Annotated in this window: 93 protein-coding genes and 16 pseudogenes (1 of these 109 running past the window's edge); 69 read left to right on the forward strand and 40 right to left on the reverse strand. The window is 48.0% G+C overall.

What is annotated here, in order from left to right; all coding sequences use genetic code 11:
- Positions 1-240: 240 nt before the first annotated feature.
- Positions 241-1,785 carry a methyl-accepting chemotaxis protein gene (locus tag ABSH60_RS23320; RefSeq protein WP_390976483.1) on the reverse strand — a complete coding sequence of 515 codons (1,545 nt, stop codon included), beginning with the start codon at positions 1,783-1,785 and terminating at the stop codon, positions 241-243.
- An 816-nt stretch (positions 1,786-2,601) separates the two neighbouring features.
- On the opposite strand from ABSH60_RS23320, the gene ABSH60_RS23325 reads away from it, so the two are divergent.
- From ABSH60_RS23325 to ABSH60_RS23350, 6 genes are all read left to right on the forward strand, one after another.
- The gene (locus ABSH60_RS23325; protein ID WP_390976485.1) at positions 2,602-4,788 is read left to right on the forward strand and encodes an AAA family ATPase; all 2,187 of its coding nucleotides are present in this window, start codon (positions 2,602-2,604) and stop codon (positions 4,786-4,788) included.
- Positions 4,789-5,772: 984 nt separating this feature from the next.
- On the forward strand, positions 5,773-6,276 hold the full coding sequence (locus ABSH60_RS23330; protein WP_390976487.1) for a sugar dehydrogenase complex small subunit: 504 nt from the start codon (positions 5,773-5,775) through the stop codon (positions 6,274-6,276).
- A gap of 54 nt (positions 6,277-6,330) precedes the next feature.
- Positions 6,331-7,935 (forward strand): FAD-dependent oxidoreductase, encoded by a 1,605-nt coding sequence (locus ABSH60_RS23335; RefSeq protein ID WP_390976489.1) that lies wholly within the window; start codon positions 6,331-6,333, stop codon positions 7,933-7,935.
- A gap of 11 nt (positions 7,936-7,946) precedes the next feature.
- Positions 7,947-9,296 carry a c-type cytochrome gene (locus ABSH60_RS23340; RefSeq protein ID WP_390976491.1) on the forward strand — a complete coding sequence of 450 codons (1,350 nt, stop codon included), beginning with the start codon at positions 7,947-7,949 and terminating at the stop codon, positions 9,294-9,296.
- 468 nt (positions 9,297-9,764) lie between these two features.
- Positions 9,765-10,046, forward strand: coding sequence for a type II toxin-antitoxin system RelE/ParE family toxin (locus ABSH60_RS23345; RefSeq protein WP_390976681.1), 282 nt, complete (start codon positions 9,765-9,767; stop codon positions 10,044-10,046).
- On the forward strand, positions 10,046-10,348 hold the full coding sequence (locus tag ABSH60_RS23350; RefSeq protein WP_390976493.1) for a HigA family addiction module antitoxin: 303 nt from the start codon (positions 10,046-10,048) through the stop codon (positions 10,346-10,348). The genes ABSH60_RS23345 and ABSH60_RS23350 overlap by 1 nt, the downstream gene beginning before the upstream one ends.
- A gap of 536 nt (positions 10,349-10,884) precedes the next feature.
- On the opposite strand, the gene ABSH60_RS23355 is transcribed toward ABSH60_RS23350, so the two are convergent.
- Entirely contained in the window at positions 10,885-11,028 is a 144-nt protein-coding gene (locus ABSH60_RS23355) for a type II toxin-antitoxin system prevent-host-death family antitoxin (RefSeq protein ID WP_390976495.1), read from the reverse strand.
- Between the two features lie 207 nt (positions 11,029-11,235).
- On the opposite strand from ABSH60_RS23355, the gene ABSH60_RS23360 reads away from it, so the two are divergent.
- Together ABSH60_RS23360 and ABSH60_RS23365 are read left to right on the forward strand one after the other, a co-directional pair.
- Entirely contained in the window at positions 11,236-11,553 is a 318-nt protein-coding gene (locus ABSH60_RS23360; RefSeq protein WP_390976497.1) for an antibiotic biosynthesis monooxygenase, read from the forward strand.
- A gap of 400 nt (positions 11,554-11,953) precedes the next feature.
- A complete protein-coding gene (locus ABSH60_RS23365) occupies positions 11,954-12,991 on the forward strand; it encodes a tyrosine-type recombinase/integrase (protein ID WP_390976499.1) in 1,038 nt (345 codons plus the stop codon).
- A 91-nt stretch (positions 12,992-13,082) separates the two neighbouring features.
- Here the strand turns inward: ABSH60_RS23365 and ABSH60_RS23370 are convergent.
- Positions 13,083-13,908: pseudogene (locus ABSH60_RS23370) on the reverse strand (DDE-type integrase/transposase/recombinase); the annotation flags it as partial.
- 486 nt (positions 13,909-14,394) lie between these two features.
- On the opposite strand from ABSH60_RS23370, the gene ABSH60_RS23375 reads away from it, so the two are divergent.
- The 9 genes and pseudogenes from ABSH60_RS23375 to ABSH60_RS23415 form a co-directional block, all read left to right on the forward strand.
- Positions 14,395-14,958, forward strand: a complete 564-nt coding sequence (locus tag ABSH60_RS23375; protein WP_390976501.1) for a fimbrial protein — start codon at positions 14,395-14,397, stop codon at positions 14,956-14,958.
- Positions 14,959-15,018: 60 nt separating this feature from the next.
- A complete protein-coding gene (locus tag ABSH60_RS23380; protein WP_390976503.1) occupies positions 15,019-15,702 on the forward strand; it encodes a fimbria/pilus periplasmic chaperone in 684 nt (227 codons plus the stop codon).
- A 35-nt stretch (positions 15,703-15,737) separates the two neighbouring features.
- The gene (locus ABSH60_RS23385; RefSeq protein WP_390976505.1) at positions 15,738-18,242 is read left to right on the forward strand and encodes a fimbria/pilus outer membrane usher protein; all 2,505 of its coding nucleotides are present in this window, start codon (positions 15,738-15,740) and stop codon (positions 18,240-18,242) included.
- 13 nt (positions 18,243-18,255) lie between these two features.
- The gene (locus tag ABSH60_RS23390) at positions 18,256-18,792 is read left to right on the forward strand and encodes a fimbrial protein (RefSeq protein WP_390976507.1); all 537 of its coding nucleotides are present in this window, start codon (positions 18,256-18,258) and stop codon (positions 18,790-18,792) included.
- Positions 18,785-19,954, forward strand: coding sequence for a fimbria/pilus periplasmic chaperone (locus ABSH60_RS23395; RefSeq protein WP_390976508.1), 1,170 nt, complete (start codon positions 18,785-18,787; stop codon positions 19,952-19,954). The genes ABSH60_RS23390 and ABSH60_RS23395 overlap by 8 nt, the downstream gene beginning before the upstream one ends.
- A gap of 15 nt (positions 19,955-19,969) precedes the next feature.
- On the forward strand, positions 19,970-21,058 hold the full coding sequence (locus tag ABSH60_RS23400) for a fimbrial protein (RefSeq protein ID WP_390976510.1): 1,089 nt from the start codon (positions 19,970-19,972) through the stop codon (positions 21,056-21,058).
- A gap of 1,281 nt (positions 21,059-22,339) precedes the next feature.
- Complete coding sequence (locus ABSH60_RS23405) at positions 22,340-22,594, forward strand: LuxR C-terminal-related transcriptional regulator (protein ID WP_390976683.1); 255 nt, start codon at positions 22,340-22,342, stop codon at positions 22,592-22,594.
- Positions 22,595-23,260: 666 nt separating this feature from the next.
- Complete coding sequence (locus ABSH60_RS23410) at positions 23,261-23,863, forward strand: LuxR C-terminal-related transcriptional regulator (RefSeq protein ID WP_390976512.1); 603 nt, start codon at positions 23,261-23,263, stop codon at positions 23,861-23,863.
- Between the two features lie 975 nt (positions 23,864-24,838).
- Positions 24,839-25,497 (forward strand): annotated as a pseudogene (locus ABSH60_RS23415) (IS30 family transposase); the annotation flags it as partial.
- A gap of 65 nt (positions 25,498-25,562) precedes the next feature.
- On the opposite strand, the pseudogene ABSH60_RS23420 reads toward ABSH60_RS23415, so the two are convergent.
- A pseudogene (locus tag ABSH60_RS23420) lies at positions 25,563-25,753 on the reverse strand (transposase); the annotation flags it as partial.
- Between the two features lie 418 nt (positions 25,754-26,171).
- Here ABSH60_RS23420 and ABSH60_RS23425 point away from each other — a divergent pair.
- The 3 genes and pseudogenes from ABSH60_RS23425 to ABSH60_RS23435 all read left to right on the forward strand — a co-directional run.
- Complete coding sequence (locus ABSH60_RS23425; protein ID WP_390976514.1) at positions 26,172-27,662, forward strand: basic amino acid/polyamine antiporter; 1,491 nt, start codon at positions 26,172-26,174, stop codon at positions 27,660-27,662.
- A 39-nt stretch (positions 27,663-27,701) separates the two neighbouring features.
- Entirely contained in the window at positions 27,702-28,973 is a 1,272-nt protein-coding gene (locus tag ABSH60_RS23430; RefSeq protein ID WP_390976516.1) for a phophatidylserine decarboxylase associated domain-containing protein, read from the forward strand.
- A gap of 495 nt (positions 28,974-29,468) precedes the next feature.
- Positions 29,469-30,068 (forward strand): annotated as a pseudogene (locus ABSH60_RS23435) (Bcr/CflA family drug resistance efflux transporter); the annotation flags it as partial.
- Positions 30,069-30,190: 122 nt separating this feature from the next.
- Here the strand turns inward: ABSH60_RS23435 and ABSH60_RS23440 are convergent.
- On the reverse strand, positions 30,191-31,240 hold the full coding sequence (locus tag ABSH60_RS23440; RefSeq protein ID WP_390976518.1) for a CocE/NonD family hydrolase: 1,050 nt from the start codon (positions 31,238-31,240) through the stop codon (positions 30,191-30,193).
- Between the two features lie 249 nt (positions 31,241-31,489).
- Between ABSH60_RS23440 and ABSH60_RS23445 the strand changes: the two genes are divergently transcribed.
- From ABSH60_RS23445 to ABSH60_RS23485, 9 genes are all read left to right on the forward strand, one after another.
- A complete protein-coding gene (locus ABSH60_RS23445) occupies positions 31,490-32,656 on the forward strand; it encodes an aldo/keto reductase (RefSeq protein ID WP_390976520.1) in 1,167 nt (388 codons plus the stop codon).
- 14 nt (positions 32,657-32,670) lie between these two features.
- Positions 32,671-33,351, forward strand: a complete 681-nt coding sequence (locus ABSH60_RS23450; RefSeq protein WP_113878262.1) for a heavy metal response regulator transcription factor — start codon at positions 32,671-32,673, stop codon at positions 33,349-33,351.
- Positions 33,352-33,366: 15 nt separating this feature from the next.
- Positions 33,367-34,824: a heavy metal sensor histidine kinase gene (locus ABSH60_RS23455; RefSeq protein ID WP_390976522.1), complete on the forward strand. Its 1,458-nt coding sequence runs from the start codon at positions 33,367-33,369 to the stop codon at positions 34,822-34,824.
- A gap of 64 nt (positions 34,825-34,888) precedes the next feature.
- Positions 34,889-35,368 (forward strand): cupin domain-containing protein, encoded by a 480-nt coding sequence (locus ABSH60_RS23460; RefSeq protein WP_390976524.1) that lies wholly within the window; start codon positions 34,889-34,891, stop codon positions 35,366-35,368.
- Positions 35,346-36,107: a carboxymuconolactone decarboxylase family protein gene (locus tag ABSH60_RS23465; RefSeq protein WP_095921604.1), complete on the forward strand. Its 762-nt coding sequence runs from the start codon at positions 35,346-35,348 to the stop codon at positions 36,105-36,107. Before ABSH60_RS23460 ends, ABSH60_RS23465 begins: the two co-directional genes overlap by 23 nt.
- Before the next feature lie 9 nt (positions 36,108-36,116).
- Entirely contained in the window at positions 36,117-36,701 is a 585-nt protein-coding gene (locus tag ABSH60_RS23470) for a flavodoxin (protein WP_390976526.1), read from the forward strand.
- Between the two features lie 107 nt (positions 36,702-36,808).
- Complete coding sequence (locus ABSH60_RS23475; RefSeq protein ID WP_390976528.1) at positions 36,809-37,873, forward strand: alpha/beta fold hydrolase; 1,065 nt, start codon at positions 36,809-36,811, stop codon at positions 37,871-37,873.
- 245 nt (positions 37,874-38,118) lie between these two features.
- Positions 38,119-38,970: an aldo/keto reductase gene (locus ABSH60_RS23480; protein ID WP_390976529.1), complete on the forward strand. Its 852-nt coding sequence runs from the start codon at positions 38,119-38,121 to the stop codon at positions 38,968-38,970.
- Between the two features lie 26 nt (positions 38,971-38,996).
- On the forward strand, positions 38,997-39,986 hold the full coding sequence (locus tag ABSH60_RS23485) for an aldo/keto reductase (RefSeq protein WP_034950035.1): 990 nt from the start codon (positions 38,997-38,999) through the stop codon (positions 39,984-39,986).
- A gap of 34 nt (positions 39,987-40,020) precedes the next feature.
- On the opposite strand, the pseudogene ABSH60_RS23490 reads toward ABSH60_RS23485, so the two are convergent.
- The 4 genes and pseudogenes from ABSH60_RS23490 to ABSH60_RS23505 form a co-directional block, all read right to left on the reverse strand.
- Positions 40,021-40,275 (reverse strand): annotated as a pseudogene (locus ABSH60_RS23490) (LysR substrate-binding domain-containing protein); the annotation flags it as partial.
- Between the two features lie 25 nt (positions 40,276-40,300).
- Positions 40,301-40,786: pseudogene (locus tag ABSH60_RS23495) on the reverse strand (recombinase family protein); the annotation flags it as partial.
- Positions 40,787-40,902: 116 nt separating this feature from the next.
- Positions 40,903-42,240 (reverse strand): HipA domain-containing protein, encoded by a 1,338-nt coding sequence (locus ABSH60_RS23500; RefSeq protein ID WP_390976530.1) that lies wholly within the window; start codon positions 42,238-42,240, stop codon positions 40,903-40,905.
- Positions 42,237-42,500: a helix-turn-helix transcriptional regulator gene (locus tag ABSH60_RS23505; protein WP_101079632.1), complete on the reverse strand. Its 264-nt coding sequence runs from the start codon at positions 42,498-42,500 to the stop codon at positions 42,237-42,239. The genes ABSH60_RS23500 and ABSH60_RS23505 overlap by 4 nt, the downstream gene beginning before the upstream one ends.
- Positions 42,501-43,116: 616 nt before the next feature.
- Between ABSH60_RS23505 and ABSH60_RS23510 the strand changes: the two genes are divergently transcribed.
- From ABSH60_RS23510 to ABSH60_RS23530, 5 genes are all read left to right on the forward strand, one after another.
- On the forward strand, positions 43,117-44,139 hold the full coding sequence (locus ABSH60_RS23510; RefSeq protein ID WP_390976531.1) for a substrate-binding domain-containing protein: 1,023 nt from the start codon (positions 43,117-43,119) through the stop codon (positions 44,137-44,139).
- Positions 44,140-44,429: 290 nt separating this feature from the next.
- The gene (locus ABSH60_RS23515) at positions 44,430-45,158 is read left to right on the forward strand and encodes a gluconate 2-dehydrogenase subunit 3 family protein (RefSeq protein ID WP_390976532.1); all 729 of its coding nucleotides are present in this window, start codon (positions 44,430-44,432) and stop codon (positions 45,156-45,158) included.
- A gap of 15 nt (positions 45,159-45,173) precedes the next feature.
- Complete coding sequence (locus tag ABSH60_RS23520) at positions 45,174-46,943, forward strand: GMC oxidoreductase (RefSeq protein WP_390976533.1); 1,770 nt, start codon at positions 45,174-45,176, stop codon at positions 46,941-46,943.
- Positions 46,944-46,946: 3 nt separating this feature from the next.
- Positions 46,947-48,278: a c-type cytochrome gene (locus tag ABSH60_RS23525; RefSeq protein ID WP_390976534.1), complete on the forward strand. Its 1,332-nt coding sequence runs from the start codon at positions 46,947-46,949 to the stop codon at positions 48,276-48,278.
- Positions 48,279-48,328: 50 nt separating this feature from the next.
- Complete coding sequence (locus ABSH60_RS23530; RefSeq protein ID WP_390976536.1) at positions 48,329-48,865, forward strand: VOC family protein; 537 nt, start codon at positions 48,329-48,331, stop codon at positions 48,863-48,865.
- Positions 48,866-49,072: 207 nt separating this feature from the next.
- Here the strand turns inward: ABSH60_RS23530 and ABSH60_RS23535 are convergent.
- Positions 49,073-49,621: pseudogene (locus ABSH60_RS23535) on the reverse strand (integrase).
- A gap of 322 nt (positions 49,622-49,943) precedes the next feature.
- Here ABSH60_RS23535 and ABSH60_RS23540 point away from each other — a divergent pair.
- The 3 genes and pseudogenes from ABSH60_RS23540 to ABSH60_RS23550 all read left to right on the forward strand — a co-directional run.
- Complete coding sequence (locus ABSH60_RS23540) at positions 49,944-50,390, forward strand: DUF3290 family protein (protein WP_390976538.1); 447 nt, start codon at positions 49,944-49,946, stop codon at positions 50,388-50,390.
- A 9-nt stretch (positions 50,391-50,399) separates the two neighbouring features.
- Positions 50,400-51,035 carry a YetF domain-containing protein gene (locus ABSH60_RS23545; protein WP_390976540.1) on the forward strand — a complete coding sequence of 212 codons (636 nt, stop codon included), beginning with the start codon at positions 50,400-50,402 and terminating at the stop codon, positions 51,033-51,035.
- Positions 51,036-51,044: 9 nt separating this feature from the next.
- Positions 51,045-51,185 (forward strand): annotated as a pseudogene (locus ABSH60_RS23550) (IS3 family transposase); the annotation flags it as partial.
- Positions 51,186-51,533: 348 nt separating this feature from the next.
- Here the strand turns inward: ABSH60_RS23550 and ABSH60_RS23555 are convergent.
- Positions 51,534-51,867, reverse strand: a pseudogene (locus ABSH60_RS23555) (ArdC-like ssDNA-binding domain-containing protein); the annotation flags it as partial.
- A 911-nt stretch (positions 51,868-52,778) separates the two neighbouring features.
- On the opposite strand from ABSH60_RS23555, the pseudogene ABSH60_RS23560 reads away from it, so the two are divergent.
- From ABSH60_RS23560 to ABSH60_RS23590, 7 genes and pseudogenes are all read left to right on the forward strand, one after another.
- Positions 52,779-53,655, forward strand: a pseudogene (locus ABSH60_RS23560) (IS5 family transposase); the annotation flags it as partial.
- Between the two features lie 510 nt (positions 53,656-54,165).
- Complete coding sequence (locus ABSH60_RS23565; protein WP_390976542.1) at positions 54,166-54,687, forward strand: fimbrial protein; 522 nt, start codon at positions 54,166-54,168, stop codon at positions 54,685-54,687.
- 47 nt (positions 54,688-54,734) lie between these two features.
- Positions 54,735-55,412 (forward strand): fimbria/pilus periplasmic chaperone, encoded by a 678-nt coding sequence (locus ABSH60_RS23570; protein WP_390976544.1) that lies wholly within the window; start codon positions 54,735-54,737, stop codon positions 55,410-55,412.
- Between the two features lie 20 nt (positions 55,413-55,432).
- Positions 55,433-57,991 (forward strand): fimbria/pilus outer membrane usher protein, encoded by a 2,559-nt coding sequence (locus tag ABSH60_RS23575; RefSeq protein WP_390976546.1) that lies wholly within the window; start codon positions 55,433-55,435, stop codon positions 57,989-57,991.
- A gap of 14 nt (positions 57,992-58,005) precedes the next feature.
- Positions 58,006-59,025, forward strand: a complete 1,020-nt coding sequence (locus tag ABSH60_RS23580; RefSeq protein WP_159282952.1) for a fimbrial protein — start codon at positions 58,006-58,008, stop codon at positions 59,023-59,025.
- Between the two features lie 334 nt (positions 59,026-59,359).
- A pseudogene (locus tag ABSH60_RS23585) lies at positions 59,360-59,679 on the forward strand (type II toxin-antitoxin system RelE/ParE family toxin).
- Positions 59,669-59,947 (forward strand): annotated as a pseudogene (locus ABSH60_RS23590) (helix-turn-helix domain-containing protein). Before ABSH60_RS23585 ends, ABSH60_RS23590 begins: the two co-directional pseudogenes overlap by 11 nt.
- 108 nt (positions 59,948-60,055) lie before the next feature.
- Here ABSH60_RS23590 and ABSH60_RS23595 read toward each other — a convergent pair.
- From ABSH60_RS23595 to ABSH60_RS23605, 3 genes are all read right to left on the reverse strand, one after another.
- Entirely contained in the window at positions 60,056-60,301 is a 246-nt protein-coding gene (locus tag ABSH60_RS23595; RefSeq protein ID WP_390976549.1) for a biofilm development regulator YmgB/AriR family protein, read from the reverse strand.
- Between the two features lie 406 nt (positions 60,302-60,707).
- Positions 60,708-61,508: a 3-methyl-2-oxobutanoate hydroxymethyltransferase gene (gene panB / locus ABSH60_RS23600; RefSeq protein ID WP_390976551.1), complete on the reverse strand. Its 801-nt coding sequence runs from the start codon at positions 61,506-61,508 to the stop codon at positions 60,708-60,710.
- A gap of 177 nt (positions 61,509-61,685) precedes the next feature.
- Positions 61,686-62,300, reverse strand: coding sequence for a LysE family transporter (locus ABSH60_RS23605; RefSeq protein ID WP_390976553.1), 615 nt, complete (start codon positions 62,298-62,300; stop codon positions 61,686-61,688).
- Positions 62,301-62,477: 177 nt separating this feature from the next.
- Between ABSH60_RS23605 and ABSH60_RS23610 the strand changes: the two genes are divergently transcribed.
- Positions 62,478-62,930: an Lrp/AsnC family transcriptional regulator gene (locus tag ABSH60_RS23610; RefSeq protein ID WP_159282954.1), complete on the forward strand. Its 453-nt coding sequence runs from the start codon at positions 62,478-62,480 to the stop codon at positions 62,928-62,930.
- Between the two features lie 283 nt (positions 62,931-63,213).
- Here the strand turns inward: ABSH60_RS23610 and ABSH60_RS23615 are convergent, their stop codons facing one another.
- The 3 genes from ABSH60_RS23615 to ABSH60_RS23625 are packed head-to-tail and all read right to left on the reverse strand — an operon-like array spanning position 63,214 to position 65,767.
- Positions 63,214-63,651: a hypothetical protein gene (locus ABSH60_RS23615; RefSeq protein ID WP_004958564.1), complete on the reverse strand. Its 438-nt coding sequence runs from the start codon at positions 63,649-63,651 to the stop codon at positions 63,214-63,216.
- Positions 63,652-63,701: 50 nt separating this feature from the next.
- Positions 63,702-65,090 (reverse strand): ATP-binding protein, encoded by a 1,389-nt coding sequence (locus ABSH60_RS23620; RefSeq protein ID WP_390976555.1) that lies wholly within the window; start codon positions 65,088-65,090, stop codon positions 63,702-63,704.
- A complete protein-coding gene (locus ABSH60_RS23625; protein ID WP_013575641.1) occupies positions 65,090-65,767 on the reverse strand; it encodes a response regulator transcription factor in 678 nt (225 codons plus the stop codon). Before ABSH60_RS23625 ends, ABSH60_RS23620 begins: the two co-directional genes overlap by 1 nt.
- Positions 65,768-65,973: 206 nt before the next feature.
- Between ABSH60_RS23625 and ABSH60_RS23630 the strand changes: the two genes are divergently transcribed.
- The 3 genes from ABSH60_RS23630 to ABSH60_RS23640 all read left to right on the forward strand — a co-directional run bounded on the left by ABSH60_RS23630 (position 65,974) and on the right by ABSH60_RS23640 (position 68,642).
- A complete protein-coding gene (locus tag ABSH60_RS23630; protein WP_390976557.1) occupies positions 65,974-66,810 on the forward strand; it encodes a MipA/OmpV family protein in 837 nt (278 codons plus the stop codon).
- 551 nt (positions 66,811-67,361) lie between these two features.
- Positions 67,362-67,907, forward strand: a complete 546-nt coding sequence (locus ABSH60_RS23635) for an isochorismatase family protein (protein WP_390976559.1) — start codon at positions 67,362-67,364, stop codon at positions 67,905-67,907.
- 216 nt (positions 67,908-68,123) lie between these two features.
- The gene (locus ABSH60_RS23640; protein WP_390976561.1) at positions 68,124-68,642 is read left to right on the forward strand and encodes a ClbS/DfsB family four-helix bundle protein; all 519 of its coding nucleotides are present in this window, start codon (positions 68,124-68,126) and stop codon (positions 68,640-68,642) included.
- A 48-nt stretch (positions 68,643-68,690) separates the two neighbouring features.
- Here ABSH60_RS23640 and ABSH60_RS23645 read toward each other — a convergent pair whose 3' ends face one another.
- The 4 genes from ABSH60_RS23645 to ABSH60_RS23660 form a co-directional block, all read right to left on the reverse strand.
- Entirely contained in the window at positions 68,691-69,014 is a 324-nt protein-coding gene (locus ABSH60_RS23645; RefSeq protein ID WP_390976563.1) for a hypothetical protein, read from the reverse strand.
- 75 nt (positions 69,015-69,089) lie between these two features.
- Positions 69,090-69,848: an MFS transporter gene (locus tag ABSH60_RS23650; protein ID WP_390976565.1), complete on the reverse strand. Its 759-nt coding sequence runs from the start codon at positions 69,846-69,848 to the stop codon at positions 69,090-69,092.
- The gene (locus ABSH60_RS23655; protein WP_390976567.1) at positions 69,845-70,390 is read right to left on the reverse strand and encodes a TetR family transcriptional regulator; all 546 of its coding nucleotides are present in this window, start codon (positions 70,388-70,390) and stop codon (positions 69,845-69,847) included. The genes ABSH60_RS23650 and ABSH60_RS23655 overlap by 4 nt, the downstream gene beginning before the upstream one ends.
- A gap of 137 nt (positions 70,391-70,527) precedes the next feature.
- Positions 70,528-71,544 (reverse strand): zinc-binding dehydrogenase, encoded by a 1,017-nt coding sequence (locus ABSH60_RS23660; protein ID WP_390976569.1) that lies wholly within the window; start codon positions 71,542-71,544, stop codon positions 70,528-70,530.
- Positions 71,545-71,635: 91 nt separating this feature from the next.
- Here ABSH60_RS23660 and ABSH60_RS23665 point away from each other — a divergent pair, with 91 nt between their 5' ends.
- From ABSH60_RS23665 to ABSH60_RS23675, 3 genes and pseudogenes are all read left to right on the forward strand, one after another.
- The gene (locus tag ABSH60_RS23665) at positions 71,636-72,538 is read left to right on the forward strand and encodes a LysR substrate-binding domain-containing protein (RefSeq protein WP_390976685.1); all 903 of its coding nucleotides are present in this window, start codon (positions 71,636-71,638) and stop codon (positions 72,536-72,538) included.
- A gap of 304 nt (positions 72,539-72,842) precedes the next feature.
- On the forward strand, positions 72,843-73,349 hold the full coding sequence (locus tag ABSH60_RS23670; protein ID WP_390976571.1) for a DUF4865 family protein: 507 nt from the start codon (positions 72,843-72,845) through the stop codon (positions 73,347-73,349).
- 160 nt (positions 73,350-73,509) lie between these two features.
- Positions 73,510-73,686, forward strand: a pseudogene (locus ABSH60_RS23675) (isochorismatase family protein); the annotation flags it as partial.
- Between the two features lie 115 nt (positions 73,687-73,801).
- Here the strand turns inward: ABSH60_RS23675 and ABSH60_RS23680 are convergent.
- Positions 73,802-74,692 (reverse strand): oxidoreductase, encoded by an 891-nt coding sequence (locus ABSH60_RS23680; protein ID WP_390976573.1) that lies wholly within the window; start codon positions 74,690-74,692, stop codon positions 73,802-73,804.
- Positions 74,693-74,865: 173 nt separating this feature from the next.
- On the reverse strand, positions 74,866-75,771 hold the full coding sequence (gene gcvA / locus ABSH60_RS23685) for a transcriptional regulator GcvA (protein WP_390976687.1): 906 nt from the start codon (positions 75,769-75,771) through the stop codon (positions 74,866-74,868).
- Positions 75,772-76,084: 313 nt separating this feature from the next.
- Between gcvA and ABSH60_RS23690 the strand changes: the two genes are divergently transcribed.
- Entirely contained in the window at positions 76,085-76,708 is a 624-nt protein-coding gene (locus tag ABSH60_RS23690; RefSeq protein WP_390976575.1) for an MSMEG_1061 family FMN-dependent PPOX-type flavoprotein, read from the forward strand.
- Between the two features lie 257 nt (positions 76,709-76,965).
- The gene (locus tag ABSH60_RS23695; protein WP_390976577.1) at positions 76,966-77,376 is read left to right on the forward strand and encodes an ASCH domain-containing protein; all 411 of its coding nucleotides are present in this window, start codon (positions 76,966-76,968) and stop codon (positions 77,374-77,376) included.
- A gap of 164 nt (positions 77,377-77,540) precedes the next feature.
- On the opposite strand, the gene ABSH60_RS23700 is transcribed toward ABSH60_RS23695, so the two are convergent.
- The 3 genes from ABSH60_RS23700 to ABSH60_RS23710 form a co-directional block, all read right to left on the reverse strand.
- On the reverse strand, positions 77,541-78,035 hold the full coding sequence (locus tag ABSH60_RS23700) for a 2-thiouracil desulfurase family protein (protein WP_390976579.1): 495 nt from the start codon (positions 78,033-78,035) through the stop codon (positions 77,541-77,543).
- A 160-nt stretch (positions 78,036-78,195) separates the two neighbouring features.
- Entirely contained in the window at positions 78,196-78,846 is a 651-nt protein-coding gene (locus ABSH60_RS23705; protein ID WP_131638883.1) for a DUF2268 domain-containing putative Zn-dependent protease, read from the reverse strand.
- 181 nt (positions 78,847-79,027) lie between these two features.
- Positions 79,028-79,945: a LysR substrate-binding domain-containing protein gene (locus tag ABSH60_RS23710; protein ID WP_390976581.1), complete on the reverse strand. Its 918-nt coding sequence runs from the start codon at positions 79,943-79,945 to the stop codon at positions 79,028-79,030.
- A 103-nt stretch (positions 79,946-80,048) separates the two neighbouring features.
- Between ABSH60_RS23710 and ABSH60_RS23715 the strand changes: the two genes are divergently transcribed.
- Positions 80,049-81,257, forward strand: a complete 1,209-nt coding sequence (locus ABSH60_RS23715) for an MFS transporter (protein WP_390976583.1) — start codon at positions 80,049-80,051, stop codon at positions 81,255-81,257.
- Positions 81,258-81,437: 180 nt separating this feature from the next.
- Here the strand turns inward: ABSH60_RS23715 and ABSH60_RS23720 are convergent.
- Positions 81,438-82,008, reverse strand: a pseudogene (locus tag ABSH60_RS23720) (dihydrodipicolinate synthase family protein); the annotation flags it as partial.
- 90 nt (positions 82,009-82,098) lie between these two features.
- On the opposite strand from ABSH60_RS23720, the gene ABSH60_RS23725 reads away from it, so the two are divergent.
- Complete coding sequence (locus tag ABSH60_RS23725; protein WP_390976585.1) at positions 82,099-82,350, forward strand: type II toxin-antitoxin system Phd/YefM family antitoxin; 252 nt, start codon at positions 82,099-82,101, stop codon at positions 82,348-82,350.
- Complete coding sequence (locus ABSH60_RS23730) at positions 82,347-82,634, forward strand: type II toxin-antitoxin system RelE/ParE family toxin (RefSeq protein WP_390976587.1); 288 nt, start codon at positions 82,347-82,349, stop codon at positions 82,632-82,634. The genes ABSH60_RS23725 and ABSH60_RS23730 overlap by 4 nt, the downstream gene beginning before the upstream one ends.
- A 541-nt stretch (positions 82,635-83,175) precedes the next feature.
- Here ABSH60_RS23730 and ABSH60_RS23735 read toward each other — a convergent pair.
- The 10 genes and pseudogenes from ABSH60_RS23735 to ABSH60_RS23780 form a co-directional block, all read right to left on the reverse strand.
- Positions 83,176-83,585 (reverse strand): annotated as a pseudogene (locus ABSH60_RS23735) (type II toxin-antitoxin system HicB family antitoxin).
- A gap of 102 nt (positions 83,586-83,687) precedes the next feature.
- Positions 83,688-83,954 carry a helix-turn-helix domain-containing protein gene (locus ABSH60_RS23740; protein WP_390976589.1) on the reverse strand — a complete coding sequence of 89 codons (267 nt, stop codon included), beginning with the start codon at positions 83,952-83,954 and terminating at the stop codon, positions 83,688-83,690.
- A gap of 133 nt (positions 83,955-84,087) precedes the next feature.
- Positions 84,088-84,816, reverse strand: a complete 729-nt coding sequence (locus ABSH60_RS23745; protein WP_390976591.1) for a hypothetical protein — start codon at positions 84,814-84,816, stop codon at positions 84,088-84,090.
- Between the two features lie 432 nt (positions 84,817-85,248).
- A complete protein-coding gene (locus ABSH60_RS23750; protein WP_390976593.1) occupies positions 85,249-86,352 on the reverse strand; it encodes a Replication protein in 1,104 nt (367 codons plus the stop codon).
- Positions 86,353-86,410: 58 nt separating this feature from the next.
- Positions 86,411-86,614, reverse strand: coding sequence for an Hha/YmoA family nucleoid-associated regulatory protein (locus tag ABSH60_RS23755; protein ID WP_346637741.1), 204 nt, complete (start codon positions 86,612-86,614; stop codon positions 86,411-86,413).
- Positions 86,615-86,670: 56 nt separating this feature from the next.
- A complete protein-coding gene (locus tag ABSH60_RS23760; RefSeq protein WP_390976595.1) occupies positions 86,671-92,439 on the reverse strand; it encodes an AAA family ATPase in 5,769 nt (1,922 codons plus the stop codon).
- Between the two features lie 73 nt (positions 92,440-92,512).
- Positions 92,513-92,749, reverse strand: a complete 237-nt coding sequence (locus ABSH60_RS23765; RefSeq protein ID WP_390976597.1) for a DUF905 family protein — start codon at positions 92,747-92,749, stop codon at positions 92,513-92,515.
- A 59-nt stretch (positions 92,750-92,808) separates the two neighbouring features.
- Positions 92,809-93,360 carry a single-stranded DNA-binding protein gene (ssb, locus tag ABSH60_RS23770; protein ID WP_390976599.1) on the reverse strand — a complete coding sequence of 184 codons (552 nt, stop codon included), beginning with the start codon at positions 93,358-93,360 and terminating at the stop codon, positions 92,809-92,811.
- A gap of 1,659 nt (positions 93,361-95,019) precedes the next feature.
- Entirely contained in the window at positions 95,020-95,298 is a 279-nt protein-coding gene (locus tag ABSH60_RS23775; protein ID WP_120509974.1) for a ribbon-helix-helix domain-containing protein, read from the reverse strand.
- The gene (locus ABSH60_RS23780; protein ID WP_120509973.1) at positions 95,298-95,933 is read right to left on the reverse strand and encodes an AAA family ATPase; all 636 of its coding nucleotides are present in this window, start codon (positions 95,931-95,933) and stop codon (positions 95,298-95,300) included. The genes ABSH60_RS23775 and ABSH60_RS23780 overlap by 1 nt, the downstream gene beginning before the upstream one ends.
- A gap of 584 nt (positions 95,934-96,517) precedes the next feature.
- Between ABSH60_RS23780 and umuD the strand changes: the two genes are divergently transcribed.
- Positions 96,518-96,940 carry a translesion error-prone DNA polymerase V autoproteolytic subunit gene (gene umuD / locus ABSH60_RS23785; RefSeq protein ID WP_101079546.1) on the forward strand — a complete coding sequence of 141 codons (423 nt, stop codon included), beginning with the start codon at positions 96,518-96,520 and terminating at the stop codon, positions 96,938-96,940.
- Positions 96,940-98,205, forward strand: coding sequence for a translesion error-prone DNA polymerase V subunit UmuC (locus ABSH60_RS23790; protein ID WP_390976602.1), 1,266 nt, complete (start codon positions 96,940-96,942; stop codon positions 98,203-98,205). The genes umuD and ABSH60_RS23790 overlap by 1 nt, the downstream gene beginning before the upstream one ends.
- Here ABSH60_RS23790 and ABSH60_RS23795 read toward each other — a convergent pair.
- Together ABSH60_RS23795 and ABSH60_RS23800 are read right to left on the reverse strand one after the other, a co-directional pair.
- The gene (locus ABSH60_RS23795; protein ID WP_390976604.1) at positions 98,202-98,909 is read right to left on the reverse strand and encodes an SOS response-associated peptidase family protein; all 708 of its coding nucleotides are present in this window, start codon (positions 98,907-98,909) and stop codon (positions 98,202-98,204) included. The genes ABSH60_RS23790 and ABSH60_RS23795 overlap by 4 nt on opposite strands.
- A gap of 674 nt (positions 98,910-99,583) precedes the next feature.
- A complete protein-coding gene (locus tag ABSH60_RS23800) occupies positions 99,584-100,633 on the reverse strand; it encodes a RepB family plasmid replication initiator protein (protein ID WP_390976606.1) in 1,050 nt (349 codons plus the stop codon).
- A gap of 773 nt (positions 100,634-101,406) precedes the next feature.
- Here ABSH60_RS23800 and ABSH60_RS23805 point away from each other — a divergent pair.
- Positions 101,407-102,080, forward strand: a pseudogene (locus tag ABSH60_RS23805) (IS5 family transposase); the annotation flags it as partial.
- A gap of 357 nt (positions 102,081-102,437) precedes the next feature.
- Here the strand turns inward: ABSH60_RS23805 and ABSH60_RS23810 are convergent.
- Positions 102,438-102,707: a hypothetical protein gene (locus ABSH60_RS23810; protein ID WP_390976608.1), complete on the reverse strand. Its 270-nt coding sequence runs from the start codon at positions 102,705-102,707 to the stop codon at positions 102,438-102,440.
- Between the two features lie 427 nt (positions 102,708-103,134).
- Between ABSH60_RS23810 and evgA the strand changes: the two genes are divergently transcribed.
- The 10 genes from evgA to ABSH60_RS23860 all read left to right on the forward strand — a co-directional run.
- Complete coding sequence (evgA, locus tag ABSH60_RS23815; protein WP_390976610.1) at positions 103,135-103,767, forward strand: acid-sensing system DNA-binding response regulator EvgA; 633 nt, start codon at positions 103,135-103,137, stop codon at positions 103,765-103,767.
- Positions 103,768-103,792: 25 nt separating this feature from the next.
- Positions 103,793-107,371: a response regulator gene (locus ABSH60_RS23820; RefSeq protein ID WP_390976612.1), complete on the forward strand. Its 3,579-nt coding sequence runs from the start codon at positions 103,793-103,795 to the stop codon at positions 107,369-107,371.
- A 179-nt stretch (positions 107,372-107,550) separates the two neighbouring features.
- Entirely contained in the window at positions 107,551-108,063 is a 513-nt protein-coding gene (locus ABSH60_RS23825; RefSeq protein ID WP_390976614.1) for a fimbrial protein, read from the forward strand.
- Between the two features lie 117 nt (positions 108,064-108,180).
- A complete protein-coding gene (locus ABSH60_RS23830) occupies positions 108,181-108,897 on the forward strand; it encodes a fimbria/pilus periplasmic chaperone (RefSeq protein WP_390976616.1) in 717 nt (238 codons plus the stop codon).
- Complete coding sequence (locus ABSH60_RS23835) at positions 108,881-109,423, forward strand: fimbrial protein (protein ID WP_390976618.1); 543 nt, start codon at positions 108,881-108,883, stop codon at positions 109,421-109,423. The genes ABSH60_RS23830 and ABSH60_RS23835 overlap by 17 nt, the downstream gene beginning before the upstream one ends.
- A 21-nt stretch (positions 109,424-109,444) precedes the next feature.
- Positions 109,445-110,011, forward strand: coding sequence for a fimbrial protein (locus ABSH60_RS23840; protein WP_217148712.1), 567 nt, complete (start codon positions 109,445-109,447; stop codon positions 110,009-110,011).
- Between the two features lie 10 nt (positions 110,012-110,021).
- On the forward strand, positions 110,022-110,768 hold the full coding sequence (locus ABSH60_RS23845) for a fimbria/pilus periplasmic chaperone (protein ID WP_390976620.1): 747 nt from the start codon (positions 110,022-110,024) through the stop codon (positions 110,766-110,768).
- The gene (locus ABSH60_RS23850) at positions 110,765-111,520 is read left to right on the forward strand and encodes a fimbria/pilus periplasmic chaperone (RefSeq protein WP_390976621.1); all 756 of its coding nucleotides are present in this window, start codon (positions 110,765-110,767) and stop codon (positions 111,518-111,520) included. The genes ABSH60_RS23845 and ABSH60_RS23850 overlap by 4 nt, the downstream gene beginning before the upstream one ends.
- A gap of 91 nt (positions 111,521-111,611) precedes the next feature.
- Positions 111,612-114,164, forward strand: a complete 2,553-nt coding sequence (locus ABSH60_RS23855; RefSeq protein ID WP_390976623.1) for a fimbria/pilus outer membrane usher protein — start codon at positions 111,612-111,614, stop codon at positions 114,162-114,164.
- 55 nt (positions 114,165-114,219) lie between these two features.
- A protein-coding gene (locus ABSH60_RS23860; protein ID WP_390976625.1) for a hypothetical protein crosses the window boundary here: on the forward strand, positions 114,220-115,343 show its 5' portion. It continues 7 nt past the right edge of the window; only the first 1,124 of its 1,131 coding nucleotides appear in the window; it begins with the start codon at positions 114,220-114,222; its stop codon lies beyond the right edge, outside the window.

The raw sequence follows: 115,343 nt of genomic DNA on the forward strand, positions 1-115,343 counted from the left end.
TAAAAAATCCTTCATTAATAAATTTTTTCCTGTCTATGAATTAAGGAGTCATAAAAGTAGTTAAAAACGTTTTTTTTGACAAGTTTCAAAAATGGTATTTGTGAAATTCGAATTTTTAACCATATCTCCATGTAACATCTGAATACTTTCTGAGTGTTACATGGAAATATTATCCGGTATTCAGCTATCAGATGCTCCCTCGGCGGGAGAAATTCATGCCGGTCCGTAAAAGAAATATTGTCATAGTTTGAACATGCTCACCGCGGTCACCAGGCGTCTGGACTGCTCCTCAAGCGACAGTGCAGCTGATGACGCTTCCTGAACTAGGGAGGCATTTTGTTGTGTTACGCTGTCCATCTGTGTGATCGCGGTATTGATTTGCATAATACCAGTACTTTGTTCAATGCTGGCGACCGAAATTTCTCCCATAATCCCTGTCACGTTCCCCACACTCGCCACAACATTGGCAATGGTAGCTCCCGCCTGAGCAACGAGCCGGCTTCCCTCGTCAACGCGGCAAACAGAATCTTCAATTAACGCTTTAATTTCTTTAGCTGCTGTTGCAGAGCTGTGGGCTAGGCTACGTACTTCTGTCGCGACAACGGCAAAACCCCGCCCTAGCGGCCCCGCCCGCGCGGCTTCAACGGCCGCGTTTAAGGCAAGAATGTTCGTTTGAAAGGCGATGCGATCAATAACGCTGATGATATCAACAATCTTCTTTGATGCGTTGTTAATCATGTCCATGGTGACTACAACCTGGTTAACAACTTCGGCACTTTCGGCCGCGACTGTTGAAGCAGACATCGACAAACTGTTTGCCTGATGGGCATTGTCAGCGTTTTGTTTCACCGTGGAGGTCATCTGTTCCATTGCCGAGGCTGTTTCCTCCAGCGAGCTTGCTTGCTGCTCAGTTCGGGAAGCCAGGTCTAGTGTACCCATTGATATCTGCTGTGATGCCGTCGCAATGGTATCTGTGCCTGAACGGACGTCTTTAACGATTTTCCGCAAATTGTTGTTCATACTTTGCAACGCGATCATCATTAGCCCTGTTTCGTCTTTTGCATCGATATGGATCTCAGAAGTGAGATCGCCTGCTGCCACACTTTCTGCAATAAAAATGGCACGCCTCAGAGGCTGTGTGATTGAACGGGTCAGGATATACCCTAAAATGATGGAAGACAGGATGGCAATCAGTGAACTCAGCAGTGTGACTTTGATTGCCGTATCACCTTCCCGCAGGATTTGCTGACCTTCATCTTTCATCTGTGATGCCTGAGAATCAGCAAAATCAGCCGTAATTTTAAGCATGGCTGCCTCAGGCCCCATCATGCCTCGTAATACATAATCCTCTGCCTCCTCGCGTTTACCTGCTTTCAGAAGAACGAATAATCCATTCTGCGCTTTCCTGTACTCATCACTTGCTAACGCAAGTGCTTTGATTTTATCCTGGCCTATCGCGGTGGTTTGCAGAGCAGTGATATTTGATATAAGTCGCCGAGTTTCCGATGTTGCATCCTTAAGCAATTTTAAACGCTGATTGTTATATTCAGGCCGGTCATAATCAATGACAGCACCGCGTAACAACTTAATTTGTTCATTGACCTGAAAACGCACATCAAAAGCCAGTCTCACCTTGGCATAGCGTACGTCGATCATTTGCTGCGTTAACGTATTTATGGCATTTATTTTTAAAAATGCTGTCAGGCTGATGACAATTAAAAGCGTAATAACAAAACCCAAAGCAAGGCCTAAACGCACACCGATTTTTATATTTTTAAAAGACACAACTTACCCTCTCGCAGGTGAACCTGTAACGTAGTTACATAATTATGCAGTCACTTAAATGCGTTGCAATACCCTCAATAATCACACTCAACCCATCTGAAAATTATTGATTAACTTGTAGCATGACTCAACAACGCATCAAGTTTGTGACGCTTTATCGGGAGGGGGGAGTAAAACTTTAGCGGTAATTAAATAGAATGTGTAAATATTGATTAAAAATTGTTAATTTGAAATTAATACATTTAGATTAAATTAGTTAATTAACTTAATTAGTTATATCAATCAATCATTTACTAGATTTGAACTGGTTTTTTTTATTAATTACAGAACTGAGAATCATTAATTAAGCAACCGGTTACTTGTCGATTTTCGTTCTAACCACTTCCTAATACATAAAGGTCTATCACCGGTGAGAATAAGCAATAATGAGAGTAGCGTTATATCATTGCCGGTTATTTTGCCATTGGTTTCCAAAAATTCAGTTATCTTATTGATGTTACACCCTCTAAATAAAACGAACCCTGATGTATTTGCCCGCCTGTCGCGGGCTTTTTTCATCGCTGACAAACGAATGATCTTCATCCCCCCTTGCAGGTACTGAACAGTTGAAAAACAGTTCAGTAAAAATTCCTTTTCTTGTATACATTATATGCAACATGATGTGCCGCGCTTGGATGGGCATCATCTTGATGCTTGCTTTTTGGACACGCCAGCGCATGTGGAAGTAGCGGTTCTCTATGAATTCTGATTGATATTGCAATAAGTTGAAGCGAAACATTATGAGATTAAGATTGTGATCCCAAGGAGGGATGAATCATGAGTATTCTTTCAGTACACAATGTTCGAAGCTATCGTGGCCCTGGGCCGGTGCATTTTGATTTTAGCAACCCAGTCACCATGATCTATGGTCAGAATGGTGCAGGTAAATCAACTATTTCAGGTTATTTTTACCATCCGAATAACGCCGAATTCTCTTCCTGCACGTTGTCCCCGGCTATAGATATGCGCACTTTTGTATTCAGTCAGGAATATGTAACTGATATTTTTAGTGCCCCCTTCCAGCCCGGCGTTTTTTCTTTAAGCGAAGAAAATACGGCAGTTCGAGGTGAAATAGCGGCGCTCGAAGAGGTAATCAGCCAGTTGGGCGCGGAAATTGAAACCAATCGACGAGAGTACCAGAATAAGACGGACATGATCGCACGCGTGAAAGAACAGTGCGAGGAAGCTATCAAAGGCAGTGTTGCTGAAATAAAAAAAACAGAGCTGTGGGATCTGATGGAAGGGGTGAAGCAGGGGCCTCGACTGTTTCAGGCTATTTCTAGTCATCCAGATACTATCGCCACTACAACCGCGGAACTGGATGCAGATTTTAGACAACTCCGTTCAAGCCAGGGCAACCGTGTATTGCCGCTGGCCGAGTTGGATATGCTAATTATCAATGAAGATGATACATCTCTGCTGGCCACGGTATTAGTTCCCTCAGGTGACAGCAAACTTTCTGCCGCTATAGCTCAACTTGGAAATTCAGAATGGGTCGCGGCAGGAAGAGCATGGCTCACTCAAGATGTCTGCCCATTTTGTCAGAACAGCGTTGATGCTGAACATCTGCGCAAAGAAATTGCGTCTTTGTTTGATCGCAGCTGGGAAGACAAATTGAGGCGTATGGAGAGCATTGTTACACAAATAGGAAGTTGGCTAGAGAGAGCAGAAACGTGGAGTACAGCAGCGAAACTCTGCCCACTGGTTGATGCCAAACATCCATTGCTTCTTACACTTGCCGGGCTGATACATAAATGGTCCGAGAACCTTCGCCACGCTGAACATAAAATTGCCACACCTTCGGAATCTGTTGTGTTTGAAGATATCGCCAGCGCAGTTGCGGATTTCCGTAATGCCTATGCTGCAGTGTCTGAGTGCATTTCTACTCATAATCACCGGGCGGATAATTACCAGAATGAATATCAAAAAATGGCATACAGTCTTCGCAGCCATATCCGGGCATTGTCTGTTGATGCTATTAATGGCCATGACACCCAGGTTTGCGAACTGTCTGATGCTATTGGAACTATCGAGAATCAGCATAAGGCATTAACAGAACAAGTCCGCGGGTTATACGGTCAGATGCGATTGCTGAATGCTCAAATTATCAACTGCAGTGATACAGTCGATAATATCAATCTTAGTTTAGAGGCCCTTGGAATACATGGTTTCCGAATTGATATTCATGATGCTGCACAGGATTCATATCGGCTTGTACGCAGTGGCAGAGAGAATGAAGAAGGGATATTCGATACGCTAAGTGAGGGGGAAAAAACCCTGATCGCTTTTTTATACTTTCTGGAAACTTGCGAAGGCAGAGCCAATCGCGATGATCATGATGTCCGTGAAAAGCTGATCGTCATTGACGATCCCATCTCGAGTCTCTCGCAAAATTACATTTTTGAAATTGCCTCACTGATACAACACCGGGTTATTAGAAGCCGTATTGCTGCCAAAGTGATCGTTCTGACTCATAGTTTGTTCTTTTTTCAGGAGATGCTGATTTCCGCTCCGGGTCAAAAAGACCGAAAAGGTTTGCCACCAGGGTGGCTACTTTATCGTCTTTCAAAAAATACGCACAGTATGGCCAGTCTTATTTCTGGTAATGCTTTGCTGAACGATTATCAGGCGATGTGGCATGTGCTGAAAGAATCTCGTGATGAGCAGGTTGCCTCGATTGTCATTCCAAACACCATGCGTCAGATCCTAGAATACTATTTCGGTTTTTCAGGCAAGCACGCGAAGTTAAGCGTCACACTCGATGGACTGGCTCGTGAACAAGGCGCGCCGGGGTTGCGGGCATTCGCCCGTTATATCAACCGTCATTCCCATGCGGATGCACGTAATATCAAGCTGCTCGAAACAGCATCTGTGGCGCATTACCTGGATTGGTTTGAGCGAGTGTTTGATGCGGTAGACGATCGGGAACATTACCAATTAATGATGGGGCAGGATGTGGTATGAAATGAGGTTGTCACTCCCTCCGGATTTTCCATCAGCGGGTTGGCAGGGATCGCGTGTGCATGCACACGTTTTCCCAGCGGCCGAGACGGAAACGCATATACTGGCGAACCAGCACTGGTTTCAGTTCCATACCGAAGTCCTCTTGACGCCGGCGGACCGCCGGCTGGCCTCATACACCTCGTACAAGCATGACTATCGTGCAGAGACTAGGGTCCGGAAGGAAGTGACGGGGGTATTATACAATAATTCGCTGATGTTTCAAAATGTAACTTTTAATTCACCATTACGCTGAGCCATGATACACGTATCAACAAAGTGGCCTGACAGATATTTTTGACTGATTTAAACGTCGATCTTACCGAAAGAATGGTAATTGAAGCGATATCTACTCATTTCTGAATCATCATAACGGAAAGTATATTTGGCAGAGCACTGATTCAACTCCGTGTGGGATGCACCGTGTTTTACGGTCTGGCATGAATGAGGGGCGATTAAGCAGTCTAAGTTCTCAACTCTTAAAAAGAGTCATGTAGCAAATTATAAGCCCTTAGAACTGCATTGCTCAAAAATTAAGCTCAGCAACTCCATGTTGTAATGGTCTTCAAGCGAAAAGATAAGCAAAATATCGCATAAGAAACTAGTTGTTACACAACATATTCAAAGGTGTATTACAAGCTAGGTAGCGATAACAATTTCATTCCCTCATCAGTAATGAATATAATCATCGCCATAAGATCATGTAATTTAATGAATTTATTGGTGTTGCATATATGTAACATTTCAGAGGGGTGCACCAACCTCCAATTCAACCAAAATGAAACAAACCCTCTCAACCTGGAACATTCCCTTCACGTTATGGCGATCTATTGCTAACTCAATATAATGACTGGGGTTATTAGATCGCGATTCTAATGATTATCAGGGAAATAAAATTCAATCTTAGACCCGATTACATTCAGTGAACAACAAATCCAGGACTGCTAAATGATTGACATACCTAGCCGTTTTACGCGCAGACGCCTGCTGCAAGGGATGGGGGTGCTTGCAGCAACCACCCTGATCCCTACAGGCGTTTTTCCCGCGTATGCCTCATCGGCTATAAGTAACGATTTTATAACAATTTCAATTTTTCTGACTGGCCGTGAAAAGCTTTCGGCAGATTACAGCACTGCACTTTATTCCGCGTTAACCAAATTTGATAATGCAATTCCCGCTAAACTTTCTCACCTGCGCGCTTACATCGACGCAAACTCAATCAAAGCTGCAGATTTAAAAAGCAGACTGAACGCCGATCCGTCCGTTGCCGATTTAGTGGGGTTACCAGGCCTGCTGCTTACCGGATGGTATCTCGGCATTGTGGGCTCGGGACACAACGCCGTCTGCGTGGCCTACGTTGATGCATTAGCCAACAAAGAAGTGGCCGACGTCCTCAGACCACCAAGTTATGCCTATGGCGCCTACGGCAGTTGGGCAGCAAAACCGGTTTGATTTCCATGGAACATATTTCATTCTCAATTCGACTCATTAAGAAGAAGTGACAAAATGTCTGACACTATAACTACCGATGTCCTCGTCATTGGTTCGGGCGTCGTTGGCGCGCTGACGGCACGTAAGCTGGCTTTGGCCGGGCGGCAGGTGTTGATGCTTGAAGCAGGTCCAAGAATACAGCGCGATGATATTGTGACTAATTTTAGGCACTCAGCGCGTAAAGACGACTTTATTGCACCTTATCCAAACTCCCAAATAGCACCTTTCCCTGATTATAAACCCGAAGATAATGGATATCTGGATCAGGCTGGGCCGAAGCCTTATAAACCGGAATATCTCCGCGTAGTGGGTGGAACCAGCTGGCACTGGGCCGCACAGGCATGGCGTTTGGTTCCCAATGATTTCCGGCTGAAATCTCAGTATGGCATAGGGCGAGACTGGCCGATTAGCTATGACGAGCTCGAACCTTACTATTACGAAGCAGAACTACTCTGGGGGGTTTCTGGTCCGGCCGAGATGGCAAAGTATTCTCCGCGTAAAGAAGCTTTTCCTCTTCCTCCGGTCACAAAATCCTACCTCGAACAGCGGGTTACCGAACGCCTTTCGCCGAAATATGAGTTGATGACCAACACCACGGGCCGTAATTCGCTGCCCTATGATGGCCGCCCTCAGTGCTGCGGAAATAACAACTGCATGCCCATTTGCCCGATTGATGCGCAATACCACGGCGGTATTGCAGCGGATGCGGCAGAAAAAGCAGGCGTTAAATTAATCCCCCAGGCCGTGGTGTATAAGCTGGAACAAGATGGTCACGGCAAAATCACCGCCGCGCATTACTACGACTGGAATAAGGTGTCGCACCGCGTAGTGGCTGAAGTGTTTGTGATGGCCGCAAATGCCGTTGAGACGCCAAAAATTTTGTTCTTGTCGGCTGATGCAAAAAATCCAAACGGGCTTTGCAATAACTACGATCAGGTCGGACGTAATCTTATGGATCATCCATCCAACTCCGCCACTTTTTATGTCGATGAACCGTTGTGGCCAGGCCGTGGCCCGATGAGTCCATCATCCATTCAGCAGATGCGCGATGGTGATTTCCGCTCAGAATCTGCGGCTTTCCGCATCGACTTCTCGAACTCCTCGCGTGTTGCCGGCGTCACCGCCAATGCTATTAAAGAAGGGCTGACTGGGCAGGATCTGGAGGAGGCTATTCGCTTTCGCTCATCCCATGAACTCAGCATCAAAAATGTGCTGGAGCAGCTGCCGGATCCCAATAACAGAACCATGCTGAGCTCACGTAAGAAAGATGCTCTGGGACTGCCCACGCCATCATTCTCTTACTCTTACGATGAGTATGTGGAAAAAGGGATGCAACATTCGTTAAGCGTCTACGCCGATATTGCGAAAATGTTAGGTGCCACGGACGTTCGTTATTCAGCTCCCGGCGTCTACAGCAACAATCAACACATCACCGGCACGCTGGCGATGGGTTTTAATGAGAAAACTTCGGTGACCGATCGGATGGGTAAGGCCTGGGAGTATGACAATCTTTATATGGTCTCGACCGGCGTCATGCCAACGGTGGCCACAGCAAACTCGACGCTCACTGCATGCGCATTAGGTCTTCGGACTGCTGACGCCATTCTTGGCAAAATTTAAGGAGAGTTGCTATGAAAACGTTGCTTTCGTTAAAGATTGCAGGAGTGATGACGGGACTGTTATTGAGCCTTCCCGCGCTGGCGCAGCAAAGTGACAGTCAGTCACTGATTGAAAAGGGGCAGTATCTGGCGGTTGCCGGCGACTGCGGTGCGTGCCATACCCATTCTGGCGGCAAGGAATTTGCCGGTGGTCTGGCGATTAAAACGCCCATTGGTGAAATATTCTCAACCAATATTACCCCTTCCAAAACGGCTGGTATTGGCAACTACACCCTAGAAGAATTTGATAACGCTGTACGTAAAGGCGTTCGTAAGGATGGGGGAAATCTCTATCCGGCCATGCCTTACACCTCTTATTCCAAAATAAGTGATGACGACATGAAGGCGCTTTATGCCTATTTCATGTCGGCCGTGCCGGCTGTTGACGCTAAGGGACCCGAAACTGCGCTTCCCTTCCCGTTTAATGTTCGCTTATCTATGGCGGGCTGGAACCTGCTCTTTGCCGGAGGAAAGCCGTTTGTTCAAGATAGCACCAAATCGCCTGAGTGGAACCGGGGAGCGTATTTAGCCGAGGGGCTGGCGCACTGTTCAACTTGCCATACCCCGAGAAATCCGCTGATGGCTGAAGAGTCAGACAAGTCACTGGCGGGTGCCTCGCTGGGGACATGGTTTGCGCCGAACATCTCGTCCGACCCGCATGCGGGTATTGGCAGCTGGACACAACAGGATTTGATGGACTATCTGGCAACGGGGCGCGCTGAAAATGGCTCTCAGGCCGGAGGCCCGATGCTTGAAGCCATTGATAAAAGCTTTAGCAAGCTGTCTCCTGAAGATCTAAAGGCTATCGCGACTTACATTAAAAGTGTTCCGGCTCAAAGCATTAATGCGACGTCGGAAAAACTGAAGGGAGAAACGTCGGAAACTTCCGACATTTCCCTGATGAATGGTACAGCCCCCGAAGGCGCAAAACTTTATGCCTCGCATTGCGCCACGTGTCATCAGGCCTCAGGGCAGGGCAGCAATGGCCTGCCTGCACTCTACAATAACGCTGCGCTAAGACGTCCGGTTGCAGATAATGCGGTGATGGCCATCTTAGAGGGGCTTATACCTTCGAAAGGACAGGCGATGCCAGCTTTCAATGACAAGCTGGACGACCAACAAGTTGCGACACTGGTGAACTATTTGTTCACCACCTATGGCGACCCTAAAGTCCAAACCACGCCGGCGCGTGTGAAAGCCCTGCGTCAGGGAGGCGAACCCTCTCCATTGCTTGTCTTGGCAAAAGTCGGCATGATTGTTGGCGCTTTGCTGTTGCTTATCATCGGCTGGACAGTTTTCAGGTCACGGAGAAAACGTCGATAAATACGCTGGATAAATAAGGTATTTGGTTGCTCGCAGTCAGCCACATAAAAAAAGTCCTAGTCGAAAGGCCAGGACTTTAATTGTATGTCACTAAAGCGTCTTATCAGCAATTAGATGATGAGATCATGGTTCGACAGTCAACTGGCCCATGAAGATATGTGCAAACTGGTTCACCGCTTGATCGACATACTTCGCCACATCGTCCATCTGGTAATGGCGAGCCCCTGCGATTTCACAGACCGGCTGTGCCGCTCGTGCCAAGCCTCCGAACACGAGATTATCGCTTTGCGCTGATAATCTCGGTGCGGTTAATGCTATTTATGTTAATTAAATCAATTTCTTAATCAAAAAATGATGCGGTTGAACTTTGTGCTTTTCATTAAATTTTAAAAAGTAACAAATCAAGGTGTTTCCTTTTAGGAAACAAATGGTATACTGTTTCCCAATAGGAAACAGGAAGTGATTAAAGTGATAAAAAGCTGGAAGCACAAAGGGTTGCAAAAGCTCTATGAAAAAGGGGACGTAAGCGGGGTACAAGCTAAAGACGCTGAACGTATTAAGCTCCGCTTGCTCGTACTCGATGAAGCATCAACCACTGATGACTTTAGACTTTATCCAAATTTTAGACTACACCCTCTGAAGGGTGATAAACATAATCTGTATTCTATCACTGTTAGGGCTAACTGGCGGATCACCTTCGAATTTAGAGATGGGGATGCCTATATACTTAATTTAGAGGATTATCATTAATGGCTATGTTGAACCCACCGCACCCAGGCGGATTAATTACGGAATATCTTGAAGATTATAAAATCACGCTACGCTCACTTGCCCGAGATCTTGGTATCTCGCCGTCAGCTTTGAGCAAGGTGGCCGCCGGTAAAACGGCGATTAGTCCAGAGATGGCGGTACGCCTCGAAGCTGGGTTAGGCATAGCAGCACGCCTTTGGCTTGCTATGCAGGCAACTTATGATCTCAGTAAAGCACGTGAAACAGTAGATATCTCGCATGTTGTTCCATCTCCACATGCTCAAACTACGCTAATACACTAAAAAGAGCCTCACCTTAGCGAAGTTCTTTTATTCGAAACAGATCTTGCATTGAGTTGATTTTTCGCCTTCTGACTACACGTAATTTCCGGCTGGTTCTCTTAACGGCCATGCCTAGGCCGAGATGAAAACAAACGCATACCGGAGCTGCTTGTGACGAACTTTGAAGGTTGACTAACTCATCATAAGTAACACTTAAGCATAGACTCGAATTGGAAAATGGATTCCAATGCGCACTTATTATTTCTTTTTCAAACAACAAGATAACTTCGCATAACGTTAATTATGTTAAATTACGCGGGTGAAACGAGAATACTATTTTTTTAGGTTGACTGTTTTAGGACTCCAGCGATATTCCACACATCCAGGTTCCCCTGTGCGGCTGAGACAGTCAACTCTTCATGACTTGGAGAAAACCAGCCAAGGAAAGGGCTCCGTAAGTAGAAATCATAGAGAATAAATCATCGATTTTTTAAGAGCCACAAGCGTCTTGCCATGTTCACTAAACAACCAATCGAAATCCGATCCAGCCTGAATTTTCAGTATTTTTCATATTGCTCAGCATCAATAACAACAACGGGCTTTGCCGATCGGCGTGTGATAATTACAGGCTCACCGCTAGAAACGCTATCAAGAACCGAAGCCAGTTCATTCCGGGCAGTCGTAAAATTTATAGCTTTCATAGTCATATGCCTCATTGAAGTGTACAACCCAGATGTACAGCATAATGTACACTCCATCAATCTTTTTTCAACACTTCCACTGGGGCTATTGGATAACACGTTAGATCTAATATTGGTTGGCATAATGAACAATTTACAACTACCCTGAATAATTCGTACCTGGATTATATAAATCCAGAATAAATAACTGATAACTAAAGGATCCCTATGAGCGAAGTGAAAATTGTTGCAACACTGACCCCTTTACCTGAATTTATCGAAACTATAAGAGATGCCGCACTGGCAATGGTTTCTCCAACTCATCTTGAAGAAGGATGCCTGCAATATGATCTGCATGAAAGCCATGCTGTACCCGATGTGCGTAACCTCGAAAATAAAGGTAAATTGTCATTCGTCTTTATTGAACGCTGGAAGACTGAAGAAGATTTGAAAAAACACGTAGCAATGTCCTACCACGATGATTTTCTCGATATCTTGAGCGGTAAACTGGAAACCCTAAACGTTCAGCTCCTGACTAATTTATAATAATCATGCTTCGCGGGAGGGAATCGAAATAACCCTTTCGCAAATCTCATTTATTCAGAATGCATCATTCAGTGTTTACACCCTGCGGTTAACTCACCAAGTCTTTTGTTCCTTTGGTATATATCCAATATTTCTTTCACCAACCTCTAATTTTCATCCCCTGTACAAGAACCTAACACACTCTTCAACAGAACTGCGTAACTTCATATAATGGGACTTATATAAAGTTAGCTATCTTATGAACGAACTGGTAATATATACAGTAGTTACAGTCGCAGATGATTTTCGCTGCAGAACATCAAGGTTACGCTACGTGAAATCTGCAAGGTAAGTCCCCTGCATTTTTCTCAGAATCCACGTAGCGTTGCCAGTGACCGGGAGTGCGCTTTCTAAGCTATATATGGGCAAATTAACACCAACCCAACAGACGCTACCGGCTATCCAGGCTGAAGAGGATGCTCTAGCCAGGCTTAAGGAATTTGTTCAAGACAAAGAAGCTTTTTCGCCAAATACGTGGCGACAGCTAATGAGCGTTATAAGGATCTGCCACAGATGGTCGATTGAACATAACCGCTCGTTTTTGCCCATGCTTCCGGTCGACCTTCGCGATTACCTGAACTGGCTGCAAGAGAACGGTCGTGCCTCTTCAACGATTGCGACGCATGGTTCCTTGATTTCTATGTTACACCGTAACGCTGGCCTAACTCCTCCTAATACTTCACCGCTGGTTTTTCGTGCAGTGAAGAAAATAAATCGTGTCGCAGTCGTCTCTGGTGAACGTACTGGTCAGGCCGTACCCTTTCGTCTCGAGGATTTACTTGAGCTTGATGCGTTATGGTCTGACTCTATATCGCTTCGCCACAAACGTGATTTGGCATTTCTGCATGTCGCTTACAGCACACTGCTGCGTATCAGTGAATTAGCCCGTCTCCGTGTTCGTGATATCTCCCGGGCAACTGATGGCAGGATCATACTCAATGTGAGTTACACCAAAACAATTGTTCAAACTGGCGGCTTGGTCAAGTCTCTAAGTTCACAGTCCTCTCGCCGGCTAACTGAATGGTTATCGGTGTCTGGAATCAATTCAGAACCTGACGCCTTCCTCTTTTGTCCGGTGCACCGCTCTGGGAGTGCGACTCTTTCTGTCATCCGTCCGCTGAGCACGCCTGCGTTAGAATTTATATTCACCAAGGCGTGGCGTACGATTGGAACAGCTGAAACTATCACGCCAAATAAAGGACGCTACATGACCTGGACGGGTCACAGTGCCCGCGTAGGAGCTGCACAGGACATGGCGGGACGTGGCTATGCCGTTGCTCAGATTATGCAGGAAGGAACTTGGAAAAAGCCCGAAACATTAATGCGTTACATCCGTAACCTTCAGGCGCATGAAGGGGTGATGATTGATATCATGGAAAAAAACTATAGAAATGATTAAATATTAATTATTAAAGAATAAGTATGAATTGTGAATTGTATCTATCATTTTGTCCCTTGATGATATAGCCGTGTGGAGCGGATTGTCGGTTTTGAATCACCTGTCGGTGACAAATTTCCGGGCCCTGATCTGTTCTTATCGTCGCCGGATAGCCGCGAAACAGTGCAATCCTGTCCAGAATATGCGTGACCTGCACGCCTGAAATCCCAAAAGAAAAGAGTGACCGTCAGCCATTCCTTTGTGAAGTCGTCCACGTAGGTAAAACACTTGATCTTGCGCCCGGTAGCCAATGCGTCCATGAAGAAATCCAACGAATAGGTCAGATTGGGCGCCGCCGAACGGAGCAGCGGCAGACGGTCTGTTGCCAGCCCCTTACGACGTCTTCAGCGTTTTACGCCCAGGCCACTGAGGTGATAAAGCCTTTTGATTAACATGAAGCTCTTCACGGCGCAGCAAATGCCAGTTTCGACGGTAGCCAAATCGCACTGCGCTCCATTGCCAGCTCATTGATGCACCCTGATAAATGCGTATCAGCAGACGGACGCTGAGTCTCATAGCAGTAGGTCGACAAGGATAAACCTATAAGCCTGCAGGCACGACGTTGCGACAGACCGGTCGCATCACACCTAAACATCTCGGTTTCACGCATCTGGTCTGCCGTCAGTACTTTCGCCCAAAACCCACCTGAAGCGCCTCTTTATCCAGCATTGCTTCGGCAAGCAGCTTCTTGAGTCTGGCGTTCTTTTCCTCAATAAACGCTTAACCCCAGGCACCTCCATACCGCCATACTTCTTACTCCAGGTGTGAAACGTGGCATCGGAAATGGCGTGCTTGCGGCAGAGTTTAGGGGCGTATACCTCGGCTTCAGTCTCGCGGAGAATGCTAATGATCTGTTGGTCGTAAAAACGCTTCTTCATGTGGATGTCCTCATTTGGCTTATGAAGACATTATTAAATAGGGATTTTGCATCCAACTCATGGCTTTATAAAGGTAGGAAGGCAGTATTGAGGGTGTGAAAAAAATTTATTTATAAATGTTTTTGACAATTAATTTCTGGCGTTTTATGAGGCTAGAGAGGTTGTTATAACTAATTATGTAACTTAAGAAACTATGAAATATGCGATTACTCCTATCATAAGCGTGTTTACTGTACTAGAAAATATTGAATTGAATATATTTTTAAAATTCAAGCTAAGGATAATCTTAATTTACCAAGAATGAGATTTTTAGGATTATACCCGCAAATATCATCAGTGAAGGATAACTGGAGAATTAGCGCCGACTTGATTCTACAGAATCTATACCTTTAAAATTGCTCCGCTTCTCGGTATGTGTGAAATACTTTTCTGCCGGGATTAGCGTTCTCAACACTTAACATTAGTAATTACAGCAAGGAAGATTTTATGAAAATGAAGAATGTGTTATTGCCTGCTTTCGCTTTAGGGTTTTTAATTTCAGCATCAGCTGCTTATGCTGAGGATGAAGTTGAGCCGGTTACAACAGCTGGCGGCCAGGTAACTTTTAATGGAGAAATCACTAAAGGCGCATGTTCTGTTGCCAGTGACGACACTAATAAAATTGTTAATCTGGATACAGTGAGATCAAGCATATTTACTGCTAAAGACCAGGTAGCTAATGCACGTAAACCATTCACCATTTCCTTACAGGATTGCGATACGACGACATATAAAAATGTCAGCGTAAGTTTCACAGGACAAGCTGATGCGACTTCACCTAACCTTCTGGCAAACAATGCAGGCGCTGGAGCTGCAACAAATGTCGGATTGCAGATTTATGGGCCAAATAATGAAGCCTTAGCACTAGGTACTGGACAAACCGCACCAGTAGTATTGAACGAAGGTGCTACCTCTACTATTAATTTTGCAGCGGACTATGTTTCCACTGCAGCAGTAGTAGGTGCTGGTAAAGTTCAGTCCGTAGCAAATTTCATGCTTACATATAACTAAATAATAATATTAGCTGGTTCTCGAGACCAGCTAATAATTGAATAACAGCAGGGGAAAACCTTGAAATTTAATTTATTAATTTCACTAATTTTAACTTTTATTATGCCCCCTACATTCGCCGAAGGGGTATCGTTAGGGGCTACTCGTTTAATATACCCGGCAGATAAAAGTCAAACTGCGATAAAAATATTTAATAACGATAAGAAAAATAATTTCCTCGTTCAGTCCTGGGTTACCGATAAGCAGGGGAATAAGATTGAGGACTTTATTGTAACGCCACCACTATTTGTCTTGAATGCAAATACTGACAGCGTATTACGTATTGTTTATGCTGGTGATAAAAATAGATTACCCAATGACAGAGAGGAGCTTTTTTATTTCAATGCTAAAGTGATCCCATCTTTAAGCAAAGAGGAACAAGACCTTAATAATTCACTATTAGTTTCTATCACAACAAAAATAAAATTATTTATAAGACCAAATAATTTAAATGGAGAATCGAGCGATGCTGCAAAAAAACTCGATTGCAAGTTTGAAGATAAAACATTACAAATTAAAAACACATCACCATATTACGTGAATATGGTAAATGTTAGCATCAATAACAAAGAAGTCTCTAAGGCGGAAACAATTGCCCCATTTGGCAATGCAAGCATTGCTATAAAATCACCAGGATCAGAAGTAAAATATAGTTTCATAAACGATTATGGCGTGCAAGTTAATAATAATACTTGCAAGTTATAGTCTTAATTTTAAAAAATAAACGATTGGATCTAGAAATGTATTCCTTAAGATTTATTACATTTGCTTTGCTTCTTGTACGCATAGCTCAGGTACATGCTGAGGATTATTTCAATCCATTGTTCTTAGGAAGTGACGTAGCTTCTCTGCATGATTTATCATTTATATCTAAAAATAATAATGTTACACCTGGTGTTTATTATTTTGATGTTTATGTAGGAGATAAATTCATCAAGAACAGTAAAATTCGTTTTGTCGAAGTGAATTCGAAGGAAAAAAAAGTTGAACCGTGCTTCACATCTGAGTTAGTTGACCTTATGCCATTTAACGATAGTCTAAAAAAGAAATTGCAAGCTATTGGAGATAATAGTAGATGCATAGACTTACAAAAAAATGTTAGTGGCTCATCATATCAAGTCGAGATGTCGAAGCTGCTTCTGAGAATATCTATACCTCAAATATATCTCGATGCCACACACTCTACCCTAGCCGATGAAAGAGACTGGGATGATGGCATTCCCGTATTTATTAGTAATTATGATTTTACCGGGAGTAACTCAAAAAACAAAAACAACTCCGATTTTTCATCCTCTTATTTTAGTTTTAACAATAAGCTCAACTACGGAGCATGGCGTTTAAATGGTAATATTTACTGGAATCAGAGTCATTACGGTGTAAGTCATCACAATGAAAAAAAGATAAATAACGTCTTTGCGAGCAGAGCTATTCAGGGGCTAAAAAGCAATCTAATTATAGGTCAAAATTCATTAGGGTCTAATGTTTTTGATTCACTTACCTATACTGGTGTTACACTGGCTACATCTGAAGAAATGCGTCCGGAAAGTGAAAGAGGGTATTCACCTCCGATTAAAGGTATAGCAGATAGCCGCTCAAAATTAACAATTAGACAAAATGGTGTAATTGTATACCAAACTTATGTTGATGCAGGCCCCTACGATATTAAAGATTTGAACCCGGTAGGTAGCAGTGGTGATTATCAGGTAGAACTCATTGCTGCAGACGGTACTGTTAAAAATTTTATAATCCCCTACTCTACATTGCCTAATTTGTTAAAAACGGGACTATATAATTATTCTGCTACAGCAGGCGAACTTGATCTCCAGGCTGCCAAGAAAGCATCTTTTTTTCAAGGTTCTGCTTCATTTGGCTTGCCGCATGAAACCACAATTTATGGTGGTACTCAGTTATCAGGAAACTATCGATCCTTAGGACTCGGTCTAGCAAAAGATTTAGGTGGGATTGGTGCGCTATCATTTGATGCGATCAATTCATATTACACTGAGGATGCGCATGACAAAGAAGTGGGACAATCCTATAGAGTGTTGTACTCAAAGTCTTTCCAAGATATTGGAACAAATATACAAATAACCGGCTATAGATATTCAACATCTAATTATTACTCACTTAATGAAGCTGCTCAGAAAAATAACAACCTGTATATTGACCCGCTTACTGGAGAGTCAGTGAACTATAATTATTCCGGTGCGAGGAAAGCTTCATATCAGTGGAATATATCCCAAAATCTAAACAATTTTGGGCAGTTATCTCTATGGGGTAATACTACGGATTATTGGAACGGCGGTACATCGAAAAACATTCAAGCAGGTTGGAATAAAACCTTTAACAAACTCAATAACATGATGCTGTCCTTAAGTTTTAATAAATATGAGTACAATAAAACAAAAAATAATTTGTTTTTTGTATCTTTTACCATACCCCTTTCCGGTCGCGGGGGGAACAATATTGCATATATTTCCAATAGCTATACTTATAACAAACAAGATGGAACATACAATAATAATACAAGCTTGTATGGTACTGCGTTGGACAATAAAATGGATTATAATATAAATCAAAGTATCAACAGAGAACATGATAACAATACAACATATCTTTCCGCTAATTATAGGTCTGATTATGCAAGATTTAAATCAGGTTTAACATTCTCCCCTGTAACAAAACAAGCAGATTACGGAGTTAGCGGTTCTATTTTAGCACATGAAAATGGTATTGTTTTCTCTCAACAAGCGAATGACACTGCAATCCTGGTTGAAGCTGCTGGTGCTAGCGGAGCAAGAATTAACCGAGCAGGAGAAAATATTACTATAGATAAGCATGGATATGCTCTTATCCCCTATGCATCGCCATATCATTATAATGATGTTGAATTGGATCCTTTAACATTTGGTGATGACTTCGATATAGAAGGCAGAGTTATCAAAGTGGCTCCAACGCGAGGCGCTGTCTCGAAAGTAGTTTTTGATGTTAAAAGAGGCTATAACTTCTTAGTTTCGGTTAAATATAAAAACAGACCTATACGATTTGGAACAATCGTGAGCGAAGAAGGAAATAACTCATTCGCTATTGCCAATGATGATGGAACAGTATATCTGACTGGAGTCAGTAATAATGCCACATATAAAGTAAAATGGGATGAAGAGGACACTTGTAAATTTGTAATACATTATGACGAGAATTTTAAATCTAGAACAATAAATAGAACTCATGTCGAATGTCACTGAGGAGTGATGTGTTTTGAAACTTAAATTTTTCCAATATGTTTTCTTGTTTGTTCTGATCAACGCTATAAACCTACGCAGTTATGCTGCTGATGTGATGGTAAGTATAAATGGCGCTTTGAGAGATCAAAATTGTAATGTAAATAGTGAAGACCTCACCAAGAATGTTGTTTTTTCTGACTTGAATACATCAGCCTTCAAAGCGCCAGGGAATGTGAGTAATAAGGAAGAGATAGACATTGGTTTAGACTGCCTGGGTACTTCGAGCAACATTTCTTACCAATTTACAGGTGAGGCCAACGAACTTGATCCGACGTTGCTAAAGATAAAGGGCCAACCAAATCTGTCGGAGCCTCTTGCGCAAGGGCTTGCTATTGAAATATTAGATGATAAGGGTAATCGAATTCCTTTGAACACCAAGTTAGCCCTGGGTTCACCTGTAACGACTGAAAAATATAATTTAAAATTCTTCTTGCAATACAGAGCAGTCGCAGTTCCTGTTTTAGCTGGTGACGCGTCATCAGTACTTTTCCTGGATATGTATTATGATTAAACATTTTTTAGTTTGTCTAGGTCTTATTTTTACCTGCTTTCCAGCTAGCGCAGAGCAGATAACTATAAATATCAGTGCAAAATTGAGCTCATCAACCTGTTCTCTTTCTTCCGGGAGCGGTAACTCTGTTGTTAACATGACGACTGGACTTTTAAATGGTAAAAATTTAGGAGTCCCTTTTGGTCTAACACCATTTAATATAATAATTGAAAATTGTCCTTTAGAAATTAATACAGTTAACGTGAGATTTACTGGAGCTAGCGATGAGAAAATGCCTAATTTGCTTCAGATTAATTCTGGTGCAGAGGGTCAAGCAAATGGTGTAGCCATTGGATTATATGACATGAATATAACTAACCTGGACATCAGGAATAATTTTAGTAGTTTTAATGTAACTCATTCATCGGATATAAATAAACTAAGTTTCTACGCCGCTTATGTTAAAACATCTGGAGAAATGTCTCCGGGAAAGTCACTGGTGTCACATCATTTGAAATCTCTTATGACTAGAGTAATTTTGATCTTAACATTGTCTCTGATTATGTTGAGTACGGACTCTCGGGCAGGTGTTTCTGTCGTTGGAACCCGTTTTATAATTAATCAAAATACCAAGAGTTTGCCTATAAAAATCATCAATGACAATGAAAATGATTATTTAGTCAAAACCAACATTTCTGGAAACGATGAAGGTCGTTTTGTCGTAACCCCTCCTTTATTTTTACTTGCTAAGAACACATCCAATATACAGATGCTGATTCCAGATAAAATAGAAGATATTAAAGTCGATCAATTATATTCACTGACTATTGCATTTATACCCAACTCAAAGAAAATGAACGATTTCAGTACGATATCATTAGCGCTGAGGTCACACTTTAATTTAATTTACAGACATGATAATCTCTCAAAATTTGATCCTGCGCTCCTTGCCTTGGTAAAGGAAGGTAATGACATTTTTTGGTTAAGAAATCACTCCAATTTCGTTTTGACTATCAATATCAAAGATTCGAGCACTGAGAAATTAGACAGCAGAATAACTTTAATTCCTGAAGGGAAAGTCAATGTAAGTAAATTTTGCAAATTGAAGCAATGTAATTTTTGGGTTTTTGTAGTAGACGATGATGACTCAATACTTAAAAAAATACATGTGAATAATATTTAATAGTTGATTATAAGGATGAATCATGAACAAAAATACTTACTTGTTCCCTTTTTTTTAGTATTAACCTTAATTTCTTTTCCTAAAGAAGGTCTTGCTGTAGTTGAGTCTTATTACTCGAGGAATTATACTTCTGGGGATATTGTCATTAACAATGCTGCAGATAGCATGGCATTTGCTACTGTCTTAGCTGGTTCGGGGATAGGCAGGCAGGTAAAAATATGTTCGAACAATACAATTAATTATAGCCTCAGAAGGGTTGATTACGTTCCAGTTGCAAGCTATTTAGGTCAGACTTATTCAAGTGCAGGTTCTAGTGTTATGTATTTGTTTGATACTGGCGCACCGGGGTTTGCACTAATACCATTTTATAATGTGTCATCTAATCCAGCGATGATAACTTACGGACAAACAGTCAGAACCACTGTCTGGAGTGGTAATTATGATAATGGTGCGCGCGTTTATAATGGAATACCTACTACTTATGGTTCGTATATTTGGAAAGGTTCAGACCGCCCTAATGATGGCTATACCTTAATTCCCGGACAAGAAATGTTCCGTTTCGAATGTTACGATGAAACAAATACCCTCCAGGAAATTATTCATATTAGTACAGGTAGCGCAAATGTAAGAGCTTCAATTAGAACTTGTACCCCAAATGTTGTGACAGCTTCTGTTGACATGGGAGCTGTGGCTATGTCTTCTTTACTCAATTCAGCTGCATCACAATTAATAAATACCCAGCAGGTAACATTCTCGCTTGTTTGCGACCCAAGCATTGCACTGTATTACTCAGTTTCAGATTTAAATAATCCTGCTAATCGAAGCACTATCACCTCCTTAACCTCTGATTCAACAGCTTCGGGTATAGGTTTTACATTAACGAATTCTTCCGGAACCCAGCTTTCTTTCGGTCCTGATGGCTCAGCAAAAGATATCCCAGGCCAGACTAAGTATTATATTGGCAACAGCGGCGGTGTAGTGGGTTCAGACAAAAACCTTCCGATGGCACTTACTTTAGGTTTTAGTTACGTCCGTGATACATCCAAAGACTTGAAGAGTGGTACTGCAAAATCATTGATAGGAATTACATACTCTTATCAATAAGTTAGAAATATTATGTGGCGATTTCAGCAAATAGGGTAAAAAGAGCCTCTGCGCGTGGTTTTCAGCATCCTAGCCACTTCTGTTCAATGTTGACTCTTTCCCACACATATCCCCAGACATTCGCGGGTGTAAGGTTCTATAACTGTCAACAGGCGCAGCCGTCGCCTGTTAGACAACGCATAAAAAAATCCATGCCCCGTATGGGGTTTGGATATAAACCCTGAGGCTGCGGTTGCCGCAGCCGGTCAGAAAACGCAGCGATGCTTGGTTTTTAACACGCTAATTTTATTGAAGCTTACCCCGTTATAACTGCTACATCATGGGATATCTCAGTTCGTTCTGACTTCATTAATATAATTTTTCTTTGATTCTGAATTAATACGAACCATTTTTTCCGTGAAATATGAAAAACCATGTCCAATTTCACTCTACTAATTTAAGTGTAAAAAACTTACCAATTCACATATCTTATACCTCATGTCAAGATACATAACGCCAAGTAAAACATTAATTTACACGCCAATGAAATATTATTACATTGATTTTAAATTTATGACAAACAATGCATTAATAATATAAATACGTGTAGAGTTCTGTAAGGTCGTCAGGGCTAAGTAATCTTAAAATTTTTATAAATCGTTATTAGTTATGGATTATTTTTTTATCTGAGTTGTTGTTAGGTTGCTGTTTAGTTAAACAGTGCCATGATAAGCATCATTCACTATCATCCTATTAGGAACAGTAATGCAAAATTCTGAGAAAGAAATACTTATCATTCCCTTTTGGTGTTCATTAATCATATGAGGAAAATTCTAATGCATGATGGTTAATGTATTGATTATTGAATAATAAAAGACATTTCAACAATGCTCGTAATAATTAATTTTATATCAAGATTAAATTCAATAACTAGGTCTGACTATGTTTGTAATTGGGAGTTGTCTGTTTTTTATTCATTGTGAAGATCGTTTTTTTAAAATAGGATTACAAAAAATTTTTAAGGACATATGTTCATCAATTAAATCGCCTGTTAATAATGCAATTCCATGTGAATTGGAGTTCGCTGGCTATTTTGTCGTTGACATCATAGTTCTGTCCTCTAAGGCTATATATGAGCAGATACCTGGAGGAATTTTTAAGAAAAAAAATAATCATGCTGCAATAATATTTTGTTCTCAGTCAATGACACACATACTAACCGGTATTACAGGATACGACCTCGTTTCATGTATTTCGGTGGATATCAAATTGGAACGGGTAGCTCAAATTTTTTGTGTGCTAATGTTTGGCACGGAAGGAGCAAGAAAATCGTTGTTTATAAGGACGGGGTTGACTCCCTTGACTTGTAGTGAAAAGCGTGTGTCTTCACTATTGAGTAAAGGACTAAATCAACATGATATTAGTCGCTTAACAGGCATTAACGCAAAGACTGTGAGTTCACATTTAAGATCATCCATGACCAAATTTAAAGTTAAGACATTGTTAGAGTACAGAGTAAAGCTTTCACATATCAATACTCTCCATTGTTTTAATTGAATTAGTCTCCATGATTTATATCAGGTATCTACCAACTCGAAATTGAAGATATCAGTAAAATCTGTACATAAAAGCCTTTTTGCATATCTTCCGAAATAGGAGATTACCGTGGTCTATGAAGAATCGTCAGGTAAGGTAAATTAATAATGACATGATTTTACCTTCCGCCCACTGTGAAGTGACAAAAGTCTTCACTTTCACCATGATGAAACGTCCAAAACGGGACGTACTTTGTAAAGAATTGATTATTAATTTTAAATTTTCAAGGCGTTTAAAATGTTAATTTCTATCAATTGGATTGTATCTATCGCTGCTAGCAATTAGCATTTTATGATTGCAAATAATAACTTAAGTTATTATTTCTCGATGCATGTGAAAAATCCTAGTTTAAGCATCATTTCTCTCGCTCCAATCCTAATTGGGCACAACGTATAGTGTGAATATTCCTATTTTATTTGGTTTTTTAACTTAAAGAGAGGCTGCCGTTTCATTTTTGATATTAGGATTATGCTCACTTTGTCATTTCTCCTTACAGCCTGAACGAGTTGCTTTAGTTAGATCCAGTTGGTAAAAAAGATAACGATCATTAAGTGTTTTTATTAGCGATTGCTTAATGTATTCATTTGCAATTCGCTAGGGCTGTTGCTATTAATATGGACTTTGAATATGTTGTCATATGGAAATTCACTTTTTTCTATTTACTGCAAGGATTATTACTTTAAGGTTGGCTTGCAAAAACTTTTAGATGATATATATCATTCTCATGTAGTAAATGTAAGGCTCATTAATCGACATGAGTCAAGATATAACGATTATTTTCAAGCTGATATTGTCGTTTTATCTTCCAGGAGCATATTTGAAAAGTTACCTGAACGTAGCCTTTCTCCTGATAGACGAGGTGCGGTGATCGTTTTTTGTACTTTTTCAATGTCAGAAGTTGTGAGAGGCATAAGAGGATATGAAAATGCACTTTTTATTGCTCCTGACACAGGATTGGATCAGATTTTAGATATCTTTAAAATTGTTATGTTTGGTTCACCTCTAATTAGGGATAATCTTTTTTTAAGAACTGAAAATTTGGCCTTAACAAATAAGGAACGCAGAGTCTCAGATCTGCTCAGGAAAGGTCTAAGCCATAATGAGATAAGTTCAATAACGGGTATAACCCCCAAAACAGTCAGCTCTCATTTAAGGTCAGCTATGCAGAAATACAAAGTAAGCACTTTGATGGAATATAGGATTAAACTCATTCACATGCAACAACGCTAAAACACCAATTTAGGTCAGACACTTGTAATCAATAAATTTCTTCCGGTTCAGGAAATTTATTATCACACTATTGTTTATAGTGTTTTTGATTCCCTGGTATTGGCCACTTGGCTTACTCATACATTGTACGGAACAATGTATGAGTTTTTTTTACAAAATTTTTAAATTGCAAGTAGCGAAGTATTATAGTTGGGCTAATAAATTTATGAAGGATAAACAGTATATTCATAAACTAGTGCAACCCCACGACACGTCGCACTCATTATTTTAATAATGAACATCCAGCATACAATGACAAATATGTGTAATAACAAATTTATTAATATCAGTATAAATGTTGACTGCTTAAAATAGTCTCGAATATTTATTTTCACTCAGTTGGTTTTATAATCACCTTGTCCGGTATTGTCTGCTCTTATAGGGGGCCGCTTTGAAATGGAAATTATCCTACGCTAAGACTAACAGACGGCTTTATGTGGAAATTTTGCTAACATTATATAGGAAAATGTGCTGTTTTTTGATCCAAAAATTCATGCCCTTATATGTAAACAAAAAACGAGCCTGAAACTACGCTGTTTACAGCAGCCTGCGCCTTGATGGCACTGACCGTTCAGCTAAAAGTTAAAACTTCGTTATTGATGCTAGACGACACTTTCGTCTATAGATACCCGCCCTTCCCTATAACTCTAGGAGGGATGCGTTTTATCTGGGATCCCAAATGAATACCGTTAGGCAGCCTAAAATCCTCAGGAAAATTTAATATCCGACGCACCATTTGGACAAAATAACTCAGCACTGCCTATGAAACACCTGCATAACCACGAGCATTCCAGAGAATGCAGGAATATCTGCGCATACATACCGGCATCCGAGGCAACGCGAACCATGGCACTTACCCCGACGACTCATGCTGCTTTTAAAATTGCGAGCTGTAATCTTTCGCTCGCATATTGATAGCCCTGATCTGAATGTATTATGAGCATGCGTGCGATAGCTAATGCGCTAAAACGTAGTCCTGCGACGGTCTCACGTGAAGTTCAGCTTAATCGAGGCAGGCGCAATTACAAAGCTGTTGATGCTAATAACCGGGCCCACCGGATGGCGAAAAGACCAAAACCTTGCTTACTGGATCAGAATTTACCGTTGCGAGAGCTTGTTCTTGAAAAGCTGGAGATGAAGTGGTCTCCAGAACAAATATCATGATGGTTAAGGTGAACGAAGCCGCGTCAAAAAACACTGCTAATATCACCTGAGATAATTTATAAAACGCTGTACTTTCGTAGCCGTGAAGCGCTACACCACCTGAATGTACAACATCTTCGCCGGTCACATAGCATTCGTCATGGCATACGCCATACCCGCAAAGATGAAAGAGGTACGATTAACTGGTATCTACTGGCAGTACCGGAGTTAATGTTTATTTCTGCGATCCTCAAAGTCCCTGGCAGCGGGCAACAAACGAGAACACTAATGGGCTAATTCGACAGTACTTTCCCAAAAACACATAGCTTACCCAATATACTCAACTTGAGCTGGCTCAGGTTGTAGCTCAGCTAAACAACAGACCGAGAAAGACACTGAAGTTCAAAACACCGAAAGAGATCATTGAAAGGGGTGTTGCGTTGACAGATTGAATCTACAGCGGCTTTTTTTAGTATGTCTCTCTCGTCAGTATCCGCTTCAGTTCTTTCTGAAGTCACCGGATCTCAGACTGGGCATCGGACTGCATTTAATGGGTGATGAATCAGGGCCATACTTTTTTACACAGGCATAGAGGCTGTGCGTGGTGATATCAGGACTGGTGACGACGCTTGCGATGGAATGTTCGCGATCAACAATCTGTTTGACCGCTTCAACTTTGAACTCTTCGGGATAACGTTTACCGCTCATGGGCACCTCTATTTTAAGTCATCTTAAACGACTCTGAGGTGTCTGTTAAACACGTGGCGACTCATCCTTATATGCTACATATATTCCATCCATCGAATTACTCTCGAAGAATTTTAAAAACTTTTCTCCTGATTGCGTTCTGTTTTATAGCCGTTGAGCATTATAACCACCCACCCACCCACCCACCCACCCACGCACTCAAACAAACCTCTACATCATCATAATCTTTACAATAATGAAAATTGATTTTGATATGCAATAATATATTAATTTTCTTTTTGTTAAACAATTCTAGTTCTTCATGTTTTCCTACACGCTTCAGATAAATTTGACGCTACTTGTTTTGTCGTCTGATACCGCTGCCATTGTTTGAATCTTAGTATGAGGAATGACATTTCATTCACTTTTAGGATTTATAATGGCGGTTAACAAGCAAGCTAAACCTGCCCCTACCAAACAACTTGGCGTGCTTACGATGACGTTACTCGTTATCAGCGCGATGTTTGGTGGGGGGGTATACAACATCCCGCAAAACATGGCTCAATCAGCCGCACTGGGCGCGATTTTGATCGCCTGGGTCGTTACCGGATTGGGCGTTTTTTTCCTCGCAAGAACCTTTCAGATTCTTGCCGACATTCATCCAGAAATGACGTCGGGTATTTACATGTACTCCCGGGCCGGATTTGGAAAATTGAGTGGTTTCTTAATCGCCTGGGGATACTGGATGTCAGCCGCATTCGGTAATGTCGGTTACGCCGTCTTACTGATGGACGCACTGAATTACTTTTTCCCTCCCTATTTTCAAGGCGGCAACACCTGGCAAGCCATCACTACAGCTTCGATCATCATCTGGGCACTCAGTATTTTTGTTATGCGTGGCGTTAAAGGCATCTCGGTTCTTAACCTTATTGGCACCATTGCTAAATTTATCCCTGTTGCTGTCTTTATTTTCGTGTTGGCCTTTTTCTCTCTGCGTTATCACATGATGGGAACTGACTTTTGGGGACACTTAAGAGATAACGCATTACATGATCGGCCACTTAGCGGCCTTTTCGATCAAGTTAAAAGCACCATGCTGGTAACGCTCTGGATGTATATCGGGATCGAAGGTGCGGTTGTCATGTCTGATAAAGCCGATGGACGCACCGTAAGTCGTGCGACGATTCTCGGCTTTATCATTTCAACTGTCCTGTTTATGTTAGTCAGTATTTTGCCTTTTGGCGTGTTCTCTCAAGGGGAACTTGCCGCCATGGATGCACCCTCCACAGCGGCAATTCTGAGCGCGATAGTTGGCAAATGGGGTGGCGTCTTTATCAATGTTGGCGTCATCATTGCCTTACTCTCTTCATGGCTGGTATGGACGCTACTGGTAGCCGAACTGCCCTGGGCATGTGCCAAAGACGGAACCTTTCCCAAGTTTTTTGCAAGAACGAATGCCAACGGCGTTGCTTCGAACTCACTATGGGTTTCAACGCTGGTTATGCAGGCAGCGATGGCACTGGTATTCTTCTCCAATAATGCCTGGAATGCCATGCTTTCTATTACCGGCGTGGTAATTCTTCCTGCCTATATCGGGTCCGCCGCATTTTTGTGGAAAGTTATAGCCAAAAAAGATTATCCCAAAACAGCTCGCTATAGCCTGAACAGCGCATTAGTGACGAGCGTATTAGCAACGCTGTATGGATTTTGGCTGGTTTATGCTGCCGGGATCTCCTTCATCCTTGTTGGATGTGCAATCTACGCCATTGGATTATTAGTATTCGTTTGGGCACGTAAAGAACAAGCCCCTAAGGAGCCGTTATTCACAGGCTCAGAAAAAGTATTGGTGATGCTGATTATTATTGCTGCGCTGACCAGCTTGTGGATGCTCTTTACCGGCCATCTTCCGCAGATCTATAAGCCATCTTGAATCATAATTTTTATTATATAACCTATATCTGGAGTCAAAATGCACGCTTCTTTAAAACCTTGTAACAAGACCTATACCGCTGGGAAATGGATGCCATCCGATCAGCGTACTCTGCGAAAGTGGATGTTAAAAATAATGGAAAAGGCCGAGAACGATACCGGTGCATTATTACCCTGTGTCGAAGACTTTAAAAACTTCATCGAGAATGACCCGAAAGCATTTATGCTCTTTACACAAATGTTTGACCAGGTCAATACAGATGACGCTCATGCACTTTCGCCATCAGGATTACCGCAAGTACGCGATTACCAGCATATGCTGAGCTTAATAAACGTCATCATGACTCATGCGCCAGAGTTCGATGAAACAGGATTAGTGGGTTTTCCTTTTAACGCCATCTTCAACTGGTCTATGGCAACGCAAGGCGGCTGGAGTGGTTTCCTGGACGAACGAATCAATAAACATATTAAAACCATTCTTAATGAATGGGCGGTGTTTCTCAGTTCAGCTCAAAGCACCTGGGTTTTAAATGACGATCCCCGCTCTGGCTGGTTTGGTGAAGATGCCCGTAAAGCTATGCCGACATTTGTGGATGACTTTATTTGCGACCCATCACTTGATCATCACGGATTCAAATCATGGGATGATTTCTTTACGCGACAGTTCCGCGAAGGCGTACGCCTTGTTGCTGAACCCGATAATGATGATGTGATTGTAAATGCTTGTGAGTCAGCACCTTATCGCCTTGCCGAAGATGTGAAACAACGCGATCAATTTTGGATTAAATCACAGCCCTATGCTCTGCAATATATGATGGATAACGATCCTTTGACTGAGGCTTTTATAGGAGCGACGGTGTATCAGGCATTTCTGAGCGCCCTGAGCTATCACCGCTGGCATGCGCCCGTATCAGGCAGGATTGTTAAAACACGCATTATCGATGGAACCTACTACTCCGAAACATTAAGTGAAGGGGAAGATGTTGCAGGCCCAAATGCTTCTCAGGGATATATTACTGAACTGGCAACCCGTGCATTAATTTTTATTGAAGCTGATAATTCGGATATTGGATTAATGTGCTTTATGGCCGTGGGTATGGCTGAGGTATCAACCTGTGATGTGACCGTTTACGAAGGGCAACATGTTAACAAAGGTGAGCAATTAGGCATGTTCCACTTCGGTGGTTCAACTCACTGCTTATTCTTCCGCCCTGAAGTCAATCTTGAATTTGATTTTCATGGTCAAACGCCGGGACTGGAAAGCAATAATATTCCTGTTAACAGCACGTTAGCCCGTATCAAACGAAGTTAAGTCACGTTGCCGGGGCAGGTCCCTGCCCCAAATGTACACCATGCCTTTTGGTGCAAGTTGCTACCTTAAAACACACACCTCCACTGCACGGTAATAAAAGTTATGACCTCATAGTGATTGGAACATTTTATGAACGATTTCCTGCTTGTCGTGTTACCTGACGGGAAAACGGAGATGAGCTAGCATAAAAAGCTTGTAGCGGTCAAAAAACTAGTTCTTAGTTTCTGGTAACTATTGAACCACATACTCATCCGGGTCCCAGAATAATGTCACGACTTTCATACCCAAAACTTGCACATCTAACTTCATGATGCTCCCCCATTGCGCTGTTCCAGGAGAATGTCATCCATGGTTCGGACATGCCCCATTTTGACTGCACGTAGGTCATAGCCCGCTGCCTCTAAAAGGCGGATAAGAATCGACACACTCATATCGCGTCTCCATTCGAACAACGGTCACTCGTGAAACACCCGCTTTCTCAGCCAATTCAGAACATTTCACAACTACTATGCCTTGCTAACCAACGCCAAATACATGCGTTTTACGCTATGCCTGACGTTCTACTACGTTGCAGACTACGCCTTTGTCACGGGCTCTCCATTTGTGTACATCACGTACTTCGGAGTAGATCCGCAGTACTACGGTTGGCTGTTTGCAGTAAATTTCGTTGGACTGATGGCGGTGAGCATAGTCAACAGACGTCTGGCTCACAGCTATCCACTGGAAGCGTTGCTCAGGAATGCCATATTCATCGCCACTCTTTCCGCAATAGTGCTTGCCGTCACAACCAGCCTGGGTGTCGGTGGAATTACCGTGATTGTCGGCGCGGTGTTCGTATTCTTCTCAGTGAACGGCATCATCGCTGCGACATCCACGGCTTACGCACTTGATGCCGTTCCTAATGTTGCAGGCTCAGCGTTGGCGCTAATGGGAGCATTACAATAAGGTAGTGGCATCATCTCTTCACTTCTTCTCGCCCTGTTCAGTGATGGCACACCATGGACGATGGGCTGGATAATTGCTGTGTTTACGGCAGCCAGCGGCTTGATGGCATTGACTGTTCAGGTAAAAAACAACTATCCCCTGCCCGAATGATTTTATGAATTTCATTCATAGTGGCTATTAACCAGGCGTAATTATCTTTCATCCCTACTCCGTTAATCTGAACGATAAATTCTGGATAAGTCGATACCCACCGGTGTATCGACAGATGCAAATTAAATATTCTTATCAAAGAAGACATCCAGCTTTTGCATTGCCTGGTCTACGTATTTAGGTACCCAATACGTCTCGATATGGGTAGCGCCCTCGATCAGAAACAGTTCTTTGTCCTTCGTACCGGTGGCTTTCGCGAACGCATCTTCAGTCATATAGAGCGTATCCGCTTTTGTACCGGCAATCATCAGCAGGGGTTTATTGATGAGATTGATATGGTCCGTTACGTCAAAGCTCATCAAATCTAACAGGCTGCTGGTGGTGTATTTAAACGTGGAGTTCGGGTGTGCGTGGGTTTTCCAGTAGTACTCGTAGCCTTGGCGATACAAGGCAAAAGGTAATTTAGCAATCTGTTCATCAGTCAGGTTGGCATCGCCGGAGTAAAGCACTTCTCCTCCGGCGGCTTCCTGAGCACGTGCGTCAGAAGCCTGCTGAAGACGCTTCTGGATAGTATCCAGCTGTGAATCCTGCATACCGTTGCGGCGCACAAGGCCTGAATTAAACATGCTGATGGTGGCTATCGATTTGAACCGCTTGTCCGTCTCGGCTGCAACCAGTGAATACCCGCCGCCTCCGCAAATACCCAGCAGACCAAGGCGGGAAGTATCAACCCCCGGATACTGGCTGATGTAGTCAGCCATGCCGTGAACATCGTCAATACGGTTAGCCGGTTTATCCACGCTGCGAGGCATACCACCGCTGGCGCCCTGATAAGCCGCATCGGCGGTAATCGTTATGTAGCCCTGCTCTGCGAGACGCTGAGCATACAAACCCGCGACCTGCTCTTTTACGCCGCCATTAGGATGTGCAACCACCACCGCAGGGTATTTTTTGGCGGGATCGTAGTCAGCAGGGGTATAGACATTCGCCGCAATCTGGATGCCATGCAGATCGTATTTCACCGGATGAATGTTGACCTTGCCTTTGACGTTCTCGGTGATGGCACCGTCATAGGCCAGTGTGAATGGATTTTTTTTGTAATCAGCCGCATTGACTGAGGTGGCTCCGGCCATTGCCGTGATTAGCATTGCACTGATAAGCGTAAATTTCATGGTCTCTCCCGATGAGTGTTGGCCTGGTTATGCAGGCTCGCGGAATCAAAATTGCAGGCTCAGAGTAGTCAGAGAGGGCTGTCAGCATCGTGACGGGGAAATAACATTTTCGTCAGGAAAGGGACTGAGATGGGTAAGTGTTTCTGACAACGCTGTCAGGTAACTGTCAGCTTTATGTTGGCAATCAGGAGGCAGAATGGTCTCGTTTAATGTGATTCATGTTCAATTTTCTGAGAAACGGAGCGATCAATGAAAAGCCAGAATGCCCCAACAATGCCAGAGCGGCGCAAGCTATTAGTCGCCGGGGCCGGTATTGCCGCCGCCTCGCTGATTCCGCACGTATCAGCGGCGAGCCAATCCTCTCAGGTCGATTCATCCAGACAACCCAGCCAACGCAATGCTGCTCCGGGCAAGCGTAAACTCGGGAAGCTGGAAGTTTCTTCCGTCGGTCTGGGCGTGCAGAACATGAGTCGCAAATATGACACCTCTGTTCCCTGGCGTCCCGAGATGCTCAATGTTATCCACCGGGCCTTTGATGAAGGGGTAACGTTCTTCGACGCTGCTGAAGCCTACGGCCCGTTTGAAGTCGAAAAAATTCTCGGGGAAGGCGTCGCCCCGTTCAGGGACAAAATCGTTATCGCCACTAAGTTTGGCTGGAACATTGACCAGCAGACAGGTAAGCGACTGCCGGGTCTCAACAGCAGACCGGAGCATATCAGGCAGGTCGTCGACAATATGCTCAAGCGCCTGCGTACCGATCGCATCGACTTACTGTATCAACACCGGGTTGATCCGCAGATCCCGATCGAAGATGTCGCCGGTGTGGTGAAAGATTTAATGGATCAAGGAAAAGTCCTGCACTGGGGTCTGTCTGAAATGGGCATCAACACGTTGAGGCGCGCCCATGCGGCATTACCCGTTACCGCCGTGCAAAGTGAATACTCCATGCTCTGGCGCGGCCCTGAAAAACAGGTGCTTCCGGTATGTGAAGAGCTGGGCATTGGCTTTGTGCCATGGAGCCCACTCGGCGTGCAGTTTTTAACGGGCTGGATTGATGGGAATACCCGGTTCGCTGCCGGTGATATACGTGCTATAGAAACGCGATTTTCACCCGACAATCTCCCGCACAACTTACAACTCGTTGAGTTGCTGAAAACCTGGGCGATAAGAAAAAATGCCGCACCGGGTCAGATTGCGCTGGCATGGCTCCTGGCCCGTAAATCCTGGATAGTTCCGATCCCGGGCACCACCAATAAAGACCATATGCTGCAAAACACAGCGGCTACCGGCGTGTCGCTGACTGCGGCAGAAATGACCGAGCTTACCCGCTCACTGGATGCCATCACTATCCAGGGTCAACGTCTGCCGGATGCCGTGCAGGTTTATTCCGATGTTGAAGCACCGATGAAAAGTTAAGAGGAAGTCCCGTTATGCGCCTGTTGTTAGTCGAAGATGAAGAAAAAACATCAACCTATCTCAACCGTGCGTTGAGTGAGTCCGGATTTATGGTAGATGTTTCTGCAGATGGCGCTGAAGGTCTTCATTACGCGCTGGAGTTCGACTACGACGCGATAATCCTGGATGTCATGCTGCCGGGGATGGATGGCTACCGGGTTCTCGAGGGGGTGCGGGCTGTCAAACAGACGCCGGTGCTGATGCTCTCTGCACGGGGATCGGTCGACGAGCGCGTTAAAGGGCTGCGTCTTGGCGCGGATGATTATCTTCCCAAGCCCTTTTCGCTTATTGAACTGGTGGCGCGCATTCAGGCACTGGTGCGCCGCCGCGCTACGGATGGCGCGGACATCACCCAGTTGCAAATTCACGATCTGCACCTCGACTTACTGGCTCGCCGCGTTTTTCGCGCCGGAACGCGACTGGAACTGACCGCAAAAGAGTTTTCCCTGCTGAGTCTTATGTCCCGTCATCAGGGTGAGATTCTGTCAAAGATGATGATTGCTGAGCAGATATGGGACATGAATTTTGACAGCGATGCCAATGTGGTTGAAGTCGCCATTAAACGACTTCGAGCCAAAGTGGATGCCCCGTTCGATATCAAACTACTGCATACCGTCCGTGGCATGGGTTATGTCCTCGAAGTCCGGTCCGAATAAATGAAGGGGATAAGCATGCCTGAGCGTTCCATCTCCGTTCATCTGGCGCTGATGTTTGCCTTATCCGCGCTGCTGATTGTATCCGTTATCGGCATCCTGCTCAGAAGCTCCTTACATGACTCTTTGCAAAAGCAGATGCATAACGAACTGCTGTTCCGGGAATCATTAATGAGTCCGTGGATCACCGCACGAACCTCGGCGGACGGCTGGTCTACGCTGGCCAATAAATTCACTGTGTTAACCAATTCTGAAGGTGAGCGCGTTCGCTACTGGATAGTGAGCGATAACCCACGCTTCAGCATGGGGGGAACGCCACCCGTGGGTGTTCAGTGGTCTTCTTTGCAGGAAGGCTTTAATAAAGTGCCCGGCGCATCGGAAGGCGCATGCTCGCTGTTCCTGTTAGTGAAAACCATCCCTGCCAACGGTGAAAGACCTGAGCTGCGCTATGTGGTTGCCATCGACTCCACGCCGTACATGGGCACACTGAATGCCTTCACCCGGACGCTGCTAATCATAGCCGCACTGGGCGTCGTGATTGTCGCTTTGCTGGGATACATCGTATCAAGGATCGGTCTTCGTCCCGTTGGAGCACTCAGTAAAGAGGCCGAACATCTCGCTCCCGGGGATCATGGTCAGCGCCTGAATACCCGCGCGTTGCCTGAAGAATTGCAGCAGTTAGCCTCATCATTTAACGGCGTATTGGAACGTCAGGAAATCGCCTGGCGTCAGCTCGAAAGCTTTAACGCCGATGTTGCGCATGAACTCCGTACTCCGCTGACGAATCTGATTGGTCAGACGCAACTGGGTCTCTCACGCCGGCGTTCGCATGAAGAACTGGAAGAGTTACTGGGTTCCAATCTCGAGGAGCTTGAGCGTATGACGTCAATCGTAAACGACATGCTGTTCCTGTCTCATGCTCATGCAGGTGAACATGCTTCCCAGCTTACGCAGGTGTCCCTGCGGGAAGAAACCCTGAAAACAGCGGAGTATGTGGAACCCTCTTTTGCGGAAAAACAGCTTTCTCTGGATGTGGAGGGGGATGTCACCGCGCACATCGACCGGCGGCTGTTCCACCGCTCACTGGCTAATTTACTGGAAAACAGCGCAAGACATTCACCCTCCGGCAGCAGGGTAACGGTGCGGTTAAGCGAAAAAGGTCATCAGGCCTGTGTTGAAGTTTCAAACCCTGGCGATCCGATAGCACCAGAGCAATTACACCGGCTTTTCGTGCGGTTCTATCGCGTTGACACCTCCCGGGCCAGGAGTGATACCCATCATGGGCTGGGCCTGTCGATCGTGCGTGCCGTCGCCATTATGCACCGGGGAGATGTCTTTGCCCGTAGCGAAGCAGGCATCAATACATTTGGCCTCACCTTTGCAATACAAGCGGATAAAGTAGCGGGCAATGCTCAATCCGGCGCTGAGCCGGGACCCGGTTTAACTGACAGAATTGTCAGGGGGGCGTCAGCCTGACGTCATCACCCCCCCGATAAAATCATCGCAGGCAATCCCCTCTTCATTGATAAGGACGCTTTGCATGATCGGACATTTACGTTACCTCGGGCTATTACTGCCCCTCTTCACATTTTCATCCCGGGCAGCGGAGCAAAATCCCGCTGTCCATATCGCCCCCGCAGGAAGTCAGAATGCGGTGTTCGGGCCAGCCGAGAACTTTACCGGTCGCGTCAGGGTTGATCCTCTCTTCAAACCGGATAACGACATCAGTGTTTCCGGGGCTTATGTCACGTTTGAACCCGGCGCTCGTTCCGCATGGCATACGCATCCGGCAGGTCAGCGGCTGATTGTGACCTCGGGTATCGGGCTGACCCAACAAGAAGGCCAGCCGGTGCAGGTTATCCGCGCGGGTGATGTTGTCTCTTGCCCGGCGGGCGTCAAACACTGGCACGGGGCGGCACCCGGCAGCGCGATGACGCATCTGGCGATAACCGGGATTGTGGATGGCAAAAGCGTTAACTGGATGGAGAAAGTGACAGATGAACAATACCACGCCCATTAAAGCATTAGCGGCAGCAGTGCTGCTGACCTTTGGTTCTGGTCTCGCGGCACATGCTGCACCCGTCAATAAAGGAGCCTCAGAAATGAACCACGAACAAACCGTTTCAGATACGCTTTCAGCCCGCCAACAGGCCATCCCGTTAATTGCGGCATCGATGGCCAGCAGTCAGATGGATAAGCTGAATGCAGCGCTGAATCAGGGTCTTGATGCAGGACTCACCATAAACGAAACCAAAGAGATTCTCGTCCAGCTTTATGCCTACACGGGCTTCCCCCGTAGCCTGAATGCGCTTAGTGAACTGATGAAGGTCGTCGAAGCACGTAAACAACGTGGCATCGACGACGTTGAGGGCAAAGAACCGGTCGCCCCAATCCCTGTCGGGGATGAGCTTCGCCGTGTCGGTACTGCAAACCAGACAAAAATCTCAGGCGCTCCCGTTCAGGGCCCGCTGTTTGATTTTGCCCCGGTCATTAATCAGTTCCTGCAAACGCACCTGTTCGGCGACATTTTCGCCCGCGATAACCTCGACTGGCAAAGCCGCGAGCTGGCAACGGTTGGCGCATTAGCGGCCACGCCAGGCGTTGAAGCCCAGCTCTTATCGCATACGCGAGCCAGCATGCGGGTCGGCCTGACGGCAGCGCAGCTGCGCCAGCTGGCACAGGTTCTGCGTGAACATGGCGAAAATGATGCAGCAACGCGAGCTGAAAAGGCGCTGCAACAGGCGCTCGCAAACAATTAGGAGTTGGCTATGGAGCATGATCCTAACCGCAGAATGGTAATCACCGCACTTGCCGGGCTGACGCTGGCGAACGTTTCTCTGGCATCAGCAGCCACCGGAACCGCAAATGTGCAGGGTAAAAGTCGTGTTCTGGTGGCGTACTTTTCCCGCAGCGGAAATACACGGGTGATTGCGGGCGTCATTCACCGTAGCCTGAACACCGATCTGTTTGAAATCGAACCGGCTGCGCCTTATCCGGAAGACTATTTTCAGACCGTTGAACAGGCGAAAAATGAGCGGGAGCGGGGAGTAAAACCCGCATTGAAAAATAGCGTCGCAGATATCTCCCGCTATGAGACCCTGTATTTAGGCTTTCCCATCTGGGGGACCAGCGTGCCGCCTATAGTACAAACGTTTCTCAGCAGCCATAACCTTGCGGGCAAATTACTCATCCCCTTTATTACTCACGGTGGCTACGGTAAAGGAGACAGCGACGACATCCTTGCCAGTCTCGCCCTCACTGCGCGCAGGGAAAAACCGCTGGTCATTGAATGCGACCAGGAGCGAAGAACCACTGAAACAGTCACCAGTTGGTTAGAGACAATACGCAGTTAATCGTCCGCATTCATGAATCTGCCAAATAAGGGCAATCAGGAGTGCTAAATAATTAACGCTGACAACTCAGATATGATTGAACGGCACACATAACAGAGGATGTAATCTTGAAGACAATCTTAAAAACGCTGGCCATCTGCGTAATGGCGGGTGGTCTGGTGGCTCAGTCGGTATACGCCGGGCCGCTGGTCATTCAGGAACAGGGAAGCTTTTCTGCTGGCGGTACTATCATCACCGCACCAGGTACATTTGACGCGAAAAAGCCGCTGGATTCTGCCGGCCAAACCTACCATGGCGATCATGCGTCTGTGTTCTACCAAATCCCGGAGAATCCGCATAAATACCCTATCGTCATGCTGCACGGCGCAGGGCAGTTTTCCCGTACCTGGGAAAGCACTCCGGATGGTCGTGAAGGGTTCCAGAACATATTCCTGCGTCGCGGGTTCTCAACTTATCTTGTCGATCAGCCACGTCGGGGCAGCGCCGGGCGCACGACTGTAGAAGGTACTGTTTCGCCAAAACCGGATGAACAGATGTGGTTTAATCAGTTCCGCGTTGGCGTGTGGCCAGAGTATTTTAAGGGCGTTCAGTTCTCTCACGACAAAGAAGCGTTGAACCAGTATTTCCGTCAGATGACCCCGAATACCGGGCCGTTTGATATCAATGTTATCTCTGATGCGATGTCCGCCGTCGTGGATAAATCCGGCCCGGCTATCCTCTTCACCCACTCTCAGGGTGGCGGACCAGGCTGGTATACGGCGATGAAAAATGACAAGGTCAAAGCCATTGTCGCCTTCGAGCCAGGCAGCAGCTTTGTCTTCCCGGAAAAAGAACTCCCTGCCCCTATGCCAAGCGCGTTCGACACGCTGAAGGGTGAGCCTGTGCCAATGGCGCAGTTTATGGCACTGACCAAAATCCCGATTCTGATCATTTACGGCGATAACATTCCGGATAAACCTGTCGCCATGCCCGCGCAGGACAGCTGGCGCGTACGTCTGGCGATGGCTCGTGAGTGGCGTGACGTGGTGAACAAGCATGGCGGGGATGTGACGGTAACGCATCTGCCAGAAGTGGGAATCAAAGGGAATACCCACTTCCCGTTCTCTGATTTAAATAATGTGCAGATTGCCGATTTGGTGAGTAAATTCCTGAAGGAAAAAGACCTGCAATAGGAAGAGCCAGTATTGAGTCTTCATTATTGAAGGCTCAATACAAACATCATCTTTATAAAAAATAAAGTGGCCTAATCCTGCCGAAAAAAGTGTTGAATATGGCGGTTTGCTTTGCTCACAAAACAGAGCGTCAGCCCTCCAAAGATTAATGAATACATCTAATAAACCCTAGTTAATTACCCCCTCTAATAGAATAAATAACTTTGCGTTATGCTTTTCCTACACAACAGCTGAAGGATAACGTCATGCAAACTGTAAAACTGAACAACGGTATAGAAATGCCCCTTCTGGGCTTTGGTGTCTTCCAGATGACGGATGCCGCCGAATGCGAAAGAGCCGTGATTGACGCTATCGATACAGGATACCGCCTGATCGATACCGCAGCGTCCTACCAGAATGAAACCCAGGTCGGGAACGCACTGAAACAGACTGGTATCGCACGTAACGAACTCTTTGTAACGACCAAACTTTGGCTCCGGGATACCAATTACGAAGGTGCTAAAGCACAGTTCGAACGCTCCCTGAATCGGCTGCAACTTGATTACGTTGACCTGTATCTGATTCACCAGCCTTACGGCGATGTCCATGGAGCCTGGCGTGCTATGGAAGAACTGCAACAGGCAGGCAAAATTCGCGCCATTGGCGTCAGCAACTTCCATCCTGACCGACTGGCCGACCTTATCGCCTTCAACAAAGTGGCCCCTGCGGTAAACCAGATTGAAGTTAACCCCTTCAACCAGCAGTTGCATGCGGTTCCATGGAATCAAAGCCGTGGCATTCAGCCGGAAGCCTGGGCACCGTTTGCTGAAGGTAAAAATGGTCTGTTCCAGCATCCCGTATTAACGGCAATTGGTCAGAAGTACGGCAAAAGTGTGGGCCAGGTGGTACTGCGCTGGATCTTCCAGCGGGGCATCGTTTCACTGGCGAAATCGGTGCGGAAAGAGCGCATGGCAGAGAACATCGACATTCTCGATTTTAGACTCAGTTCTGAGGATATGCTGCAGATTGCTGCCCTCGACACCGCAACCAGTGCCTTCTTCTCACACCGAGACCCGGCGATGGTGGAATGGCTGACTGGCCGCAAACTTGATGTTTAAGCCGCGATAAAAGAGGTATTCATTCAATGCAAAAGCGCTTTTTAGGTAAATCTGGGCTAGAAGTGTCCGCTCTGGGACTCGGTTGCATGGGGCTCAGCCATGCCTACGGCCCTGCAACAGATACCCGTCAGGCTATAGAACTTATTCGTACAGCAGTTGAACGTGGAGTTACTTTTTTCGATACAGCTGAATTGTATGGCCCCTTCCTTAATGAAGAGGTTGTCGGTGAAGCCTTAAAACCGTTTCGTGACCGTGTGGTCATTGCCACCAAGTTTGGTTTTACCTTTGGCGATGACAATAAGCAGCAGATTTTAAACAGCCGTCCGGAGCATATCCGTGAAGCTGTGGAAGGATCATTACGCCGCCTTAAGACTGATGTCATTGATCTGCTGTATCAACATCGTGTCGACCCGGATGTCCCCATTGAAGATGTTGCGGGTGCAGTGAAAGACCTGATCGCGGAAGGCAAAGTTAAACATTTCGGTCTGTCCGAAGCGGGTGCGCAAACCATTCGTCGTGCGCATGCTGTACAACCGGTCACTGCGCTGCAAAGCGAATATTCCATGTGGTGGCGCGAGCCTGAGCAGGAAATCCTGCCGCTACTGGAAGAGCTGGGTATTGGTTTTGTGCCCTTCAGCCCATTAGGCAAAGGCTTCCTGACGGGAGCGATTAAACCAGGAACAACGTTTGGCAAGGATGATTACCGCAGCACCGTGCCGCGTTTCGCCGAACAGGCGATTGAAGCCAATGAAAAGCTGGTCTCATTACTGGGTGAACTGGCAGCAGAGAAAGGCGTGACGTCTGCGCAAATTGCGCTGGCATGGTTGCTGGCACAAAAACCGTGGATTGTTCCTATCCCTGGTACCACCAAACTACACCGGCTGGAAGAAAACCTGGGGGCTGCCGACATCATTCTTTCGCAGGATGACTCACGGCAGATAACCCAGGCGCTTGAAACGATTAAAGTCGTCGGCGAACGTTACTCTCCTGAGCATCAGGCTCGCACTGGCCGTTAATGCCCCGACGGGTCCGCTGCGATTGGCGGACCCGTTATTCTGAGTAGCGAAGGGCATCGATCATCAGCGCAAAAGCGGGCGGATGCTGCTTACGGCTGGGGTAGTAAAGATAATATCCGGGGAAAGACGGACACCAGTCCTGCAGAACCTGAATAAGCTCTCCTGACTTTATATAATCCTGCACCCTGTCTTCAGGTATACAGGCGATGCCAAAACCGGATAAAGCCGCATCAATCCTTTCCGCCTGCAGATTAAACGTTACCTGTCCTTCCACTCTGACCCGTAACGGTACGCTCAATAACGACCTGCTTTTATTCTTCGTTCAGGGCAGAGGGACGGCCAAAACGTTTTCCTGCCGCTTTTGCCCGCGCAATACCTGAATGTGTGCGTTCAAGCAGTAGGTCCCGTTCGAATTCTGCCACGGCAGAAATAACCTGCATGGTCATTTTCCCCGCGGGGCTGGTGAGGTCTACTCCACCCAAAGCTAAGCAGTGGACACGAATATCGGAATCTGCCAGTTGTTCTACCGTTTTTCTGATATCCATCGCATTTCGGCCAAGGCGATCAAGCTTGGTGACTATCAGAACATCGCCACTTTCCATACGGTCAAGCAGTCGGATAAATCCAGGTCGCTCACTTGCGGCAACCGAACCACTAATATGTTCCTCAATATATCGCTGAGCACGAACATCAAAACCCGCCGCTTCAATTTCACGACGCTGGTTTTCTGTGGTCTGCTCCAGAGTGGGTATTCGGCAGCAGGCAAAAACCCGTGACGCAGGAAACTTTCCGTACCAAATAGATGTCCAAATTATAACTCCTGTACGAAATGAATTTCGCTCATTTTCGGACAGGCATACAGTAATGGTGTACGAAACCGGTCGTGTTCGTATGGTTGGGCTTCAGACCCCAATCATTACCTCTTTTTACGGCCTCCCAACAATTCTGACCGACCATAGCTAACTTTATCTTCTGTGTGTTTTCTCATGCCTGAAAAACCTTCTTCATCAAGTAATTTTTCGATTGGCCCAATTACTTGTGCTGATTTGGTGTGCTGCAATGAATTAATCCCCTCATTCCATGCGTGGAGCATATACTTTGTCGTTTCTCTCCAACGCGGTTCATTCTTGGATGCCTCAACCATCTCCTTTCCAACTTCAACTGCAGATTCCGAAAGTACGTTGACCATTTCTGCAAATCGGCGAGGCGAAATCCCCAACCTGGCATTAAAAAATCGTTCCAAGGTCTTACGCGCATACCACGTTTGCCTTCCTTCAATCGACAATGCTGGAGGGTTATGTGAAAACCGTGGGTAGGCCTGAGTCGTAACTAAGTCGTACACTGGCGTATATTTTACATCTGACAAAGTCGTGTAATAAAGGGCAATATTCTTTGAATGACAGTCCGCGTTGCGAACAATGAAATTCGTCAGAATTAACCATCCCAGACCTTCCAACTGCGCACGTACTGCCGTACCCGGTAAGTATACGCGGGTCGCGTTTAACACCTTTTCCATCGTTGTCGCATATTTCTCATGCGGCGGCATCCCCAACAATCCACATGCATCTTCTAAACCGGAAACTGGATTACCTATTTCATCAACGTCGAATCGTTCAACAAGGAGTACTTTGCCATCATCAGACATGACGCTTCGCGCCACGGGAGTGACCCTAAGCCTCTCTAACACTCTCATTGTGTAAAATTCATTGAAGCCGAGATAAGGTGTTGTGTCGTCTGAGCCCTTAATAATGAATTGTCGGGTTTTGAGAGTGGGTTTGCCCATTGGTATCTCTTCTTTGCCGGCGGGAGCAAGAAATTTAGGTACAACACCCGATACTGCGGCTCTCGCATAACGCCTTACCAAAGCTGCAAAGTGGTCGGCTGTATTATTGCCTTTCAGCAGGTCGTTAATTTGCAAAAGATCAGGTTCTTCTCCGGGAGCTATACCTTCTGGCGTAACGGTTACCCGGCCTACTCCTGAAGAGCCTATAACAGCCAAAAGCGATAAATCTGTTCCATCTAGCAGTGGACCAAATTCTTCACGAATGACCCCGAGAAGATAACCTTCAGGCAGATTCTGTCTGAAAAAGGGATGCAAATCCCGTGGCCAACGCCACGCTGCTTCACGAACAGGCATCGACAGGCTGATAAATTCGTTACTCTTAGTTTCTGATAAGTACTGAAGCACATACTCATCCCGGTCCCTGAATAATGTCGCGACTTTCTTACCCAAAACTTGCACATCTAACTTCATGATGCTTCCCCATTGCGCTGTTCCAGGAGAATGTCATCCAGGGTTCGGACATGCCCTATTTTGACTGCACGTAAGTCATAGCCCGCGGCCTCTAAAAGTCGAACAAGAATCGACACACTCATATCGCCTTTTGCAAGTGTCTCCATTCGAACAACGGTAACGCGTGAAACGCCCGCTTTCTCAGCCAATTCAGCCTGCGACAAGTCTGCTTCGATCCTTGCAGTTTTAAGCATTTCTGCAACATCATAGAGAGTGGTCATATGTGTCTCCTGGGATACTATAAACCCAGTGTAAAGCAAAAATGTATCCCATGGGACTCAAATTACCTTTTCCATGAAAATTTGATTATGAAGGCGATACTTAAACCTAAGTGATAAAGACTACAGGAATAAGTATCCCCGCAGATACTTAATGATGGAATATGCCATTAATGTATCTTATGGGATACATTAATGGTAATGGAATAGTAATGACCTGCTTTCTGCTAATTGACATATCTTGACGTTAGTCGCTTTTCTCACATGAATTCATCTCATGCTTAAAATGGACGCGAACATTGGGCGGGATATATAAAGTCCTCAAGCAGTATCCGCGATAGACCCGCTTCCCAGCGCCGCTGCTTTTTCTGCCACAAGGACAGCGGCGCTGAACTCTTCTCATCAACTGCTCTGTTTTTTCGTCGTTATTATAACTTTTGCACCCGAGTGCAAAAACCGTTTGCACTCGGGTGCAAAAGTTAACATAATCCCAACATTGCTTTTGTATGGACTTTTTTTATCGTGCTTAAGTGCGGGAATGTGCAATGAGAGGAGTTTCTTTTCGTCGGCGTTTAACGTTCAATATCAGTCCTGTAACTCTGACATTAAAATCAGGCTAATGACGAAAGAAACCAAAACGCCAAAACCTTCTAAAGCCACGGCCAGCGATGTCGCCGAACTGGCGGGCGTGTCGAAATGGACGGTGTCGCGGGCGTTTACTGCCGGCGCATCAGTCTCCGACAAAGCGCAAAAAAAAGTGCTTGAGGCCGCGGAAGCGCTCGGTTATCGCCCTAACCTGCTGGCCCGCAGCTTGACCAAGAAAAGCACGCATATCATTGGCGTCGCCATTGATGAGCTGAAAAACCCGCATTCGATGCTGATCCTCGATACGGTAACAAAATCATTACAAACCCGCGGTTACATGACGTTGCTACTCAACATCACCGAGGGCGAGAATTATCAGGCCGTGATTACGATGGCCGATCAGTTGCAGGTTGATGGCATTTTGTTTTTAGGCAATGTGCTGACCACCCAGCTTTACGATGTCGCTCACGCCCTGCATCACATCCCTCTGGTGCAGGTGTGTCGTAACAGTGAGGATCACCGCGGTGTCGATATTGTGAATATTGATGGTTATCAGGCCGGTCGCGAGATCGCAGAGCTGTTTCTCGCGCAGGGTTATCAGCGTTTTGGCTACATGAAAGGACCGGATGTCGGCTCTAACCACCTGTTACGCATGGAAGGCTTTCGTGACAGGCTGGAGGCAAAAGGCGCGACGCTGGATGTCATGATGGTCGCCGGGCATTATGATCGCAACGCAGCGTATCAGCAGATCACCGAGTACTGGCAGGCAACGCCCCGCGGAGAGCGTATTGACGCGATGTTTTGTGAGAACGATATTCTGGCCATTGGCGTGCTCGAAGCGCTGACTGAGCGGGATCAGCGGCACAGTATGGGCGTCATCGGCTTTGACGATATTGACGAGGCCAGTTCACCGGTCTGGCAACTGACATCGTACCGTCAGCCAAGGGAAAAACTGATCGCCGAAGCGCTGAACCGGCTGATTGATGATACCCCGGATCCCGATGGAGACTGGCGTCATGGGGAACTGATTATCAGGCAGTCACACCTGAAGAAGTAACAGAACGAACGCTGTTTCGGATCAGGATACTAAAATATGGCCGGAACAGTGATAATAATAAAACATAATTGTGCATTTGAATTATTTATTCATTCTTAAAATTCAATACCAGGAAAACGCCTCTCAGGGTTTCCTTCCTTAATATTTATCCTCTGGCGATAAATCATCAGCTTAATCATGTTTTTTTGCAGGATCGGTTTTCTGTTGCCGCTCCGCAGGGATCCGCTTGCCTGAAATAAGCGGTTTATAAAAGCAGTTAATAAAATATCGTGCTATTGAAGGATATATTCATGAACCGAAGAGAAGCGCTCTTTTCACTGAGTTCACTGGTCGCCACCCTGACCGTGTTACCCAAACTCAGCGCGAAAGAAATACACGATGTCCCGCTGGAAACACAGCTGACAAAAGACATGTTGCCCGTCCCTGCCCTGCAAGGCGGCTATCAGGTATTAACCAACGAGACCGACCGCAAAAATCTGGCGGCTATTTTTGACCGGCTGATCCCCGCCGACGATCACGGTCCTTCCGCCAGTGAAGAAGGCTGCATAGAATTCATCGACAGCCAGCTTGCAGGCGACTACGGTGCAGGATCCTCGCTGTATCTGGTCGGCCCGCTGCGTCCGGAGAATGAAGAGAAACTCATGGGCAGCCCGCAATTTCTTTCCTCTCCGCGTGAGCGCTATATGACCGGACTGAAAGCCCTCGAAGCCTGGTCGCAGACTCACCACCACGTCTCCTTTTTTAGCCTGAATGCTGATCAGATCGACGCATTTCTGACTGAGATGGAAGCCGGTAAAATTAATCTCGGTGCGGATGTTAACAGTCAGGCATTTTTTGAATTAATGCTGCAAAACGTTCGTGAAGGTTATTTATCCGACCCGCTCTATGGCGGAAATAAAACCATGGCTGGATGGAAAATGATTGGCTTCCCTGGCGCACGTTATGACTACCGTCAATATATTGACCGTCGCGGTGAAGATTTAAAATTAATTCCCGTCAGCCTGATCCCGAACGATTAATTGCGGAGCAACAAGATGTCAGAAATAAGAAATAAAACCGACGTGGTGATCGTCGGATTAGGCTGGGCGGGTTCCGTCATGGCAGAGGAACTGACCCGCGCCGGACTGAACGTTGTGGCCATTGAACGCGGTGCATGGCGCGATACGTCCACGGATTTCCCGGTGGCAGTCGATCCGGACGAATTACGTTGGCATACCCGTCGTGAGATCCTGCAACCGATGAGTGTGGAAACCACCACTTTCCGTAACAATAGTAGTCAGGACGCCGCACCGGTGCGTAACTGGTCTGCCTTTCAGTATGGCTGGAATGTCGGCGGGGCGGGTACGCACTGGGCCGGAATGTCATGGCGCTTCCTGCCGTGGGATTTCCAGGCGGCGACCCTGACCCGTGAACGCTACGGTGCAGAGAAGCTCAAAGGCTTACAGGTGCAAGACTGGGGCATTAATTACGATGAAATGCAGCCGTATTACGATCGTTTTGAGCGCATCGCGGGCACTTCCGGTATCGCCGGAAACCTAAACGGTCATCCGCAGAAAGGCGGCAATATTTTCGAAGGACCGCGTTCGCGCGATTACCCGACGCCGCCGTTAAAAGACACGCACTGGATGCGTAAATACCGCGAGACCACGGAAAAAATGGGCTATCACCCATTCACTATCCCGGCCGGTAATATCTCGCAGGCGTACGTCAATCCGCTTGGCGTCACCATGGGGCCTTGCACCTATTGCGGATTCTGTGATTTCCACGGTTGTGGCAACTTCTCCAAATCCTCGCCGCAGGCCTGTATTTTGCCCGCACTGATGCGGCGCCCTAACTTTTCCGTGCTGACCGATACCGAAGTTTTACAGGTGGTCAAACACGATGACGGCAAGACCGCGAAAGGCGTACGTTTCATCACCAATGAAGGCATTGAAGGTTTCCAGCCTGCGGACGTGGTGTGCATCACCGCTTACCAGATGGATAACGTGCGCATGATGTTGCTCTCGAAAATCGGTGAACCCTACGACCCGAGAACAGGCCACGGCACTGTCGGACGCAACTATAGCTATCAGACCTGCGCGACCGTAACGGGCTTCTTTGACGGCGAACGGATGAACCCGTTTATCGGCGGCGGCGCGCTGGCGGTGCAGATTGACGACTTCAATGGCGATAACTTTGATCACAGCAATCTCGATTTCATCGGCGGTGCCGGGATCATGGGATTCTCCACCGATGGCCGCCCTATCCAGCATATGGATGCGTTGCGTCCGGGCACGAAACGCTGGGGCAGTGAGTGGAAAGCCGGATACGCACGCGATTACCAGACCGCAGCTACCATTTTCTGTCAGGGCACCTCAATGCCGGTGCGTGAAGCCTATCTCGATCTGGATCCGGTTTATAAAGATCGTCACGGACAACCGTTGTTGCGTCTCACATTCGACTGGAATAAAAACGACGTCAACATGTCGAGATATATCATTGATCATGCGAAAAAAATAATGCTGGAAACCGGGGGGAAATACGTCACGTCCGAAAACCAGACCGATAACAGCTGGAACCCGTATCAGCAGGACAGCTCGCACACTATCGGTGGCGCAGTGATGGGCGCGGATCCGACCACGTCAGCGTTGAATACCTATCTGCAAAGCTGGGATGTGCATAACGTCTTTGTGGTCGGTGCTTCCGCCTTCCCTAACAATGGCGGTTACAACCCGACGATCACCGTTGGCGCACTGGCAATTCGCGCCGCTCAGGCGATCCACCAGACTTACATCAAAAATCCGGCCCCTCTGGTGAAGGCATAAATCATGAGTACAAAAAAGAAAATTGCTTACAGTGTGGCGGCGCTGGCCGTTGTCGCCGGGATCGTCGCCTTTGGTCGTCTGTGGGAAGTCATGGACAGCTCACGATCTCAGGTCGCGGATGACACGACCCGGCTGGCGGATTTCCACAGCACCGACAGCGCAGCGATTAAACGCGGCGAATACGCCATGCGTCTCGGTGACTGCGCGGCCTGCCATCAATCGAGCTTTGCGGGCGGTTACAAAATCAGTACGCCTTTCGGCGAGTTGCAGACGTCGAACATTACGCCAGATCGCGAAACCGGTATCGGTAACATGACTGAGCGCAACTTCTTCAACGCTGTACGTCAGGGGCGCGGCGACCACGGCTTCCTCTACCCTGCGATGCCTTACACCGCCTACGCGAAAATGAGCGATGCCGATATGCACGATCTCTGGGCGTACATGTCCACGATGAAACCGGTGAAACATAAGGTGGATGAAAACGGCGGCATGTCGTTCCCTTATAACATCCGTTTTGCCATGCTCGGCTGGAATTTCCTGTTCTTCGATAACAGCGGTTTCACACCAGACGCGGCCAAGACCGCCGCAAACGCCAATATGGACATGATTAACCGAGGCAAATACATCGTCGATGGCCCGGCGCACTGCAACGTCTGCCATACCGCACGTAACGTGCTGGGTGGTGAAGTCAGCGGCGGTTATTTACAGGGCGGCAGCCTCGGTGTGTGGTATGCACCGGATATCTCGCAGGATCCACATACCGGCATCGGTGACTGGAGCAGTGACGACATCGCGCAATACCTGAAAACCGGCTCCGATGCAAAAAGTGTCGCGGCAGGTCCGATGGCTGAAGCGGTCGAGCATTCCACGCAGTACTTCAGCGACAGCGATGCACAGGCCGTCGCGGCGTATCTCAAAACTCTGCCGTCCTCCGGCAAACTGGCACCGCAGGCATTTGCCATGGACGCCGCCAGCAAAGAACATGGCGCGTTGACGTATGAAGTGAACTGCTCGGCCTGTCACGGCGTGAAAGGCGAAGGCATCACCGGCATGGTGCCTGCTTTTGCGGGTAACAACGCCATGCAAAACGATCCGACCAACATGATCAACGTTATGCTGAATGGTGCCCGCGCGCCGCATACCGAAGAACGCCAGACTGCGGCCGGAATGCCGTCATTTGCGTGGAAAATGGATGACCGGCAGATAGCGAAAATCCTCACTTATGTGCGTAATAGCTGGGGAAATCAGGGAAGTGAGGTGACGGCAGATCAGATCAGCCATATGCGTAAACTGACCGGCGCGGCGGATAAACTCAGCACAACGTCGAAGCAATGAACATATCAGGGGCGGCGTGATGCTCGCCCCTGATTAATCAGGAGAACATCATGAATATCAGAGGAATTGAACATATTGGTGTGACCGTCTCAAGCCTGACGGAAGCAGAACAATTTTTCATTGATGCACTGGATGCCATCATGTTGTACCGCATCGTGCCCCCCGGCAAAGCAGATAAAAAAATAGCGGGAAAACAGATGCACGCGCTGAATGATTTCCCCGAAGGGCTGAATCTGACCGGCCTGGCTATGCTGCGACTGGGAAATGGCTGTAATCTTGAGTTATTCGAAACCCGTCCCGTCACGGAAAACGGCGAGACCAATATCAGTCAGTACGGCATCAACCATTTCTCGGTGTATGTGGACGATATCCGTCAGGCAGGTGAACGTTTACAGCAACACGGTGCCTTGATGTTTGCAGGGCCAACCGACTGTTTTGCGCAGGAAGAAGGCAAAGGTAATCAGACTTGGTTCTGCCGTACGCCGTTTGGCCTGCTGATCGAACTGATTTCCCTGCCCTCGGCGCTGAAATATGACGAAGTCGCAACTGAGATACGCTGGTTGCCCGAGCCTAGTGAAAACAGATAAGTTGGCTGAATCCCCGAGGTTAATACCGGCGAATAGTTCGCCTCTTCATCCTGATGCCAACCTAACATCTTCGATTAATCCCCAGGTCGCTGCCGGGTCTGTTTTCCGGGACCATATCAGACTGACCTGCTCCCTAATTGATTAACTGACCGTGGTGTTGGCCATATCCGCTTCTGGTACAGGGCTGCTGTTGCAGCCCTGACAACTTTAGACTTCAATCGACTCAGAGATCTCTACGCATCATCGACTTCGATGCCGAGAAAACGCAATGTCTTTCCAGTTTCTTATTGTCTAATAAAAGTTGGATCACCCGGAGAATATTAGTTTTTTGTAGATCAGGTAAGGTTTTGACCTTCTATTGGAATGTGTGCTGTAAAGCGAAACTTCGAGACCACCTTTGCTACCCACCTTTGGAAAGCTCGATGGTATTGCCGAGTAGATATGTGCTGGTTAGTACCGACCCGAGATCGGAACAAGAAGTCTTTACTACGAAAACTGTAAGGCTTTGTCAATGCAGTAACAGCTTCTCTGGTCCCTTTGATTATCTCAAATGAACAAGGCTGCAGGTATTCTGTTACAGCACCGTTGCTCTGCTTGAAATAGAGCTACCACATGAAACATCAGATACTTTGAGTTTTACCAGGTCAGCGCGTTTTACCTTCCAGTTCAAATCTGATTCGGATCCTCCTTTTATGAGATATCTGAAGTGTTTTTTTGGAGGATGACACGGTCTTTGTTCCACGGTGAGGTGTTCATACTCTAACCTCCTGCAATGTAGGAGATTTGAGTATGATTGTCCTTCTTGAGCGAGGAGCGGGCAACAAATAGAGCGGAAAGTGGGTAGGAAATCTTGCTGTTTTTCAGGGCAACGACGTGGGTCTGCTGGCCTTCATTTGAAACGTTGTAAAATGGGAACTTGATAGTTAATCCATCGTTGCTCCATCCTGCATCCTAAAAGATAATGACAAATTTCAACTGATAACTGATAATTATTAGTTGTTAAGTAACATCAGAGTGGGCATGGTAACGTGTTACTATAATAAAAATATGGTTTTGTGGTTTTAGGGATTACAAATATATGAGATTTTATAGTATCGATTATCTACAAATGCAGTCTAACATCAATGATTATTTAAAATTCATCGTTATATTTAGTACTTTATTTGTTCTGATTGTTGTTTTTAGTCTGTATATGCGTCATCGCTTGCAAACTAAATATCGTGACTTAACAATCATAGCCTTCTTATTTTTACTTTTTATTTCTGGTGTACAGTATGCAGATTATACCGATAGTCAAAACATACATTCCCAATCATCACAAATGGTTAACTTTGTTAGATTGTTATCACAAGAAAAAGAAGTGAATGTGAATTATATATTTTCCAGTTCAGCACAGCTTTCTGATGGTATTATCGTTAAAATTAATGATCTTTATTACCGTGTTAACTTAAGTCTGGATCAAAAAACATACAATCTAGTTGAGGTTTCTTTAGTAAATCCAGAAATAGAAATCTTGAAAAACTGAGGAGTGCAAGTGATAATTTATTTACCTATCATTATAAAATTAGGTCTGGGGATACTGTGTTTAATTGTTCAAATAAATCTCATGGGGAAAGGAAATCTTGCCCCCTCATCCGCAATGGATCAGGTTCAAAACTATGTACTGGGGGGGATTATAGGTGGCGTAATTTACAACGAATCGATAACAGTACTACAATTTGTCCTAGTGTTAATTATATGGACGTTTTTGGTCTTTGTTCTTAAGTTTTTGAAAGAAAATAGTCGGATAGTTAAAAGAATAATTGATGGAAAACCTATTACTTTGATACATAATGGCAGCATTAATGTTAAGGAGTGTTTACGAAATGGCGTTTCTGCAAATGACTTGATGTTTAAATTAAGAGCAAATGGTATTTATGAAATTGAACAACTAAAACGCGTGGTTCTCGAACAAAATGGGCAGTTAACAATTATACAGAGTGGTGATGAAAATATACGCTATCCAATTATAGTGGATGGTTTATCCAACCATGATCTGCTCGAAATCCTTAACAAGGACAGTGACTGGTTAGAAAGTGAAGTTACAAAGCAAGGCTTCAATAAAATCAGTGAAGTATATTTAGGTGAGTATTTGTCGGGTAGGATTAATTTATACGGATATGAAAAGTAATATCAAAACCTTGCAGTTGTTCTCGATCTGTTCGCGAGGCAACCGGTGGGGTGGGCAATATCGTTCTCTTCCCGATAGCAAGGCGCTGGAAATGGCATGGGAGGCTCGCGGCAGACAGACGGAGTGATGTTCCACAGCGATAGTAATAATGCCGGTGTCAGTTTTTATCATGACTCAGTTTGCCGTTTACCTGATTAGTGTGATTACTGATGCGGTGAAGAACTTCCCGCATCCTGACTCATACAGCGATCGACCTTTTATGTCCTGCCCTGGACTCGTCGGTTGCCGGAAGCGCCTTCATGCGAGGCATATCCTCACCGGTGCGCGCGACTCAAGAAGGGCCTGATGGATTATCTCATTATTATCCTTTCCGGGTTATCTGTCTGGAAATTCAACTCTGTTTCCTCACTGAAGTTCTGTCATGGCTGATAACGTTACCGAAGCCACCTTTCCGCGCTCACCTTTGCGAACCTGAGCACCTGCCGCCTGTGCGTGCTAGTATGTCATCCAACGTGAATCCCTAAATCACTAAACCCCTGCTTCGCAGCATTACACCACAGCCACATGATATTCATACCGTTGAAGTGGTGACGGTGGCATAGTTCGCCGGTAAACCTGACATTCCTTCCACTCACTCCCACGGACACGCCCACGGCTTAACACCGGCCTTTAACGCCTCAATAATGCTATCTGTGACAGTCTGATAAAGGTCAGGCTTAGATTTGCCCTTAGAAAATTTCGGTTTTGAGGAGCCTGACAGATCAAGTGGGGATACGCTTGTCACCGGTGGGTTATTAGGGGCGGTAGCTTGGGAGTGCAGGGTTATAGTCATGGTAGTTTCTCCGTCAGTGAAATTTTCGTTTTCGTATCGCCTGACGGTTCGTAACCCCAACATCGTTCTGATCAGCAAAGACGCATAGCGTTCATATACCCTTGCTGAACAGGTTGTGATGGGGAACGATTACCAGAAGCTGATTAGAAAGTGAAAGTTACGCAGGAGAAAATGACGGCAAGCACTCCCGAATGTAGCGCCCCTTATGCCGCTCTGGTGAAAGGCTTTTGACTTGCGTCCGTTGATGCGCCAAGAGTCGCAGACGACAGGAATAAAAAACCATTAGCTTAACTGAATAAACTAACAGCCTATGAACTCAATACGTTAATAGCTTCAATGAGTGTTTGATAAGAAAGCATCCAAATATCACCATTCAAAATACAATCCCCAAAACAACGCGCTGATAAACTTACATATCATAAAACATCTCTTAATAAAATAATCATTATTAGTCCTGTCAAAACAATACAACACTTAATCTTCACTCCTTTATCCCCAATTAGGAAGAACACGCACAAAAATAAGAATAAGGTTATGTTTATTGCATTCGCAACTATGTCCATGTGACTATTCAAAAATTTCCCGATGTGACTTAATACATTCATAATTCTTTGCATGTAACCCATCCCTATTTATCTATTTGAAATTAGCAAGTGATATTAAAAAGTTCTGTCTGTGTAGTTCTAAACACCCTAATTGTCAGCTGATACTTACGATTTTTGAAGTTGGCCTGATCCAGTTCTTTCCGCAGGTGCTTTAATTCCTGCTGTCGATGTTCATATTAACTGAATATTTTCTTGATAGCGCTGATTGCAGTTCTTTCCCCCTGTTAGCGGCTTTATTGAATAAATCGAACGTTTGGCCGTAATCAGGATCAGATTATCACATTCCCGATCCTGTAGTGGTATTCCGTGGCGAAACAAAAGTTCACAATCACCAACGGGAATGTATACAACAAAGCCCTCGTCAATCCGGGCTCACTGATGCATGACGAACCTAAAACCTTTTCACGTGGTCGTCCTCAACGTAATTTTGAGCTGACCATTTCCACCGTTCTGATGCTGAAGCGCATTTTTCGCCTCACGCTGTGCGCCGTGCAGAGATTCATTGATTCCATTTTTATCCTGATGAAGTTCCCGCTCCGTTGCCCGGATTATTCCTGCGTCTGCAGGCGGGCTAAGTCTATCAACATCCCTTTCAAAAGCCCCACACTTGGTGAAATTTAACACCTGAATATCAATTCCACCGGCTTAAAAGTTTTCGGTCAGGGAGAGTTGAAGTTGAAAAAAAACGGTCAAAAAAAGCGTCGCTTCTGGCTGAAATTGCATCTGGCGGTTGACGCTGATACACATGAGATTATCTGAGCTGACCTGTCCTTGAACCACGTGACTGATGCAGAGGCATTCCAGGGACTTATTCGCCAGACACATCGGAAAGTCAGGGGCGCTTAATCTGATGGAGCTTATGACACCAGACGGTGTCACGACGAACTGCGGCGTAAGAAAGTCAAAATACTTATCTCGCAGCGAACCCAGGCAGGTTACTGGCCGGCTGAATATGACGATAGAAATCAGGTGGTTGCCCGGCAACGGCTGACGGGAAGCAATGCGTACTGGAAATGGCACACGGCTTACAACCGACATTCAGTGGCTGAAACTGCAATGTTCCGTGTCAAACAGCTTTCTTACGTTGCGGGATTATGATGCGCAGGTTTAGGAGGCTATGGCCATGATCCGCGAATTAAACAAAATGACGCGTGCAGGCATGCCAGAAAGTGTACGGATTGCCTCAGGAAGTCAGCGACGAGGGGGGCTTTTATCTAAATCCGATTTATTAAGTATAGCCGGGGAATGGGTTTTATGGTTGGCATCGCTCAGTTCGGTTGATGTATTTCTTTTTGACGATTGAACATATCGCTCAATTCTTATTGAGCTCCCTAAAGTGATCACTTATTTCGCGCAGCTATTTAGGTTGGGAAAAATAAAAAGTCAATAAATGATAGGTGATAACACTTATCATTTCTAAAAGTTTTATTTTTTTTACATAACTCTTTACGTGGTGCTGAAAATTTAAATTTGAATCGAAAGTTTCTGTCGTTTAATACTTGTTTAGAGTTAATAACACATAATATTTAAGAGCCTGCTATTAAGCATAATGGCACCTTGGATTTTTTAATATTTTTCGTGATATTGATAAATGCCATGCATAATGCATTAAAATGCTCATGCTATATGGAAGAAAAAATCATTTCTTATTTTTGTTTTTCACAAATTTATATTTAATGACATTGAGGTATTAATGAAAAAAAACTACTCTGGGGCTTTACTTATAGTCTCTTTATGCTGTTCCGGTTCCCTGTATGCTGCAGATGGCACCATCAACTTTACTGGCAATATTACAGATATAGCCTGTAAAGTTGATCCTGGCTCGGCTAACCAGACCGTTAACCTAGGTACCGTTTCAACCAGTGCATTTGGAGCATCAGGTTCAACGGCATCTCCGACCCATTTTTCAATCGTGTTGAACGACTGTCCGGCTAATGTTACAACCGCACACGTACGTTTTGATGGTCCTGCAAGTTCAGCCAATCATCAGATCCTGGCGCTTAATTCAGGACAGACCGCCACCAATGTGGGTATTGCGCTTTATGAAGCCGACAGCACTACGTTCATTCCCGTAGGTACACCAAGTGCTCAGGTCAATCTTACCGATGAGGGCACAAATACACTTAACTACTTTGCGAAATATTATGCTACTGCGGATAAAGTCACTGCAGGTTCTGCTAACTCAACAACCTCATTTACCATCGTATATAATTAAAAAATAAGAGCCGCAAAGCGGCTCTTATTTTAATATAAGGGAGAGATATGCGAAGCATTTTTTTAAGCCAAATCCCGCTCGCTTTGTTCTGTTATTTTTCGACGGCACATGCGGGCGTAGAGGTTGGTGGGACGCGCGTCGTTTACGATGGCAAGATGAAACAGGCAACGATCGGAGTTAATAATCCCGACGATAAACCCTATCTTATTCAGTCTTGGGTAGATAAGCGTGCGGACAGCAATGATACAGGTGAAGTGTTTATTACCACACCACCTCTTTTCCGCCTTGAACCACATAGCCAGAATTCAGTACGCATTGCCTATACAGGTAATGACTTACCGCAGGACAAAGAGTCCGTATACTGGCTGAACATTAAAAGTATTCCTTCTACCGATAAAAATTCCACCAATGATCTGATCATAGCGGTAAAAAATACTATGAAACTATTTTATCGGCCGGCCGGTTTAACCGGCGATCCCGCAACGGCGTATCAAAAGATAGAGTTTAAACAGCGCGACGGAAAACTGTTTGCCTTCAATCCTACGGCGTACAGCGTGTCTTTCTATGAGGTTAAAGTAAATGGCGTGGCGCTGAAAGATATATCAATGGTTCTTCCTAAAGAGGGGATTTCACTAGGTTCCGTTACTGCCCAAGCCCCTAAAATAAGCTGGAGAGCGATTAATGACTTTGGCGGAATCTCAGAAGAACAGCAAGTCAAACTCTAATCATCAGGACTAAATACATCATGTTCATGCAGCACGTGCTCTGTGAAAAATCATATTCTTTATTTTCTCCCTCATTGTTGAGCCTGTCTGTGTGCCTTGCCCTCAATGCTGGATTCGCGTGCGCTGATGACTATTTTGAACCTGCATTTATTGAAGTGGCAGATAACAAAAACGCTACCGTCGACCTGTCTGGGTTTAGCAAAACCGGTAGTCAGGCTCCCGGGAGTTATAAGAGTGAAATCTATATCAACGGTAACTATGTTGATGATAAAAACATAATATATATTCTAGATGACCACAGGCTGGTACCGATATTGACTAAACATGATTTAGTTGTCTGGGGTACTGAAGCTAATGCTACGCCTGAATTTATGGCACTGGCAGACAAAGCTGACATTACCGACATCCGTGATGCCATCCCGGATGGCAAAGTCACGTTTGATTTTGCTCAACAGCGTCTGGATATTTCTATTCCTCAGGAGTTTATTCGTAAAAATGCCCAGGGATATGTTGATCCAGACAGCTGGGATGACGGTGTGAACATGTTTTTTGTGAATTACGGCTACTCGGGGTCTGAGTCGTGGCGTGACGGGAAGCCCGGCGGCGTCAACGATGCTTATCTGAATCTGCGCAGTGGAGTTAACCTGGGCGCATGGCGGTTGCGCAACTATTCTACTTACACGGACAGTCCTCATAACCGTTCATGGAACAGTATTAATACTTATATAAACCGCGATATCAGAGCACTGAAAAGTCAGCTTGTTATTGGAGAAAGTCATACGCCCTCTGACATCTTTGACAGCTTTGCTTTTCGTGGAGCGCAGATTTACTCCGATGATAATATGCGCCCGGACAGCCTGCGAGGTTATGCGCCGGTGGTCAGGGGTATAGCGCAGAGCAATGCACAGGTCACTATCCGCCAAAATGGCAACATCATTTGGCAGTCGTATGTTTCTGCCGGTCCCTTCGCCATTAATGATTTGTATCCTACCTCCGCCAGCGGCGATCTGGATGTCTCAGTTCGCGAAGCCGATGGTACCGTTCGCCAGTTCATTCAGCCCTTTTCATCAGTGCCGATTATGCAGCGCGAAGGCCAGTTAAAGTATTCGGTCACCGCGGGTGAATACCATTCAACCGGGGGGGCTACCCGTACGCCGTTATTCATTCAGTCAACAGGCACCTATGGCATGCCATGGAGCAGTACGCTTTATGGCGGCACTTTGCTGGCGAAACATTACAGGGCCGCCAGCTTTGGTATGGGAAAAGGTCTGGGTGATATCGGGTCTGTCTCTCTTGATAGTACCCTCGCTGAAACCGATATTCGCGACGAGACTAAACGCGGTGCATCGTTTCGCTTTCAATATTCAAAGGATATTGCGCCAAGCGGTACAACGTTTACGCTGGCCGGCTATCGGTACTCCACATCAGGGTATTATGATTTCGATGAGGCAAACGGGTATTACGCCAGAGCGCTGTTGGCCGATAATCCTCCCGAAGGTTACCGAAATAATGAGCATTTGCAGGACGACCGCGATGTTTATAACCAGTGGCGCTATGACCACAATAAACGCAGCAAGGCACAGATTAATATCAATCAGGCCCTCAAGACTTTCGGTAGCCTGTATCTGTCGGCTTATGAGCAACAATATTGGGGGATAGCAGGAAAGGAACGCAGCCTTAACGTCGGTTATAACACCAGTTATTCCAGCATTAATTATTCCCTGAACTATACCTATGCAAGCACGCCTTACTATAACAAACCCGATCGGGTACTGGCGTTTGCAGTCCAGGTACCGTTCGATGCCTTTATGCCGCAGAGCTGGATGAATCTGTCTGGCAACACCAGCAGACGGGACAGCAGCAGTTCTTTGGGTATTTCTGGAAATGCGCTGGAGGATAACCGTCTGGCGTATAACGTTCAGCAGGCTTATACCAACCACGATCAGGGCGCGAATGGCAGTGTTTCGCTTGATTACAAGGCATCTTTTGGCGAGTATCAGGTGGGTTACAATTACACTAAAGATACTCACCAGGTGAACTATGGGGCGATGGGCGGGGTCGTGGCCCATCCCTATGGCGTCACGTTTTCCCAGCCTCTGGGCGACACTCTAGCTTTAGTAAAAGCTGAAGGCACGCGCCGCGTTAAAGTCCAGAATAACACCGGCGTATATACTGATAATGTCGGCTATGCCATTGTACCCTATGTAAATCCTTATCACCGTAACCGCATAAGTCTGGATATTGATAGTCTGAACGATAAAGTCGATGTGCTGAATAATATTCAGACCGTTATCCCTACTCAGGGAGCACTGACGGTAGCCCACTATCCCACGGTAATTGGCTATAAAACCATGTTTACCCTTACGGGTACCGATATTCCTTTTGGCGCATCTGCCATCCTCAGGCAAGACGATGCGAGCATACCGGGTATTGTTGACGATAAGCAGCGCGTCTATCTGGGCGGCGTGCCTGAACAGGGCGAAATTTTAATCCGCTGGGATAACGGGCATTGCACTGCCCCCTATCATATTGGGCAGAAGAACACTGCCGTCATTAACATTACCGCTATTTGTCGCTAATCAGAGTGAGAACCATGAAACGCCTAATCTTAATTTCGTCCATTGTTCTGGTGGCAGGACTTCTTCCGCTTTCTGCGCTGGCCTTCAGCTGTAAACAGGTTACGGCGTTGACCACACTTTCTCCACAAAATATTACCGTGCAGCGAGACATACCTGTAGGTTCAGTTATCGGAACCCAGATAACATCGGGTACTGTGGCCACTTACAGCTGTACCAACAGTGATCCCAAATTGTCTTATCAGCAGATGGGCGTTAAGGGTTACGGTACGTATGTTGGAAACTTTAACGGCAGACGTGTCTATAAAACTAATATTGAAGGAGTAGGCTATGCTATTGGTGGCGTTACGGTCTCTGCCTGCGGGGGTACAACTGGCTGGGTCGACGGGGCCACAGGTACCGCAGATGGCAATCCAAATAACAAAATAATTTGCAGTATAAACGGTATCTTTGGTAATCAGCCTAATACCTTGAAAGCAATGATAACGTTCTACAAAACGGCTGAGGTCACAGGTTCCGGCACAGTAACAGCACGTAATGTTGGCGCATTTATTTTGCGCAACAACCAGAGCGGCTGGTTTTCGCCGGAGTCAGATATCAATATCAGCAGTTTCAATGTCACGACGTTAGCATGCACCGTTAATACGCCGGTCATCAGCGTTCCGATGGGCAGTGTCAATAAAAACGAGTTCAGTGGCCTCGGCAGCTGGCCGGGAAACGTTAATACCAGGAACTTCACTATTCCGCTGATCTGTAATGCCGGGACTCGTGTAAATGTACGCCTCGATGGTAATGTATATGATGCAGCAAAAGGCGTCATTAATATCAACAGTGCCAGAGACGGCGCAAGTGGTGTAGGGATCCAGTTACTTCACGGTAACAATCCGCTCATGCTGGGCGTGCCTTTTTTCAGCGGCGAGAATCTAACCCAGGGAAGGTATGACATTCCGTTTCAGGCACGTTATTTCCAGACGGGTAATGTAATCAATCCCGGCACGGCAAACGCCAGTGCAACATTTACCCTAACTTATCAATAGATTGACATCTCCCCACGCCATAAATAGCGGGGGAGGATGTCGATGGACAGAATTACCGAAATGTCAGGTTAGTCCCATGTTGGGACTGCTTTAGACAGAACTAATAGATATCAAAGTGAGTCAAAGAAGCTATTACATCAAGAGCTTCTACACCATAAGCCTTCCTATCTCGGATGAGAGGGCGGGGCGGAAACGCCTGAACCTCCCCGCTCTCCCACTTCCATCGTGCAGGCAATGAAAGCATCAATATATTACCCTACCAAATAGCCAATTAAAATTTGCTTTAGAGCTAACATAGCTTATAAGCCAATATTTGGATCAGGGAGGAACGCCATTGTTCACTATAATCTTTTATGAAGAGGCAGAAATCGAATTGGTAGCGCTGCCTGTGGCGGTACGGTCGAAAATGATCAGATTGCTACAAAAGCTTGAAGCTAAGCTGCGCTTGCTCAGAGAAGCGGATACAAAGCTTTTAGGCGATGGGTTATTTGAGATCAGGATGATGGGAACTGACATAGCTCGAGGGCTATGGGTATATCAGTCAGGTGAGCGTATTATTTAATACGTGTCTTCATTAAGAAGTCACAGAATACGCCATCAAGTGAGATAGCACTAGCATTTCGCCGGTTGGAGGAGATGAAAAATGAAATATAAAACGCTCACTCAGATTCACACCGAATCAATGCAAGATCCAGAGTACAAAGCGGCTTATGAAGCCGAGGAAGCTCCCGAACGTCTTCAGACTACCTTGCTGGATTGGTGGGTTGAAGCGGGATTAACATCTGCGCAGGTTGCTGAACGCATGGGGGGTAAAACCACCTACCGTTAGCAGGATGGAGAAAAACGCCATAAAAATGAGCTATGAACCCTCATTCGCTATGCTCGAGCCTGCGGAGTTAAATTTAAGTTACAGCAGATTTGATGATGCCATGATTAATTAGCTACTAACTTAATAAGCTAGTAGCTAATTTTATAGATTTTTTTATCAATCTGGAAAGTTGCCGCCTTCGAGCATTTATTAGTTTTTAATTCACTCGATAGTGGGCGGATACATCATTTCAAGCATGTTACGGTAAATATCGGCAACTCTTACGTCCTTTTCCGTTTCCAATTTTTCAACCAATCCCCGAATTATGTCCTTCCTGCTTACCGTCTTATGCATTGAAGTAAGTTCGGCAAAGAGTTTACAATATGTCTGCTTTTCACTAAGTGATCCTTCATTCATAGCCCGGAAGTAATCATCAATTTGATTAGCTGTGTTACTTTCCTTTCCCATTCATACCCTCCCTTACGGCCTCACTTTTAGGTGAAACCACTACAACCCACTCCTCGGAATTTATCCCTTTCACAGGTTGCTCATCCATTAAAAAAAGTAAAATTAATAGTAGTATTCATTTGGAATAGGTCAATTTTGGGAAACAAAATTTACAATTACGGAATTAAATAGCTGCTTCGAATAGTGCGACAGTTGAGATTCTCCCCATCTGAAAGGAAGGGGCTAACCGTACAATATGATGGGGGCCGTTTGGATATCGAAAATTATTGTACCTTCAGGTGAATTTTGTACCTCTAGGCTGTGGTTGGGCGTGACTACGTTGACAGGCTTCTTGAGCGAGAAGCAGACGTTGCTATTTATAATGCGTTATCTGAAAAGCTGAATGCAATCGTCTATAAGACTCTAATTATTCTAAATAGCAGTGCTCAGACGCCGGGAAGCTGCAGTCTTTAACTGCTGCAATGTAGTTTTTTACCGCGCCCTGGATGTCATTCTGTCCTTTCATAAAGTTTTTTACGAATTTTGGGGACCTGCCGGTGATGCTCAGGCCAAGCATGTCGTGCAGCACCAAAACCTGTCCGTCGGTGTCCGGGCCCGCGCCGATGCCGATGACCGGTATTGAAACCGCCTCGCTCAGCGCTTTTCCCAGCGAAGCCGGTACTGCCTCGACCACAACCATCGCCGCACCCGCCTGCTCAAAATTTTTCGCGGTTTCGATCAACGCTTCTGCTTGCTTGCTGTCACGACCCTGAACCTTAAATCCACCAAAGACGTTAACCGATTGCGGAGTGAGTCCGATGTGAGCACACACAGGTATGCCGTTGCGCGTCAGTTGATGTACCGTATCACACAACCACTCCCCGCCCTCAATCTTGACCATCTGCGCACCCGCCTGCATCAGTTGCGCCGAGCTGTGCAGGGCTTGCTGTGGTGAGGAGCAGGTCATGAAAGAAAGGTCGGCGATGATGAAGCCACCGTTGTTTCCGCGCTTTACACAGGTCGTGTGATAAACCATATCTTCCAGTCTGACCGGCAGGGTGCTGTCATGGCCCTGCAAAATCATCCCTAACGTATCGCCGATGAGGAGCATCTCAACACCCGCCGTGCTCAGTTCGTGGGCAAACGTGGCGTCGTAGCAGGTAAGCATGGTGATCTTTTCACCGCGCAGCTTGAGGTTTTTCAGGTATGTCAGAGTGATTGATGGCATGGTGTTCTCTGCTAACTCGTTGCGTTGATAAGGCTGTTGCGGGTGCGATAATACTGACTTTCGCAATGCTTAATTGTATTTCTCGATTTGTCAGATGCCTTCGAGCCAAGGCGTGCCGCAGCGCAGATAGGGAATCTAATGCATGATATGTTGTTAATTATCCTGTATGGCCGTGCGTCAGAGAAACTGTTCTGCCAACAACAGAGCCGCAATAATAATCATCAGACCGCCCGAAATCCGGCTGACATTCTGCGCCGCGCGCGGTCGCGTCCGAAGCACTGTGCCGGAGCCATAGCCCACAAGCAGGTAGACCACGCCGCAACTGATCATATGTACCAGCCCCAACGCTATCATCTGCAGCGAAAGCGGCCAGGCGGCGTGGACGTCGGTGAACTGTGGCAGCAGAGCCAGAAACAGCAGAAAGACCTTTGGATTAAGCCCGCTGATGCAAAAGCCCTTGAGCGCCCACTTCAGTCGCGAGCCGGCATCGTCACTCTCCCCCGCCGCCGGTGCGGGCGGGTGGCGGAGCATGCCTATGCCGAGCCAGAGCAGATAGCCAGCCCCAGCCACGGTCAGAACGGTCAGCACGCCCGGCGCTCCCGCAATGATCGAGCCGACTCCCGCTGCCACTATGAGTGTTGCAACAAGATGGCCGCTCAGCATACCTGCAATTGCTGGTACAACACGGCGTCCCTTGATGCCAGCTGAAATGGCGTAAGCCCAGTCAGCACCGGGCGTGATAACAAAAAGGGCTGAAACAGCCCAGAACGCGGCGAACATGCTCAGTGACATGCACCGTTATCCTTAGTGGCTCGATCTCTGACCGACCCTTTATAAACGTCTGAAACCTGCATATAGAGTACCTTTACCTGCATATTTGTTTAAAAGCAAAGAAATAATATCGCTTTTTATGCGGGATATGCTTTCATATTCAAATCATAAACGTAAAAAGTTGGGAGGTTTTAAGCAATGGATAGGGCAGACTGCAATATTCTTGCGGAGCTTCAGCAGGACGGGAGACTTTCGCTCACTGACTTGGCAGAACGGGTTGGGATTAGCCTGTCATCCTGCCAGCGTCGTGTCAGAGCGCTTGAACAGGAAGGCGTGATCAGCGGCTATCGGGCGAATCTCGATCCGTCCAAATTCGGGCTAAACTTTTCAGCCATAGTTTTCGTCACTCTACGCGAGGGGGATCGGCAGGCAGTCAATTCCTTCGAGACGGCAATAAAAGAAATACCGCAAATTATTCAGGCGCAGCGTTTGTTTGGCGATCCGGATTATCTGCTTTATGTGATTACACATGATCTGCCAGCTTTTCAGAGGCTTTACGATGAAAAACTTTCTGGTCTGGCGGGAGTGCAGCGGCTTACCTCAACGCTGATAATGAAAACGGTGGTAAAAGATCGTGCCCTGCCAGTCTGATGTCAAAGCAGGAAAAAATTCATTTTTTCGTATTCAGGTAAAACACTTTTGTAATCTAAGTGCAAAATGGCGTGCTAGGGAGGCATTGTGAAAAATCGGAACGTCCGCTTCTGGCACATAGCAGACAAACACGTGACGCTGAAGGTCTGCTGAGAGCGAGGAGCGGACGTTCGCAGTTGTTCTCATTACTGATGAAGGCATTACTTAAATCGCGGTGTGTAAATCAACGGGGGATTAAGTCATATGGCCTGAGATGCTTCACGGTATTGACGAGAGTGTCGTTCTAGCAAGCTCTATCGCCGTCAGCCCAGCGCTTGATATCACTTATATTTGGCGACCTGATTCCCACACTCAAGATGTTCTTGGTTGTGTATAGGCTGACCTGGGCTTTGTCCCCATCATTTCTTTCTATTTCAATTAGCGTGTTGTTAATCAATAGTCCCTGCGCAAGGAGCTTTTGATTGATCTCACCTTCATTGCGCTCACCGTCAAACTCGCTTAATACGATGACAGGATTTCCTGAATATGCCTCATATTCCAGGCACTGCCTTGCCATGTGCCTTAAGGTTCGATAGGTATCGGAGGGCTTCGTCTTGCTCGTGAAGCTGCCGTCATAAGATGATTGACCGCTTTTTAATTCGCTGATGGTTATGGCGCACCCGCTGATTGAGATAGAAAATAATAGTGTAGACAGCGTCAAATATTTCAATTTCAACTCCATTGTTCTTACAGAGGCCCTCCGCTGCGCTGGTATCAAAATCATGTTTTCTTTCAGGCGGACTTGTAGTTTGGAAAGTCAACAGTAACCATGAGCCCACCTTCTGCAGACGTACTTAGGCATACGCTGCTGTTGTGTTGCTGCGCAACCGCTTTGACTATTGCAAGTCCCAATCCACTCCCGCTTTGTATCTGATTGGGATCGCGAAAAAACCTATCGAACACGCGCTCCCTCAATTCAAATAGAATGCCGGGCCCTGCATCTGAAACACGTAGCTGAGTAGATTTATCAAGAGAGCGTACATCTACCTCAACCCGTCCGCCCTCAGGGCTGTACTTCACGGCATTTTCAATTAAATTATCAATCAGCGACATCAGGCGTTCCCTGACGCCTGTGATCCAGACTTCATCATCAGAGTAGAATTCGAGCTCAACCCTGCGCTCAGCCGCTAGCGGTGCCAGTGCAGCCATTCGCTCTTGTATGAGCGTTGTCAGCGGCACAGGCTCCATAACAGTGTCAATGCGCACTTCGCTGTGCATCATCAGCAGCAACTGATTGACAAGACGCGCTGCACGGCTATTGCTGCGAATAATCCCTGCAAGCAACTCCTGTTGATTATTGCTGCTTACATAGGACTGCAAAGCCTCCACATTGATTCGCATCGCAGCCAGTGGGGTACGCAGTTCGTGAGCGGCATCTGCAATGAAAACCCGTTCCCTATCAGAACTCTCTTGCACCCTGGCAAGAAATAGATTAGTAGCGTCCACCATTTGGCGAAGCTCCATGTGCTTTGGCACTTCTTTTAAGGGAGAGAGATCTTCTGAAGTTCGTAAGGAAATTTCATTTATCACCTTGTTCCAGGGTCGCATTGCAATACGGATTGACAGCCACGCGGGAAACAAAAGAAAAGGAATGCACACCAGCAGCGGCAATATGTAGTATCCACGCGAGTTCAGGTATATAAAAAAGTTCCAGCCTCCGGCAGGCGTGACAAGTGTTACCTCCGCATCGGACCTCCCGGACTTGAGAGTACGGCTAGTCCAAGTGCGACCTTCACTCTGAATGCTCTGAATTTTCCCATACAGGGTGTTTGTCACCCCTGCCGGAGCGCCATCAGATGAATAAATTATCTCTTTATTCTTCCGAACGATTAGGCTGATTGACAGTTTCGGATCTTCACCTCCGCCATAACCTTCCCGCAACGCTGTGCTGAACTTTTCCAGCACAGCGTTGCGATCCTGCGGGCGATCATTCATACGATCAACCAATGTAAGAATGGTTTCGTAGGTATTGCTGCCCGTTAGCATCGGGGGGCTACGCAAGTTCTCCCACAAAATGTAGGTCAGAAAAAGACACCAAAGCAGTGTAAGCAGTAACATCTGGGCGATCATAATTCGCCGTACGAGCGTTGGAGTTCTCAGGTGGCGCCAAAAATTTCGCATCAACCGGCCCCTTTCTGAATCGGTACGGTATCAATGACATACCCTACGCCCCTCACCGTTCGTACATAACCGTCGCCGATTTTGCGACGTAAATTACCCATATGCACATCGAGTGCATTGCTCATATTTTCTTTTGCGCCGAATATCCTTTCCTCCAGAAACCTTCGTGTAAGCACGCGATCAGTGCGCATCATTAAAGTTTCAAGCAGCGCGTATTCACTTGCCGTCAACTCAACATTCCGCGCGCTCACTGTCACGCGACGAGTCGGCACGTGGAGAGATAACCCACGAATTTCTATCACCTCATTCTCAAAACCGTAACTGCGTCGCGCAAGTGCTCTTACCCTGGCCAACAACTCGGCGAGAACAAAAGGTTTGACGAGATAGTCGTCAGCACCGGCATCCAGCCCGCACAGGCGATCCTGCAGAGTGCCTCGCGCGGTCAGAATGATGACGGGGATCCCCTTGAGCTGCTGGCGCAAGTACGCCATCAGGCTCATGCCATCGCCGTCGGGCAGTCCGAGGTCGAGCAACACAAGTTCCGGCACGCAGGCATCGAGTTGATGCAGCGCATCCACTTTGCGGCGAACCCATATGACATCTAATCCTTGATCTGCAAGGGCAATACGTACGCCGTTGCCGAGATCCAGGTCGTCTTCGATGAGGAGAATTTTCACAATAGTTACGTTATCAACAGTGAATGAAGAACGTCTGAAGAAAAAAACGCTATCAGGAAATTTATCAGGTTTGTGTCACCGGTACGTGCTTAAGTATTTCTTCATTTTTAGCTCATGAGAACTTTAGGGTGCGTATTCAAACTGAGCGTTCTGGCGTTTAAAACCCGCTTGCATCGTAATCGTTTGAATCCATAAGGACTTCTTTAATGAGCAACTTCGAACTGCGTCATAAGTTCCCCTATTCACTCTCAGGACGCACCCTGAAAAAAATGCTGCCGGGCGCGCTGCTGGCGTTACTGGCCACCCCAACACTTGCGGCAGAACCACAACAGGGTAACGCCTTAACGTTGGGAGGAGGCGTGGATGTTACGCCACTTTATTCTGGTTCGGATGAAAACCGCGTCACGACAGCCCTGGTGCTTGATTACTCGATGCATAATGGGTTCTTCGTGAGTACCACGCGGGGTATCGGTTACGGCAACAGCACCGGCAAGCTGGATTACAGTACTGCGCTGAGCTATCGCGCAGGCCGTAAGGATCATGACGTGGACAGCGACTCACTGAGCGATGGCAGTGACGACTTGCGGGGTATGGGCGATGTCAAAGGCTCGGCTATCGGGGCCTTGGGTCTGGGGTATAAGGTCACCGACTGGCTTCATTTGCAATTGCAGGCTGAGGTGCCGTTTTCTCAACGGGACAATGGCGCGGCCGTGCATTTGGGTATTATCAGCCCGCTTTATAACTCATCGGAAAATACCGTGACGATGGCGCTGACCAGCAGTTGGGGAACAGGCAACTATATGCAAACTTACTACGGGGTAAGTTCATCACAGTCGGCCGCATCGGGGTTTACTCAATATGATGCCGGTTCGGGGATTTATGCCTATTCAATGAATATGGACTGGACGCACAAGTTCAACCAAGACTGGAGTGTAGTGGCCGCTACAGGCTTTACGCAGTTGGCTGGTGATGCACGCAACAGCCCGATTGTGCAACGAAAAGCATCGCCCACTGGAAGCTTGAAAGTGACATATAGCTTCTGATCGTTGTTCGACGTGTGCTTCGCTGTAGCTTGTGGCTATCCACTGTCAATAAATACAAATTCGCCCCCGCCTCAGTTCAGATGATGGGGCGCTACTCAACTCACCATTTCACCTCGATTATGCTGAATTGATCTGTGTGAATCGAAAGGGTGAGATCCGCTTCTTAAAAAAAACTATTCACGGAAACGGCTTAGGTCTTTTATGAGCGAAGAGCGGAAGCCAAATTGCTTTCCTTTGCGGGTCAGGGGGTGCCAACAAAACTCGGCAACATTCAGGAAACATTTTTGTTGAATCCGGTAAATCTCAGTGCTAAAACAAAAGAGAAGTTTTTTACGATTCGTTGTGTTTCCCGTTCCTGATACCCAACCCATAAGAGAAAGTCAGAAAATGATTAAGTCAGTTCATACAGCGACAACCGTTACCACCACCGGAACTTTCGGCGGCGTGGGCGTATCTGTGACTGGCTCCTGACAAAACAGACTCTGACTCCCCGCCAAACCGGACGGGGAAGAAAATTTCTCCGTTCATGACTTACTGAATGGAGATACATCATGATTTCATCTGAAAATGCGCTTTTAGTTATCGATATGCAGCAGGGACTTTTCCGTGGCCCCGCCTCACCGTATTTTGCAGACAGGGTTCTATCTAACATCTGCTTGCTGATTGAAAAAGCGAGGCAGGCTAAGGTGCCCGTATTTTTTGCCCGCCACACAGGACCTGATGATTCTCACTTCTCTGAGCAAAGTCCGTTGACACAACTGATACCCGAAATGAATGTGTACGCTGAGCACGATGTCGTGTTTATCAAAAAGCACCCCAACTGTTTCCGGGATACGAACCTGCAGCATCAGCTCAGCCAGCGAGGCATTAAGGAACTGGTTATCGCCGGGATGAAAACAGAATTCTGTGTGGACACTACCTGCCGCGCAGCACCGGAACTGGGATTCAGGACCGTGCTGATTTCAGATGCGCACACGACAATGGATAATAATTACCTGTCCGCAAATGAAATCATCAACCACCACAACGTCACTCTAACTGGCCCGTTTGTGTCGCTCGCGACAGCAGCTGACTGGGCCTTTCACTCTGAGAAATGAGTTGGGACTGAGAGCCGCCCTCAGGGCGGCTAAGGTGTTTAAAGTCCGCTCCTGGCACTTAACTTCCACCGTGAACCTCTTAGCAAGGACATGACTACCTGCAATGTGCCTTGAACAAAGAGAGAGCTGTTTACAGGGACTTAGTACATAATTACTTGATATTTAAGCACCACACAGTGTCTTTATGGATCTCTTATGAAGTGCGGGGGTAATTCTATGAATGTGCCGCAAACAAAATCTCAATTGCTTTTAGCAATTGATAAAAATTTCAATAAATTAATTAGTTATCTTAATGCCATTCCCCCCGAACTCACCTCAGATAACTCAATGGATGGGCACTGCAAGGGCACGAAAATGAGTGTTCATGATCTGGTTTCCTATCTGCTCGGGTGGAACACTCTGGTTGTAAAGTGGATCACTTCTGACGAGAAAAGATTGCCCGTTAATTTCCCAGAAACCGGTTTTAAATGGAATCAACTTGGGCTTCTGGCGCAAAAATTTTACTCTGATTATAGCGAATTGAATTATCACGCGTTAATTACTGAGCTCGAAGCCGTAAAAGATGAAATAGTGAAACTTATTGATGAGCTCACTGATGACGCTTTGTATGGTAAAACATGGTACACAAAATGGACTATGGGGCGAATGATCTCATTTAACACATCCTCTCCCTATGCCAATGCTAATAGCAGATTAAGGAAATGGGCGAAAAATAATAATATCAGCTTAAAATAAAAAACTTCTTTGAACTTGCCCACTTTACTCTGATGAAACGCTGGGAGATTAATAATGCTTATCTACAACGTTTTTGGACGACACCTTGGGATCAAACTTTTGAATTGCAAAAACCAATAACAAGGGCAGCGCGGCAAAGATGAGCAGTGCCGTCTCGCCACTGGTCAGCGCATATATCTGACCAAAAATCATCGATCCAATAACCTGCCCCGCGGCCAGCATAAAAAACAGCGCACTGACGCCAGTGGCCGGTGAATTTTCTGACGCAGAGGCTCCCCACACCAGCAGTACGCCGGAAAGGGTCACATAACCCGCGCCACCCAGTGCAACCGCGGGAACCAGCCACCAGGTAAAATGCTGGATGAAAGCCATGAGTAAGAGCGGAAGTGCCAGACAGCACTGTGAAAACCGATAGACCTGTTTAATGCCAATAACCTTTGCCAGCGGTCAGGTTAATGCGCCTGTGATCCCAGCAGCACCCGCAGTCATCCACAATAGACTGATGATACCTGGCTTAATGCCAAGTGTTTGCAGCAGAGCAGGCCCAAAACTCCACCAAGCGGCACTAATAATTCCGCTAAAAAAAGCAATCGCCATTAGCCGGTGAAGTGCGCGCTGATGCAATAACCCATGGAAAAACCCGTACCGGGCAGATGTCTTATCTTTTGGCAGAAAACGCCATACAGGAAAGGCGCACAGCAGCGCCAGAAGCGCAAACAGCAGACATGCCCCTCTCCAGCCCCCCGGAAGCCAGAATAAAACAGGCACGGAGATGATAATCCCTGCACTCGTCCCGGCATTTATTATTGTGTTCATTTTTGGCTGCTGTCTTTGAGAAATACGTTGGCTGACCGCTGCAGCAAGTGCCGGAGAAGCAAAACCAGCGCTTAGTCCGGCTATAAACAACCCGAGGCCTAACAGCCATTGCGATCCCGCCACAGCAATAATCAGCAGGCCAGAGGCTGCACTGAGCGATGACATTAACGCCGGCATTCTCGGCCCTGCCCACGCTGAGAGTCTCGGTGCCAGCAGGATGGCGATGCAATAAGCGAAAAAACTGCAGCCTGAGAGAATTCCTGCCAGCTGTGGCGTGAAAGCGATATCGCGCATGACATCAGCCAACATAAGTCCCCATGCAAAGCGAGCCATGCCATATGAGACGGCAATAAGCGCAAACCCCGTCAGACCTAGCAACGTATTTTTCATTTTTGACCGCCCGAACGACTGATGAGCAGAAGTGAGGCGGCTTTTCCGACTTCGCAGGCTGCAAGTGCACCAACTATAATGGCGGTAGTCAGCGTACCCTCAAATAGCGTCCAAATGGCGTCGGCGAGCGGGACGTTTTCTCTGCCGCAGACATGGCTGATGCACTTCGCAATGTAGGCACGCATTTCATGGCGGTATGACATAGCCAGCTCCGCCAATGCGGGATCCTCTCCCGCATACTCCCCCCAGGCTTTAAGGAAAAAGCACCCTCTGATGCCATAGGCACTCATCCAGTTCCCCATCACATCGAACAGATGACTTATTGAGTCCGGGTGTCGTGGAGGGTGCAGTTGAGAGAAGAAGCGCTCGCGGCGCTCATCCATAATTGCAGCAGTCAGCGCTTCACGGGTAGGAAAGTACCGATAGAGGGTCCGGGTCGAAACCCCTGCTTCACTGCATATCTTATCGGTGCTGGTTGTATGAAAGCCGTTGAGGTAGAACAGCCGCTCAGCGGCTTGCATGATGTCTTGTTTTTTATTCATACCTTAAAAGTAAACCGATCGTTTTACTTTTAAGGTACTTATACCTCTGCCCCCAATTATCTAATGCCCGGAGTCTCTGATTTATCCTGGCATCAAGCGCTATCGGCGAAATGATCATAGATGGCAGGATGTGATATTCAAAAGTTTGTGAGGACAATTTTGCCCTGGAGACTACCTGACGAGGCGCGCTTATGTGCAACTGATGCCATTGCTAACGGGTAGATACTGTCAATGACGACCTTGATAATTCCTTTTTCCAGAAGGCGTCCTGCTTCTGATAGTTGCGCACCACTGGAACGCACTTGCGTTGTTGACACAGTGATCCTTTTTTGTGCGGCCTCAATCTGTCCAGAAAAACCCAGGGGATTCACAAGAAATAGTGCGCCGCCCTGCCTGATGCAGCCTAGAAAGCGCTCTGCGTGCGTTCCGCCAACAGCATCAATGACAAGATCGACATTTTTTACTGCACTCTCAGCAGCTATTTTGGTGTAAACGATAAACTCATCCGCACCCAGAGCGCGCAAAAGCGCTTCATTACGGGAAGAGGCCACTGCAATCACTCGCGCACCTTTCCACTTGGCAATCTGAACAGCAAGGTGCCCTACGCCTCCTGCAGCACCATTGACCAGCACCGTCCGGCCTTTAAGTGGAACAGGTTTATGCAAGAAGGGTTGAAACGGATTTGGCGCGTCATGACCTACTTCGACAAGAAACTGCCAGGCTGTGAGGAGTGACATCGGAGCACCCGCGGCATGAATATGTTCGATTCCCAGAGGTTTTAACGCCAACTCTGATGCGGGAACGCTCACATAGTCGGCATAAGCCCCGCTACCAACCATTACCTCATCAGGAAAACGCACCATCGAATAGACTTCATCTCCAATGCTGAATGCGGAAACATTTTCCCCGACTGCTGCTATGACACCGGAGACATCAGTTCCCAGGATGAGCGGGAAGCGAGGATCCGGCCACCATTCAGGCGGAAGCGCCCGAAAACCTTCACGCAGATACCAGTCTGGCGGGTTGAGACTTGCCGCATGCACCCGAACAAGTACTTCATCACATCCGATAGTTGGTCGGGAGGTATCTTCATACTTAAGGTTTTCTGGGCCACCAAACGCATGTAGCTGTACTGCTTTCATCATTTCATTCATCACAATCTCACTCCAACAGGGATTCAGTTGCCAGAGGGTATGACGAATTTTGATGATTGATAATGGGGTTGGATTTCGCTTTAATGTTGCCATGAAGGAACAAATCGGTTTTGAAAGACTTACTGGTCTGATTGCATTCGCTCGTGCGGGATCGCTCGGCAGCTTTACCGCTGCTGCTCGCTCGCTGGCAGTGTCACCTTCAGCGATAAGTAAGAGTATCCAGCGACTGGAGCAGCGTCTTGGCATCACATTATTCACCCGAACCACACGTTCGCTGGTGTTGACTGCTGAAGGCCGTGAACTGCACGAGCGCACGCTGAGATTGCTACGCGATGCTGAGGAACTTGAGCAGGTAGCCATGCGATCGCGTGAGGAGCCAGCAGGAACGTTACGCATTGCGGCATCGTTTCCGATTGGTCTCCATATGATCGCCCCTGTACTTCCGCAATTCTGTGCACTTCACCCAAAAGTGACCATCGACTTAAAGCTGAGCGACCGCGTAATAAGCATTGTTGACGAGAGTATTGATATTGCCATTCGGCTCGGCGACCTCGCAGATTCAAATCTCCTGTCGCGTCGCCTTTCGCCGTATCAGATGGGTTGTTATGCTTCGCCTGATTATTTGGCCAGATGCCCACAGCCAAGACACCCCAATGAACTCATTGGGCATAAAACGGTTAATCTGCGATACCAAAATACGGGGCAGATTTTTCGCTGGCCATTCCGGATGGGAGAGCGGGAGATTGAAATCGTGCCATCATCTACTGTCATCGTCGATGCAAGCGAAGCCGTTATCGCAGCTGTTGCCGCCGGAGCCGGAATAGGAATGGCGACGAGTTTTATGGCTGCTTCTTGGGTAAAACGCCGGGAGTTAATTCCCATCCTGACGGATTTTTCTGTAGAGCGGCATAATATTTCGGCAGTATGGCATGAGAGCCGTCGTTCAAACTCTGCTGTACGAGCGTTTATAGATCTCATGCTTGAAGAGTTCTGAATTCTCTTAACCTACCCTTATAAGAGTAAATACCCTGAGGTAAGTCGTGTCCGCTTTTGGGAGTATGGCCTTTACGGATTCATCATAATCCATACCGTTCTTTACCCCGGCGATTCCCTAAGAGAATCTTCAAACTTGTCTCAGAAAACATCCTGAAATACGAAATTATTCATCCTGAAAAATTCCATTTTCAGGGTAAAAGCATCGGCTCATAATTACGCTATGGATAACCGCCGGATATTTTCGGCAGAAATTAATAACTATCCGTAAGGATGCAATACTTCATTTATTTTCAGGAGACATTATGATTATTATGCAATATCGTTTTACTCTTCCTGCAGATTACGACATGGATATTATCCAGAAACGAATTCGCGACAATGCCGCAAAGTTTGACGATTTCCCTGGCTTATTGTTTAAATTCTTTCTCTTCTCCCGGAAAGATGAACTATCTCAACCCACTAAAGAAAATAGCTATGCTCCGCTATATGTCTGGAAAAGCGCAGATGCGATGATGCACTTTTTACAGAGTCAAAGTTTTGTAAAATTGACGCAGGATTTTGGCTGGCCGCAGATTGATACATGGCTTTCTCTGCGTACTCCCTCGCTCAGCGACGTCAAAAATATGACTTATCTGTCGATAGAAAAACAGGCTATTGAATCGCATAGTGATTTAGAAGTGCTAACCCGAACAGGTCAACTTTGTGCCTGGGATGTCAGTCGCTGGCAGTTATTAAACGTTGCATTTAGTATTTCCCCGCAAGCCAATAAGGAAAACTACCGGATCGGTTATATCGCAAGTGTCTGTTAGTGGTTCGAACCTGTCAGAATAAAAACTCCGTCAGCAGTGAGCGAAGTATATTCGTCTAAAATCAAAACATAGGTTTTATCCAGATAAGTGCTAGTTTTATTCTCCGCCAAACCGGACGGGGCCTGTTCTCCGTTCATGACAATTTGAATGGAGATACGTCATGCCATCATCTAAACGCGCTCTTTTAATCATCGATATGCAACAGGGCCTTTTTAGGGCTTCAGATGCGCCGTTCGTCGCAAGCATTATTCTGTCTAACATCTGCCTGCTTATTACAAAAGCGAGGCAGGCTGAAGTGCCGGTGTTTTTTGCACGCCATATCGGCCCCGCTGATTCACTCTCTTTGCCTGATTACGCCGCCCATCCGGCGGCTTATTCTTTAGGCGTCTGCTTCGGTACGAAGCACTTATGCCGTCGCACCTCGCATACGCATACTTTTTTCGTTAACGATTTCAACCAGGCCCCTCACTACCAGCCGCCAGCAACGGTACCAGCACGTCGCTGATGGGCGTAGGGATGCCCTGTAAGTGACCATAGCGCTGTACCACGCCGTTGCGAATAGCCCACTCCAGTGGGCGGTTGGCCTGGCGGTCGGCGAGAATGGAGGTGCCCAGATCCGCCGGGGCATGATGAAAGCCGTTAACGATCTCCTGCGGAACGTTATCGTTCAGTACTGCACCTTCCGCACGCGCTACCGTCAGACACTCACGCAGATAAGCCAGTGCCAGTTCAGTGATATCCCCGCGTGAGAACATCCCGGCACGGCGATTCGCGAGAACCATCAGACCCGCGACCGCATTCTGCAGCAGTTTACGCCAGGCGATCGAGAGAAAATCGGATGACAATTCAACGGTACAGCGTGTGCCGCTGAGCGCATCGACTACCTGTTGTGCTTGCGGCACATCCGGTAGCGTCAGACGCGGTTTGGCGCGCAGCCGGACAGAAGCATCCGGCTCGCGCTGTGCCGGGAACCATACGACCGAAGGCAGTACCTTTGCCCCATTGACGTAGGGTTCCAACTGGCTTTTCTGCTCAACGCCGTTTTGCAGTGCACACACGACAGTGTTTTCATCGCACAACGCGGCCAGCCAGTCGTCGCTGTCAGCGACCTGGGTGGTTTTCACCGCCACAAATACCAGATCGAACGGATGACTGATCGTTGATGGATTGCTCAATACCGGACCTGGCACCACAACTTCACCGTCATCGTGACGCAGAATCAACTGCGGATGCGCGGTTCGCCCGCAAAGCAGTGGCGTACGGTCAACTTCGTACAGCAAAGCGGCGATCGTAGTACCAATAGCGCCCGGACCAATCAGAGCAATAGTGGGTTGGTCAGACATCTCGAATTCTCCTGATTTGATTAACCCATCATCAATGTGCTGCCAGCAATCGCTGTGCAGGGCAGCGAATAACATAAGCAAAAAACAAGACCGATCATCTGCTGATGCTAAACAGCACATGACCAGATTGAAAGTGAAGTGTTGTCATCCTGGTATGAGCAAATACTCATGCATTAACGGTAACTGAGCTGTGCATGTTTTGATTCTGCCAGTAACCAGCTACGGAATTTTATGATGTGCGGCTGCATTTCGATGCCTCTCGGACAGACAAAGTAATAGGCGGCCGGGGAAGGAAAAGGTACGTTAAAGAGCCGCACCAGACTGCCATTGTCGATCTGTTTTTCAACGTGTCCGCTGCGCGCTAATGCAATGCCCTGTCCCAGTAGCGCGGCTTCAATCGTCATATTTGTGTCGGCGAAGCGTACGCTTTCGTGCAAAACATCAGTATTTACGCCAATCAACTTAAACCAGACGTCCCATTTTGGCACCAGATCCGCACCGTCACGTGTCAGAAGCGGGTAGCGCAGCAGTTCGGCAGGTTCACAGGGTGTTCCAAAGCGCTGTAATAGTGCCGGGCTGGCAACCGGAAACAGTTGCTCACGAAACATAAATTCCGTGTGCAGCGCTGGATAATTCCCGTGGCCGAAACGGATCGCCACATCGGAATCTGTGCTGGCGAAGTTAATCGCTTTATCCGTACTTTCAAGGGTCACCAGAATCTCAGGATGCAAGCGCGCTAAACCCGGCAGGCGTGGTAACAGCCATTTCAGCGCAAAAGAATATGTAGTGTTAACCCGCAGTCGCACACGGCCTTTTTGTTCACGAAGATCGGCAAGCGTTGTTTCCAGCTTGCTAAAGAATTCGCGCACAAGGGGGGCGAGCGCAGCGCCTGCAGGCGTCAGGCTAAGGGTTTTGCCACGCTCGAAAAGCTGCAGTCCCCAGATTTCTTCCAGGTTTTTCAACTGATGGCTGACAGCGCTTTGTGTAATAAAAAGCTCTGCTGCTGCAGAGGTAAAAGTAGTGTGGCGGGTGGCAACTTCAAAAGTGCGCAGTGTGGCTGTTGGGGGAAGGTCACGCATCATTTTGTTCCAGTTAATGAGCTAAAACTCATACCACGATATGGCGGATCCTCAGCAAAAGATACGGCGACAGAGAGATAAGAAAAGCTAATGGGGCAGCGATGAGCTAAAACCCTACGCTAACCTGGAAAATAAATTCTGGGTACCTCCGGCCAGAATATCTGGACTGGTCGCGGCAATTCACTGTTTTCATGGCGTCATTAAGGCACTTCTGCACCTGGACACTTATTAGCCATAAACATGGACAACCAAAAAGCATCAGCTATAAAATCTCAGCATACATTCTGTTTTGAAATCAATGGAGGTGAATAAGATGGCTGACGAAAAGATGCTGATTACTGACAGTAATGAGCTTGAGCAACTTTACGGCGCGGTAGCTAAACCTTCTTTAACGAAAGTGACTGACTTTATTCATCCTGCCTACCGACCGTTTATTGAGGCATCCCCGTTTGTGGCGCTTGCGACATCGGGACCGGATGGTCTTGATGTCTCGCCAAGAGGCGATCCTGCAGGTTTCATTCATATCGAGGACGATAAAACGAACCTTTTGCCCGACCGCCGGGGCAATAACCGTATTGATAGTCTGCGAAACATTTTACATGACAACCGCGTTGCGCTTCTCTTTTTAATTCCCGGTATTGGCGAAACGTTGCGGATAAGCGGGACAGCTGAAATCCGTAAAGACCCCGCTTTCCTTGATAAATTCTCAGTCAATAATCAATCCCCTAAAACAGTATTGCGCATTTCAGTGATAAGCGTTTTTTTCCAGTGCAGCAGAGCAATCATTCGCTCAAAACTTTGGGATCCTGCCACACAAGTTGAGCGCCAGGCCCTTCCCAGCACAGGCAGTATTTTGAGTATGATTTCTCAATCAGAAATTGATGGTTTGGCTTACGACGAGGCCTTGCCCGAGCGATTAAAAACCACACTTTACTGAGAGTTGCGAAAAGTGTACCCCGGTACAGTCAGGGGCTTAGCTGATAGCAGAATAAAACGACGCCACTACGAGCGCGATTTGTCTGATCGATTAGTAACGTCCGCTTAAGGCACGAAGCAGAAATGCGGGCGTAAATGGTCCGCTTTGAGCGAGAAGCGGACTAAAAGTAATATGAAAGCATCAATGTAAATTTTCGAGCAATTCACGCTCAAAATATGTATAAAATTTCTTTTTATTAAGATTAAGTAGGACTTTAAATGTCAGCGATTGATGAATTAAAGGTGAAGTATCCAAGCGCTGATGCTTGGCAAATTGGTGATAGCCCAGAACTGGCCAACGAGCTTGCAGACCTTATTAAAAAAGGGATTAAAACGGCCTCATGCGGTTCTTTTGCATCTTACCTACAAGAAAAATATGCACCTGAGATTGGGAGTTATAACATCATCCTTGATAGCCAAGATGTACCGGTATGCGTTATTAGGTTGGTTTCGATGCGACTGGTGCGTTTTTGTGATGTTACCGCCGACTTTGCCCGAAAGGAAGGTGAAGGTGATTTGAGCCTTGAGTATTGGCAGAAAGAACATCAGCGGTTTTTTACTCGTGAAGGTTATTTTTCTGATGATATGGAGCTGATCGCTGAAGAATTTGAAGTTGTTGAGATTTTATGAATCGGACAAAGTGTCTACATTTCAAATGAGAAAAATATCGTAGCGTTTTACCTACTGCAACTTATATAAAGTTTCGCTCCTGGCACAAATCGGCCTGAGAAAGTGTGACATCAGTAATAAGCAAAAAAGCTGACATCTTTTCGTATCTCAATGAAAAAATATGTTCAGCGTTCTTTCTCATCAATCCAAGCAATGAGATCGGCGAGCCTATTCTCAGAAAACACGGCTATTCCATGTTCAGTGAGCAGAGACGCTGCGACTCCCATGCCTGACTTACGTTGGCCACTAAATGAACCGTCATAGATGAATTGGCTACCGCATGTTGGACTGCCGTCGGTTAACAGCGCAGCGGTACAACCTGATTCCCGAGCAGTACGTAGTGCCAACCAGGCGGCAAGCTGGTAGTGCTCAGTGACATCCTGCCCCGTAATTTCAAGTATTCTGACCTGCGCCTTCTTTACGTCTTTACCATCAGTACAAACAATCTCAGCTGGGGGACGTGGGATTGGCAACCCGGCGGCCAGTTCAGGACAATGGATCACAAGACGCTGTTCTTTCTGCCAGCGCTGCAACTGATCGGTCATTTGTGCTTTATCGCTTCCGTCATAGCGCACTTTGAACCCCACCAGGCAAGCACTGACCAGTATTTTATTTATCATCGTTATCGTATATCTGGGCAAATGAATACTTCGATTATAACACCTTCGCTTTTTACATAAACATAGCTGTGGCAACGCAACAGGCGGCTAAGAGCGAGAAGCGGACATCAGTATTTTTTTGTTCTTCATTACAAAAACACCCCAGTGATAGCTACCCATATCACGGCTCTTCAGTCCGAAATAATGACTTGAATGCTTTTGCATTCACGTTCGTAAGCGTTGAAGCGCGTAAATGCGGATTAGCTAAAAGGAATCTAGTAACCAGATTAAATCCTACGGTATATCCAAGCCATCTTGGCAAGTTACTGGTTCCATAAAACCATGCATTGTGGTCGTAATCGGTGCGATCCCAATCTTTTCGCGTCCGGAGGATATGCGATTGGACTTCTACTTCATTAAGGGACTCCCATGGTTCAGGCTCCCCACCGAATAGCTCAAGGGTAAAATGTCCCGCCAGCCCCTCAGATACAATAGCTTCCCCCAGAGTGAAGCCGTACCCCGGCCCGGCCCATCTTGCTGCATGATGAAGTTCATGAGCAAACATGCGCTCTAGGGAATTATTATGATTAGAACAAAATGAAAGGTTTTTAGGATCAACCGTTATATACACTATACCTGGTTCAGGGCTATATCCGAGATGCCCTTTCTCAGGAATAACCTGCGTCCCAGCTTTAACGATAATATCCAGAGAGGGAAGATTTATCAGCATTCTTGCTTTTGCATATGTTTCTGTCAGACAGGTATTAAGCCATTCACTGTGGACTGTCAGTTTATCCTGCGCATTTAAGATATGAAGTTTCATGTAAGACATGATGTAATTGCCCCTTAAAATCCTGACTGTTCTTAGTATTGCTTCACCCCGTTAGATAGGTCCAGCAGTACGGACGTCCTGACCCTTATAATGGCCCATGTCGGCTGTGAGCGAACAGCAGACATTCCGCATTTAGAGACCATTGTAACACCGGGACTCTCTGTGGCTGTTTAATGTATCCTTAGGTCGCTAAGGATGTATTGCTCAAATTCTGATGTATGTATTCAATAAGCGCTCGTGTTTTAGCGGGCAAATAACGCCTGTCTGAATATAGTGCGAGCAATTGAAGTGGGGCTGGCGGTTGTTCAAACTTAATCTCGATCAGCCGTCCATCGTCGATGTAGGGTTGGCAGGCCTGTTTTGATAGAATAGCAAAACCTACACCCGCTACCGCTGCGCGTCCTGCCATCTCTCCGCTGTTTACCCGGTAATGGCCTTTAACCTTAATCGTCTCGAATCCCCCCTTTTTATTCACAAACTGCCAGGGAGCACCTTTAAGTGCATTTACCGTGGTAATACAGGGTAATGTTTCAAATTGCTGTATACGAGAAGGGATGCCATAACGCTGAATAACGGAGGGGGCTGCAACGATGGTGCAAGGAATAGTTACCAGATGACGGGCTATGTAATCACTATCATCCAGTTGGCCACGGCTCACAATAATGGCTAAATCCAGATCGTCTCGCAGGGATTCAAGACCAGACAAATTTGTGACACAGCTAATTTCCAGATCCGGGTGCTGGCAGGCGAAATCGGCAATCACAGAACCCAGCAGTGCAGGACCTATTTCATTGGGAATACAGATACGTAGTGGCCCCTTGAGCTGCATCTGCCGCAACGTTAATTCTGTTTCAGTTTGTTCAAGCGCTTCCAGTAATGGCTTCGTCCGGGTATAGAGCAGGTGCCCCGCTTGTGTGAGTTTCATATGTCGGGTGCTGCGCTCAATGAGCTGAAGATTCAGTCTGTCTTCTAACTGAGAAATACAACGACTCACGTTTGATGTCGGCATTTCAAGGACTTTAGATGCCCCAACAAAACTGTCTCTTTCAACCACCGCAATGAAAACTTTCAGGGTATTAAAATCAAGAGTTGGCCGCATCAACTATCCCATAAATGATAACAATATGTGCCAGTTTTACCACCTACTGAACAACATTGATAGCAGTTAAACTCAGATATCTTTCATCCACAGGTCGCTTGCTATGTCATTGATCACACCAACGTTTAATCATAAAGCCCTCATCCGGATAGCGGTTGTCATTGCGTTTATCCAGTTCACAAATGCACTGGAATATATGATGTTCAACCCTGTTTTTGCTTTTATGGCAGCAGACTTCGCCGTTCCCGTATCATTCTCAGGCTACGTATCCGGCATGTATACCTCCGGGGCGGTCTTGTCGGGAGTTATCGCCTTTTACTGGATTGGTCGTTTTAATAAGAAACGTTTTTTAATCGCCAATATGGCACTACTCTGCCTACTGACACTTTTGACGACATTTACCTCCAGCTTTAGCCTTCTGCTTGCATTACGATTCAGCGCAGGACTGGTAGGAGGCACAACAATGGGGGTGGGTATCAGTATATTGATAAATCTCGCCCCGGCTAACTTGCGAGGAAAAATGTTGGCGACGGTCATTGCATCTTTTTCGATGGTAAGCATTGTCGGAACGCCCACGATACTATTTGTGTGTGCTCATTACGGCTGGCATGTCGCTTTGTGGTTAATCAGTACGCTGTGTTTGTTGGCATTGCCACTGATTGTTTCCATCATCCCTAAGGATCCAGTCTCTTTCGACACACCCCACGCAATGCCTATCGACGTTAATACTTTACTGTTCGCTTCCAGTAATGCGCTGGTACAGTTTAGCCCGATGCTGGTCATTCCTGTTCTGGTACCATTAATGACCCAGCAACTGGGGGCCTCTCAATACCTGCTGCCAGGGCTATTTTTCGCCGGGGGCGTTGCAGGATACCTGTCAACAAAAATGACAGGCGCGTTAACTCCGCATTTTTCTGCTGTGAGTCTGGCTACAGGGTCAACTTTCGTTTTTTTACTCGCTTTGCTAATACCTGTTATGGGCTATTCGCATCCGGCGCTATTTATTATTTTATTTCTCGGTGCATCTTACAGTCGTCTGGTTTCCTCCTCGGCGGTGAGCATTCAGTTTCCTGATGACAGGCAGCGAGCGGGATTCTCTTCATTGCAGTCATCAATAATGTACCTGATCACAACGGTCGCATTTTTTCTGTCTGCTTTTCTATTACCTGGGCACGCCATAGCACCACAAAATATGAACACGTTGCTGGGGGTTTGTGCAATATCCGCATCAGGGTTCCCCATTGTCGTTATCATTCTGCAAAAGAAACTGGCTAAGCGTACGCTCCAACCGAATTATCTCATCAATGATTAGCATAACGTCCGCTCCTGGCACAAATCGGACCGTCATACCTGCTTAAGTCACTGGCTTAGCGTAGGATATTTTCCTTTTTTTAAGCGGTCCCCTTAATGGTTGTTTCAGACTCGTCGGCGGGTAAAAAAACTGCGGTAATTGTTTCAAAAGGACCGGTAAACTGCCAGTCCTGCGGAGAGATTACTTCAGCTCCAGCGTCCTTATAACATGGGCAATATCCGCGATATCGCCTGCTGACAACGGTTGCAGAGGTCGAGGCAGGCAATCCATGTCGATAAGGCCAAGCACACCAGCGGCAGATACTTCCGCCATGTTTACGGAACACGACCACAACGGATCAAGGCGGGTTGTCAGGGCAGTAACGCGTTGATGATCGTTTGCCCCCCGCTGCTTCAATGATTTGTTTCACCATCTCAGGGAACAGACCTCCGCACACGGAGTACCAGATCTCACAGCCAGCATTTAATCCCAGTCCGGCAGAAGCATCACCATTGATACCGATTGTCACTTTCGGGCGAAGATGTCTGCGTAGAGTATCCACCCTCTCAGTCGCTGCAGCCTGGCTATCCGGGACGTCTGAGATCTTGACCGAGTGAACACCCTCAAGTGATGAGAGACGACCATGTAGTTCATGCGTAAAGGTAAAATGCGTAGTGCCCGGATTATCATAGATACACACCGGTACAGACACGTGCCGGGTAACGGTCTCAAATAGTGAGAAGACTACTTCGTCACGAAGTGACTGGTAACTATAATAGGTGGTTTAAGTAAAAAGACCTGTTAATAGGTCTTTTCATCCCTTAAACTAAAAGCTGTCAAAAGGTCTTAGTCGGGAAGCAACATGCCAAATATTATTCTTTGCGACACCAGTGCGAGCATCAGCGAACTAAAAAAAAATCCCATGGAAACTGTAGGGGCAGGTGACGGCTATCCTGTGGCCATCCTGAACCGCAACCAACCTGCATTTTATTGCGTGCCCGCAAAATTATATGAACAAATGCTAGATGCGCTGGATGATCAGGAATTAATTAAACTGGTTAATGAGCGATGCAAAGAGGCGCTGGTTGACGTGGATTTGGACCATTTTGCATGACATACACGATTAAGTTTCGTGAATCTGCAGCCATAGAATGGGACAAGCTTGATAAGGCGCTTCAACAACAATTTGCCAAGAAACTGAAAAAGTGTTGCGAAAATCCTCATGTACCTTCGGCCAAACTTCGCGGGATGCCCGGGTGTTATAAAATCAAACTGCGCGCATCGGGCTTCCGTTTAGTCTACGAAGTAATTGATGACGTCCTGATTATCGCAGTCGTAGCCGTTGGTAAAAGAGAACGCAGTGACGTCTATCAGTTGGCCAGTGAGCGTTTAAAATAACGTCCAGTGCAGATTTTTATGCCCGCCAGGGCATGCAGTCGACAGTAAATCTTCTTGGCAAACCGACGATCATCTGTCCCGGGCATCCTCAATCCCCCACTCTGCCTGCCAGACGTTAACCAACGTAATACCTCCACAGAACTTTAGGTACGCCGTCGGAGTGGTCACGGCAAGGCCTTGGCCGCAGCCGTGGCGTATCTCCGCGTTGGCGCCCTTTGGGCGCTTACGGGCGTGTTCCCCACAACCCAAACCGACATTCTCACAGCAACACTAAAGTAGTAGTTACAACATCCGTCTATTAAAGCGGCACTGATCCCGGCCTTCGGCCGGGGCGGCGCGGCTTTTCAGGGCGGTCGGGTTCCGCTCAGAGGTTACCGCTGTGCACGGTGCATTGTTGATGGTCAGCTCGGGAGCCTCAGATTTGCACGGAGTAGTTGAAGAGGGTTATGTGAATGTTGTAACTAATAAGGGCGCAGAACGGATGTTTTAGATAAAGAAAAACCCGCGGTTATGCGGGTCTTTCTTTGACTGGAAATTTAAATTACCCAGATTTAGCGATACGTTCTAATGCCACTTGGGCTAGAAACCCAGAACGGGATTTAAAATCCGGGTGTGTCGATACACACCGATCAATCCTGTCAATCAGAGATTTAGGCAGCGTTACGTTGATTTTCTCAGAGCTCCCAGTAGTCGGGTCACATCCATATCAACCATCGCCCAGGTATACCCTTCGAATTCCGGGTTCTTCGCCAGGTCACTTACAGAGGAAACAGAAGGGATATCCCACCCTTTTTCTACGAGGATCTCAATATGGCCAGTGATCGCCTCTTTGGCTTTCGCTATTGCCTCCTCCATGGTATCACCCGCAGAAAAACAACCGGGTAAATCAGGAACAGTAACGCCATATGCATGGTGTTCGTCACCAGGTTCTATCGCGATTGGATATAACATAATTTAAGCCTCTTCGAGAAAGCCGGTATTAAATTCCAGCTTATTTCCTGATGCTCTTAACCGTTTTAATAGATGTGAAGATAAACAAATGGACTGATAGCATCAGTCCATAGTGAGTTGTTCAACTATGCATTGGTACAACTGAGCCAGACGTTCGATGTTATCTTTTCGTGGATCCTCAGACTTCTCGAACTGAGATACTGCGGCTTGTTTAATCCCCAGTTTTTCGGCAACATCCTTTTGGGTCAGACCACGGTAAATACGCCAGGCGGCCTGAATAGTGACATCTTTACTCAGCATGATTTCGACAATTTCATTTGGGATCAGGACGTCATCATGTTCATCAGTAAATAATTGAATGCTTTCCAAAGGAACTCCCGTCGGGTTCAGGTGAAAATACCTAAAGATATGTATAAGGTCGTTCATTGAACCTAAACATAGACAGTACTGTTAAATGCGTTGTACCGGATTGGCAACGAAAGTTGTTTATCCGATTATCCGTTCAGTCTGTGATGTCTTCTGCAGGGTAACCTTCGTAATAGAATTGCATCAGATATTCTAAACGCGTTGCCTCATCATCAAGGTCATTAGCGAACAACAACTCGACAATATCCACCATCTTTCGCTCGTCATCCTTCATAATGGCGACAAACTCAGCATTATCTTGATGTTGTTCAAAATAGAATTCTTCGAGCTCTGAGAATGCTTCCGTAGGATCGAAGTCCTGCCCGAATTCCTGATATAGACCTTTGATGGTGTTTTTGAACGAAGTAAGATCGGCGGAGGCCACGGATTGTAACGCCGAATAATCAGGATAAGCGCCGGCGCAGTTTCCGTTGTTATCACGGTAGATGATCGCACCGTATTTTGTATGAGCCAGTGAAAATGCAGTATCCCGGTCTTTTATCGGGCCATCGTGCACATCGCCCGCAAACACGTACCAGTCCCCTTCTTTAAATATCCCGTCATCTTCCGGTTTGACGGCATCTTTAGGTTGAAAAAGAGAACAAACCTGGTCAAACCAACCTTCAGCGTTGACCTTCTTATCGATGTGCCCCGTCCACATTTCACCATCACTTATAGTAATTCGCCTCGGCGTAATCTGGGGTTCGCTGTTTTCATTTTTGGCAGGATATAAGCGGAAATACCGGCTATCTATCTGTGCCTGTTTAATTTTATTGGCTCTTTTTTTCTTCAGCTTCCGTTTCTGATCATTCGTCATCTTGGCCATAAGCCCTCCTTTTCGTTCATCTTAACCATACATATTTAACGGGTAAACAAGATGTGTAAAAAATAGTCAAACTGGTATCTGAACGGGGATACCCGTAACGAAGTGAAGGGTAGAACTCATTTTGTTTTGAAGTGCGGATTTCAATACCGCACTGAAAACACTCCCTTTTTAAAGGACTTCTTTTGTTCAGAAATTACGTTCGAAGTTAATGACTGAAGTCGTACCGTCGACGAAGTTAATTTTCGTACATGTGGGGATTCATCGTTTACCGAGTGGATATGCGTCACTTTGAAGGCAAAATTTGCGGAATTTATCGGTCGATAACAGTGTTAACAGATAAAAGCTAAGAAATGCGGGTATGTATGTGGGATCAGGATGTGAGCAGTCCCCATGCTGTCAGCACGGTGAAGGAGATGTCCATACTCGGTAGAGTTAACGGTTATTGGCAAGCTCGAGCAATAACCGGTAATACATTTCAGGGTCGGCGCTTACCAGTCCCGGATGTGCACGCCTGAATGACGCTTCAAGAGTCATTGCCTCATGGGGCATGACACTATTTGACCACTGAACCCAGGCTCTGTAATACGGATGCTGCTGTTTACGCTTTCTGTTCAGTGCCCGTAGCTGGATGTCTTTGTCATCAAGTAAACGATCGATGCGTGCATTATATTTATTTACCCGCATTTCCAGCTCACCTTCAAGGGTCGCCATAACAGTCTGCTTAAGCTCATCGAGATCCGGGCTGACAACCCACCGTTTGATTTGCTTCAGCCGGTTGCGCAAGGAATGTTTTCTTTTGAGGTCCAGACCGAAAGCCTCAAGGCGCAATAAATGGTGCTCGTACTTTTTACGCAGGCTTTCTGTCAGCCCTTTTTTAAGCGCCCACAATTTAAACTTACCGAGCCACTCTCTAATTTCTTCGCCGGCGATCCCCCGCGAGGTAAAAAACTTATCGGCCAGCCAGATCCGCATCGGCTTGTTCTGCCCAGCATCCGGATCTTTGTCGTGATCCACAATGACATACCCCATCTGTTCCATAACAGACAACGCTTCCCGCGGACTGTCATAAGCCTTCCGCCCGTTCTCATAGACATGCAGCATCCCTGCCGCTGCTGCAATCCGCTCAAAAGGCATCATGATTTCAAAGCAGTAGTCACTGTCGGGGTTATAATCACAATGCGCGGCCATCGCCATGGAAAGGACCGTCAGTGTTTCACGGATCTCTTGCCTGGCCCTGATGCGCATGGGTTTCGGGACAAAATTTGGATTGTTACGTTTAGTGTAGGGAACATAACCTTTGCGCCTGAGAGCGATAAGATCCAGATTGCGGTGCCAGTCGTGGTTCTGAACGCGAGCCACCACTTTCGACGCGGTCCCTCTTGGAACGGCACAGCAAAGCTTAGGCGTGTAACGCCGGTGAATTTTGGAGCGCCCTTTGCGAAGTTTGTTAGACTCACCGCGCTTGTTTTTAACCGGTGTTTCTTCCCTGAATTCAGCAGTGCCACCTGCCGGCCCTTCCTGCTTTATATGACTCATATTGCGTTCACCCTTCCCTGACATAAGATTCCATTAACTGCCTAGCTCTGCCACGTCTTCAGTCAACCTGTTGCCAGACGGCTTTGGGTATCCGGTCAAACAATCTGCCGGTGATGATTTCAGCCCGCCTGTGATCAGCTGCCAGTTCAAACTCATTGACCCATTCCTGAGGCAGTCGCTCCCTTTGATGACTGGTGACCAGCTCTAATGTGTGCAGCTTTGTGCAACGCCGCAGTTGCAGTAAAAAATCCATCTTCGTCATTGTCTGCCTCCTTTTAAGCACTGCCGCTGCCAGTCAGCGGCCGGTAGTTTTGTAATTCACTCACCGAGCGTTTTTTCAATGATGATTTCGCGTTCCAGTTGCTGAAGTTTTGTCGCCGACCGTTCCTGAATTGCGACCTGTAAGACGGCACGATCCTGACTCAGATCTGCAAGATCTGATTGTTTCCCTGCGGCTTCAGCCAATGCCTTGCTGTCTGGCTCAGGTAATGATTTCGCCTGTTCTGCACGAACAGCATCAGCGGCAAGGCGTAGTTTTTCTTCCTCTGGTAACACGGCAGCGGCCTGTGCTGCTTTATCCAGCGCAGCCTGCTTCTTCTCATCTTCTGAGGGGATAAACGGCAGGGGATCGCTTTCAGATTGCTGTTGCGCCTGGCGAAGAACATCGTCATCCGTGGCCAGACGACTGCCAGTGATGCGGGGAAGGTTGTGAGGAATGCCTGAACCAGAAAGTCGGACAAGTACACCGCTGTCCGGATGCTGACGGGCTAACGCCAATCCTTCCTGAATATTGCCGGCGACGTGGGTATCGCCATTCCGGCTGACCTGCAGTCCGGCAAACCGGGCATCATCACTGCCCATTACTCGCGGCGCACCATCCAGCCACGCGCCGCCGCCCTGCGGCATAAAGCGCACCTCATCGAGATAGACACCGGCGCGTTTACCGTTGCTGTCCCAGACCGGCAGTGCAATATGGGGCTGCGGGTACTTCTTCCCGGGGGCGATAAATTTCGCCATGCTCTCGCCGGCTTCCACACCGCTTGTCTGCAAAAGCTTTCTCCCGAGCGGGGTGTCCTGTAATGGCGTTGCCGTGGATAACAGCTTTTCGGCCACCTGCGCGGCACGGTCGGTGTCATGGTGCAGCAGATCATGCGCAGAGTGGCGACCAGCCTGCCGGTCGAGCTGTTTCAGCCAGCCCTCACGGTCATCCGTGAAGACCTGCACGTGCTCCTTTGCGCGCGACAGGGTCACATAACCCGCTTCACGTGTGGCCATCCGTTTACGGCCACCGTCAGTACCTTCCAGCGTAATGACATACCGCTCACTGGCACCCTGTGCCCCATGCGCCGTGACCGCGTAGGCCAGATCGATATGCCCATCTTCGACCAGGCGCCCCGGCTCCAGTACTTTTTCCTGTTCACCGTTAGTCAGCGTAATCCGGCCGCTGTTTTCCAGTTTGCTCACCTGCCACTGGCTGTTGGCCACATAGCCCCGCTCGTTGTCGCTGCGGGTAAAACGCATGCGGTCGCCGGTACTGACGGTGATATCGCGGGGGACATACAGCGAAATATCCTGCGTACTGTTTTCGAAATTGGAAATCACCGTGGGTTTACCCGACGCATCGGTCAGCGTCACTATCCCCTGCCCGATATCCACATCGCTGACCGTCATATGCTGATTGTTCATGACGGCCACGTGTCCAAGGTAGTCACTGAATCCGCCGGCTTTACGCAGCGCATTCTCCGGGACGCGCGCAGGCTCCAGCACGGTCAGCGTCAGTTCGCCCCTCCCCAGCTCACCGTTTTTTTTCAGCGCATCGTGAATACTTTGGTTAATGGCATGGCGGTCGGCGTTGAGGTGTGCAACGACCAGCGTTTGCGTCTGCGCGGGCGGCGTACGCCCTGCAAAATCACGGGTGATCGCATCGATAACGTCTGCGGGTTCATTTAAGGAAGACAGATCTGCGCCTGGACGATCGTCTGCCGGTGATTTGAATTCCATGACCGAGGAGGCCGGCGCCCACGCATCCGTTTTACGATGGATTTGTGCAGGCGACACGGCTTCCACTTTCTCCAGCGCGCCTCTGGCATCACCTTCGATCATGCTGTAGATAGCCGGGCGCAGTTCAGGGGTCTGACGCACAATGTCCTGCATCACGGCGGTATCAACAGGGCTGCGACTCTGCAGCAGACGGAACGGCTGGCCGGGTTCAACAGGCTGCAACTGCGCGACGTCGCCGCTGTTAATAGCACGCCCGCCCGTATCGGCAATGCGCTGGTAAAATTCGGCCATGTCGCGGTTGCCCACCATCGAGGACTCATCCACCAGGAACAGCGTATTGCCGTAGTCGGTCTTCTCTCCGGCCAGGTTCTTCTGACGCTCCTCGCTCAGAAACGATGACAGCGTCTGTGAGCGCACGCCCACCGACTGCATTTCATGCACGGCGCGGTGCGTCGGAGCCAGACCAATAACCTCCGGCCGCTGCGACGCAGGCAGGCTGTCGAGCGCCGCCATCACGGCTTTAAACTGCGTCGTTTTACCCGTGCCCGCGTATCCCTGTATGGCCACAAAGCGGTCGGGATTTTCGAGGATAAGTTTGGTCGCGGCCTGCTGACCGCCGGTCAGCCCGGCGAGGTATTTCTCCGGCACGGCGTCCATCAGCGGCGCGACGGCACCTTTCCCTTCCGCGACGGTGCGGATGATAGATTTCTCCATTTCGTAGGTGATGCGCGTCACAATCAGACCACTGCCGGCACCGGCGACGGGTGACAGACTGATCAGGTCACCGCTTTTAACCTGCCGGTCGATTTCAGCGCTGGCCTCAGACACCGTCACGTCCGGCGACCAGCCGAGCGAGGCGGAAATCAGGTTGGCTTTGCTGAACGCGATATTATGTGACTGCGCCTGGCTGAGGCCCAGCATGACCGACTGCGCTACCGGTGTGTTCAGAGAATCGCGGTTTTTCAGCATGGCAGCATCGAGGTTTCGCTCACCGGCCCCCCCCTTCACCTGCTCGCTGGCCACCCTGAAGTTGGGATTGCTGACCAGCCTCTTTTCCGCCCTGTCCTGCGGGAATGCGGTGTAAATCGTCGCCTTAGACCCGCTGAGGGAAAGCTGGTTGAGCGCGGCGGTGTTGAGGTCGCGGGTGCCGGTGGCGGCCAGCACCACCTGGTTATCGCTGACGCTCGCGCCCAGCCCTTCCACCAGCGGAGACGCCAGCTTCAGGGCGCGTGAGGTATCCAGAACCAGCGATGTATCCCCTTTACTGACTACGACGCCACCTTCCACAAAGCCGGTGACCGTCAGGCCGTCCCGCGCTTTGATTTTGCCTTCCAGCTCGCGGCCCACCACCATCAGCGGCTCCCCGATGGCGACCGGCAGCGTTTTATTCGCAAAGGCGCTCCAACTGCTGTCCAGACCGCTGATTTTCTCCACCCGCACCTCCCCGGTCTCTGAAACCAGACGCAGGGTGTTGGTGGTGTCGGTGACGCGGTCGACGCGGTATCGCGTCATGGTTTTGGTGTCCTTGTCCCACTGCTCCATCACCATTCCTGCGCGGTAGGTGTCGCGCTGGGTGCGGGTTTTGCCGTCCAGCCAGACCGGTTGAATAACGGACATCTGGCGTTCGTCTTTGCCCAGCTGGCCGGTCGCCTGCAGTTCTGCCCGGATAGCCGTATTGAGTAGCGCCTGTTCGCGCGGACCGCTGGCCTGTGCCACCACCGGCTGATCTTCGGCCTTAAGCGCAGCATAGTCCTGAGCCAGACGGTCATACCGCTGGCGTTTGTCGCTCTCAATGACTACTGTGGTCAGTGTTTTCTGCCCGTCATAAAACCGGTACTGCGGCACGTCGGCGTCTTTGAGCACCGACAGGGCATTGCCGGTGCCGGTGCGGTTTTCAGAATCGATAAACAGCATTTGCGCGCCCTGCGCCTGGCCTTTTTCAAGGATGAGCAGCGTTTCTTTCAGGGAGAGCTTTTCTGCCTGAGCCACAACCAGCGTGCTCTGCGGCGGCAGCGTCAGGTCGGCGTTCAGCGCGCTGCGCGACATCACCTTTCCGGCGAGCTGCGGGTCAAGGGAGAGAAAATCCCGTCCGCGGTTATCTGCTGCCAGAACGACCACGTCCCGCCCGTTCTCACCGGCCAGCAGAATTTTCTCTTCAGCCAGTTCAGCCGCATCGGCTTTCTTCATCTTAAGAACGTCGCGCGATGCACCGCCCAGACCTGCCTGAGACAGGCTGTCAGAAATCTGCTCTTTGCTGATACGCCCGAAGAAATTCGCCTTGGTCGGCAGCCACCAGTCACGCAACGTGAAGCCCAACAGGTTTTCCACCGGCTCGAGGTCTTTACCCGCCTTGCCGTCTTTGTCGCTCAGGCGTTCTGATGCCCCGCCCAGCGTTCTGGCAAGGCAATAGCCCATTACGTTAATCAGCGCCTGCGTGTCCCACGTCAGCAGCCAGTCCCAGCTTTTATGCCAGTCCTGTGGTAAAAGTTTCTGCCACGCGTCGTGCATCGCATTCAGGTGCTGCATGGACAGACCGTCGGCAGACGTCGGCGCATTGTCGAGCATCAGGCCGGTTTTGACATGCAGGGTTACTTTGAGGGTCGACGGGCTATAAGACCGGTGGTCGAAGGTTGACTTAAGGCAGTCATGGACAAAAATCACGAGTGCCATCTGCGGTTGTTCTGCCAACGCAGCCTGTACTGCCAGCGTTCTTTCGCTGGAGAGGCTTTTTGCCAGTACCGCCGACAACGATTTCCCCTGCGGCTGCTCTGTCGCGTCAGAACCACCTTCGGTGCGGATGCTGGCAATGGTGTGGTTCACACCGGCTTTTTTTTCGACTTCAGGGATATCGCTTCGCAGCATCACGCCACGGCGCACGCTGATAACGTTACCACGCAGGGAAGCCACCACCCCGCCGTTAGCACGCACATCGTCAGTCCATGCGCGGTTCTCAGCGTTTTGTTCGATGGCAGACATTTCGGCCTGACAGACGTCAGCGGCCTGTTCCAGCGCGTCGTGGTCTGCGTCATCGCTGTCGTCCTGCTCAGATAATGCCTCCAACTGCTTATCCAGCGCATCAAACCGCGCACTTTCCTCGGGGGTCAGTTCACCGTGAGGCAGGTTGAGTAACAGGTATTTTTGCGCGTCGTCGCCGTAGGTGCTGATGCTGTCAGTGCGTCCCTCTGACCATTTCCAGCCCTCTGCCTGTGCGATACCGCACGCGACTTCGGTGAGTTTCTGGCGGGTTAAAGTGTCGAGAAGAACGGTATCGCTGATAAATCCTTCGTCCGTGAACAAATCAAAGCGGAACCCGCCCCCAGCCTGTTCGTAAACCTCCCGACCGACAAACTCCAGTAAACGGTGACCTTCCGCAGAGACTTCGCCTCTGAGCACCGCCTCACGCAACTCTTTCGGATTGCGATAATAACCATAGGCATTTTTCCAGACGTCCAGCTGGCGTTCGTGGTCTTCAGAGGCAGACAGTGCCTGCAGCTGGTCAACGTTAATCTTATCTTCAGCCAGTTCAGCAAGCAGCGCCGTTGCCATCCCTGCAAGGCTCAGGAATTTCTGGACGTGTTTAGTGCTGTACCCCATCAGGCCACCGATTTCTGCCGCCGTTTTGCCGCTGGCACTGATGCAGGCGAACGCCATAATCTGGTCAGACGGATGCATGCTTTCGTGCTGGAAGTTCTCGATGGCTGAAACCACCTCAGCCACGTCATCGCTGACGGTTTTCACCGGCACGGCGTAATCCGGTGCGATCGCCCCCTCGTTCAGCAGGATACTCAGCGCACGAAAACGGCGTCCACCGGCGGCAGCACCCAGCAGCCCATCAGGCAGGCGGTGAACGATAAGGTTATGCAACACGCCCACGGCTCTGATGCTGCCCGCCAGTTCCTGTAATTTTGCCGCATCCGGCTCTGCTTTACGCACATTCAGCGAAGACAGAGACAGCTGGCTGAACGGCACCATGTCGACCGGCGTATTCGCCAGCGCCTGTTCGACGGCCTCAGTAACGACGGTATTTTTAGACCGTTTGGTGGATTTACTCGCTTTAGATACTGCTTTAGACTCGTTAACTGACATAATGATGATCCTTTGCTTGGTAGTGATTTTGTCTGCCGGACGACCCCATCGTCCGGCACCTTTACAGCCTGTCTTACTCTTTACTCACACCGTGACTGACGATGTACTTGTTAAGCTCCGCTCCGGCTTGCGGTTCAAAATCCCATCCCCGCCAGAGCATCTGGCCATCAATGCGGTGACGCACAACCAGACGGAAATGAGAACCCTGATCGTCCTCAATCGCGATATTCTCGTAAGCATCTGCAACGCCTTCAGCCTGTTGGCGGGTAAAAGTATCTTCCGGCAGCAGAACGTGATCGTGGTTTTCCATAACTCGGTACTCCCTGTGATACCCCGAAAATACGGGGCGGTTAATGTCAAAGGTCATCTTCAGAACGGGATATCATCGTCAAAATCAACCGGTGGGAATTCTCCCCCCTGAGGTGCGGATTGCTGCGCCGGTGCCATTTTGGAGGATTTTTTGCCGCGCGCGGTTTTTGCCGGTTTCGCGTCAGCGGCGAGTTCGCCGGAATGAGACGGGGCATTTGTCGGTGCCTGTGAACCCGCTGCGTCACCCGACTGACGGTTGCCCTGTGCGCTGCCCAGCATCTGCATCGTGCCGTTTGCCTTGACCACAATTTCCGTGGTGTAACGGTCGATGCCCTGCTCGTCCTGCCATTTGCGGGTCTGCAGCTGACCTTCGATGTAGACTTTTGCACCCTTGGTCAGGTATTCACCGGCAATTTCGGCAAGCTTTCCGAACACGACCACGCGGTGCCACTCTGTTTTTTCTTTTTGTTCGCCGGTGACTTTGTCACGCCAGTTTTCAGAGGTGGCCAGCGTCAGACTGACGACCGCGCCGCCGTTCGGCATGTAGCGCAGTTCCGATGCCTGACCTAAATTACCCACGATAATGACTTTGTTAATTCCACGTTCTGCCATGATGACACTCCTTATCTTTCAGGGCTTTTAGCCCATATCTTCGGTTAGATTCGCTTTGTCGCGACCTTGACGTTTTGTGGTATCCGGCTGTATTTCTGGCGGGGTGTTACCACATCTCCAGTTGAGTTCCTTCGCCGCAAGGGCGTAAAAAACACCGACGAGGGCGAACGTCCGGGGCGAACACGAAAGTTTTCGGAGGTACGAGGAAAAGTTTTGGGGGCGTATATTTACCCTGGACGGGCGACAGAGGCTGTGTTTTGGTCAGCCCCGGCGAGAGGGGCTTAACTGGAGAGACGGCACCCAAGATGGGCGTAGCGGATACCACCGCAACGACGACGAGCGGCAGCGAATCGCCGTTGCCCGACAGCGGCCTGCTGCTTTACCGCAGGCCAGTGAAGCGGCGCGGCCATTGGCCGCTGCAAGCGTGATGGGGATTTTGCGTCAGGATGGAAGCCCGAAGGGCAGAGACAGGCAGCCTGGCTCTGTTCACGACAGCCGTGCCGAAGGTGACGCCCTGCCCCTGATTTTCCGAAACTGCAAGTTACTTATATATATGTATATGAATGAAACTCTGTTCAAAAAGATCCAACCTCAGCAATGCCTATCGCGCCGTTTACTGTTATTCACTAAGAATCCTCATGCATTATTTGAACGCATTTTATTTTCTCAGCAAAACACCACAGAGAACTTTAAAAATGTTAAATAGTAAATATGAATTGTGAACTATGAAGTACTACGTGATAAAGAAAGCTATAACTTTGATCATAAAAAATAATTATGAAATAGTAAGCATTATCATTCATTAACACGTTTACCATGGTCATTAGCTCTACCTCACGCACACGGCCAAGTCCCCCGTCATAGAATCAACCCGACACCACGCGTTAATCACATGAATGAATTATGAATTATGAATTCATAAATAACACTTTTTGAACTTTTAATACCTCTCTATCAGCATGCTTGTGCATAGACACTCGACCTCCCAATGTCTCCCATGCTGTTCTCTATGGATAAGTATCCTTTCAAGCTAATGGTAAATGTCACTGTGGAGTTAGGAGTTAGGAGTTAGGAGTTAGGAGTTAGGAGTTAGGAGTTAGGAGTTAGGAGTTAGGAAGTATGATGTATGATGTAATAATTCTTATTACATGGGTATGAATTATGAATAGCGTATAAACAATAAAAAAATGATTAAGTAACTACTAATACTTCACACTTATGTGTTGTGACATACGCTCTGATAAAATCATACAAAGACGGGCATGCCTTCAACGTTTTTCGGAGAAGTTCAGTAATCGATATGATGTGTCACTTATGATTTATGAAGTATGAAACATCATTTATTCAGTAATATAGTTTGTTATGCCTGAACTTAAAACCCACAAAAATCACATTTCACACTTGGTATTTCATAAATAATCTAAACCACAGGAGGGCAGTGTTAAGTGTGATTTATTACTTAATACTTATTATCTAATAATGATTAAACCCACTCAGAAATGATTCCGATACCTTGGATTGAGAGTGTTCTTGAAACGTTGAACTCAAGGGGAGACGTTGGAAAGGAGAGAAGGCAATAAGGAACACGGTGGCTAAGGAAATGTATGAGATTGGTGAAAACGGCATTGGTAGCCGCTTGGTTACCAACGCCGCTTGGTATCAAACCTTTTTAAGGTAAGTATCCAGGGCATCACGAATGATTGCACTTACGCTTTTCGGGCTAATACCATTACGCTTATTATGCAGGGCAAGATCTTCAATCTCTCGCAGCGTGTTCTGAGGTAAAGAGATAGTTGTCCTTGTCAGAATTTCCTGCGCAGGTTCAGCAACAACTTTTTCGTCACCATAAGGGCGGTCGGCCAGTCTGTTAGCCAGAGCGTCAGCTTCAGCTTCTGTTACGACTCGGCGATTTGAAAATGGGGGTTTCTTTAAGGCCATTAAAATACCTCATTCAGCAATGCCAGAACTTCTGCCTTGGCTTTTTCGTTAGATGTCTCGAGTACTGATTTACCTTCTGACATAACATCACGGTAAACCTTTCGGTAACATGCTGTGGCGGTCAAAGGAATAAGCCCTTCAAACTCACGCACATACTCCAGAAACTCATGTCGTTCGTTACCCTGCAACAGCGGGTTAGTCGTCGCCATACTTTGATAGCAGTAGGCCTTAAGCTCAGGATTCAAATCGCGCATACTTTCCAGCTGCTGCTGCAGTTCAACCATAGTATCCAGGTCTAACTGTGAACACTGGTGGGGCGCGATAATCTGATGGGCAACGGTCCCCCCCGTGATCAACTCCCGGCTGTTGCGTCCCGCGACGTCCACGATGACATGAGCAAACTTTTCATCCAGGCTTCTCAGCGTTTGGGAAATGTTGTCTCGTTTTTCAATCAGGGTAATGGATGGAGTGATACCTGAGGCTTCGCGCTCTGCATACCATCTGGAAGCGGAACGCTGAACATCAGCATCGACAAGACAAACGTCCTCTCCACGAAGAGCCAGACCAACTGCCAGATTGATGGCCGTTGTTGTTTTGGCAGCACCGCCTTTATTGCATCCAATAATCGTGATCATTTGTCACCTGTGATATCGAAAGTAGCATTTCCTAAATGATAACTCATAAAATACATATGTGAAGTATTATCGAGTAATTATTATGTATGAAGTAATACTTATTCATATAGTTTGCTTCTTCAATAAGCAATAGTTACGGCGTAACTTCGCAACCGAGAAAAATTTAGACTTTATAAACATGAAGTTAACTATAAACCAATTGTCGACCTAAGCCCTGACCGCATACTGTGGGCTTACAGAAAATTAAGTCGAACCGCGAGATTCTAACCAGAACATTACCGGCAGAGAGTACTTCCCAGCATCAAGTTCTACATTTCATCAACAAGAACCCTCCGTATGCATGCTTATGAAATACCGCTTCCATTTAATCCCCCATGACTTCTTCAGTAAGAAAAAGCTACGTCATATTCCAAACATATTTAAAGTAAGACAGAAGAAACGTTGAGAACTGAAGGAATAGGGGGGCAAAATTTTTGTTTCCTTGCTGATCAGCAGCCTAAGACTTTTCTAAGCATAAGCCCTTCACAAGCTAAAGAACCCATGATTATACTGTATGCATAAACAGTATTTAGTGAGTATCAATCATGAATGTCTTTTACCCAACACCTGAGCCTTTGAAGCTGCTGACCCCTTTCTTTCAAGATAAAGTTCAGGCTGGATTTCCCTCGCCGGCGCAGGATTATATTGAGAAGGGCATTGACTTAAACGAGCTCTGTATAAATCATCCAGCCGCCACTTACTTTGTGATGGCCACAGGGATGAGTATGGTTGATGCGGGCATTTATGAAGGTTCGATGCTTGTTGTTGACAGGAGTCTACAGGCAAAGCATGGCGATATCATCATTGCTTCGCTTGCAGGTGAATACACTGTTAAGCGCCTCTGCTTACACCCGGTTGTTCAGCTGGTGCCAATGAATCCGGACTTCCCTCCCATCGTGTTGCATGACGGCGGAGATGAACTGGAAGTGTTTGGCGTTGTGACTTTCAGCATCAACGGATTTCAGTAATGTTCGCCCTAGCTGATGTAAACAGTTTTTATGCGAGCTGTGAAACTGTTTTCAGGCCTGACCTGAAGGGTAGACCTGTCGTGGTTTTAAGCAACAACGATGGTTGCGTAATTGCCCGCAGCGCCGAAGCAAAAAAACTCGGTATCAAGATGGGCGATCCGTTCTTCAAGATGCGGGCGCTTTTCGAGCAGCATAAGATCGTGACATTCAGCAGTAACTACGCGCTCTATGCAGATATGAGCACACGGGTAATGACGGTGTTAGAGGAGATGTCTCCAGCCGTAGAAATATACAGCATTGATGAAGCATTCATGAATTTGCAGGGAGTCAGTAACTGCAAGGATCTGGAGGAGTTCGGAAGGGAAGTGCGAGCCAAAGTTCTCCAGTGGACCGGACTCACTGTAGGTGTAGGCATTGCACCAACCAAAACGTTAGCAAAATTAGCCAATTACAGCGCAAAAAAATGGACAAAAACGGGTGGCGTTGTTGACCTTTCGCTAGCGACACGTCAACGAAAACTGATGGCACTCGTTGAAGTCGGGGAAGTCTGGGGTGTCGGACGCAGGATTTCAAAAAAGTTAAATGATATGGGGATTAAAACTGCCCTGCAGCTTGCAGATACCCCAACTCCTCTGATCCGCAAGCACTTCAACATTGTACTTGAACGTACAGTAAGAGAGTTACGTGGAGAGCCGTGTTTAGAACTGGAAGAGTTCGCACCGACAAAACAACAAATCGTTTGTTCCAGGTCATTCGGTGATCGCGTATCAGAATATGAAATGATGCGTGAAGCGATATGTAGCCATGCCGTGCGGGCTGCAGAGAAACTCCGGGGTGAGCATCAATACTGCCGGCATATCTCTGCGTTCATCAAAACAAGCCCTTTTGCTGTGAATGAAGTTTATTACGGTAAAACAGCGGGAACAAAGCTTCAGATACCTACGCAGGACAGCAGGGATATTGTGGCTGCCGCAACTAAATGTCTGGATGCAATATGGCAAGAGGGCCATCGCTTTCAGAAATGCGGCGTGATGCTGGGGGATTTTTACAGTCAGGGTATCGCACAGTTGGTTCTTTTCGACGAGAACAAGCCGCGTTCTAATAGTGAGCAGCTGATGGCGGTTCTCGATGGAATCAATCATAGCGGGAAAGGGCGGGTGTGGTTCGCTGGCCAAGGCGTGCAAAAATCCTGGGAAATGAAGCGTCAGATGCTCTCTCCAGCATATACAACACGCTTCAGTGAACTTTTGCGCGTCAAACTTTAAATTATTAGATCCCCAACAGGCTCGATTAGCTCGGAACCATTATTTCTTATGCTACCAACTTTTTTATTCACCGGATGCCATTGAAATTCAAACAGGGGTTCCGACTGCATCTGCGCTATCTCAAGAGCGCGCTGCGGGGAAGTATCGCAGTCTAACCATTCAAGTGCATCTGAAGGCTCTAATACCAGTGGCCGGCGGTCATGGATATCCAGTAGCCCTTCGTCGCTGGCAGCTGTGACGATAACAAAACCATCATCATCCGGGACCTCTAAGGCATCAGGGTGAAAACGACTTATCGCAGCGAAAAATAAGGGAGAATGTGATTTATGGTAGATGAAGTAGGGCTGCTTAATTTTCGGATCAGCCGGATCTTTTTTCCATTCATACCAGCCATCGGCTATCACTAACGCGCGTCCATGTTCGAACAGGGGTCTGAACATCCTGCTCGTTGCCACTGTCTCTACACGCGCGTTAATCATCGGTGGTCGCTTTGATTCTTTTGCCCAGGTGGGCTGATACCCCCAACTAACAGGATCGAGAAAGATTTTATCATCGCGTTGATTGATTATGAGCACGCGCGGCCCGGGACCGACGTTATAACGGCCAATAGGGATGTCATCGATGCCGCCTGCGAATTCTCTGTCAGGGGAAAGCACATCGATATAGTGAGAACGCGGTGCGTACTGGGTAAATCGTCCACACATAAAGAGCCCTCAGTTAGAATTCTAAGTATAGACAGTACACATGCTGAGAGGATTTCAAATAGCGGCACTGCTAAGCGCCCAAAATAGTGGATCAAACCGTTTTGAGGATAAGTGCCAGCGCACAGTGCCTAAGAGACCTCATAAGGAGTGTTTCAGGAGTATCACAGCAGAAGTGACAGTGTCTCAAATCCCCCCCCTACAACAATCGCTTACCTACAGTTAGGCATTTTACACATCCACTATAGAGAACATTCTCTTTGAGTGGGCATATATCCACTATGGTAAGTACCAACCACTACAGCGAGTGATATCCACTAGAGGGAGTAGAAAACCACTGTAGTCAGTAACGACCACTATGATGAGCATTAACCACTATAGAGTGCAAATAGCGACAGATCGTAATAAGTTAGTGACCACTGACTCAGAGGATATATAGGATTGCGGGTTAGTGACTACTAGGGGGGTAATGTCGAAATAAGTAAATAACCACTACAGTGAGTAGAGATTACTGACGACAGTGGTTAGATGAATTTTATAATGCCCGGCATGCTGTTTGCAGTGGATAGTCTGCTCACTACAGTGGTTGGCTTGCTTGCCACAGTGGTTAAGGAAAAAGCCTGCTATCTACTTTTTTCAGCAGACTTTCGGCTTCAGGGAATAACAGGGCAATGAAACTATTTCTTCGCCTGGCGAAGTTGTTCAAGCAACTCAAGCTCTTCTTTGGTTAGCATAACCATCTCACGCGGCGCTGCCGAGTCGCTATCCTTCTCAGCGGAGACATCAATGATATTTTCATCGTCCAGGACGTCATAGACATCGTCACCAATACCCGTAGGGATCTGAGCCGGCCTCAATTTTGGCCGCCTATAGTGGATACAGAAGTACACAGCTTTACCACGTTTGACCTCCGTATAATCGAGATAGCCGATAGCCTTAAGCTGTTCCATCGCCTTACGAACAGTTGCGTTCTGTGTGATGGCTCGTGATGTCAGATTAAGACGAGCACGCAGGCGAGACATGGAAATCGGAGCGGGATCAGTCGGAAGACTTTCGATGAACGTATAGAGAGCCTGAGCAGACTCTTTGCGGGAGAGTTCATTGATGGCACGTAGCTGGAGAAGAACTTTTTTATCGAACTGATAAAGTTCAAAAATCTTCGGATCTGCCTGCAGCTCTACGGCGTCCTTCTTCGGGCTGTATTTTGCTGACTGAACAAGGTGGGTAACGTAATAGTCCCCCTCTTTGTTCGAAAAAGACAACGTGTTAGTTGCGATACGTTCAAGAGAGGCTTCCAGACGCGCCCTGAGCTTCGCTGAGGAGCGTGCTGAGGGAATGCCACATAATTTAGCGAACTCAACGAAAGGCAGGTATACAGAGTCTCCCAAGACCTTGTGCTTCGCAAAAGCATGGATGATCCCAACCCAGGTCTTGAAATCGTTGTCCATATCAAGCCGTGCACCGGTGATCTTAATGTTCTCATATCCTTCAGACTTCACGATCGAAAGCTGCTTCAGCTCAGAAGTGACATCCATTGAGTTCATCTGACCCTTACGGCCGCGGGCAGTAGACTTCAAAGTAGGTACAAATAAGCCCAACCGCATCAATGCTACAGGCTGAACAGTGTTATTGCTGTTAGGAACCAGAGTAACAAGTTCACCCGTTCGCTTATCGGTTTCAGAGAAAGCCTTCGCTATCTCTATGTTTTTAGGCTCATTTTCAGACATTATCAGCTCTCACAAGGAATGTGGATAAGAGACTCGTAATACACAATACAGTGGATACTAACACTCACTATAGCGGTTTTACCACAGGTCATAGTGGTTAGTTTGCTTTTCACAGTGGTTGTTTTACTGACTACAGCGGTTAACGATCTTAGTTTTTCCCAGATAGGACAAGGTCTGCAGAGGAGCGGGGATCTCTTTGGGTCTTATAGGTTCTATAAGGATCTTATTATTGGATCGAAGCATAGGATAACTTTAAAAACAGAGCGTTAAGTTTGTAGATAAAGATCCTCGGAGTGATCACAACCGAGAACTCACTCAGTGATTAAACTGTGAACATTATTTTCACCAAATCAATCACCTTGAGGATTATTTATAGGTTTCAGCGACTTATCAAAGTCATTTTGTAAGAACACTATCCACAGCTCGATTGCTGATTTACTCACTGTAGTGGTTTTAACTTCCTCACCAGCGAAGTTAATTTGCCCTTCATAGTGGTTAATATGCTCATTATAGCGGTTGGTTTACTTCTCATAGTGGTTAGCAATGCCGATTAAACCCTTGTAGAACGTGGCTTACAGAGGAGCTGGGATCTCTTTTGATCTATTAGATGATCTATATAGGATCTTATTATTGGATCTAAGCTGTTTAAAAGTGGATAACTCAAAAATCAAACGCCCTTTAGAAGAATTGTTATTGGCATCGTCCCTCAATCGTTCTGACACGGTTATGAGCTTTGTTGAATAAATCGAACTTTTGGTCATGATCAGGATCAGATCATCACATTCCCGCTCCGTTGCCCGGATTATTCCTCCATCAGCAGGCAGGCTAAATCCGTCAGCATCCCATTCAAAAACCCGACACGCGGTGAAATTGCCCGTTTGATTATCGATCCAACCGGATTAAAGTCTTCGATGAGGGTGAGCGGAAGGTGAAAATACACGACCAGGAAATGCGCCGTGTCTACTGGAAACTGCACCTGACGGTAGACGCTGATACGCATGAGATTATCTGCGCTGACCTGTCCCTAAACAACGTGACTGATGCAAAGGCATTCGGGGGCTTATCCGTCAGACGCACAGGAAAATCAGGGCTGCCTGTGCCGACAGTGCTTATGACACAAAACGGTGCCACAACGAGTTGCTGCGCAAAAAAATTAAGGCGCTTATCTCGCCGCGAACGCACGCCGGCTAATGCAGGTGGAGTATGCCGTCAGAAATCAGGCGGTTGCCCGGCAACGGCTCACGAAAGCAATGCATACTGAAAATGGCACACGGCTTACAACCGACGTTTGGTGGCTAAAACGGCAATGTACCGTGTCAAACAGCTATTGGTGGGCATCTTACGTTGCGGGATTATGATGCGCAGGTTGGGGAGGTTATGGCCATGATCCGTGCCTTAAACAAAAATGACGTGTGCAGGGATGCCAGAAAGTGTGTGGATTGTCTGAGGAAGTCAGTGACGAAAGGCGCTTTTATCTAAATCCGAATTGTTCAACATAGCCCTATCAAAGCGATTAAGCAGGGGGGGCAGGATAATTTCTCGCTACAGGCCGAGTTTTCCACCGCCAGTTCGTTGCTGGATAACAACGACATTGGCCTGCAAAATGGCGCGAAAATGATGCTGTATTACGATCAGGATCAAGGGATTATCTTCAATCGTTACGATGATTTTGCCGCGCTGAACAATGTGAATAAGGTGACGACAAACTTCACCGCCAGACTGAGTGCTATTCCCGGCCGGGCGCTGACGCTCGGGCAGTTTAATGCGTCAGTGGTCGTCAAAATTACCGAAAGAAAGACGAAGGTTAAAGCTGACACTGATCAGCCTGCAAGGTGCGCCGGTATATTTGAATGGCTTTATCCAGCGCGGCTTTGCTGCTGTTCACGGCGATCAGAGCGTGTTGAATATCTTCCTGCGACACTGCCGACGCGCCGCCGGACTGGATCCGGCGGTTGTAATCATTCAATGCCTCCTGATAGGCCATCTGTGCTTTCAGAATACGGGCGTTATTACGGTCATCTCTAGCGTAACGCGCTTTAACCATGCTGAACGTTTCGACCCGCTTCACCGTCATAACCGGCTCCTCCGGCTTATTCAAGGGGGCGGAAACCGGGAGGGGATTTCTGGCAATATAAATACGGTGGATTTCTGGCGGAGGGGGCGAATTAAAATAAAAACAGGGAACACACAGCAAGTTAAATATAAAAAATAAAGCCAGAAATATTAATTGTTTTTCGGTTCTCTTCATGAGAATAGTTAACCCCACGCATACCGACGCGTGTTGAGGTGATCCATCATTGAAATTGAAAAGTAAGAATAAACGTCACTGCCGCTGAAATACACCAGACGCATCGGAAACTTTTGCAGGGAATATCCTACACGTGAAGTCCGAAGTGGATATTAATTATCAGATACTATTTTTCTTAATATGCATAGAAATGGGCATTCGGAGTATGTAGACTGAAAATAGTCCCCTTGCTGAAAAAGAAGACTGCCAGAGCATGAGCAAAACCCATAAATTAAATGCGGTCATTGTTGACGATCATCCGCTAGCCCGTATGGCGATCAGAAACTTGCTGGAAAGCGAGGGGATCACCGTGGTCGGTGAAGCCGGTGATGGCGCACAGGCGTTGCACCTAGTGGATCAGTTGTATCCGGATCTGGTGATCGTGGATGTAGATATCCCGGTGATGAGCGGCATTGAGGTGGTCGAAAAACTGCGTAAGCAAGCATTTAACCGTATTATTATTGTGGTGTCTGCCAAGAACGATCTGTTTTACGGCAAACGCAGTGCTGATGCGGGGGCGAACGCCTTTATTAGTAAAAAAGAGGGGATGACCAATATTATCGCGGCGGTAAATGCCTCCCTGAATGGCTACAGTTATTTTCCTTTATCCCTGCATGCTTTTATGGGCAGCCTTTCCTCGGAGCAAGAAATGTTGCAGTCGCTGTCCAGTCAGGAAATCAAAGTGATGCGGTATATTCTCGCGGGTACTGATAATATGAAAATTGCCTCGGAGATGAACATCAGCAATAAAACGGTGAGCACCTACAAAAGCCGCTTAATGGAAAAACTGAACTGCAGGTCGTTAATGGATCTCTTCTCTTTTGCCCAACGCAATAAAATCGGGTAATGCCATGATCCGCCGGGTGATGGCCATGATGTTTCTTTTGCTGGTAGTCGTCTGCCCGCTGCGCGCGGCCACGCCTGAACCAGTAACCCTCACCCTTGCAAGCGATTATCAGGTCTTTACCCCTGCGCTGCCGTTAAGCCACCTTGATCTGCTGTGGCTGGCGGCCAAACGGACACTGACTGTCGGCGTGTATGGCACGGAAACTCCGCCGTTGAACATGAATACCTCCACTGGTCGTTACCGGGGGATGAACGCCGATTATTTGTTGCTGCTGGAAAATTCACTGCAAGTCCGCGTAGTGATCAAACACTATGCGGATCAGGGACAGGCCCTGACTGCCCTGCAGGGCGGCAACCTTGATCTGATCCTGACCTCCCCGTCGGGGGGAGAACCGCTGGCGGCACCGTTCGCCGCCTCGCTGCCGCTGGTCCGCGCTTTTCCGACGCTGGTGACCCGTCAGGCCGACGTGATGAAACCTTTGTCGGATGAGCATGACGCGGTGAAAGTGGCAATTAAACAAGGCTATCCTTCCGACGCCTTTATCAAAACGGTGTTTCCGCAGGCGCAGATCACCGCCTATGCGGATAACTATCTGGCGCTGGCGTCGGTTGCCAATAAAGAAAACGACTACTTTTTCGGTAACAATCTCACCTCCAGTTTTATTCTGGTGCGCGATTTTTATCAGGCGCTGGACATGGTGAAATTCTGGCGTGAACCTCAGACCGGCAACGCGTTTATTGTGCTCGCCAGCCAGCCGCAGTTACGAGGCATTCTCGATGCCTTCATCAGTTCCCTGAGCGAGCAGACACACAAACAGGTGGCGCAGTCCTGGGTGGATAACGGCAATATTTCCTTTTTAAATAAGGCGATGAAACTCACGCCGCAGGAAGAACGTTGGGTCTCCCGCCATCCGGTGCTGCATGTGCTGATTAACCCGTATTATGCCCCGTTCAGCATGATTGACGACAATCAGGAAATCCGCGGCCTCCTTGGCGATATTCTCAACCTGATCCAGTTGCAGACCGGCTTGTCCTTCGAACCGGTGATCGCCAATTCCAACAGCGACATGGTGAATATCATGCGTAAAGGCGGCTGGGATATTCTGCCCACGGCCACTCACAGTACCGAACGCGAAGAGCAGATGTTATTTACCCATCCGTTTATTGCCACGCCGTTTGTGCTGGTGACCCGCGCCACAAGCGGGCAGGAGGATAGTCTGTCGCCTGGGTCGAAAGTGGCAATACCGGCGTATCATCCGCTGAGTGAAAAGCTGAAGAAGAAATATCCAGGCGTGACCTGGGTGATTGCCGAAAATACCAGTACGGCGCTGAGCAAACTGATGCTCGGCGATGTGGACGCTGTGGTGTCTACCCAGCTCGCGTCGCGGTTTATCATCGATCACTATTATCCTGAGATGATGACCTATACCCGCATTCCGGATGAGCCGTCGGCACAAATTGCCTTTGCTATCCCGCGAGACGCGCTGGAATTACAAAGTATTCTGAACAAGGCGCTGGATGATATTCCGCCGAAAGAGATCCTCAATCTGGCCGGGAAATGGGTGAAAGCGCCGGATGTGAAAATCGGCACCTGGAATCTGTATAACCGGCCATTTTATCTGGTGGCAGGACTGGCCGCATTGCTGGTCATCAGCAGCCTGCTGTGGGGTGTCTACCTTCTGCGGGCTATCAGCCGAGGCAAGGCGTCGCAGGCGGCGCTGAGTTATCAGCTGATCCTGCGTCAGACCTTGTCCAACGCCATTCCGGTGCCGGTGTATGTCATCACGCCGGACGGTGAACTGGAAAGCCACAACAGCGCCTTTGGTGAATTCTTCACGCCGGAACGCCGCGAGGCCATGCGCTATTCGCTGTATGACCGCCGCAGCCCGCTGGCGGATGTGTTCCCCGATGTTCAGCAGGAAATCCAGAAAGGGCTGTCGCCGGATACGGTGATCACTCATCAGTTGGTGCTTAATAATGGCGAAGAAGATCGCCTGATCCTGCACTGGCTCACCTCATGCCGGATGCCGGATGAGTTGCCCGCCACCCTGATTTGCGGCTGGCAGGACATCACCGAATCCCGTCAACTGATGAAAGCGTTGCAGGTCGAGAAAGACAAAGCCATCGATGCCAGTCAGGCGAAAAGCCGTTTTCTCGCCAGCATGAGCCATGAAATCCGCACGCCGGTCAGCTCGATCATGGGATTCCTGGAACTGCTGACCACGCGTAAACAAAGCGCAGAAGAAGTCAAAGACACCATCGAACTGGCCTACAGCACCGCGCAGACGTTGATCGGCCTGATTGGAGACGTGCTGGACATGGAAAAAATCGAGTCGGGCAATTTTACCCTGACACCGGAATGGGTCGATCTGGACTCGCTGATCCACACCACGGTGGCGAATTTCGACGGGCTGGCGCGGCAGAAAAACCTCAGGCTGACGGTGGACTGCCGCCTCGAAGCGGGCAAAACCCTGTGGCTCGATCCGCAGGCCACCAAACAGGTGCTGGCGAATCTGCTTAGTAACGCCGTCAAGTTTACGCAGGAAGGTGGTGTCGAGGTGATGGCGCACACGCAGGCGCTGGGCGAGGAAAGGGTATGCTTGTCACTCAGCGTGCGGGATTCCGGACCTGGGATCAGCGCCGGTGAGCAGCAGCTACTGTTCAAACCTTTTAGTCAGACGCAGGTCGGCAAGCGCAATATCGGCTCCGGGCTGGGACTGGTGATTTGCCGTGAAATGGTGGAACGCATGGCCGGGCAGATGAGCATCGCCAGTCAGCCGGACATGGGCACCACCATGATGGTCACGCTGATGACGCAATCCTCTGACCATGCGCCCGCCGTGCCGCTGATCGCCGAGCAGCAGGCGACCCTGCCAGTCACATTGCGCATCCTGATTGCCGAAGATAATCCGACCAACCGGCTGTTGCTGCGCCGTCAGCTGGACATGCTCGGCTACCATGTGGATGAGGCCGAAGACGGCCTTCAGGCACTCGGTCTCATCCAGAATCAAGAGTATGACCTGCTGATCACCGATCTGAATATGCCCCATATGGACGGCATCACGCTGACGCGGCGGGTGCGGGAACGCGATCAGCAGATGGTGATCTGGGGGCTGACTGCCAACGCGCAGACCGACGAAAAAGAACGCTGTCTGGCGGCGGGCATGAATATGTGCCTGTTTAAACCCATCGACCTGCAACAACTGAAAGCCGCCCTCAGCGGCGTGAACCTGCCCGCCGCGAGTCTGGCGCTGGAAGAGTTTGTCGATATGCCGACGCTGGAAGCGCACAGTCTCGGCGACAAAAAACTGATGATGCAGATGCTGGAACAGTCGCGGACGGAGAATGAAAAGGATCTAACTGCCGCATCACAGGCGCTGGCGCAGCATGAATGGGGCGTCCTGCAACATCACCTGCACCGCATTAACGGCACTTTGCAACTGCTGAGTGCGACGGCATTGCATGAACTTACCGAAAAATTAGAAGACGCTCTGGCCGCCGGAGAAACCGGGCCGGTGATTAAAGAAAATCTTAATGTGTTGGAACAACAAATACGGATGTTCAACAGCGCTATTGAAATGTATACTAAAACTTCCCGCCATTAATAAACTCTGCCATTGTAATATATTTTTTATCCTACACATGTAGTCTGCGCCCTTCGTGAAAATAAAGCCTCTCTGATATTTTATCTTTTCTCCCCTGAGTATTATCTCCTCCTCAGCCACGGCAGGCTGAAATAACTTTTCTCTTGTTGTAATACTTATATTGAATAAAGGATTTAGTAATGAAAAAAATTATCGCCCTTGCGCCTGTTGCTTTGATGATGGCTCTGGCAGGTCAGGTTCAGGCTGCAACTCAGGCTGACGTCCAGCTGCAGGGCAATATTGTCGACACCACGTGTGAAGTGACGGCAAATAACGGCGCTTCCACCTTGAATGTCGGTTCTTTCTCTAAAATCGCTTTCGACGCAGCGAAAAAACAGATTGGTGAAGAACCACTGCTGGTGTCCCTGAAAAACTGTAGCAAAGACGAAGCGGGTGCTTTACAGGTCAGCGGTATCGTTGCGACCGGTAACGAAACTGTGTTCGTGAGCGACGTTGCTCAGTCCGCAGGTTTCATGATGACCCGTGAAGACGGCACCACTCAAGTGACCAACAACACCAGCATCCCGGTTGTTGCTGATATGACTGGCGCACTGACTTATACCTTCAACACCGGTATGGCCGTTCTGGATAAAGCTAACGTTCTGCCGGGTGCTTACCACGCGCCGATCAAAATCTCTTACGTGAGCAACTAAGCGTAAAGAACCTGAAGTACGGGACCCGTCGTAAGGCGCGAGCAGTACGGCAATAAGCGTCCGGAAAAGAGAGGTTCTATGAAACCTCTCTTTTTCAATTAACTGGCAGAGAACATTATGAAGTTTATTCACAAGTTAGGCGTTATTTTAAGCCTGGGGATATTATTGACCCCGCCAGCAATCGCAAGTATTGCGGTGGGTTCCTCCCGCATTATTTTTACGGCATCTGACAGCAGTCAGAGTATTGACATTAATAACCGATCTCATAATCAACCTTATCTTATTAATGTCGGTATTTCAGAAAGTCTCTCAGCGAAATCATCGAACAGCGTGTTCATGCCAACCCCGGCGTTATTTCGCATCGAGCCTGATTCCGCTAATAAAATCCGGATCCTGAAAAAATCCAATTCTCTGCCGGGTGACCGGGAGTCGGTCTTTTATTTAAATATTCTGGCGATCCCGACCGGTAAAACAGGTCAGGAAAATAATGATAATAAAGTCGGTGGAACCTTACAGGTGGCGACCGGTAATACCCTGAAGCTGTTCCATCGTCCGGATAACCTGCCGATGACGCAAAAAGAAGCGATGGGCAAATTGCAGTTTTCCAGAGCAGGCCAGAGCGTGAAGGTGTCCAATCCGACGCCGTATTTTATCTCGCTAAACAAACTGACGATTAACGGCAAAAAGATCCCGCTCGATGTTATTAAAGGCACCAGCATGATTGCGCCTTTCGCATCAAATAATTATCCGGTGACAGCCGGGCAGGGCAAAGCCGAGTGGGCAGCGATTAACGATTTTGGCGGTGTGGAGACGTTCCGTGGCACGGTTAATTAAACAGGTTTCATCGGCACTTTTGCTGATTTTATCCGGCGTTTCTGCCGGTCAGGTACTGGCTGCCACCACTGACATTAAAGCCACGGTAATGGATGGCAATTGTCAGGTGGCGATCGACACGCCGACGCTCAAATTCGACACAAAAGATGTTACGCAATTTGCGACCGGTACCGCCGCCATTCTGCCACTGGCGGTCAGTGTGAACTGCGAAGGAATGCAGGGCAAAACGCCGTCGCTGACTGTGTCCGGGGAATCCGCTCAGCTCAGCGACACGCAGCTGTTTCGCTCGGCCAGTTCCACGGCGAAGTACGTCGGTTTTATGCTGAAAAAAGGCACGCTGAATAACCTCAGTGATTTTTATAACGCGGCCGGTACGGTTGCGCCCGGTGATTCGGTGGCGATCACTCAGGATGACGGCACATCTGTGCAACCTTTCTCGGTGGGACTGGTGCGTAGCGCCGGTGATCCGCTGCTGACGGCGGGTGCGGTCAGCGCAAAAATCACCTTCGCCTTTATTTTCCCTTAACGCTTTCAACAGACAGACACCATGAAAAATCACATTTCTTTATCAGGACACCACGTTGCCCTGAGGGCTTCGCTTTGCCTGTGCCTGCTGGCGATGGCGGGTCACGCGGTGGCGGCAACAGAGGTGCAGTTTACGGCCACATTCCAGGCGCCGACCTGCCAGGTTTCCGCGCCGCCGGTGCTGGATTTCGGCGCGGTGCAGTCTTCCGGTATCCGCAGCGGCGACAGCCTGGCCAATCCGTTACCGCTGACGGTGACCCTGTCGCAGTGCGCCGGTTTTGTCGGTGCGGTGCAAAAACCTGTGGTGAAAGTGTCGGGAACCGGCAACACAAGTTCCGGCGATTTTCTGTTCCTGCAACCGGCGTCCTCACAGGTGGTGAATTACGGCGTACGCATCGTGAACGCGACGGGTGATGTGGTGAACAACACCACGTTGCTGCCGGTGCCGCTGAACGCCACCAATTTTGATGGCGGCAACGTCAGCATTCCGCTGAAAGCGGCGCTGTCCTGTGGCACCAAATGCAGCGATGCCGCCACCAAAGGCGGCACGCTGAACGCCAGCGTCACCTTTGATTTCGCCTATCAGTAAGGGGTTTTCTGTGCAGTTTATTTCTCTTTTAGTACGCCGTGCCGCACTCATTTTAATGGGCATTGTGACGCTGATTCAGGGCGCTTTTGCCGCTGATGGGGGGATCAGCCTCAGCCGTACGCGGGTGATTTTTCAGTCAACCGACAGCGCCCAGACGCTGACCGTGCAAAACCACGGTTCCCGGCCTTATCTGGTGCAGTCGGCGGTCGTCGGGTCACCGCAAGGCCGTGAAGTTGCGCCTTTTCTGACCACGCCGCCGCTGTTCCGGCTGGAAGAAAATAGCAAAAACACCCTGCGCATTTTGCGTAAGGACGATGCGGCGCTGCCTGCTGACCGTGAGTCGGTGTTTTATTTCACCGCGATCGCCGTACCTGCGATGACGGAACCGAAAGAAGCGGAAGACGCCTCGCTGGCGGCGCGGATTTCGGTTGGTATTCAGAACACCATCAAGCTGTTTTACCGCCCTGCAGGGCTGCCGATGACGGCGGAGGAAGCGCAGGGGCGTCTGACGTTTCATCTTCAGGACGGCAGCATCGAGGTAAAAAATCCGACGCCTTACTTCCTGACGTTTTCACGTCTGGCGTTTGATGGCCACGACGTGGCGGTGCGAGACGTTGTGCCGATGATCCCTCCATTCTCGCAGGCCAGTTATCCGGTGAGTGGTCAGGTTAAGCAGGCGCAGTGGACGGTGATTAATGATTACGGCGGCAACAGCCCGCTATTTTCAGCCGCTGTGCGGAACGGAGGGAAATCATGACGTTTTCGCTGAAAGTGCCGCTGCTGATTGCCGCGCTGGCACTGGCATTGCCGTGTGTTGCCGCGCCGGAACAGCCTTCCGGCCTGTCGATCAATCAGTTCCGCCTTGTGTATCCGGCATCGGAAACCAAAGGCATCACCTGGTCAATGACCAATAACACCCACCGTGCGTATCTGATGCAGTCATGGGTGCGGCCGCTGGATTTGGCCACCGGTTTACCGGCGACAGAACAAAACGATAAAGCGCCCGCCACGGCCATTCCGCTGCTGGTGACGCCGCCGTTAAAACGTGTTGATCCGGGTGAACAGCTCCAGCTGCGTATCCGTCTTACCGACATGACGCTGCCGCAGGACAGGGAATCAGTGTTTTACCTGTCGGTAAAAGGTATCCCGTCGGTGCCGGATAAAGACAACCAGACCGGCGGCCAGCTGGTGGTCGCGGTGGTCAACAACATGAAGTTGTTCTACCGACCGGAAGGTTTACCGCCAGGCGGCGTCACTAAGGCGTCTGAGCAGCTGCGTTTCAGCCTGCAAGGGGATGCGCTGGTGGTGGATAACCCGACGCCGTTTTACCTCAACTTCAGCCAGCTGAAAGTGGGCGGAAAAACCTTACCGGCAGCCGATCTGCGCACGCTGGTACCGCCGAAAGGGCAGCAGCGCTATCCCGTTCCTGAAGGGGCGCGGGGCGAGGTGGAATGGCAGGTGATCGGCGAAGACAGCCGGGTGACGCCCGCCCAGCGTAAGACATTGTAAGACCGGGGAAATCCGGAATCGCTAATCATATATTACAGAGCAGGGAACGACCTTGAGTAAGAAATTGACATCCTGTTTAAGGACTAACGGAATGGCAGCCAGCACCCGCGCCTTCCCGCGCAAAACGCTTGCGCTGTTTGTATTAATGAGCTGCCAGAACGCGTGGGCAGCAGATTACTTCGATCCTGAATTGCTGTCGCTGGGAAGCGGCGCATCGGATGTCGATCTCTCCGCGTTTTCCCTGGCGGGCGGCGTGGCGGAAGGGAAGTATCCGGTCACTATCTTCGTCAACCAGCGTGAAGCGGTCTCCCGCGAACTGGTGTTCGGCAAAAACGCCCACGGCAATATTGCGCCTGAACTGACGCCGGAATTGCTCGGCGCGCTGGGTGTGAATGTGGATCAGTTGCCTGCATTTAAAGGCTTAGCGAAAGACAAACCGGTGGATGATCTGACGGTGCTTATCCCGCAATCCGCGGTGAAATTCGATTTATCCCGCCTGCGGCTGGACGTCAGCATCCCGCAGGTGGCGATGCAGCCGGGCAGTGACAGCCAGACGGATCCGTCACAGTGGGACGACGGCATTCCGGCGATGTTGTTTAACTACAACGTCAGTGCCGGTCGCAATGAGCAGACGCTCAACAGCGATACCCGCGTGAATAACAACTTGTTTGCCAACGTGCAGACCGGCGCAAACGCCGGTGCCTGGCGGCTGCGCAGTACGCTGACGCACAGCCACACTGATACCAGTGGTAGCAGCAGTAATAACGACAGCACGCATTTTTCCAATACCTATCTGTCGCGCGATATCCGTGACTGGCGTTCTCGCGTGACCATGGGCGAAGCCAATACTGGCAGTGACGTGCTGGACGGCGTGCCGTTCCGCGGCGTGCAGCTGAATTCGTCCGAACAGATGATGCCTTCGCGTCTGCGCGGTTTTGCGCCGCTGATCACCGGCGTAGCCAGCAGTAACGCCCGCGTGACCGTGCGTCAGAACGGCTACGTGGTATATGAAACCTACGTCGCACCGGGCCCGTTTGAAATTAAGGATCTGTATCAGGCAGGGTCCTCCGGTGACCTGGACGTGGCAGTGACCGAAGCCGATGGCAGCGTGCATAGCTTCGTGGTGCCGTATTCCTCCCTGCCGGTGATGCTGCGACCGGGCGCCATGAAATATGAAGTGACCGCCGGACGTTATGATGGCGGTACGACGCAGGGCTCACGCGAATCAGAATTCGTGCTGGCGACGCTGATTTATGGCTTACCAAAAAACCTGACGCTGTACGGCGGTCTGCTGGGCTCCCAAAACTACAGTGCGCTGAGCATGGGTTCAGGTATTTCGCTGGGCGATCTTGGCGCAATGTCTGTGGACGGCACTTTCTCCAGCACGAAGCTGGAAGAAAAAGATCGTCAGGCGGGGGGGTCATGGCGGGTGCGTTACTCCAAAAGTATGTTGACCACCGGCACTTCTTTTGACCTGACGGCGCTGCGTTATTCCACCCGAAATTATTACAGTTTCGCGGAATACAACAGCATGGGTTATGCGCAGAAGGATGATGTGTCGCCGTGGACGATGAGCCGTCGGCGCAGCAGTTTCCAGACGCAGGTAACACAGCAACTTGGGGATTATGGCTCGGTGAGTTTGCGCGCCAACCGTGATGATTATTGGGGGTCGACCAAAACGCTAACCAGCCTGTCATCCGGTTACAACGGCAGTTATCACGGCGTCAGCTACGGCATGTATTACACCGTGGATCGCATGAAAGGCAACGGCGACTGGCCGGAAAACCGTCAGGTTTCCTTCAACCTGAGCGTGCCGTTCAGCATCTTCAGCTATTCGTCTGCGTTGCAAAACACTTACGCGACCAGCCAGATATCTCACGACAACCATGGACGCACGCAGAATCAGGCGGGGATTTCCGGCAGCAACCAGAACGGCGCGTTGTCGTACAGCGTAATGCAGGGCTGGGGCAATCAGGATCAGGCCAGTAACAGCAACCTGAATCTGGGTTATCAGGGCAGCAAAGGCAACGTTTCTGCAGGTTACGGTTACTCAAACGACATGCGTTCGATGAACGTCAACATGAGCGGTGGCGCGGTGGCCCATGCGCAAGGTGTGACGCTGTCACGTCCCCTGGGCAGTTCGGTGGCGCTGGTCAGCGCGCCGGGTGCGGAAGGCGTCAGCCTGTCTAATGGCGGTGGCAAAACCGATTCGCGCGGGTTCGCCGTGGTGCCGTATCTGTCGGATTACAGCCGCAACAACGTCGGTCTCGATCCGAGCACGTTACCGGACAACGTCGATTTGCCGCAAAACCAGAAAGTGGTGTACCCGACCAACGGCGCGGTGGTGAAAACTGACTTTGCCACGCGTATCGGTTATCAGGTGTTGATGTCCCTGACGCGGGCTGGCGGCGTAGTGCCGTTCGGCGCCACCGCATCACTGCTGGAAAACACGGGTCGTGAGGAAATCACCGGCATCGTCGGCGATAACGGCCAGGTGTATCTGACCGGCCTGCCGGAAAAAGGCCAGCTGGCGGTGTCGTGGGGCAAAGGCAACGATAAACAGTGCCGCGTCAGTTATGACCTGAAGGGGCTGAAACCGACGGCACAAATGCCGGTTATTCAGCTGAACGGCGAATGCCGCTGATAAAAGGCCGCGCACCGTTGCGCGGCCTTAATGCACACCAATTTAAGGAGCAGTCATGACTGCAAGGATGTTATTGGGGTCTGTGGCTCTGATGTGGGGAATGAACTGCGCTGCACTCGAGCTGAAATCGGGTTATCAGGTGGTCAGTGACGTGGTCAACACCCGGCTGACGTGGACCGAGGGCGATACCATTCCGGGCAATAAACCCGGCTGGTATTACTCACAAAACGTGGTGCCTTTTATGGCATCAGGTGTCGCGGGCACCGTGGTGGTTTCCCCCGTGCCGGTGCCCAGCGCGGGATGTGCGTCGATGTATCCGATGAAATCCTATGACGGTTATCGCGGTTATGAGATTTCCCCCGGCATTCTGGTGATCCCGTTCGGTTCTATATCCGGCCAGATTGTTATCAATTCCGGGACGATGAACCCGCTCGCCACCGGTGGCACGTTTATCCCTAACGGCGCGCCGGATCTGAACACCGTGTCTTCCGCGTCATGGGACAAATCCGGCAATGGCAGCGGCGACATCAGTGTGCGCTCCGACTGTCTGGGGGTGAAGACCACCTTTAACCAGTCGTTCGGCGCGGTGGAAATGAACAGCGGCGGCGGTTCGCAGTCGGCAATGGGTTACGGCGTCTATGTGCAGCCGGGAGCCGCCAAAATGGCGGTGAAAACTGTCTATGCGCAGGCCGGGCGTGGCTACAGCTGGAACGTCACGCCGGCGACCTTTGACCGGCGTATCCTGTCGCTGGCGTGGAGCGGCATGGACTGTACGGTGAATTCAACGCCTGCGATTGCTTTCGGTGATGTCACGCCGGATGACCGCAAGGTCGCGGTGAACTCCTCGGTGGATGTGACGTGCAGTAATCCTTCCGGCACCGCGCTGCCGGTGTCCTATTCGGTAACGCCGAAAACACAGGCCGGTGACCATTTCAGCATTCCGATGAAGTCGGCCAGCGGCACCGTTGATGGCGATGTGCGCGGTTTTCTAGGCGCATTCGCGACCACAGAAGCCGGTTGTGCAGACCGCACTTCCTCATTGCCGATGGACGGCACGAAAGTCAGCCTGCACACGGTCACTACCAGCACGAACTGGTCTGATCCACTGGTCTGGGTGTTATGCCCACGGACGACCGCAGAACCCGGTCCGGCCACGGCGGCGGTGACTCTTGACATGAG

The sequence above is a fragment of the Rahnella sp. R3(2024) genome (genome assembly GCF_042920125.1).
Classification (GTDB): domain Bacteria; phylum Pseudomonadota; class Gammaproteobacteria; order Enterobacterales; family Enterobacteriaceae; genus Rahnella; species Rahnella rivi.

Coding starts and splice junctions, on each gene's coding strand:
- ABSH60_RS23325 (WP_390976485.1), top strand. CDS start 2,602: ATGAGTATTCTTTCAGTACACAATGTTCGAAGCTATCGTGGCCCTGGG.
- ABSH60_RS23330 (WP_390976487.1), top strand. CDS start 5,773: ATGATTGACATACCTAGCCGTTTTACGCGCAGACGCCTGCTGCAAGGG.
- ABSH60_RS23335 (WP_390976489.1), top strand. CDS start 6,331: ATGTCTGACACTATAACTACCGATGTCCTCGTCATTGGTTCGGGCGTC.
- ABSH60_RS23340 (WP_390976491.1), top strand. CDS start 7,947: ATGAAAACGTTGCTTTCGTTAAAGATTGCAGGAGTGATGACGGGACTG.
- ABSH60_RS23350 (WP_390976493.1), top strand. CDS start 10,046: ATGGCTATGTTGAACCCACCGCACCCAGGCGGATTAATTACGGAATAT.
- ABSH60_RS23355 (WP_390976495.1), bottom strand. CDS start 11,028: ATGAAAGCTATAAATTTTACGACTGCCCGGAATGAACTGGCTTCGGTT.
- ABSH60_RS23360 (WP_390976497.1), top strand. CDS start 11,236: ATGAGCGAAGTGAAAATTGTTGCAACACTGACCCCTTTACCTGAATTT.
- ABSH60_RS23365 (WP_390976499.1), top strand. CDS start 11,954: ATGGGCAAATTAACACCAACCCAACAGACGCTACCGGCTATCCAGGCT.
- ABSH60_RS23375 (WP_390976501.1), top strand. CDS start 14,395: ATGAAAATGAAGAATGTGTTATTGCCTGCTTTCGCTTTAGGGTTTTTA.
- ABSH60_RS23385 (WP_390976505.1), top strand. CDS start 15,738: ATGTATTCCTTAAGATTTATTACATTTGCTTTGCTTCTTGTACGCATA.
- ABSH60_RS23395 (WP_390976508.1), top strand. CDS start 18,785: ATGATTAAACATTTTTTAGTTTGTCTAGGTCTTATTTTTACCTGCTTT.
- ABSH60_RS23400 (WP_390976510.1), top strand. CDS start 19,970: ATGAATCATGAACAAAAATACTTACTTGTTCCCTTTTTTTTAGTATTA.
- ABSH60_RS23405 (WP_390976683.1), top strand. CDS start 22,340: ATGTTTGGCACGGAAGGAGCAAGAAAATCGTTGTTTATAAGGACGGGG.
- ABSH60_RS23410 (WP_390976512.1), top strand. CDS start 23,261: ATGTTGTCATATGGAAATTCACTTTTTTCTATTTACTGCAAGGATTAT.
- ABSH60_RS23425 (WP_390976514.1), top strand. CDS start 26,172: ATGGCGGTTAACAAGCAAGCTAAACCTGCCCCTACCAAACAACTTGGC.
- ABSH60_RS23430 (WP_390976516.1), top strand. CDS start 27,702: ATGCACGCTTCTTTAAAACCTTGTAACAAGACCTATACCGCTGGGAAA.
- ABSH60_RS23440 (WP_390976518.1), bottom strand. CDS start 31,240: ATGAAATTTACGCTTATCAGTGCAATGCTAATCACGGCAATGGCCGGA.
- ABSH60_RS23445 (WP_390976520.1), top strand. CDS start 31,490: ATGAAAAGCCAGAATGCCCCAACAATGCCAGAGCGGCGCAAGCTATTA.
- ABSH60_RS23450 (WP_113878262.1), top strand. CDS start 32,671: ATGCGCCTGTTGTTAGTCGAAGATGAAGAAAAAACATCAACCTATCTC.
- ABSH60_RS23455 (WP_390976522.1), top strand. CDS start 33,367: ATGCCTGAGCGTTCCATCTCCGTTCATCTGGCGCTGATGTTTGCCTTA.
- ABSH60_RS23460 (WP_390976524.1), top strand. CDS start 34,889: ATGATCGGACATTTACGTTACCTCGGGCTATTACTGCCCCTCTTCACA.
- ABSH60_RS23465 (WP_095921604.1), top strand. CDS start 35,346: ATGAACAATACCACGCCCATTAAAGCATTAGCGGCAGCAGTGCTGCTG.
- ABSH60_RS23470 (WP_390976526.1), top strand. CDS start 36,117: ATGGAGCATGATCCTAACCGCAGAATGGTAATCACCGCACTTGCCGGG.
- ABSH60_RS23480 (WP_390976529.1), top strand. CDS start 38,119: ATGCAAACTGTAAAACTGAACAACGGTATAGAAATGCCCCTTCTGGGC.
- ABSH60_RS23485 (WP_034950035.1), top strand. CDS start 38,997: ATGCAAAAGCGCTTTTTAGGTAAATCTGGGCTAGAAGTGTCCGCTCTG.
- ABSH60_RS23500 (WP_390976530.1), bottom strand. CDS start 42,240: ATGAAGTTAGATGTGCAAGTTTTGGGTAAGAAAGTCGCGACATTATTC.
- ABSH60_RS23505 (WP_101079632.1), bottom strand. CDS start 42,500: ATGACCACTCTCTATGATGTTGCAGAAATGCTTAAAACTGCAAGGATC.
- ABSH60_RS23510 (WP_390976531.1), top strand. CDS start 43,117: ATGACGAAAGAAACCAAAACGCCAAAACCTTCTAAAGCCACGGCCAGC.
- ABSH60_RS23515 (WP_390976532.1), top strand. CDS start 44,430: ATGAACCGAAGAGAAGCGCTCTTTTCACTGAGTTCACTGGTCGCCACC.
- ABSH60_RS23520 (WP_390976533.1), top strand. CDS start 45,174: ATGTCAGAAATAAGAAATAAAACCGACGTGGTGATCGTCGGATTAGGC.
- ABSH60_RS23525 (WP_390976534.1), top strand. CDS start 46,947: ATGAGTACAAAAAAGAAAATTGCTTACAGTGTGGCGGCGCTGGCCGTT.
- ABSH60_RS23530 (WP_390976536.1), top strand. CDS start 48,329: ATGAATATCAGAGGAATTGAACATATTGGTGTGACCGTCTCAAGCCTG.
- ABSH60_RS23540 (WP_390976538.1), top strand. CDS start 49,944: ATGAGATTTTATAGTATCGATTATCTACAAATGCAGTCTAACATCAAT.
- ABSH60_RS23565 (WP_390976542.1), top strand. CDS start 54,166: ATGAAAAAAAACTACTCTGGGGCTTTACTTATAGTCTCTTTATGCTGT.
- ABSH60_RS23570 (WP_390976544.1), top strand. CDS start 54,735: ATGCGAAGCATTTTTTTAAGCCAAATCCCGCTCGCTTTGTTCTGTTAT.
- ABSH60_RS23575 (WP_390976546.1), top strand. CDS start 55,433: ATGTTCATGCAGCACGTGCTCTGTGAAAAATCATATTCTTTATTTTCT.
- ABSH60_RS23580 (WP_159282952.1), top strand. CDS start 58,006: ATGAAACGCCTAATCTTAATTTCGTCCATTGTTCTGGTGGCAGGACTT.
- ABSH60_RS23595 (WP_390976549.1), bottom strand. CDS start 60,301: ATGGGAAAGGAAAGTAACACAGCTAATCAAATTGATGATTACTTCCGG.
- panB (WP_390976551.1), bottom strand. CDS start 61,508: ATGCCATCAATCACTCTGACATACCTGAAAAACCTCAAGCTGCGCGGT.
- ABSH60_RS23605 (WP_390976553.1), bottom strand. CDS start 62,300: ATGTCACTGAGCATGTTCGCCGCGTTCTGGGCTGTTTCAGCCCTTTTT.
- ABSH60_RS23610 (WP_159282954.1), top strand. CDS start 62,478: ATGGATAGGGCAGACTGCAATATTCTTGCGGAGCTTCAGCAGGACGGG.
- ABSH60_RS23615 (WP_004958564.1), bottom strand. CDS start 63,651: ATGGAGTTGAAATTGAAATATTTGACGCTGTCTACACTATTATTTTCT.
- ABSH60_RS23620 (WP_390976555.1), bottom strand. CDS start 65,090: ATGCGAAATTTTTGGCGCCACCTGAGAACTCCAACGCTCGTACGGCGA.
- ABSH60_RS23630 (WP_390976557.1), top strand. CDS start 65,974: ATGAGCAACTTCGAACTGCGTCATAAGTTCCCCTATTCACTCTCAGGA.
- ABSH60_RS23635 (WP_390976559.1), top strand. CDS start 67,362: ATGATTTCATCTGAAAATGCGCTTTTAGTTATCGATATGCAGCAGGGA.
- ABSH60_RS23640 (WP_390976561.1), top strand. CDS start 68,124: ATGAATGTGCCGCAAACAAAATCTCAATTGCTTTTAGCAATTGATAAA.
- ABSH60_RS23645 (WP_390976563.1), bottom strand. CDS start 69,014: ATGGCTTTCATCCAGCATTTTACCTGGTGGCTGGTTCCCGCGGTTGCA.
- ABSH60_RS23650 (WP_390976565.1), bottom strand. CDS start 69,848: ATGAAAAATACGTTGCTAGGTCTGACGGGGTTTGCGCTTATTGCCGTC.
- ABSH60_RS23655 (WP_390976567.1), bottom strand. CDS start 70,390: ATGAATAAAAAACAAGACATCATGCAAGCCGCTGAGCGGCTGTTCTAC.
- ABSH60_RS23660 (WP_390976569.1), bottom strand. CDS start 71,544: ATGAATGAAATGATGAAAGCAGTACAGCTACATGCGTTTGGTGGCCCA.
- ABSH60_RS23665 (WP_390976685.1), top strand. CDS start 71,636: ATGAAGGAACAAATCGGTTTTGAAAGACTTACTGGTCTGATTGCATTC.
- ABSH60_RS23670 (WP_390976571.1), top strand. CDS start 72,843: ATGATTATTATGCAATATCGTTTTACTCTTCCTGCAGATTACGACATG.
- ABSH60_RS23680 (WP_390976573.1), bottom strand. CDS start 74,692: ATGTCTGACCAACCCACTATTGCTCTGATTGGTCCGGGCGCTATTGGT.
- gcvA (WP_390976687.1), bottom strand. CDS start 75,771: ATGCGTGACCTTCCCCCAACAGCCACACTGCGCACTTTTGAAGTTGCC.
- ABSH60_RS23690 (WP_390976575.1), top strand. CDS start 76,085: ATGGCTGACGAAAAGATGCTGATTACTGACAGTAATGAGCTTGAGCAA.
- ABSH60_RS23695 (WP_390976577.1), top strand. CDS start 76,966: ATGTCAGCGATTGATGAATTAAAGGTGAAGTATCCAAGCGCTGATGCT.
- ABSH60_RS23700 (WP_390976579.1), bottom strand. CDS start 78,035: ATGATAAATAAAATACTGGTCAGTGCTTGCCTGGTGGGGTTCAAAGTG.
- ABSH60_RS23705 (WP_131638883.1), bottom strand. CDS start 78,846: ATGTCTTACATGAAACTTCATATCTTAAATGCGCAGGATAAACTGACA.
- ABSH60_RS23710 (WP_390976581.1), bottom strand. CDS start 79,945: ATGCGGCCAACTCTTGATTTTAATACCCTGAAAGTTTTCATTGCGGTG.
- ABSH60_RS23715 (WP_390976583.1), top strand. CDS start 80,049: ATGTCATTGATCACACCAACGTTTAATCATAAAGCCCTCATCCGGATA.
- ABSH60_RS23725 (WP_390976585.1), top strand. CDS start 82,099: ATGCCAAATATTATTCTTTGCGACACCAGTGCGAGCATCAGCGAACTA.
- ABSH60_RS23730 (WP_390976587.1), top strand. CDS start 82,347: ATGACATACACGATTAAGTTTCGTGAATCTGCAGCCATAGAATGGGAC.
- ABSH60_RS23745 (WP_390976591.1), bottom strand. CDS start 84,816: ATGGCCAAGATGACGAATGATCAGAAACGGAAGCTGAAGAAAAAAAGA.
- ABSH60_RS23750 (WP_390976593.1), bottom strand. CDS start 86,352: ATGAGTCATATAAAGCAGGAAGGGCCGGCAGGTGGCACTGCTGAATTC.
- ABSH60_RS23755 (WP_346637741.1), bottom strand. CDS start 86,614: ATGACGAAGATGGATTTTTTACTGCAACTGCGGCGTTGCACAAAGCTG.
- ABSH60_RS23760 (WP_390976595.1), bottom strand. CDS start 92,439: ATGTCAGTTAACGAGTCTAAAGCAGTATCTAAAGCGAGTAAATCCACC.
- ABSH60_RS23765 (WP_390976597.1), bottom strand. CDS start 92,749: ATGGAAAACCACGATCACGTTCTGCTGCCGGAAGATACTTTTACCCGC.
- ssb (WP_390976599.1), bottom strand. CDS start 93,360: ATGGCAGAACGTGGAATTAACAAAGTCATTATCGTGGGTAATTTAGGT.
- ABSH60_RS23775 (WP_120509974.1), bottom strand. CDS start 95,298: ATGGCCTTAAAGAAACCCCCATTTTCAAATCGCCGAGTCGTAACAGAA.
- ABSH60_RS23780 (WP_120509973.1), bottom strand. CDS start 95,933: ATGATCACGATTATTGGATGCAATAAAGGCGGTGCTGCCAAAACAACA.
- umuD (WP_101079546.1), top strand. CDS start 96,518: ATGAATGTCTTTTACCCAACACCTGAGCCTTTGAAGCTGCTGACCCCT.
- ABSH60_RS23790 (WP_390976602.1), top strand. CDS start 96,940: ATGTTCGCCCTAGCTGATGTAAACAGTTTTTATGCGAGCTGTGAAACT.
- ABSH60_RS23795 (WP_390976604.1), bottom strand. CDS start 98,909: ATGTGTGGACGATTTACCCAGTACGCACCGCGTTCTCACTATATCGAT.
- ABSH60_RS23800 (WP_390976606.1), bottom strand. CDS start 100,633: ATGTCTGAAAATGAGCCTAAAAACATAGAGATAGCGAAGGCTTTCTCT.
- ABSH60_RS23810 (WP_390976608.1), bottom strand. CDS start 102,707: ATGACGGTGAAGCGGGTCGAAACGTTCAGCATGGTTAAAGCGCGTTAC.
- evgA (WP_390976610.1), top strand. CDS start 103,135: ATGAGCAAAACCCATAAATTAAATGCGGTCATTGTTGACGATCATCCG.
- ABSH60_RS23820 (WP_390976612.1), top strand. CDS start 103,793: ATGATGTTTCTTTTGCTGGTAGTCGTCTGCCCGCTGCGCGCGGCCACG.
- ABSH60_RS23825 (WP_390976614.1), top strand. CDS start 107,551: ATGAAAAAAATTATCGCCCTTGCGCCTGTTGCTTTGATGATGGCTCTG.
- ABSH60_RS23830 (WP_390976616.1), top strand. CDS start 108,181: ATGAAGTTTATTCACAAGTTAGGCGTTATTTTAAGCCTGGGGATATTA.
- ABSH60_RS23840 (WP_217148712.1), top strand. CDS start 109,445: ATGAAAAATCACATTTCTTTATCAGGACACCACGTTGCCCTGAGGGCT.
- ABSH60_RS23850 (WP_390976621.1), top strand. CDS start 110,765: ATGACGTTTTCGCTGAAAGTGCCGCTGCTGATTGCCGCGCTGGCACTG.
- ABSH60_RS23855 (WP_390976623.1), top strand. CDS start 111,612: ATGGCAGCCAGCACCCGCGCCTTCCCGCGCAAAACGCTTGCGCTGTTT.